The sequence below is a fragment of the Apilactobacillus micheneri genome, assembly GCF_006493595.1.
Classification (GTDB): Bacteria; Bacillota; Bacilli; order Lactobacillales; family Lactobacillaceae; genus Apilactobacillus; species Apilactobacillus micheneri.
The window spans coordinates 173015-288357 of the sequence record NZ_QUBI01000001.1 but is presented as its reverse complement, the minus strand read 5'-3'; the positions used below and the strand labels follow the sequence as shown (position 1 = coordinate 288357).

The following is a 115343-nucleotide window of genomic DNA, read 5'->3' as shown; positions in this document are numbered from 1 at the left end:
AGAAAAAACTTTATTAGATATTCCTGGCCAAGCAGCTATTAAAGGTCGTGATTTGGTAAGTAATTTGCAAAGCCAACTAGATACAATGAATGGTGATATTAAATTAAATGAGACGGTTACCAATGTAGTCAAAGATGAAAATATATTTAATATTACTACCAATAAAGGTAATAGTAAATCGAAAGCCATTATTATTGCAGTAGGGAACGGGGCATTTAATCCGCGTAAATTAATGGCAGATGGTGCCAATGATTTTGAAGGCAAACAACTAGTTTATACTGCTAAAGATATTCAACAATTCAAAGATAAGACAGTTTTAGTTGCTGGAGGTGGCGATTCAGCAATTGATCAAGCTTTAATGTTAGAAAAGACGGCCAAAAAAGTCTACTTACTTCACCGTCGTAATGAGTTTAGAGGATTAGAACATATGGTGGATTTATTGAAAAAATCTTCTGTTGAATTAATTACCCCATATTTAATTAAGCAATTGAAAGCTGCTGATAATGACCAAGTCACAGTTGTTGCTAAAAAGATGAAGACCGATGATGATTTTAAAAATATTAATGTTGATAAAATTTTAGTAAATTATGGTTTTATTTCTAACAACAAAGATATGGAAAGTTGGAATTTAGATCTAGAAAAAGATCATCATGCTACCAAAGTTAACCCAACTTTAGAAACTAACATTCATAATATATATTCAGTAGGTGATCAAGCCAAATATAATGGCAAACAAACTATTATTGCTACTGGCTTTGGAGAAGTTCCTATTGCAGTTAATGCAATTATGAATGATTTATATCCTGATAATCATACTCCAATTCATAGTACTCAACTAACAAATGATTAGTTTTTATTTTTAGTGTTCCTTTTCTGAGGAGCACTTTTTTTGTTGACATTTTTTTGTAGATAGTTAACTTGCTTAGTTAATTCTTCAATTTGTGTACTTAGTTTATCGATTTTATCGTCAGTTGCATCACTACTATCATGAGTGAAAAAATCAGTAATGGTAGATGTTAACAAACCAATAAAACCAACCCCACCGAACATTAGGAATACTGCGATACACCTACCGCCACCAGTTTGAGGGGCAATATCACCATAACCAACAGTGGTAGCAGTTGTAATTGCCCACCATAAAGAAGTGGATAGATTATAATGTTCAAAAAATGCAAAAATTAATGCACTTAAAATTAAAATTACAATACTGACAGAAAATAGATAAATAAATCCAGTATCATATATAAAACGATGTAACCCGCCAGTAAATTTACCATCCCAGCCAAATTTCCAAAAGATATTGTAATATCTTACGATTCTTATCACACGGTATAAGCGAAAAATTACAAAAATGGGATGTGCTGGAATCAATGATATTAAGTCCAAAGCAGTATCTAAAAGAAATTGCTTTTTATTTTTTGCCATAAAGAATCCAGTTACATAATCTATGATATAAAATATCCAAATACCATAATATATTTTGAATAAAAGTCCATGGTAAATGTTAATAATATTAAAATAATCCAATATGACAAGCAAAACAGACGCAATTGCTAGCGTAACAATAAAAATACTATATAATAATTCAATCTTTTTGTTTTTAAATCTTTTCATTTTTAGCGCTCACTTATTACTATAAATTTATTACAGTCATTTTAGAATAAAAATTATAAAATTCAAATAAAAAAGCGAACACTTATGATTAAAATGTTCGCTTTTATTTAATTATCAAGGTCTTGCTTTTTGTTATTTAACTTAGAATTTCCATTAGTATAATGTTTTAATTCCGGGGCATCAGTTTTATACAATGCTTTAGTGGAATGATTCTTATTTTGACTAAAGATACTAGTGGATTTTTTACCTAGTTCGGTTTCCTTACCTTTTTCTTTTTGTAATCCATTGGTGTAATTATAATCGCTAGGATTTATTGGTGTAAATCCACTTGGATTGTAAAAACGTAGTAAGTTTTGTTCATTTAATTCATCTGAAAATGATAATTCAGTATTTACACGTGCTTGCATTTTATTAAAAATTCGTCTTTGATTAGGGGATGGTTGTAATTCTTTACCAGTCTTATTGCTGTAAATAGTACCGCCAATTGAAGTATATTTAGTACTTACCCAATCTCTATTTCTAAATGCAACAATTGTGTCATGTTCTTTTGAGAACAAGTCAGTTCCAAATTGAACATAATTCTTAGTATTAATACCTAATAAATGTAATAAAGTAGGCAGCACATCAATTTCACCACCATAAGTATGGTCAACATAACCACCTTTTTTGCCAGGAATATTAAACATCAATGGAACTCTTTGTAATTGTGCATTATCAAAATCATTCCAATTATCAGGATTTTTACCAATAACTTTGGCTAAATTAGGATTTTCAGAATTGGAAATACCATAATGATCACCATAAAGCATAATGACAGATTTTTTCAATAAGCCGACCTTATTAAGATAATTATAAAATTCTTTAATAGATTGATCTAAATAATGAGCAGTTTTAAAGTAATTATCAACACTGCTATCGCCAGTGTTAGTAGTCTTAAATTTAGAATCTTCATTGTCTAAAGTATAAGGGAAGTGATTGGTAACAGTTATATACTTAGCATAAAAAGGTTGTTGTAATCTTTGCAGGTATTTTACTGAGTCTTTAAATAATAACTTATCTTTTAATCCATAGCCAAGTGATTTATCACCAGAAGTATCATAGTAACTAGAATCAAAGAAATATTGGTATCCCATATTTTTGTAAACACTGTTACGATTCCAAAAACTGGCAACATTTCCATGAAATACGGCACTAGAATAATTTTTTTGTTGTTTTAAAATAGCTGGAGCTGCCTGGAAAATATTATCACTACCAAATTGGGTGAATAATGATCCTTGTGGTAACCCAAATGTACTGGTTTCTAGCATATTCTCAGCATCTGATGTTTTTCCTTGACCAACTTGATGGAAGAAATTATCGAATGAATAAGTGGACTTATTTTTGTATAAGCTGTTTAAAAAGGGAGTGACTTCTTTACCATTAATCTTTTTATTAATTAAGAATTGCTGAAAACTCTCTAAATGAATTACAAAAACATTCTTGCCTTTAGCCATACCAAACATTTTGTTATTAGGAGCAGCATAATGTTTACGCGTATATTTTAAAACATCATCCATTTCTGACTTAGTAGCCATTGCTCTTAAATCATTATTATGTTGTTGTTTAATAGCATCATACATAGTGAAAGAGTCAATTCCTAAATATTTTACTATGTAAGTTCGATCAAAAGTTCTTGTTAGCAGTTGGGGTCTATCCATTTCACCCATTGATAAATTTACAGTAAACAATAGGATAGATAATGAAGTGATTGTGAATGATCCCTTAAAACCAATATTCCTTTTGTCGATTTTAATGAATCTAAATAACATCAATAATATAACTAATGCTATGTCTAACCAGAAGAAAATATCATGGGGCATAGTTAAAGCTAAAGAAGAACCACTTAGTCCTTGATTTACTTTAGAATAACCGGTCATGGTACTAATCGTCATAAAATCAGTGAATTCACGGAAATATATAACGTTTAAATACAATAATAGAGTATTTACGATATCTAGGATTAATATAATAGGATAGAATAAACGACTTGGCTTGATATACATTGCAATACCAAATAAAAAGGCAGTTGTTGCAATAGGGTTTATCAAAGCCACTATGAATTCAAAAGGACTATTTAATCCTAACTGAAAATCATAAAAATATGCGTATATAGTTTTTAGCCAAAAAAGAAATAACAACAGACTAAAGAATCCCAGTCTAGTACTTAATTTTTGACGAATATAATTCATCGCTTTCAATTTTATAGCTCCTTTGATAATTCATAATAGTTTTAATATTAACAGACAAATAAAAAAATGACATTCTTTTATTTAATCTAAATTTTAGCATCTACTATATATAGATTTTTTTATTTTTAAAATCTATATATAGTTGAAATTTATATAATTTGTTGTAAAATAAAAGTTAGTCATTAGGGGAGGTTTATTTAGACAATGCAAGCAAAAAAGAAACTTGATATTCAATTGAATGATGGCAAAATCATTCAATTTGTGCCTGATATGATTCATAAAGATTTATTATCTTTAACGAATAATCAAGAAATTGTTTATCGAACTGAACGTTTGATTTTGGTACAATTAGCCTCCTACAATTTAATAAAATTACATGAATTGAGAATGATTATTTATCGAACCTTAGACCAATTAAGATATCACAAAATTGCTTCTAAGTATTATCATGAGGAGCTAAGTTAATATATCCATTAAAAAAGATGTTTCCCAATTTAGGAAACATCTTTTTTAATTATAAACATTTTAGAGATTTTTAATCGTCGACATGACCATAACCGACAACATTCCACCAAGGAGCTTTGATGCTTTCTTTAACAACACCACGGTTTTGTGCATCAATCATTTTACCGTGACCAATATACATACCTACGTGATAGATACTTGCAGTTGAACCACCGATAAATACTAAGTCACCTTTTTGTAAGTTATTACGTGAAACCTTAGTTGAAGCATTGTATTGAGCTTGAGCAGTTCTTGGTAATCTAACACCAAGAGAATTCTTATAAACATAGCCTGTAAATCCTGAACAATCAAACGCATTGGATCCAGTTGCACCATATATGTATGGACTACCTAATTTTGATTTGGCAACTGTATAGACTTGTTGAAAATTATCATTTGCATCTGCATGTACATTGTTGTTGCTGATTGCTGACCCCATAAATAATAGTGAAGTAAATGCAATCATGGTCATTGCTAACTTTGTAAAATACTTTTTCATCTCTAAAAATGTCCTCCTCGTTTATTTATACTTATAATATTAGTAAAAGAATGTTGCAAAAGTGTAACAAAGCAGTTTCATTCCGATTAAATCATGCAATTAATAGTGTAATAAAGTTATTTTTGTTGTTTAATATTAATTGTGATATAAAAATTAATGAAACTAAACAAAAATTATGCTAAATTAATAAATGGTTTCATAATTATATTATTGCAATGAAAGGAAAACACAATGGATAATAATTTCAAGCCTTTATTTCCCAAAGCATTAGATTTAGATCAATTAATATTTAAAATAGGTGAAGTTAGTAAGATATTGAATGTCTCTGCTCGCCAACTAAGATATTGGGAACAAAGGGGATACATTCAATCTATGCGTAGTAATTCTTATTCATCACGTGTTTTTGATATGAAAAATTTCATGTGCGCTAATCTAATGAAGTATTATTTAGATAAGGGTTTCACTCTAGCTGTTGCTCATGAATCGGCTAAAAAGAATCTAGATAACATGAAGTTTATAAGAAAATTTATGACACACTCGTTTCAAGGAATCGAAAATATTAATAATCATCCTGCTGTTAATTTGGGATATTTTGATAAAGAAAAGAAAACATTACTATATGGATTTATTGATGAAGAAAATAATATTAGTTATAAAGTATTAAAAAATGACTAATTTTGAGGAGAAATATTTAAATGAAAACTTTTAAATGGATTTTTGGAATAATAGTTGTTTTAATTATTGGCTTTTTTGGTTTTAAAGGTGCTAAAGCTGTTTACAACAATATGGAACAAAACCAAGTTGCTAAAGATAATCAAAATCAAATTATAGAAACACAAAAAAAAGAAGCTGAAGCCAAGCATAAATTTGCTGTAAGTATTGCTGAGCCTTCAATTAAGGTCTATAAACAAAACCATCAAGTATTGCCAAGTATTGTGGTTGCCCAAGCAATTCAAGAATCTAATTGGGGAACTTCTGAATTGTATAAGAAAGCCAATAATATTTTTGGTATTAAGGGCAAGTACAAAGGTCAATCTATCAGATACTATACTGATGAATATGTAAGTAATGACACACCTACCAAAAAGGGTGAAAAAGTTGTTCGTGAAGGTTCACAAAAGAAAGTATCAGTTCCTGCAACCTTTAGAAAATATCCAAGTATTACCGAAGCTGTCGAAAACCATGATCGTGTAATTGCACTTAACTTTATTAAGCAAAAAAATATTACTAGTTATGTTGATCAAGCTAATATGTTACAAAAGAATAATTATGCGACAGATCCTACTTATGCAAAATCGTTAATCAAATTAATTCGTCAATATAATCTAGAAAAATATGACAATGAAGCAATAAACAATTAAGACATTTTATGTCATTTTTTAATTAATTTAATATATAATATAGTTATATTATATAAGTAAAGGAGACCTTAGTTGTTATCGATATTAGGTAAATTATATGGCCCATTTTTTGATGGGAGTAATTGGATTAATGTCCTTACATCTGAAGATGCATGGATTGTTATTCTTTCATTAGTTTTAATTGAATGTTTATTATCAGTTGATAATGCAGTTGTATTAGCTGCCCAAACACAAGTTTTACCAGATAAAAAAGAGCAAGAAGAATCTCTATTTTATGGTATCTGGGGATCTTATATTTTCCGTTTTATAATTATTGGGTTAGGTACGTTCCTAATTCACTTGTGGGAAATTAAAATTTTAGGTGGTTTATATTTATTTTATTTAGCTTATAAACATTTCTTTGGTCGTGAAAAACCAAAGAAGAATTTTTCTAATAAAGCTAAGCCTGGTAGTCGAAAACAGTTTTGGATGACAGTTGCACAAATTGAGTTTATGGATATCGTTTTTTCTGTAGATTCAGTATTGGCTGCATTAGCTATTTCACCAAATCCAGTTGTTGTATTAATTGGTGGTTTAATTGGTATTTTATGTATGCGAGGAATTGCTGAAGTTATTATGGTTGTTATGAAGAAAATTCCTGAACTTAAATCAATGGCATACTTCTTAATTGCAATCATTGCATTGAAATTAGTTCTTTCAATTCCAGCAATTGATATTGAAATCCCCCCCGTTTACTTTGGATTAATTGTGTTAGCTACTTTTGTGGTAACAATTATTATTCATTTTGTTCGTCGTAAGATAAGAAAATAGGAGCGATATATATTTCAACTGAAATTACTAGAAATAATATTAAACAAGAAACTGATAATAAAATAACGGTTATTGATTTTTGGGCTCCTTGGTGTGGCCCATGTAAAATAATGGATCCAGTTATTAATCAAATGGAAGAAAAATTTGCTGATAATATTCACTTTGGCAAAATGAATGTTGATGGAAATGAAGATATTGCTGAGCAATATAAAGTAATGAGTATGCCTAGCATTGTCTTGTTTAAAAATGGCAAAGCAGTTGAAAAAGTAACCGGCATTTACTCAACTAAACAAATGGCGCATTACTTAAAGCGTAAATTAGCAGAGATTTAGTTTATTATTGACTTTTAAAATATAAGATGCTAATATTTATTTGATCGAATATTAATAAAACAGTTATTCCAAATTTAAGTAACAATTTAACTGAGTGTCAGGAAGTCGACGGTTGCTGCGAGTCGATCAGGTTAAATTTGATGAAATACGTTGGATAGTGTCTACCCAAGAACGGAACTAGAACCGTTACTTTCTAGAGAGTGAGAAATCTTTTTATTATAGATTTCTAATTTGGGTGGTACCACGGTAAAATAAAAATTAATTCGTCCCTGTTGTTTTAAAACAACGGGGACTTTTTTTATGGAAAGAAGAGGTATTGATTATGATTAAAAATAATTGTGGAGGTAATCCTCGATATATAAACGCTAGTTAGATACATAATTTACTGAATAAAAAATAAGGGAGCGTTTATCATGGAAAATGAAAAACCAAAAGTTAGTGTTTTAGAAGGCATTATAGTTTTATTAATTATGATTGTTATGATGTCATTCGGAGTTATTGGATTAGGTATTTCTCCAGAATTGCCAATATTAGTAAGTATTTTGTTATTAGTATTTTGGGCAAAGTTCAGAGGATTTGCATGGGATGACATCGATGAAGGATTTGTTGTAGGAGTTAAAAATGGAATCGTTCCATTATTTATCTTTATTCTAATTGGAAGTTTAATTGCAGTGTGGATTGCATCTGGTGTTATTCCTAGTTTGATGGTCTTTGGCTTTCATTTAATTAATGTTAATTGGTTTTTACCATCAATTTTTCTAGTTTGTGCTTTAGTTGGAACTGCAATTGGGAGTGCCTTTACAGTAATTTCTACATTAGGAATTGCCTTTATGGGAATTGGAATTACTATGGGGATGAATCCAGCAATGATTGCGGGGGCTGTCATTTCAGGGGCAGTGTTTGGTGATAAATCTTCACCACTATCTGCAACTGTTAATTTAGCTTCTGCAGTTGCCGGAGCAGACTTAATCGATCATATTAAAAATTTAATGTGGTCTACAATTCCAGCAATGGTTGGTTCATTTATTATTTTTGTATTTTTGAATCATAGTAGCGGATCAGCTAATTTAGGGAACGTTAGCAAAACTGTTGCAACTTTAAATACCCATTTCAACATTACATTTTGGGCTGTGATTCCAATTGCATTACTTCTAATTTGTGCATGGAGTCATATTCCAACTATTCCAACATTATTTATTAATATCGTAGTTTCTTCAATTTTACTTTTCATTGAACATCCACATTTTGGAATCATTAAATTGAATGATTTAATTTTGAATGGTTTTGTATCCAAAACAGGTAATAAATCAGTTGATGTTTTACTTTCACGTGGTGGAATTAGTTCAATGATGGGAACAATAGCATTGATTATGATTGCTTTAGCCTTTGGTGGTTTATTAATGCATCTCGGCATTATTGATGCAGTAATTACTCCTTTGGCTAAACATTTGAATACTGATGCTAAATTAATTGTTAGTGTAATCTTTACAGCCATCGGTGTTAATATCTTCGTTGGTGAACAATTCTTATCAGAAATTTTACCAGCCAATGCATTTAAAGGAGTATTTAAAAAAGCAGGTTTAGCTCCTGTCGCATTAAGTAGGGCATTAGAAGATGGTGGAACAGTAATTAATTACTTAGTACCATGGGGGGTTGCCGGTGCATTTATTTCAGCAACTTTAAACGTGCCAGCAAGTCACTTTGCTCCATTTGTCTTTTTAAGTATTCTTTCACCAGTTTTCTCAATTTTAAGTGCGGTTACTGGAATTAAAATTAAACATATTAAAACAACAAAATAACTCAAAAGGGATAGTTAATTTTTAACTATCCCTTTTGAGTTGCATTTTATTATATATGCAACTTAATTATTTAAGATATATTTATATACCTATAATATATTGATAAAAAATTAAACCTTGTTAAATCAACTCTTTATAAATTATTTAAATATATATATTACAATTACATTAATATTATTTCTGTATGTCTATATTTGTAATTTTATGGAAACCTGTTTGTAATGTTTAACCTATAGAATGTTTTTTTGTTGCTCAATTACGGGCAAAAAATTCGCAATTATATATTTTTTTATAGGAGTGTTTAAATCATTACAGAAAGAAACCGTTACTTTTTTTATCTTTTTATCGCGATGCTAGCAATAGTATCAATTTCTATTTATCGTAAATCTACAAATAATATTGCTGATGCCAATACTAATTCTGTAGTTACTGTCAAATCTGGTGATACTTTAGAAAATCTATCAGATAAATATAATGTATTTATTTCTATGTTAAAAAGTACCAATGGTAAATATGACAATAGTCAATTACTACCTGGAGATCATCTATTACTTTTAAATAGAAATAATAAAAATTCTTACTCAAAAGAGAAGAAAGATGTTGTTGATAAACAACAAAAGTCTAAAGATCAAGACTTGGATGCAAAAGAAAATGCTGAAAAGCAATGGAACCAAGCAAATGCTGATGCAAAGGCCTGGATTTCTTTTCATGAATCAACTGATTCATATACAGCACAAAATGGTCAATACTATGGTAGATATCAGTTAGATAGAAACTATTTGGGTGGTAATTATTCACCAGAAAATCAAGAGCAGGTGGCTAACCAATATGTATCAGATCGATATGGATCTTGGATTAATGCTAAAGCTCATTGGGTTTCTAATAATTGGTATTAATGAAAAACATGTAGATTTTCTACATGTTTTTTTATATAAAATTTTATTTGTAAAACTATCATCCCTATTATCACAGGCATAATTAATATTATGGTTTCATAAAGTTACATTACAAAAACATTGTTACAAATAATCTATATTTTTTAACGGTTTTGCAACTGTTATGTAAAAAAACAATTGTACTATGTTGTCAGTTGATTGACGAAGGTTAAGAAACAACAATTGAAAACAAAATATATTTAAGATTTCTTACAGGAGTGATTTTATTTTTAAACCAAACAATATCAAATCAATTTTATTTGCAACTGTTGCCGCTGCCGGATTATTCATTGCAGGTGGCACTGCCGCTAATGCGGATCAAAACACAAATTCTAATTCACAACAAACACAAACAGTAACTGTTAAATCTGGTGATTCATTATGGAGCTTATCTCAAAATCATAATGTTTCATTAGATGCTTTGAAGCAAGCTAATCAAAATGTTTCCAATGATACTATTTATGTTGGAGAAAAATTAGTATTACCAAGTACTGCTCAATCAGCAAGTGCTAGTGATAATGTGCAAGTACAACCACAACAAGCACAATCTTCACAACAAACTACTAACCAGACTCAATCAACTAATAGTTCTACTAATTCTTCTAGCAGTTCTAATTCTGCTAAAGATTGGATTGCATCTCACGAATCAAGTGGTTCATATGGAGCATCAAATGGACAATATTATGGTAAATACCAAATATCCAAAGCTTCATTAAACGGGGACTATTCTGCAGCTAACCAAGAAAGAACAGCTGATCAATATGTTCAATCACGTTATGGTTCATGGGACAATGCCAAATCTTTCTGGCAACAAAATGGTTGGTATTAATTAGAAATGCCAATTAAAAAAATGCATCGATTAATTTCGATGCATTTTTTTATATAATACTCTCTAAAATTATAAATTTTAATGACCCAAAAGGGTCTATTTTCAAAAATCAACCCTTATTTATAAAAAAATTAATGAATATTATATTTTTTAATCTTATTGTGCTTAATTTTAAAATGTTGATTTAATAGCATTTTGTTCAACTAGTATGTCTTTATATTACATAAGTAAGACATTATTACGAAAAAACTGATTATTTTAATTTTGATGAGAAGTCTATGTAATGATTAGCATGTACTATATGAAACAGTTAATCAATAGCGATTAACACTTTGGAAAATTATCGAATTACAAGATATAGATTTTTATAGGAGTGAATTATTATTATTAAGTTAAACAATATTAAGTCAATGTTAGTCGTAACTGCAGCTGCTGCAGGTTTATTCATCGCAAGTGCTGGTTCTGCCAATGCTGATCAAACTACAAATACAAATGCAGACCAAACAAAAGTTACTGTTAAGTCTGGTGATACTCTATGGAGTTTAGCTCAACAAAATAATGTTTCATTAGATTCATTAGAACAAGCAAACAACAAAACATCTGATTTTATGATTTATGTTGGTGAACAATTAACATTACCAAGTAATGCTAGTTCAAATAATCAACAAACTACTCAATCACAATCACTTCAAGCAAACTCATCTCAGGCTCAACCAGCTCAACAAACACAATCAACAACTACTCAAAATACATCTGCATCAACTAGCGATAACTCAGCTAAAGAATGGATTGCATCTCATGAATCAAGTGGTTCATATGGTGCATCAAATGGCCAATACTATGGTCGTTACCAACTAGATAAGAGTTATTTAAATGGTGACTATTCTGAAGCAAACCAAGAAAGAGTTGCTAACCAATATGTTCAATCCCGTTATGGTTCATGGGAAAATGCTCAATCATTCTGGCAACAAAATGGTTGGTACTAAGATTTAATCTTAAGTATTAACTATAATTACTCATCTGATATAAAAAGACATGGATTTTTAATCCATGTCTTTTTTTGTAGCTTGTAAATATTAAGATTTGTGCTATTATTATAAATAACAAATACGAAAGACCTTTTAATAGCTGACCAGAGAGTCACCAAGGGTTATAAAATATGGGATATAAGTGGATACTTTTAGACCAACCTTGGGACTTTCTGAATTTTCAGAAAGTCTTTTTTATTTCAATTAAGTTACTCCAGAGAGGGTACATTGGATTTAAGTAACAATACCAGTCCATCTAAAGTACCTTACTCTGTGTAGTAAGGTGCTTTTTTTATAATTTTGGAAGGAGTTGTCATGACTTTAGATATGAATTTTTTAAATATTAATGAATTTTCAAATGATGAAATTAAAAAAATGATTTTATTAGCACATAAATTTAGAAATGGTAAGCAAATTAAATTTAAAAAACCAATATATGCAGCTAATTTATTTTTTGAAAATAGTACTAGAACCCACACCTCATTTGAGATGGCACAGCGTAAATTAGGAATACAAACTTTCAACATTAATCCGCAAACTAGTTCAATGAAGAAAGGTGAATCTTTATCAGACACTATTAAAACACTACAAGCAATTGGAATGGATTGCCTAGTGATTAGACATAAACTTACAGGATGGTATCAAGAATTATCTAAAGATTCTAATATCAACATTTCATTGGTCAATGCTGGTGATGGTAGTGGTCAACATCCTTCACAAAGTTTGTTGGATTTAGTAACTATTGACGATGAAATCCACAAATTTGCTGGATTGAGCATTGGAATTATTGGTGATTTAGTGCATTCAAGAGTTGCTAGATCGGATGCGGAAATTTTGCAAAGACTAGGTGCAAATGTATATTTTGCTGGACCCAAAGCATGGTATCCAAAAGATTTTGATAAATTTGGCATCTATGTAACCATTGATGAAATTATCGATAAATTAGATGTTGTAATGATGTTAAGGGTGCAACTAGAAAGGCTAAATCACGAATTGGTATCAAAATTTACCAATCAAAATTATTTTGAAGATTACGGATTGACTAAACAAAAGGCAGCAAAAATGAAAAAGAAAGCTATTATTATGCATCCAGCACCAGTTAATCGGGATGTTGAAATTGCTTCGCAATTAGTTGAATCATCTAATTCAAGAATTTTTAGACAAATGAACAATGGCGTTTACGCAAGAATGGCAATTCTTACAACTGTATTGAATAAATACTTGGAGGACAAATAATGAAGCTATTAATTAAGCACACAATTTTAAATAATAATTTAGTCGACCTTTTAATTGAAAATGGAGTTATTACTTCAATTGCACCAGAAATTATGGAAGATGATGCTCAAATATTTGATGCCAAACATCATACGATTTTACCAGGATTGGTTGATGTGCATGTTCATTTTAGAGACCCCGGATTAACTTATAAAGAAACAATTGCAACTGGTAGTAAGGCAGCTGCACATGGTGGATTTACTAGTGTCCTTGCCATGCCCAATGTAAGGCCAGCAATTGATAATCCCAAAGTTTTAAAAGAACAACTTGAAAGAAATAAAAAGAAGAGCTTAATCAATATTTATCAGTTTGCTGCCATCTCGAGCAATTTAATTGCATATAAAACTGCTGATATTGAAAAGATGGCTAAATTGGGAGCAATTGGATTTACCAATGATGGACATGGCGTTCAAGATGCTGAAACAATGTATCAAGCGATGCTTCAAGCAAAATTAGTGAATAAACCAATTTCTGCCCACGTTGAAGACGATAGTTTAATCAACGGTGGTGTGATGAATGCAGGATCAGCTGCTGATAAATTAGGTTTACCAGGAATGAATCCATTATCAGAAGCTAGTCAGTTAGCACGCGATTTGGTTTTAGCTAAAGCTTCTGGAGTTCACTACCATGTTGCTCATATTTCAACCAAAGAGTCAGTGGATTTACTAAGAATTGCTAAAAAAGAAGGAGTAAATGTAACTGCTGAAGTTTCACCTCATCATTTATTATTAGACGATGAAATGATTGAAATGGATAATCCAATGATGAAAATGAATCCACCACTGAGAACACCTACTGATCGAAAAGCATTAATTGGCGGCTTACTAGATGGAACTATTGATATGATAGCAACTGATCATGCTCCACATAGTGAAAAAGAGAAATCTGGTTCAATGTTAACTTCTTCATTCGGTATTGTTGGTTTAGAAACAGCTTTCAGTTTAATTTATACGCATTTTGTAAAAAGTGGCTTAGTTGATATGCAAACCTTAATTAATTGGATGAGTAATAATCCAGCACAAAAATTTAATATGAATGCTGGTGTAATAAAAGTAGGAGCACCAGCTGATTTAACCATTATGGACTTAGTACATCCGTATAAGATTGATGCAAAAAACTTTTTATCCAAAGGTAAAAATTCACCATTTATTGGTGAAAAAGTCTATGGAAAAACAATGGCAACTTTTGTAGCAGGGAAATTAGTTTATCAAAATGGGGGTAATTACTAATGAAACGTTACTTGGTATTGAAAAATGGATCTATTTATAAAGGGAATGGGTTCGGTTCTAAAAAAATGGTTCATGGAGAGCTAGTTTTTTCTACAGGGATGACAGGTTATCAAGAAAGTATGACGGATGCTAGTTATGATGGTCAGATGTTGGTATTTACTTATCCATTGATTGGTAATTATGGTATTAATCAAGATGATATGGAAAGCTTACACCCAGCAGTAAATGCAATTATTGTGAAAGAAATTGCCCGTCTTACTGGTAATTGGCGAAGCAAGATGACATTGCAACAATATGCTGAAAGAGAAGATTTACCAGGAATTTCAGGAATTGATACTCGGGCATTATCAAAAGAATTAAGATTGTATGGATCGATGGAATCAATTATAGTAGATAGCTTAGACAAGAAAGTTATCAATGATGCCTTTAAAAGTCCATTAGCAAGTGCATCTGCTCAATTAGCATCTACTAATAGTATCTATCAAGCTCCCAATAGTGGATTACGAGTTGCGATGATAGATTTTGGCTTGAAAGATTCGATTTTAAGATCCTTAGCTAAACGAAATGTTAACGTCATTGTTTTTCCTTCTGATACTAGTGCTGAAGAGATTATGAAAGTTGATCCTGATGGATTGTTGCTATCAAATGGTCCTGGAAATCCAGAAAATATTGCATATGCTTTACCAACAATTAAATCATTAGAACTGCAATTACCAGTTTTAGGAATTTGTATGGGTCATCAGTTATTTGCTTTAGCCAACGGAGCCAAAACATATAAAATGAAATTTGGCCATCGTGGATTTAATCATGCTGTAAAAGATGAAAAGCAGATTAGGACTAACTTTACCTCGCAAAATCATGGTTATGCGGTTGATGAATCATCATTAAAAGGCACTGATTTAGAAGTGACACAAAGAGAAATTAATGACGGGACTGTTGAAGGACTAAAATTAAAACATCTTCCAGCATTTTCTGTTCAATATCATCCAGATGCTTCTCCAGGACCACACGATGCAGAATATGTATTTGATGAGTTTATTGATGCAATGAATGCAAATCAGAAAGTGGGGAATAAATAATGCCAAAACGTACAGATATTAAGAAAATTTTAGTGATTGGTTCAGGCCCAATTGTGATTGGACAAGCTGCTGAATTTGATTATTCTGGTTCACAGGCGTGTCTATCATTAAAAGAAGAGGGTTATCAAGTAATCTTGATTAATTCTAATCCAGCTACAATTATGACTGATACCGAAATTGCCGATAAAGTTTTTATTGAACCAATAACCGTTGACTTTGTTAGCAAAATCATTCGCCAAGAATTACCAGATGCTATCCTACCAACATTGGGAGGGCAGACAGGTCTAAATATGGCTAAAGAATTGTCTGATTCGGGAATTTTAAAAGAATTTAATGTTGAACTGCTAGGTACCAAATTAGATTCAATCGAAGAGGCTGAAGATCGCGAAAGATTTAAAGAATTGATGCTTGAAATTTCAGAGCCGGTTCCAGAATCAAAGACGGTAAATAATATGGATGAGGCAGTCAACTTTGCTAACAAAATTGGTTTTCCACTTGTAATTAGACCTGCTTATACTTTAGGCGGTACCGGTGGCGGTTTTGCATATGATTTAGATGAATTTAAAGAAATTGCTCATAATGGACTGAGATTATCACCGATCAATCAGATCTTAGTAGAACGTTCAATTATGGGATACAAAGAAATTGAAATGGAAGTTATGCGCGACCATAAAGATAACGCCATGATTGTTTGTTCAATGGAGAATGTAGACCCTGTTGGTATTCACACTGGTGATTCAATTGTGACTTCACCAGTTCAAACCCTGTCTGATCGTGAATATGAAATGATGCGTGATGCCGCCTTGAAAATAATTCGGAATTTACATATTGAAGGTGGATGTAATGTTCAAATGGCAATAAGTGAAAATAGCATGCAATATTACATTATTGAAGTTAATCCTAGGGTATCTCGATCATCTGCGTTAGCTTCTAAAGCAACAGGTTATCCGATTGCCAAATTAGCTGCTAAGATTGCAGTTGGTTTAAATCTAGATGAGATTAAGAATCCAATTACTCAAACAACGTTAGCGCAATTTGAACCAGCTCTAGATTATGTAGTCACTAAAATTCCACGTTGGCCATTTGATAAATTTACTAGTGCTGATAACCACCTAGGTACTCAGATGAAAGCCACTGGTGAAGTTATGGCCATTGGTAGAACTTTTGAAGAATCTATATTAAAAGCTATTCGATCACTAGAAATTGGTAAAAACTATTTCAATAATGAAGATTACAAAAAGATATCCACAAATGATTTAATAGCTAACTTAATGCCGGCTACTGATGATCGGATCTTTTCAATAGCAGAATTAATTCGTCGGAATATCAAAATTGAAAAGATATCCGAAATAACTAAAATTAATATTTTCTTCTTAGACAAAATTAAACATATTATTGAAATTGAAAATGCATTAAAGAAAAATCAATCCATTGAACTATTAGAAACAGCCAAACAATATGGCTTTAACGATACCGAAATAGCTAAATTATGGCAGCAAAGTGAAAATGAAATTCGTGATTTAAGGAAACAACACAACATTAATCCTGTTTATAAAATGGTGGATACTTCAGCGGGCGAATTCGAATCATACACTCCTTATTACTACTCAACTTATGAACAAGAAAATGAATCAATCAAAACCAATCAACCATCAGTATTAGTTTTAGGATCTGGACCCATTAGAATTGGTCAGGGAGTTGAGTTTGACTATGCAACTGTTCATGGGGTACAAACCATTCAGAAATTAGGATATGAAGCCATTATTATGAATTCTAATCCCGAGACTGTCTCGACTGATTTTTCGATTTCAGATAAATTATATTTTGAGCCATTAACTTTAGAGGATGTATTAAATGTAATAGATTTGGAAAAACCAGAAGGCGTCATCTTACAATTTGGTGGTCAAACAGCAATTAACTTAGCTGAAGCCTTGCATAAAAGAGGTGTAAAAATATTAGGGACCACCGTTGATGATATTAATCGTGCTGAAGATCGTCACCAATTTGATGAAGTTATTAAGCAATTAAATTTACCACAACCTGAAGGTGATACAGCCACTGACACAAAGGAAGCTGTAAAAATTGCTAATCGAATTGGTTATCCCGTTATGATTAGGCCATCGTATGTATTAGGTGGAAAATCAATGGAAATTGTTAATAACGATGATGAATTAAATCACTATATGCAAAATGCAGTGAAGGTTTCCAATGATCATCCAGTGTTAATTGACTCCTACTTACTAGGTTCAGAAGCAGAAGTTGATGTGATTTCTGACGGTGAAACAGTAGTTATTCCTGGAATCTTAGAACACGTTGAAAGAGCGGGAGTACACTCTGGAGATTCAATGGGTGTTTATCCACCACAGCAAATGCATCAAAGTGTACAAAAACAAATTGAAGATGATTCGATTAAATTAGCGAAAGCTTTAAACACTAAAGGTTTAATGAATGTTCAATTTGTCATTAAAGATGGTAAAGCATATGTCATTGAAGTTAATCCACGTGCTTCTAGAACAGTGCCTTTTATGTCTAAGGTGACTAAGGTGCCAATGACTCAATTAGCAACTAAAGTGATGCTCAATCACAAACTTTCAGAAATGGGATATGAAACCGGTCTAGTTAAGAAGGCTAAAAGGATTAGCGTTAAATCACCAGTATTTAGTTTTTCTAAATTGCCATTGGTAGATAATACTTTAGGACCAGAAATGAAATCAACCGGTGAAGCTATGGGATCAGATAAGAGCTTTTCTAAAGCCTTATATAAATCATTTATTGCTTCAGGTATTCAAGTGCCAAATACGGGGACTATCTTATTTACGGTAGCTGATGAAGATAAAGCAACGGCTTTGAATTTGGCAAAACGTTTTCGCCATTTAGGTTTTCAAATTGAGGCCACTAAAAATACTCAAGAATATTTTGCAAAAGGTGGCCTAAAAACTAAATGTGTTGGAAAAGTTGCTAACAAAGATGCGATTAATCCAGTAACTGAATTATATAAGCATCACTTACAATTAGTTGTTAATACGATTGATAATTCGAATACTACATTTGATGATGAAGCTAAAATTAGAGGGGCTGCAATTGAAAGTTCAGTACCATTATTTACAGCCTTAGATACAGTAGCATCACTGTTGACAGTACTCGAAGCACAAGCATTTGACGTAACTGCGCTATAATAGGAGGAATTATTTATATGACTGTTGATTTATCATCTAAAATTCAAAATACTCAATTTAAAAATCTTTTCTTAAATGCATCTGGCATTCATTGTCAAAGTAAAAAAGAGCTAGAAGAATTAATGAATGATCATTATTCTGGTGGCTTAGTAACCAAGAGTGCAACACCAAACAGTCGCTTTGGTAATCCGTTACCTCGTTATCATTCACTACCAGCTGGCTCAATTAATTCGATGGGTTTACCTAATGAAGGATTTCAATTTTATTTAGACTATGTAACTCATTCAAACATCCAAAAACCAACTATTTTATCAATAGCTGGGATGTCCAAAGAAGAAGATTTAGAACTATTACATCAAATTCAAGATTCCAAATATCAAGGATTAACCGAATTGAATCTTTCTTGCCCTAATGTAATTGGTAAACCACAAATGGCCTATGATTTTGCAAGTTCCAATCAAATGTTAAAAGAGATTTTTGCATTTTTCAAAAAGCCTTTAGGAATTAAATTGCCACCATACTTTGATTTAGTACATTTCGATAAAATTGCTAAAATATTAAATCAATATCCACTTAGTCATGTGAATACCATTAATTCTATTGGTAATGGTATGTGGGTTGATGTGGAAAAAGAAAGTGTAGTTTTGAAACCTAAAGGTGGTTTTGGTGGTATTGGCGGTGCTATTGCGTTACCAACTGCATTGGCTAATGTTAGAGCTTTACGTCAACGTTTAAATACTTCAATCAATATTATCGGAACTGGTGGTGTTACCAGTGGTAAAGATGCTTTTGCGCACGTTCTTTGTGGTGCTAATATGGTTTCAATTGGAACGCAGTTATATGAAGAGGGGCTTGGAGCCTTTCAACGTATCAATAATGAATTAATTGAAATAATGAAAGCCAAAGGATATCATTCATTAGATGAGTTTAGGGGAAAATTAAAGGAACAATAAAAATAAAGCGTTGAGAATATTTCTCAACGCTTTATTTTTATAAATTTTTTTTCATTGTATTAAAGACGCTTATTTCTCCATCACTAGCATGTTTTTGATAAAACTCAATTAACATTTGAATTACTGATTGATCATAAGTCATACAATTAATATGTTTAACTATCTGTAAGTCTTTGTATGTTTCGTTTGTTATATTCATTTTTTCCATTTATATAATACAACCTTTTAATATGATTTATGTCTATTGGTAACCTAACCAAACTTAAAAATTATATCATATTATATTGATTATAAATAATAATATGCTTAACTAATCAATACTATCAACTAATACATAATTAACCTTTCTTAATGCCATTAGATCTTTACCACCAGCATATGAAATCGCTGATTGAAGATCTTCTTGCATTTCAGTAAGAGTATCGTTAATTTTGCCACGATATGGAATCAGTAATTGACGTCCTTCAACATTGTGACGAGCACCTTTTTGTTTAGCAGATGCAGATCCCCAATATTGTTTGAACTTTTTACCATCTTTTTCCACAATTTCACCAGGAGATTCCAAATGACCAGCAAACATAGAACCAATCATAATCATAGAAGCACCGAATTTAATGGATTTAGCTAAGTCGCCGTTAGTTCTAATTCCACCATCAGCAATCATTGGTTTAGTTGCAACTTTTGAACACCATTTAAGAGCAGATAATTGCCAACCACCAGTACCAAAACCAGTTTTGTATTTAGTGATACATGCTTTACCGGGTCCAATGCCAATTTTAGTTGCATCAGCACCAGCACGTTCAATTTCACGAACAGCATCGGGAGTACCTAAATTACCTACAATTAAAAATGTTTCGGGTAAGTTATCTTTAATATAGTGAATCATTTTGATAACGAAGTCAGAATGGCAATGAGCGACATCAATGGTGATATATTCAGGACTTTCTTTAGCATCCTTTAATTCATCAATAAATTTATATTCAGAGTCTTTAATACCAACACTAATTGAAGCAAATAATTTTTTTCGATGCATTCTTTTTACAAAATCCAAACGTTCTGCTGGTTGAAAACGATGCATTACATAAAAATAATCATTGCTTGCTAACCAAGTAGCCAAATTTTTATCAATAACGGTTTGCATATTAGCAGGTACAACCGGCAATTTGAAAGTATGAGGACCAAATTTAATTGTTGTATTAGCTTCTTTACGGCTTTTAATGATGCATTTTTCTGGTAATAGTTGAACATTATTGTAATCAAAAGTTTGCATATCTTTTTACCTCACTTTATTTAGCTTCGTTTTCTTCCCAAACATTCTTTAAAATATTGGTTGATTCACGATCAGGACCAACAGCGAAGGTACATAGACTAACACCAACTAGTTCTGCAATTCGTTTTAAATAATTTTGCGCATTTTTAGGTAATTCATCGATTGTTTTACATTTAGTAATGTCTTCGTCCCATCCTGGCATTTTTTCATAGATTGGTTTACATTTATCCAAAACGTCTAAGTTAGCAGGATAGTAGTTTAAAACTTTACCTTCATATTCATAAGCAGTACATACAGGAATAGTCTTAAATCCCGATAGTACATCCAAACAATTTAATGATAGGTGGGTAAAACCAGAAATCCTAGCAGCGTGTTTTAATACAACTGTATCTAACCAACCAATTCTACGTGGCCTTTTAGTAACAACTCCATATTCGTGGGCAACATCTCTAATATGATCACCTTTTTCATCAAAAAGTTCAGTAGGAAAAGGTCCTTCACCAACACGGGAAGTATATGCTTTACATACTCCAACAACAGAATCAATGCGATTAGGACCAATTCCGGTTCCAATTGATGCATTCCCAGCAATCGGATTTGATGAGGTAACAAATGGATATGTACCTTGATCAATGTCTAACATTGATCCTTGTGCGCCTTCAAATAATACTTTTTTACCTTGATCCAAATATTCATTAATTAATAATGATGTGTCACAGACATATGGTTTGATTTTTTTACCCATCTCATAATATTCATTGAACATTTCGTCAAAATCAAAAGGTTCTAAATCATACATTTTATTTAAAATATTATTTTTGATATCTAAAGCTTGATGTAGTTTTTTAGCAAAAGTATTTTTATCGATTAAGTCAGCAATACGAATTCCAATTCGTTCTAACTTATCCATATAGGCAGGGCCAATTCCTTTATGAGTAGTACCTAATTTAACTTTTTTAGCTTGTTCTTGTAATTTATCGAATAAAATATGATATGGCATAATTACTTGGGCTCTTGAAGAGATTCTTAAACCTTCATAACTTAAACCATTTTCTTTTAAATAATTCATTTCTTGAAGCAACGTTTTTGGATTAACGACTACGCCATTTCCAATCACACTTAGCTTGTCAGAGTAGAAGATTCCAGATGGAATAAGCCGACAATGAAATTTTTTACCATCAATTACGATAGTGTGTCCAGCGTTATCACCACCAGAATACCTAACAATCATGTTAGCGTCTTGACTTAAAAAGTCAGTGATTTTTCCCTTTCCTTCGTCTCCCCATTGACTACCTACGATTACGATTGATGACATAAAGTCCACCTCAAATTTTTAAGTATAGTTAGTTTTATAGTTTATAATTTAACTAGAGTATTAAAAGAACACTCCAAGGAAAAATTCTAACAGTTTCTAAAAATAAATCAAGAACTATATCGCTTAAATATCATAAAATATTTCGCTTTTTGTAATTTAAAGGATAATAATCAATATAAAATATAAAAGATGATATGAAAACACGAACTATATATGCTAAAATGTATATATTAAATGATATTGATTAAGGAGTTGTCATTAATGATTGATCGTTATACAAGAGAAGAAATGGGATCAGTTTGGTCTAAGCATAATCAATATGCTTCGTGGTTGGAAGTAGAAATTGCCGTTGATGAAGCCTGGGCTAAATTGGGCGAAGTTCCAGAAGACGATGTAAGAAAAATTCGTGAAAATGCTACATTTGATGAAAAAGAAATTGCTAAAATTGAAGCAATTACTCATCATGATGTGGTGGCATTTACTCGTGATGTTTCAAAATCATTAGGACCAGAAAAGAAATGGATTCATTTTGGTATGACTAGTACCGATGTAGTGGACACGGCGCAAGGATATCGATTAAAACAAGCTAATAAAATTTTAAAACAAGATCTTGAAGAATTAACGAATACTATTGCTAAAAAAGCACTTAAATATAAAGATACTGTCATGATGGGACGTACTCATGGGGTCCAGGCTGAACCAACTACTTTTGGTTTAAAAATCGCTCGTTGGTATTCAGAAATGAAACGTAATATGAAACGTTTTGAAATAGCTTCAAATGAAGTTGAAGCAGGTAAGATTTCTGGAGCAGTTGGAACATTTGCGAATGTAGATCCATTTGTTGAAAAGTATGTATGTAATAAGTTAGGGATTCGTCCACAAGAAATTACTAGTCAAATTTTACCTCGTGATTTACATGCTGATTACATTGCATGTTTAGGTTTGATTGCTACTAGTCTTGAAGAATTTGCAACTGAAATTCGTAGTTTGCAAAGATCGGAAATTCACGAAGTGGAAGAACATTTTGCTAAGGGTCAAAAAGGATCTTCCGCAATGCCTCACAAACGAAATCCAATTGGCTCTGAAAATATATGTGGCTTGGCAAGGGTTGTTCGTGGACATATTATGACGGCTTATGAAGATATTCCATTATGGCATGAAAGAGATATTTCACATTCATCTGCTGAAAGGATTATCCTACCAGATACTACGATTTTATTGGATTATATGTTGCATCGTTTTAATAAGATTGTTGCGGATTTAGATGTATTTCCAGATAAAATGAAGAAAAACTTAAATGCTACTAATGGATTGATTTATTCACAAAGAGTGATGCTTAAATTAATTGATTCAGGGATGTCACGTGAAAGTGCTTATGATTTGGTACAACCATTAACTGCTATTTCATGGGATGAAGATAAACAATTTAAACCGTTAGTTGAAAATAATGAAACAATCAGAGAACATTTGTCTACCTCTGATATCGAAGATGCTTTTGATTATCATTATCATATTCGTCTAGTTGATGATATTTTTAAACGTATTGGTTTGATTGAATAAAAAGATGCTTGGAATTTTTAATTCCAAGCATCTTTTTACATATAAGTATGAACAAATTCTTTAACTTTTTGTTTGTAAGCAACTGGATTTTTCCAAAAACTTTCTTCATGACTTGCATTAGGAACAATCCATAATTGTTTGGGACCTCTAGAAGCATTGTAATTAATGCATGACATATAAGAAGGAACGTAAATATCACTACCACCATGGATAAATAGTGTTGGTAGTGTATTTTTCTTCAATGCATCAGTACAAGAAGCATTATGCAGACGATAACCTACACGATACCAATTAATAGCACTAACTAATGGTTCAAATGGATAAGGAGGTAAATGAAATCTTTCTTTTAATAGATAATTGAATTCATCACCTACATTAGTATAACCACAGTCTGCAATCATAGCTTTAACCTGTTTTGGCAATTTTTCACCACTAAGCATGGTTACAATTCCAGCACCCATACTAATACCAAACATTAATATCTCAGAATCCAATCCTACTTTATATAAAACCATATTAATCCAACGTTTATAATCGATTCGATCAGTCCATCCATAGCTGACGTATTTACCATCACTATCACCATGGGCACGATCATCGGGTGCTAATACATTAAAACCTAAATCATGATATAATTTTATAAAGTTAGCCATAGTTTCACGATTACAACCAACACCATGAGCCATAATCACTATTTTTTTAGTAGAAATTTCAGCTGGAATATATGATGCAATCATTCTTTCGCCGGTTTCTTCTTCATGTAAGATCCATTCGTCTTTAGAAATATCATGAAACCAGTCTACATATCGGTAATATTCGTAAGCAAATTTAATTTGGTCATTTTGAGGAATCGGTTCGGCATCGTTACGACTCATGCCTAATTTAAATAAATATTCACTAAAAGTAAAAATACCGATACCAACGGTTGCAGATAACATGCCAATTGTAGTAGCTTTTTTTAAGCTCATTGTTATTCCTCCTTTATTGATTAATTTGTTAAATAAATATCTCTTAATTTCGTAATTTCTCGATCGGAAAGTCCAATAAATTCATGTAAGAAATTATCAACATTGCCATATTCTTTTTTTATCGTATTCATTGCAGCATCAAAATATTTTTCATCAACACTATATAAATTAGATAAATTATTTTTTAATATATCATTCATACCATATTTTGAATATTCATTAATCTTTAATTGGACATATGGTTTCATTTGTTCTTTGGATATTAGGTAATCTTGTCTAATGTTATTTTCGCTGACCCCTAAAGCAAATAGGATAAATGCAGCTGATAGTCCGGTTCGATCTTTGCCTTGAGCACAATGGAATAGAACAGATGAATTGTCTTGATCATTTTTAAGTAAAGTGTCAAATAATTTTCTGAAGGCTTTTTTGGCACTTTCTTCCGTAACCATACTTTGATAAGACAAAATCATATTTTTAGTACCTAAATTCGGGTTAATACTATATTGCTTAGCATATTCTTCATCTGTTTTGTCATGACCGGTATTGAAAATTGGGTTAGGAATAAAACTAGTTTTAGCAAGGTTTTTATCTGCAGCATTTTTACGTTCTAAATCTGAACGTAAGTCAACATCATATTTAACTCCATAGTCAGTTAAATATTCTTGGTCTGCCTTGGATAATTCTGACAGTTCACCAGAACGAATTAATTTATTCCATTTGATAGTTCTACCATCTTTAGTAAGGTAACCCCCTAATTCTCTGAAGTTATAACCATTTTTAACATCTAAAAGTCTTTTATTATTCATCTTATCCCTCATTAATCGTGTTTATATTTATAATTAATTGTAAAAGAAATTTTATTTTATTGAAAGTATATACACATTTTATTAATAAATTAATTTGTGTTAATTTATAATATGTAGTTTATTAATTAATAGGGAGATAAGTTCATGAAATTTAGAAAATTCATTTCAATTTCATTAATTACTGCTAGTACTTTATTGTTGGTTGGAACTACCGGTAACAATAATGTTTCAGCTAATGCTAATCATCATAAACGAGTACATAAAGTGGTTAACAAGAAAAACAAAATGCATAAGCAATCAAAAAAACGTGCTTTTAAACCAGTTATTAATAAATGGTATAAAGGAACCCCTAAGAGAGTTCATGGAACTTGGTACTATAATGGTAGGGATACTAAAGCATATATAACATATGACAATTATAAGAGCTCTGGGAATTATATGTACAAAGACGATGATGATAACCTTTATGAAAAAGAACCTGCTGAAGGTGTTAAAAACATTGAGTATAGATATTTAGGTGGATATACTTATCAATTCCGTGGTGTTCAATATGAGTTGAATGATCAACATCAAATGGTTTCAAAACATCAATATTATCCATATAAACTAAAAATTTATTCTGATAAACTTCATTTTTATTTGGGCCATGGTATTCAAGATTATGTTAGAAAAGCAGACTTTAATATGAGGGATGTAAATAAGAAGTAGCATTAAATAATTGTATTTATTCATTTTTACTTATATATTATATAAGGAGGGTGATAAATTGAATATTTTAGTTGCTGCACCAAACACCAATTTTGATATTGATAAAATTAAAACTAATTTTAAAGAAAATGGAAATTTTGATAATGATAATATCTATTATGAAGATGAATCATTGTCTAAAGATATTTTAGATAGTATTGATATCTTAGTTGGTTATAACAAAGAACTTTTAGATAAGATTTTAAATAGTGATAATGCTCAATTAAAATGGATTCAAGCTTTATCTGCAGGTGTTGATTATTATCCATTAGATCAACTAAAGGCTAAGAATGTTTACTTAACTACGGTTAGTGGTATTCATGCTGAACCAATTTCAGAAACTGTTATTGGAATGATTTTAGGTAATTATCGTGCAATTAACGAATCTGCACGTAAGAGATCATGGTATCAACCAAATGTAATGCCTAAGATGATTAACGGTAAACATGCGGTTGTATTTGGAACTGGTCATATTGGCGGCAGAATTGCTGAACTATTAGATGCTTTTGGTGCTGAAACCATTGGTGTTAATCATAGTGGACATTCAGCTGATGGTTTTGCACAAACCGTTAGTATGGACAATGTCATGAATGATGATCGTGTTTTAAATGCTGATATTATCATTAATGCATTACCACTAAGCGATAGTACTTACCATTATTACAATGAAAAATTTTTCAATGCTTTGAATAATCAACCAATGTTTATCAGTATTGGTCGTGGACCAAGTACTGTAACTGATGATTTAGTTGATGCTTTATATAATCAACAATTAGGTTCAGCTGCTTTAGATGTTACTGATCCTGAACCATTACCTGCTGATAATCCACTATGGAAAATGGACAATGTGTTGATCACTGCTCATATTTCTGGATTGCATGCTGAGTATATGGATGAATCATTAGCTATCTTAGATGAAAATATGCAAGCATTTAATAATGATGGTAAACCAAACAAAAATGTAGTTAACCTTGTTGAAGGTTATTAATAACAAAAATAAGCTACTTTTATATAGTAGCTTATTTTTGTTATTCTTTAACTTCTTGTTTAACATTGTTGTTAATTTTCTTAAGGAAGTGTACTAATAATCCAATAACTAATCCAACTAATGCTGGCACAACCCAATCCATTCCAATTGATGCTAATGGAAGATAATTTTGTTGAAAACTAGTTACAGCATTACCAAAAGTACTTTTGGAAACAACTGGTGGGAAAGATGAAACCATATCCATTAAAGCAGGAACGGTTGTAAATAGTACAACGAATAGATAAACGACAGAATCATGTTTGAATAATGGTGAAAATACAGATAATAAGATCAATACCATTGCGAATGGGTATAGGAACATCAACATGGGGGTAGACCATTGAATAATCGTATCTAATCCAAAGTTAGCAGTCATAAAAGATGCTAAACACATGAAACCTAACCATTGACGATAACTTAAGAAGGAAAAATGTTTATGAAAATCTTGAGCAAAAGCGGCAACCAATCCCATTGCAGTGGTTAAACAAGTTAACGTTAACAAAGTTGCTAATAAGGCATGGCCGACATTTCCCATATAATAGCCCATCAATTGATTAAAGGCAGTTCCACCATCAGCAGATCCTTGGAATTTATTTAAAGTAGTAGCACCTAACCATACTAATACAACATAAATAGCAGCAACTAATCCTTCTGCAATTAAACCAGCTTTAGCAGTTACTTTGGCATTACTTAAAGGATTAGTCTTACCTAATTGATTAACAGCAGTTACGACAGTAACACCAAATGCTAATCCAGCAAGGGCGTCCATAGTGTTGTAACCCTGTAGAAATCCATTAAAGAATGATCCATTTTGATATGCTGCAGTTGCAGCTTGTGTTGCTGCACTTCCCATGGGATGAAGAAATCCTAGTAAGAAAACTGTAAATAATAATAGTAAGAAAATTGGATTTAGTAATTTACCAATACTTTTCATGATACTAGATTCTTTATATGAAAGTAAAAATGCAGCTAAGAAGAATAAAAATGAGAATACTAGGAGCCCTAAATGCCCATATTTAGCAGGTAATAATGGTTGAACTCCGACACTAAATGGAACAGTAGCAGTTCTAGGAGTCCCAAATAAGGGACCAATTGTGGCGTGAATTAGCACCATGAATACTAATGCAAAAGCACCGCCTAAAGGTTTTCCAATGTCATAAACTCCTTTGGAATGAGTAACGCTAATTGCAAGTACTGATAGCAGTGGCAAAACAACGGCTGTACATAAAAATCCTAGCATTGCTAGCCACCAATTAGCACCAGACAATTGTCCTAAATGTAATGGAAAAATTAAATTTCCAGCGCCGAAAAATAAGGCAAATAATAATGAACTAACGACTAAATATTGTTTTAAAGATAATGGTTTCTTGTTTAAATCTTCCATGAATAAAATCCTCCGAAATATTAAAAAATAGATTACTTATGAATTGAATCGCTATGTGTAAAATCTGAATCGGACTATCCAAAACCATCATCTCCTTTGTAAAAATATGTATAAATGAGTAAATAAAAAACGCCCTTAATCCATTACTGGACTAAGGGCGTCATAGTGACACGGTACCACCTTACATTTGTAGACTAAATAAAATCTACTTCTTTCCACGTACAATCATACGCTGACACTGTAAGGGGTGTACCCCATGTACTTTAATCCACTCGTTTAAGTACATTGCTCGAAAGGGATTTTCACAATTAGATTAATACTTCCTTGCACCTAACGAAGCTCGCTTCAAAAATCATCGTTGCTACTCAACTTTCTCATCGCAATTAATTTATTTATAAATTATCATAGGATTTTAATTTGAAATTGTCAAATGTTATTTTTAATTAGTGTTTTTTATTTAAATTGTATATATTTCTCGTGTTATAATGTACTTATGCTTTTAAACGAGGTAAGTTAATTTATTTTCAAATTTTCGGCTCTTGCCAAAAGGAGAATTTTGTATGAAGATTGATAATTATGTACCAAAGAATAAGCGTAAAGAAGTTTCAGATAAACGTATTAAAAATCTAAAACTTATGAGTAAAGTTGCAATTTTAACTTCTTCTCTAATGTATATTGCATATATTCCTGAAATTATGCAAAACCTCTCAGGTAATCCAGTTAGTCCTATTCAACCATTTGTGGCTACGATCAATGCTACTTTATGGACATTATATGGTTGGTTCAAGACTTATCGTGATTGGCCACTAGTTATTTCTAATGTGCCAGGGGTTATTTTTGGACTAGTTACTTTAGTAACTATTTTCATTCACTAATAATAAAAATAATTTGTAAAAGCAGGCGATTTCTTCGTCTGCTTTACTTTTTTGTATATTATAATAATATTATTGAGTAAGAAGGGAGTGTCTAAATGAGTAAAAAAGGTAAAATTACATTCGTTCTATTTATAATCTCGATTATATATGCCGTATTCTTCATGCATCCAACTTTGTGGCGAGATGAAAGCTTTACAATGGCGTTAGTAAAACATAGTTATACTGATATTATTAATCTTGATTCAATGGATGTACATCCACCATTTTATTACATATTTTTAAAATGTTATTTAAGTATTACTACTTTCTGGACTAGTTCACTTTTTATTAAAGTAATCTTTGCTCGTATTTTTTCCTATATAATTACACTACTTTCTTTTATTGTTTTAGGAAAAACGGCAAAATCATTAAATGTGACTGGTGGTAATGCAATTCAATGGGCAGGGTTATTTTTGGCTCCTAGTGTCATGCATTATGCAACACAAATTAGAATGTATGCACTAGCAGCATTATTGTTAGCACTACTATTAAACCAATTACAGCATTATGATAATTCACATAAATCTGGTCATATTATTCTAGCAGTTATTTTTGCTTCATTGGCCTCTTATACGCACTATTTTGCTGCAGTATCAGCAGGATGGTTATTAGTATTATACTTCGTTAAGTTTGTTTTCCAAAAATATGATACGCATTCATTAAAAATATCAATTGGATTATTTATAGGGATGTTTGTGCCATGGGGAATTGTTGCATACTTTCAAGTGCAATCAGTGGCTAAAAATTATTGGATCCCACCAATGAATTGGGAAACTGTTTTAACTGATCTGGTTGATTTATTTACGGATCTAAATACACAAACTATGTTTGATTTATGGGCAGCAATTGCTTTGATGGTTTTATGTATCTATCCAATTATTTGGAGCTATCATCAAATGCCTAAAAAATTTAATTTATTGTTTTATTTTGTAATATCTGATTTTATACTAACTGCAATTACTGGATTGTTGGTTTCAGTACTATTTAGACCAATTTATTTAGCTAGATATGGCTATCCAATTTATTTTATTTTTATTTTCTTTATTGTAGTTATAATTGGTCATATGTTAGATAGCAGTTGGCAACGTTCCACTAGCCATATCTTAAATCTCATATATGGTTTCTTATTAGTTATTTTAATTGCTACTAATGTGGGATTTGCATTGCAAAGTCAAATTATAAATTATGATCTTAGAACTTTTAATTTGATGGAATCAGTTGATGGGTACAAGAATATCCCTCATGACGCGATTAATGTTAATCCTAATCAAAGCCCGAATGCGATTGCTCAAAAGATTGTTTATATTGATTCAATTAATAAAAAAGCTAAAATTAAAAATTTTGAAATTAGCCATTTATTCGGCAATGATAATCGTAAATTATTTCATGGTACCTTTGATAATGTCGAAATGGATGATATTAAATAGGATTGGTGAATATTTTTTCATCAATCTTTTTTTATCTAATGATTTACGTCAATATATTATGATATAATAACTCAGTTATTATTGTTATACATATTAATTGAATTTAAGAAAAGAGGTTTTTTCACTCTATGAGTGATTCTGGTCAGCCGGTCTGGCGAAAAAATTTATTAGTTTTATGGTTCGCAACTTTTATTGCAGGAACTGGATTTAGTGAAGTGATTCCGTTCTTATCGCTATATGTTAGTGAATTAGGCAAATTCTCACATGGAAGTTTATCAATGGTTAGTGGTTTAGTTTATGCAGCCACTTTCGTGGTAGTAGCAGTGACTGCTCCAATGTGGGGACGTTTTGCTGATCGGCACGGACGTAAACGATTATTATTACAGACGACAATTGGCTCTGCAATCGCTATTACTTTAATGGGATTAGTTACCAATGCTTGGCAATTAGTTGCATTAAGAGCAGCACAAGGATTTTTCGCTGGTGTTATTCCCAATGCAACAGCATTAGTGGCTGCTGAAACACCTAAGAAAAAAGAAGGGTATGCATTAGGAATTATCACGACTGGTTATGTTGGCGGTAATTTATTAGGGCCTATTTTAGGTGGATTCTTAGCAGGATTATTCTCAATTCGAGTAACTTTCTTTATTACAGGTGGATTATTATTTTTATCATTCTTATTAAGTCTATTTATGGTTAAAGAAACTTTTAAAACTGATCCTAAAAAAATAAAAAATCAATCTTCGTTATTTGATATTCATTTTCTAAGAGAATTTCCTAATCCTAAATTAACAGCTTGGCTTTTAGTTTCAACTATTATTGTACAAGCAGGACTATACTCAATTTATCCAGTAATTAGTCTATTTGTAAAAGAATTAATGAATAATCATGGACCAATTACGGTAGTAGCAGGAATTATTTCTTCACTACCAGGAATTGCGATGTTAATAGCTTCACCTTTTTGGGGTCGTTTGGGCGATCGAATTGGATCAAATAAAATTTTAATTTATGGATTTATTTTTTCTATTATTTTTTACTTTCCACAAGGATTCTTTACCAGTGTAATTGTGTTAGGAATCTTAAGATTTTTAGTTGGAATTTCCAATGCGGCAATTTATCCAATTATTCAGACACTATTAGCTAAAAAAACACCAGCTGGATCCACGGGAATGGTCTTTAGTTTGAATCAAGCTGCGCAAGCTATTGGTGCCGTTGTTGGTTCAATGATGGGTGGATTTATTTCCAATATTTTTGATTATAGTGGAGTCTTCGTCTTTACCGCGTTATTATTATTAGTGAACTTAATTCTTTTGGAATGGCGAGTACCTGAAATTAGAAAAAATCATTAATAATAAGGGGATTGATAAAATGCGTCGTCATAATCAACATATCATGGAGCTTTCAGATAGCAATTTATCGAAAGAAGATTTAACTAAACCAGCAATTAATTTTGATAAATCTGAAATAAAAAAGATGATTAAAAAAACACAAAATTCACATAATGAGTTATATGTGGCAAAATTTGATAGTCAAGATAGCGATGAGACATTTGCAGTATCACAAAATTATAATGATTTTTTAGATGATTTTATCGATAATTATTTGAATGATTTTAAAAGTATTCATAGAACTGCTGAATTACATTTTCATCAAGAAATGACGCTAGGTTATTGTATTGATGAATGTATTGCTTTGTTACATCGTAAATTTGAAAATCATCAAGATAAAGATTCAATGGTAACAGTTGATCAAAAGGGTAATATGGTTTAGATTTGCAAAAAAAGTAATGAAATCTTAATGTTGATTTCATTACTTTTTTCTTGCTTTTATATGCGATTATCGTTAATTTAGAAAGTACTATTAATTTTTATAAGGAGGTTATAAATTGGACGATAATTCATATTGGCGTAAGAATTTGTGGATATTACTATTTGGAACATTCTTAACTGGAGTGGCCTTTAGTGAAATTATTCCTTTTCAGCCATTATATATTGCTCAATTAGGTGATTTTAGTAAAAGTGAATTATCTATCTGGAGTGGAATTATTTATGCAGCTCCCTTTATTGTGGTCATTTTTACTTCAGCGATGTGGGGACGTTTTGCGGATCGACATGGGAGAAAACGTTTAGTATTGCAGACATCTTTTGGTTCAGCTATTACTATATTTTTAATGGCCTTTTGTACTAACATTTGGGAGTTACTATTGTTAAAAGCGTTACAAGGATTCTTTGATGGGGTTATTCCTAATTCCATTGCGTTAGTCGCAACTGGAACACCACGTAAAAATACTGGTTATGCTTTAAGTTGGTTATCCACTGGGTATACTAGTGGATTCTTAGTTGGACCAATCTTTGGTGGCTTTTTAGTACGCCTTGTAAGCATTCGCGTATCTTTTATGGTTACTGGATTATTATTATTTTCATTTTTCTTGTTAACATTTGTTTTTGTAGAAGAGCATTTCAAGCCAGATCCATCTAAATTAAAAGAAAAGAAGCAATCATTTATTAAAATTATTAAAGGATTTTCCAATCCTCACTTTGTTATTTGGATTTTGGTGATTTCAATTGCTCTACAAATTATGAATAATTCAATTAATCCACTAATTACTTTATATGTTAAAGAATTAATGGGGGGTAGTGGTGATATTTCAGTGGTATCTGGAATTGTAGCTGCGATGCCTGGAATTGGAATGGTAATGGTTTCACCATTATTTGGTCGTTTTGGTGATCGCCATGGTACTAATAAAGTATTAACTGTCGGGTTCTTATTGGCAATCTTATTCTTATTTCCACAAGGATTTGCACCAAGTGTACTATTCTTTGGTTTCTTCAGATTCTTGACTGGGATATCGAATGCTGCATTATTCCCATCTGTGCAAACTTTATTAGCTAAAGGAACTCCTGCTAGCTCCACTGGAATGGCTTTTAGTTTAAATCAAGGTGCCCAAGCAGTTGGTATTTGTATTGGATCTATCTTAGGTAGTGTTGTTTCATCAATTTGGGATTATAATGCTGTCTTTTATGTCAGTGCTTTGGTAGTATTAATTACCTTCATTCTAGTTAAATGGAAGGTTCCAGAATTGAGAAATAGTTATGAATTTGACGAATAGATGATTACTTTAATCAGTAGTCATCTTTTTTGCTATCATAATGTTATACTTATATTGAATTATGATAGTAGGGGGTAATAGCAATTAATTTCATTAAAAAATATAAGAATATATTTGGAATAATTTTTATTATATTGATCTTATTAATGTACATGAAATTAACACTAGCTAAAGATGAGATTTTTACTTTAACGCTAGTTCACAGTAATTATCTAGATATAATTAGAACTGATGCATTAGACGTGCACCCACCATTATATTATTTAATCTTAAAGGGCATTTTTGGTATTTTACTATTTTATAAGCATACATTATTAAGTGAGATTATTGTAGGAAGACTATTTTCCATTTTATGTGCATGCATATCATTTATCTATATTAGAAAAGTCTCCAAATTAATTGGTATCAAAGTTGCTTGGATTTATCAATTAATTTTAATGTTATTGTTACCGAATGTATTGGGATTATTTAATTATAATTTTCATCAACCTATGGATCTACAACCAATTATTAATATTAGAATGTATTCATTAGCTGCGATGTTCTTAGTAATGGGTTTCTATTATTTAATTATTTTTAGTTATCATAAACATATTGGTCAATTAATAATTTCGCTACTTTTTTTTGAGTTATCAGCATATTCACATTATTTTACAGCTATGATGGCAGGACTATTTCTATTTTGTTATTTTATTCGTGCCTTATATCGTAAAGAATACTTTGATACTATTAAGTATCTGTTCAGTGGAATAATGTTCCTTGTCCTTTATATTCCCTGGATATTATATGGAATTAGAAAGCAAATGATTCATGCATCACAAGGTTTTTGGATTAGTCGTCATTTCTTACTACAAAATTTTTTAGAAATAGCTTTTTTTGCTATTATATTTATTATTCCATTTTGTTGGATGCTTAAAGACGACAAAATTAAAGCAAAAGAAATTTTAATAATATTATTTATGGTTAACTTTTTAACTGTTTTATTATCTAGTTTAATGTCTTTATACTCCACACCAATGTTGCTATTAAGATATATGTATCCATCCTTGTTAATTTATGAGGTATTATGTTTCTCTTATTGTGTATATGCATATTCTTTTAAATCTAGTAAAATTATTTATCGATCATTGATGATAATATTATTTGTTTTTCTTCCAATTTTATCATTAAAGTCATTGTATTTTGAAGTATTTAACCGGATTCCAGTGACTCAAGATTTATATAATCAATTTTCTAAAATAAAAAATAATCGTAATGATACAGTTAATATTAATAATCATAATCTAACTTTCTTTACTGAAAATGTGATGTATGCTGTTTCAGTTAATAAAAAAGTACAGTCTAAATATAAAGTTTTTAAAAGATTACCTTATAGTTATAATTATGTATGGAAACGGGTATATGTTTATATGAAGTCATATCTATAATAAAAATGGTTTGCCAAATTATAGGCAAACCATTTTTATATATTATTCAATTTTATTATCAAAATCATTATTTTCATCTCTTAATTCAGCGGCTTGGGTTTTGGCTCGATTATGCATACCGTAAACGAAATATACAACCATCCCAATAACAAACCAAATCAAAGCATATAATTTAGCATCTGAGTCTAGCCCCCAAAATACTGCTAATGAAGCAATAAAGCCTAATGCAGGTAATACCGGGAAGAAAGGCATTTTAAAGCCAGGCATGTTAATATCTTTACCTTCACGTTTACGCAATGGATAAATTCCAATTGATACAAACATGAATGCAATTAATGTTCCAGCAGAAATTAATTGTGACAAGAAATTAAAAGTTAAAAATGCTCCAATTAATACTGAAATCACAGTAATAGTTAAAATGGCATTAATTGGTAGTTTATGTTTTTTATCAACTTTTCCTAAGAACTTAGGAAGCATACCATCACGACCAAATGAATATAGTAATCGTGATCCAGCCATCATCATACCAATTAATGCAGTGAACATTCCAATAACTGCTACAATTTGAACTCCAGATGCTACATATGGGTGACCACTTTGACGAAGAGCCCATCCAACTGGTTCAGCGTTATTAGCGTAATTAGTGTATTTGAACATTCCAACTAATACTAATGAAACTGCGACAAATAGGGTAACAGCAATTACCAAAGAACCGATAATTCCACGAGGCATAGTTTTTTGTGGATTTTTTGCTTCGGCAGAGTTAGCAGCAATCGAATCAAAACCAATATACGATAAGAAAATTACTGATACTCCAGCATAAATACCACCAAATCCACCAAATGCAGTGCCATCAGGATTAGTATGTGGAGCAGGGACAAATGGAATATAATTTTGAATATGAATAGCAGTTAAACCAACAAAAATAAATACTAAAATGGCTAAAACTTTAAGTACCACTAATACATTTTCAATTTTTGAAGTTTTACTGTCACCACGAGTAATTAAAAATGCAACAATCAGAATAATAACAATAGTACAAATATCAACAAAACCACTAGGAGCACTAATTGGATTTGAGAGGGCGGTTGGAATATGTAATCCCATTGGTTCAATTAGACCACGAAAGTTAGCTGATAATCCAGCAGCAACAAACGCAACTGCAATAAAATATTCTGCTAGAAGAGCCCAGCCAGCGACCCATCCCCAAAATTCACCGAAAATAACATTAATCCATGAATATGCAGATCCAGCGAAAGGCATTGCTGAAGCCATTTCAGCATATCCTAAGGCCACTAAACCGGCAACGATTGCAGCTAGTAAGAATGATATTGTAACCGCAGGACCAGCGTTATTTGCAGCAACTACTCCTGGTAGTGTGAAAATAGCAGTTGAAACAATAGTCCCAACACCTAGAGCAAGAAAGTCTTTAGTGGTCATTGAGCGAACCATCTTAGCATCCTTATTTTCATAAACTTTAGGATCTTCTTTTCTATTCATTCGTTTAAAAAGATTCCCCATAAACATTACCTCTTTCTTTTCGTTTTTTTAAACATTTATTAAAAAAAGATTATAAATTAATTAAAATGTTAATTTAATATAAGCATATTGTCAATGTAATTTTAACTATAATCACTATTATATCATGAAAATAGCCACCCTTAAATTATACAATTCAAGGGTGGCTATTTATAATAATGTTTATTTATTATTTTGTTTATTAAATTTAGCAAAGTATAGAATTGTCATAAATCCTAGGAATACAATTCCTACAATTAATGGAATTCTAGTATCATTGTTAAAGAACATGAATATTAAAGTTAGTGCTAACATTGCCAAAGTTAGATAATTTGAGAAAGGTGCAAAAGGCATCTTGAATGGATGATTCTTAATATGTTCTGGATATAACTTACGATATTTTAATTCAGACATAATAATTACGAACCATGGAACCATTCCAGGTAGCACTGATGAACTGTAAACATAAACGAAAATTTGACTAGCACCTTTGTAGAAAATTGGTAGGATTACGTTTAATAGAACACCAAGTAAAATTCCAGTAGCAATTGAAATAACTGAAATGTATGGCACACCATGTTTATTCATTTTATTATAACGTTTTGGTAATTGACCATTTTGTGCTAATAAATATGACATTCTACTTGAGCTATAAATAGCTGAGTTAGAACCAGATAGAGCAGCAGTTAAAACAACAAAGTTAATAATTGATGCAGCAAAACTAATTCCAACTCTTGAAAATGTTTCAACGAATGGAGAACCAATATTAACAATTTTATCCCATGGATAAATCGCTAACATAACGAAAATAGAACCAATGTAGAAAATTAAAATTCTACCAATAGTATCTTGAATAGCTTTAACTAAAGTGTTTTTAGGATCTTCAGCTTCCCCAGCAGTGACTCCAATCAATTCGATACCTTGATAAGAAGCAAATACGATTGATAGGGCAAAGAAGAAACCTTTTACACCACCTGTAAAGAATCCGTGTGACCATAAATTAGAAATTCCAGTAGGACCAACACCATTGAAACCTAGAACAATAACAACAGCACCAATAACAATCATAGCAATAATAGTAACAACTTTGATTAGTGCAAACCAGTATTCTAATTCACCAAATGCGCTAACAGAGATTAAATTAGCAATACATAAGAATACAATCGCGATGATGCCAGGTACCCATGAAGGTATTCCTGGCCACCAGAATTGCATATACGTTCCAATTGCAATCATTTCTGAAATACCAACAACAATCCATTGGAAAATATTACTCCAAGCGGTTAAATAACCGAAAACTGGATGCATATATTCAGTTGCAAAATGTGAGAATGATCCACTAATTGGATTATCGTAAAGCATTTCTCCGAGGGCTCTCATAATTAAATATAAGAAAATTCCAGCAATTCCATATGCTAATAATACAGAAGGACCAGTCCAAGCAATTGTTGACTTGGCACCCATAAACAAACCAACACCGATGGTTCCACCAAGGGCAATCATTTGCATATGTCTGGAGCTGAGCTTTCTTTCTAATTCTTCCTCTTTTTTCTTTTCTGCCAATATTTTCACCATCCTATAAATATATTATGTAGAAAAATCCCTAGTACACTATCTATTGTACTAGGGATTGGGTAACAATGTTACTAATAAATGTTCTAAAATGGAAATTTATTATTTATATATCATAAAATACAAATCATTTTATCGAAAAAATCTTCAAAAACTGTGCTTGTACCTTGCTGATAAACTTTTTATTGTTACTTCCCAGTAAGATATATTTCTACTTTTACATAATTTTAGCATTAAGAAATATATTATATATATCTTAATCTGTCAATTATTGTGCATTTATCGATTAGTTATTTTCAGATTTATTATTGTACTTCATAAAGTAAATGATTGTCATTATAATCAAGAAGATAATACCAATAATTAATGGGACTCTTGTTGAATTATTAATAAACATAAATACCAATGTAATTAGTAAGAAAATTAAAGTAATGTAATTTGTATAAGGTGATAAAGGCATTTTAAATGGATGACCTTTTAATTCTTCTGGATGTTGTTTTCTAAATCTAATTTGTGAAATTAAAATGATAAACCAAGGTACCATTCCAGGTAATACAGATGAACTGTATACATAAACGAAAATTTGGTTCGCAGAAGGGTTGATCATTGGAAGAACAACATTTAATACAAGTCCCAATAAAATACCAGCTGAAATACTAATAACAGCTACAAAGGGGACACCATGTTTATTTAACTTTTTAAATACTTTAGGGATTTGATGATGTTGTGCTAATAGATATGACATACGACTAGCACTATAAATTCCTGAATTAGATCCGGATAGAGCAGCAGTTACAACCACAAAATTAATAATTGCAGCTGCAGATGTAATTCCAATTTGTGAGAAAGTTTCGACAAATGGGGAACCAATAGAATTGATTTTATCCCATGGATAAATACTTAAAATTACAAAAATGGCACCAATATAGAAAATTAAGATTCTACCAATTGTATCTTGAATAGCTTTCACTAATGTATGTTTAGGATCTTCAGCTTCACCAGCAGTAACTCCAATTAATTCAATTCCTTGATAAGAAGCAATTACAATCGCTAATGCAAAGAAGAAACCTTTAAATCCATGAGCAAAGAAACCAAATTTCCAAATATTTGAAATACCAGTAGGACCAATTCCATTAAATCCAAAGATAATTAAAACCAATCCTACAATGATCATTGCAACAATAGTTACAACCTTGACTAATGCGAACCAATATTCTAATTCACCAAATGCACTAACAGAAATTAAGTTAGCTATACATAAGAAAATGATTGCAACAATTCCTGGTAACCAATTAGGGAGGCTAGGCCACCAAAATTGCATATATGTACCAATTGCGATTACCTCGGACATCCCGACTACTAAGTATTGAAATATATTACTCCATGAAGTTAGGAATCCAAAAACAGGGTGCATATACATGGAAGCAAATTGTGAAAATGATCCAGTGATGGGATGAACATATAGCATTTCTCCCAACGCACGCATAATTAAGTATAAGAATAATCCAGCAATTCCATATGCCAATAGAACAGAAGGCCCTGTCCAATCAATGGTTGATTTAGCCCCCATAAATAGTCCTACACCGATAGTTCCACCTAATGCAATCATTTTCATATGACGAGCACTAAGTTTTCTTTCTAAATTATTGTTTTTATCTGCCATAACTATTCACCTTCTTTAAAATATTTGAGTTTATAGGAAAATAAAAAAGTCCCTAGCACAAATTAATGTACTAGGGACGTAATTTTACGTGGTTCCACCCATATTTATATAGCGCAAAAAGCACTATACACTCTCATTAGTCGTTAACAGAACAATCTGATTTGGCATTATCCGCCAAAAATATTTTGAAAAGTGGTAATTATATTTTAATGATGATTTAGCTTACAGAAGATGCTAAATCTCTCTGAAACATTAGTAAATATAGTCATGTCTTTTCTCATTAATTGATATAATTGTATACTGAGAATAGACAGATGTCAATATAATGAAAACAATATTAACTATTTTCTTTTGCTTCTTCAGATTTTTCAAGACGATTTTGAACGTCTAAGATAGTATTCATTGTGTTGTTGAAAGTTTCATCATCATAATTTAAACTATTTAAACAACCTTGAACAGTACTCGTAATAGGTTCTTCTTGTTTAGCACCATGTTCGGTTAGTTTAATTAATACTCGACGTTCATCTTTTTTATCACGAGTTCTGGTAATCCAACCAGCTTTTTCTAGTCGCTTTAATAATGGAGTTAATGTCCCATTAGATAAGCCCAATTTTTGGCTAAGATAATTTACAGTAACCCCATCTTTTTCCCATAATGATAATAGGGTAATGTATTGAACATATGTTAAATTGAATTTACTTAAAGGTTCTTGATAAAATTTGTTAAATAATTGGTGTGCTCTGGTAATTTGAAAACAGATTTGATTATCTAATGTGATCTTATTTGTCATATTATATAACTCCTTTCTTTACTAATATGTATAAAAGTATAGCGTATAAATAAATTGCATACAATATAAAATATATCACTAAATCAAAATTGGTCAAGCAAACAAATAAAGCACCGTAAATTAATATTTACGATGCTTTACTTATTTGTTAATTATGTTTCTTTAGTATCTTGGTTATTTTTTTCTTCATCATCATTCCATGTATTAAATTTACGGAAATAAACAAAGATGATAAATGCAATTATAAAGAAAATTAAGGCATATAATAATGATCCTTTAATGATCATTGGTAATTGCAATCTAGTCATCATATGTTTCATACCATCTTGAATTTGCTTTTCAACGAAAAAGAAGTTAAATGGATTGTAAATTAATTTACGGTGTGTATAGATGAAAATCATGAAAATACCAGCGATGATTTCTGTAATCCAAGTACATGCAACTCCAAAAGCAATTGCGCCATACCAAGTTTTACAAAATCCAATTATCATCATGACAAATGATTGAAAAATGAAGAAATAAGCAATGTTACCAAGAACCGCCCAACTTAATTCTTGGGCTAAAGTTCCAGCTAAAGGCTTGTGAGGGAACACTAAATACTTCATCAATATTACAGCAATAATTGCTACTAATAATAGAATCAAATATGAAATTAAAATTGTAATCACTTTTGAAAAAAAGATTGAAGACTTGCTATGATTCTTCATGTTCTCTTTAACCTGGGCATTGCTTTCTTGTCCGGCAAATCTGGTAGCAACAATAATAGTAGTTAATAATTCAATAACACCAGTTATAGCACCAAATTGGTTCATCCATTTCCAACCATCTAAGGTTCTAGTTTCCATCCCAGTAATGGCCATAATAATAGTCACTATGAATAGTCCTAATGCCATAAAACTAAAAATTTTACGATTACGACTATTCATTTCTTGTTTTAATAAATCACTCAATTTTTTGACCTCCTAGGTCTTTAACGAAAGTTAATCATGTCATGAGTTTATCACGTTCATAAAACTAGTCAATAGAAAAACACCCAATTTATTAATATAAAAAGGGTGCTTTAATTTAATTGTTTAATTTTAATTAAACGTTTCTATGATTGTAAATTACATATGCAATTGCTGTAAAAATTAGAGCATATACAACAGTTCCAATTTCCATTGAGGTTAATGAAAGATTTGTTACCGTTTTTGCACTATGATCAATAAATTGAGTAGATACATTTAAAAAGTTAAATGGATTAAATTTTAATATATCCCATTTTTTCATTAAAACCATTGAGAATGCAGTAACAATGCTTGAAGCAAAGAAGAATACAATACCTAATGCAATAGCTACACCATTATTTTTAACAATGTTACTTACTAACATTACCATTGGAATTACTAATAATAGTAACCATGAAATACTAAATAAATTTTGATTAATATATTTCATTCCCATATCACCAGAACGATCAAAAATCATTTTTGATATAAATGTGAAAATATAGCTCATTACAATTAAATAAATATACATAAAGAATGTAGTAACTAGTTTAGAAATAAAAATTTGTAATCTAGAAAATTGACGAGAAAACAAATACTTGACGGTGTTATTTGCAAAATCACCAATCATAATAGTACTTGCAAATACAACCATTGCAATAAGTACTAAATCCATATTATCGTTAAAAACATTAAAAGCAAATGCTTGATGATCAACATGATTTTTTCCAGATGTAAGAAAATATCCGGCAGTTAATGATGCCAAGAGCATTACAATTGGCCAACCAATATAAAACTTACCATGAATTTGTTTATAAATTTCTTGTCTTAATAGAGTTAACATTATTTAGTTTCCTCCTTTTTGTTATCTTCAGTTAATAGATTTAATAATGATTCTTCTAAGTCAGCTTTGTCCTTAGAAACATCTTGAATTTCAAGACCAGCATTATTTAAAGCAGCTAATGCTTTGTTCATTGAATCGCCATCATCTTTAAGTTCAACAGTTTTATCACTCATCTTAGCTTTAAAGCCAGCTTGTAATAATGCATTGTATGCTTTTTCATTATCATTAGTGGTAAATTTAATATTCTTTTCACCACTTGATAGGAATGATTGAGCATCTGATTCTTTAACAACACGACCATGATTGATTACAACATAGTAATCAGCGATACGAGCTAATTCATCAAGTAAATGACTTGAAATTAGAACACTGATACCACGTTTTGATAATTTCAATAGTAAGTCACGTAAATCATGAGTTGATTGAGGATCAAGACCATTCATGGGTTCATCTAAGATCAATAACTTAGGATGATTTAATAATGAAATAGCAATTCCTAAACGTTGTTTCATACCTAATGAATACTTCTTAGCTTTGCGGTTACAGAAGGAATCAATTTGTGTATCTTTCATGATTTCTTGAATTTCACCTTCTGTTGTTGATCCATCATTGAATAATTTCAAATTTTGATAACCAGTTAGACTTAAATAAGGAGCAGGTGACTCAATCATTGAACCAACATTTTGTAAGCTTTTACGGTTATTTTTAGTTAAACTTTCACCATTAATCTTAATTGATCCTGCATTGTAACTAGTTAAACCAACAATGCTTTTCATAATTGTAGATTTACCGGCACCATTAGGACCAATTAGACCTAAAATAGTACCCGGTTCAACGTCAAATGTAACGTTAAATAAGGCTTGCTTTTGACCAAACTTTTTGTTTAAGTTTTGTACTTCAAGCACTTTCATAAAATAATCTCCTTTATTAATTAGTTATTTACTTATGTAACTAACTATATTGCAATTTCATTAGAAAGTCAAGGTGGATTATTAGAATATGGTCATTTATGGGTTGAATGTGTAAATATATTTCAATTTGCAAAGAAATGTAAACAAAATGTAACTTTAATATAATCGTTTCGTAAGAAACATAATGTAAGGTACACTATGTAATTTGTAAGGAGGGAAAAACATATATGCATTCGAATAAAGCATTTATATCACTTTTAAGTGTAGTTACATTATTCGCTGCGATTTTGTTTTTATTGCCACAAAACAATGCTAGTGCTAATACTAGACATAGACAAAATATCGTATATATACATAGACATCACAGACATCAACTTAATAATTTATCTGCTGCTAATGCAGCTGCCAAACATTTTATTGCTATTCGTGAATCAGGTGGATCATATAGTGCAAGTAATGGTGCTTGTTATGGTAAATATCAATTATCAATTGCTTCTTATCATGGAAACTATTCGGCACACAATCAAGAGCTTACTGCTGATCATTATGCTAATAGTCGTTACGGCTCATGGCTTGGTGCTAAAAGTTTTTGGTTATCACATGGTTGGTATTAAATAATTAATAATTCCCACTGCTGGGGATTATTTTTTTACAATCTATTATCTAGTATTGAAAACTAGATTACATGGTTATATAATATAAATAAATAACACGTAAGGAATGATTAAATGAAAAATGATAATACAACTGCTAATAATATTACTTGGGTAGGTAGTAAAAAATATTTTTTATTAAATGAAATATTTAGTGCCATTACTCATGGAATAGGGGTGTTATTAGCAATAGCGGGAGCTATTTGTCTAATTGTACATGGTTCATTCGAAGGTGGTGCTATGCGAATCACTACTTTTTCCATTTATGGGGGAATATTAATTCTTTTTTATCTAGCATCAACTTTATTCCATAGTTTATATTTCACAGGTGTTGAAAAATTATTCCAAATTTTTGATCATTCAGCTATTTATCTGCTAATTGCTGGAACCTACACTCCATATTGCTTAGTTGCCATTCAAGGTTGGTTGGGATGGACTATTTTTGGAATTATTTGGGTAGTAACTATTATGGGAATAGTGTATAAATCAATTTGGATGGGTAAGTATAAAACTCTATCCACAGTTATGTATGTAGTAATGGGGTGGATGTGTCTTTTAGGAATTGTTAGATTATATCAACATTTAGGAATTACTGGTTTCTTTTTACTATTATTTGGAGGCATTGCCTTTACTTTGGGAGCTGTGATTTATAGTTTTAAAAAAATTCCTTTTGGTCATGTTATCTGGCACTTATTTGTGCTTTTAGGAACGATTATGATGTACTTTTCAATTTATCTATATGTTTAAAAAATGCCGTTAAGCCAATAACTTAACGGTATTATTTTGGACTAAATAAATTTAGCAATATAACGCCCACAATGATAAATGCGACTCCAATAACGGATGAAATATTAGTTGGCTCTTTGTACACAAATATTGCTATAATTGTAGTTACTAGAATGCCAATTGCACTCCAATCAGCATATGTGACGTTTAAAGGAATTTTAATCATAGCAATTGATAAAAAGTAAAAGCATAATATGAAAGAAATAATTGCACCTATTGCTGGAATTATTCTAGAAAACCCCATGGACATTTTTAATAAGTTGGTGCCAATAAGTTCACCAATAATAGCTAAAAATAGGAATAAATAATAAAACATATTCTTTACCTCAATAAAATATTATTATAAATAAATAATAACATTGATATTTATAAATGTTTAAAAAGTTGTTAAAAAAACTTTTACTTATAAAAAGTAAGTGCTATAATTGTATTTAACAAATTAAGAAAGAAGGATATTTTTATGAAAACAAGTTTATTAGATTTACAAAAACAACGTCGTACTATTTATGCTTTAGGTAAAAATGTTAATCAAACTCCTGAAGATATTTCTGATTTCATTAAGGAAACTATTAAACAAGCTCCTACTCCATTTAATAGTCAATCAACTCGCGCAGTTATTTTATTTAATGATTATCATAAAAAATTATGGGATATTGTATTAAATAATTTAAAACCTCATCTGAAATCAGAAGATGCTGTTAAAGCTACTACTGAAAAGATTAATTCATTTAGTAATGCATTTGGAACAGTTCTATACTTTACTGATATGGATGTTGTGCATGGATTGGAAGATCAATTCCCATCATATGCACAAAACTTTTATGATTGGTCAGAACAATCACAAGGTAATGCACAATATGCTGTTTGGACTGGTTTAGCTGAAAATGGTATTGGTGCTAACTTACAACATTACAATCCACTAATTGATGAAGATGTTGCTAAAGAATTTGGCATTCCTGAAAGTTGGAAATTACGTGGTGAAATGGACTTCGGTTCTATTGAATCACCAGCTGATGACAAAGATTACATGGACGATGATAAACGTTTCAAAATCTTTAAATAACTAAATAAAAAGGCACTCACAAATAATGTGAGTGCCTTTTTATTTAGTTATTTACGATTACGATGATTTGGAGTTTTCTTTTCACTTTGTTGATAGTTTTCATCGTTTTTACCTTCATGATGTCTTCTTTGAGAAAATTCTTTTAATTTTTTCATTGATTTAGATCTTTTAATTCTATCAGGGGTAATACTATGATTTGAACTGAAATTAGACATTTGTTCCCCAAGTTCATAGTACCAAGGCCTTTTAGGCTTAGTGGGGTATGAAATGATAACTAAATGATCATTAACATATTGACCTAAGAAGATTTGCGATATTTCTTTATTACTTTCTTCCACTAAGTTTTTAATCCATTCTTCACTGTGACCCATTCTTTCAAGAACATCCATATTGACACTACCATCAGTAATGACTGGATAACTCATTGATTCATCGCCAAATGTATTAACCGTTAATTGACCATTTTGTTCCAGAACTGCGGATTGGACATCTTTAAAATTATGAACACCCTGAGTTCTTAATTTAAATGCTAAATCGGATGCAGAAAGACCATTTCTTAAAGCAGTATCAACGTTGATAAATCCATTCTTTATGATGTTCTTTGGTTCACCTGCAAGCATTTTTTTGAAGAATTGGCTTTGTCTAATAAGTATTCTGCTTATGAAAATGATTGAAGACCATATTAACAAGACAATAAAGAATTGCAATGTAGTAACTGATTCACTATAAATCATACCACCAATAATACCACCAAGAACATAGTTCTGTAATTGGTCAACGGCATTAGAAGGTGCTAAATTACCTTTTCCAGAAAGGTTAATTTGAATTACTAACATTACAAAACCAATCAATAATTTTAAGAAAATATTCAAATATTGCTGGTTAATTGGTCCTAAATTGAACTGCGCATTATTATGGATGTTAACATCATTATCAATTAAACCACTTTTAGTTAAACTGTAACTATTAAACGTTGAATTAAAATTAGCCTCATAATATTTTTTATTAATTAAAATGGTCATTCCACTAGTTAATTGTGTACTACTTGTATATATTTTTGATTTTGGTACTTTCATATCTCTACTAATTGTACGTACCATTTTAACTGTTTGAGAGTTTTGGCTATTAGAGTTATTCTGTTGCAGTATATTAGCAAATACCAAACTTATTGATAAAATAGCCAATAAAATCAACATTATAAATGTATCTCGATATTTAAGATTAGTTCTATCTCGCATATATTTGAAGCCGTTGAATATTATAAAACCACCAAAAATAATTGCTACTACTAGTAATATGTAATAGATAAAAGTATTGGGATGAGTTAAATAATGATAAGAATATAAATCCAAAAAAATCACCTGTATTAATAAAATTTGCCACATGTCTATTATAGAACCTTTTACCACTTTAAACCATTAAGTAATATTTGGTAATGATTTTTTAATATCTTTGATACCTATGTGTAGCCGAATAGTATTATTTTTGTCCTATAATTTTAAATACTGAATTAAAGAACGTATAAAAACTATTATTAATAAGGAAGGTTATTAAATGAAATCTATACCAATGGTTAAAGTATTATTATTTGTATCTTTATTAATAGGCTTATTTACATTTAGTATAGTTAATACTCATACAGTTTCTGCTAACGAGCATAGCCAACAAGAAAATTTTAATAAAGTGTATAAGATTGCTAAAAAACAGTTAGGTAAAAAATATGTATATGGTTCAACCGGTCCTAAATCATTTGATTGTTCTGGCTTTGTTAAATATGTCTATAAACATGGTGTTGGTAAAGATTTGCCTAGAACAGCCCAAAGCCAATATAAAAGTAGTAAAAAGGTTTCTAAACATCATTTAAAACCAGGTGATTTAGTCTTCTTTGGTGGCAATAAACGTAGTATTTATCATGTTGGAATGTATATAGGAAAAGGAAAAATGATTGATTCACAAAATAGAGGGGTAGTTCGTGAAAATGTAAAAGCTCCTTGGTGGCATGCAGTTGGATATTCTAGAATTATGAAATAAAGCAGACAGATTTCTATCTGCTTTTTTATATTACTATGTGGCTGTTTAATACTATGGTAATATGTTCATATGTATAATAATAGATAGGAATGAAAAAACGTTTATGGAACAACTATTATGGGATAAGATTGAATACAATAATATTCAATTAATAATTACTGCTAATGATAGTGGTATAAATTTTGTTAATAATCCTAATTGTGGTATTTCTGAGATTTATGATTTTTTTTCAAATTTAGCAGCAGAATTTAAATATGGCAATGAGAAAACTGAAGAATATAAGATTCAAATCCGTGAATATTTAGATGGTAATCGAAAATATTTTGACTTACCAATGAATTTTATAGGTAATGAATTTCAAAAGAAAGTATGGTCAGAAATTACTACCATTAAATATGGTGAAACAATTGATTTAAATGATTTTGCCAATCAGTTTGCTGAAAGTAAATCACAAGTTGAAGCAGCAATTTTATCTAACCCATTAATTATCTTAATCCCAAGTCATCGAATTACAGGTGTTGATTACGAAAATAGCCTTAGAAATAACTCTGCATTTATTAAATATCTTTTAAATATCGAAAAGGAGTAGTTTTATGAAAAAATTACCTGAAAATGTTAAAAAAATATGGATGCAAGCTTCAATTATTACTTTTATTTTTTGGATGATAGCTTTTATAGGATCCAGATTTTTATTCACTTTGATTAAATGGCCAAGTTGGCTATCTTTTATTATTTTAGCTTTGGGAATCTTAGAACTAATATGTGAATTATCTTTAATTCCATACCGGTATGCATTTAATAAATATAAAATTTCAGAAGAATACGTTGAGATTCAAAAGGGCTTTTTCTTCAGAAAGTTATCTTCCATTCCAATTGCACGAGTGCAAAATGTTAATTTGAATCAGGGACCATTGTTAAGAATGCAAAATTTAAATAGTGTTTATGTTGATACTGCTGGTGATAATCATAAAATTGAAGCTGTTACACATGAAGAAGCACAAACCATTAGAAAACAAGTAATGGATCTAGCAATGGAGGCCAGAAATGCAAAATAAACTTTTAAATCCATTAGCATTATTATTCGGTTTGAAAAATTATTTTTCGCAAGTTATCTCAATACTTCTATTAGGTATATGGATTCATTTTATTTGGATAACACCCATCTTTGCTTTATTTTTATTAGCATATAAAATTATATCTTATTTTACATATCGTTATTCTATTTTGGATAACCAATTATTGATAAAACATGGCATTTTTTTTAAAAAAGAAATACATATGCCTTATGAAAAAATCCAGAATATTCATCGCAAGCAATGGTTCTTTTTGAAACCATTTAATTTAGAAGAGGTAATCGTTGATAATGCTAGTCATGCGGATTCTAATATCGATCTAGTTGCGGTGAATGAAAATGTAGCCCAAATGCTAGAGCATAAAAGATTGATTGCAAATAATGATATTGCTGAAGATATTAGTAATAAAGTAAGAGATGACAATCATAATAAGTTTGATGCACAATATAATATTTCTAATCATTCAATGAATTTATTTGCCGCAACTAGTTTTAGAGGCTTATTTGGAATTTTCATTCTGTGTGAATTTTATCAACGTTATTCATTTGCAATTTCTTCTAAGTATAAGGATGAAGTTTTTAACTATTTAGGTAGTAAAGGAATTATCATAGTTATAGTAGAATTTCTTATTTTATTGATAATTGCTTTTATTGTTAGTTATGTTTCAATATGGATTCAATACTATCGTTTTACACTTACTAAAAAAGATGGTTATTTAACCTTTAGTAGGGGATTATTAAAACAAGAAACCGTCAAAATAAAGACCAATCGTATTCAAAGCATAAACTTTACGCAAAATATTATTCGACGCTTATTCAAAATAACAACTGTTAAAATAACCATTATTTCTGATCAAAAAGAAAATACCAATACTAAAGATCCAGTTATTATTCCAGTTTTAAATGCTAAAAAATTATATCCAATTACTAATCAATTTTTTGATAATCTACCAAAAGAAGAACCTAAAATATTTGGTAAACGTAATTATTCTATTTGGCTGTTTATCAGAAATAGTTCGTGGGTTCTTTTACTACCATTAGCATTGCTATTAAATGGAACTAGTTGGTTATTTATGTTTATTTTCATAGAAATATTTCTGCTAGGTGTAGTTGTTTTTAACGGATTCTATCGATACCTTCATAATGGGGTCAAGATTATTAAAAATGATGATTTAATAATTGAAAACTGTAGATTATTTAATCGTAATTTACAGTTTATAAATTGGCATCGTATTCAATCGATAACTTTAAGAGAGAGTATTTGGATGCAAAAAAGGAATTTGGCCCATTTAAAAATATCTGAAAGAAGAGGTGACACTTCTGGCGAAATTATTGCTAAATATATCGATTTAGATGTTGCTAGATCAATATATAACTGGTATCAGAATCGATAATAAATATTAAAATATTTTGCACACAAAACATTGACACAAGATTTATAACGTGTACAATGTATTTTGTAATATAAATTGTAGGGGGTATTGATATGAAATTAACAATTACAGATGCAGCAAAGAAAAAGATTCAAGACAATGTTTCTGGTAATGCAAAATTCTTTTTAAGTTTAGATGACGGTGTTGGAAAATATTCTGATGCTGGTTCTTGTGCAATTGATACATCTTTTGATTTCATTGCAGTAGACCCTGATTCAGATGACCACGATTTTGATGAAAGTATGGATTCAGATCTTGGCCCAATTTATATTAAAGGCTACAGCAAGTCATATATGGATCAAAATTTGAAATTAGATCTTAAGATGAACATCTTACAATTGTCTGGCGATGCTGGAATTATTGATGAAAACGTTCCAATCTCAGATGAAAGAAAATTTAAATAAATAAAAATACTCGACTTAATTAAACGAAAAAACAATTTCATAAAAACGTCTCTATCAATTTAGAGACGTTTTTATAATCTTATGAACAAAATATTTCCAATATGATTTATAGACTGGTAGTATATTACTACTTACTTTAAGAAAGGAAGTTTAAAATGAAAAAAGTATTCGTTGTAGGTGCTCATGGGCACGTAGGTAAACAAATGGTCGAAAAATTAGGCAAGCAAGGTTACACTGCTTTAGCTGGTGTAAGAAGTGAAGGTCAATTTGATGAATATAAAGATATGGAAAATGTTGAACCAACACTTTTTGATTTAACATCAAGTCCTGAAGACATGACAACAGCATTTAAACAAAGCGGGGCTGAAGCAATTGTATTCTCTGCTGGATCTGGTGGAGCTACAGGTGATGATATGACCCTAAGTATTGATTTAGATGGTGCTATTAAGACAATGATTGCTGCTAATAATGCTGGAATTAAACGTTATGTAATGGTTAGTGCTGCTGGTGCTGATAATCGTTCTTTCTGGCCTAATTCAGGATTACCAGGTTACTATGTTGCAAAACATTATGCTGATGAATATTTGAAGAATAGTGGACTAAATTACACTATCTTACGTCCAACTACATTAACTAATAATTCTGAAACTGGCAAAATTGTGTTAACAAGTGAATTTGATTCTAAGATGGATATTCCAAGAGCTGATGTTGCTAACTCAGTCGTTGAAATACTAGGCGATGATGATACCATAAATAATATTTACGAAATTACTTCTGGTGACAAGAACATATCAGATGTCCTATAATAATAAACTTGTTTTGTTTATTTGCATGTGATAAGGTTATCAGAGTTATAAATTGAATCAATAAAATATTAACGTCCTTGATTCTATATTTAGAACTGGGGACGTTTTTTATTATTTAATTAGATGGAGGTATGAAATGATAACTGTATCAGATATGGGATTACATTTCTCAGGTAAAAAATTATATGAAAATGTTAATCTTAAGTTCACGCCCGGTAACTGTTATGGAGTTATTGGGGCCAACGGTGCCGGTAAGTCAACCTTTTTGAAGATGCTAGAAGGTAAAATTGAGCCCACTAGCGGTAATATCTCAATCGGACCTAATGAACGATTATCAAGTTTAAGTCAAGATCATTATGGCTTTGAAGATTACGAAGTATTAGATACTGTAATTCAAGGTTATGAAAAGCTATATAAAATTATGAAAGAAAAAGATGCTTTGTATGCAAAACCTGATTTTTCTGATGAAGATGGTGTAAAAGCTGCTGAATTAGAAGGTGAATTTGCTGAGATGGATGGTTGGAATGCTGATTCTGATGCATCTCAATTACTACAAAGTGTTGGAATTCCTGAAGAATTACACCATCAAAAGATGAGTGAATTAACTGAAGGCCAAAAAGTTAAAGTTTTGCTTGCACAAGCTTTATTTGGAAATCCAGATATTTTATTACTTGATGAACCTACTAATGGTTTAGATAATCATACTATTGATTGGTTGCAAAACTTTTTAGCTGATTATGAAAATATTGCCATTGTTGTATCTCATGATAGATATTTCTTAAATCAAGTATGTACAATGATGTGTGATGTGGACTATCAAAAAATTCAACTATATGTTGGTAACTACGATTTTTGGTTAAAATCTAGTCAATTAGCTACTAAAATGCAACAAAATGAAAATGCAAAAAAAGAAGATCAAATTAAAGAATTGAAAGAATTTATTGCGCGTTTCTCAGCTAATGCTTCTAAATCAAAGCAAGCTACTTCACGTAAAAAGCAATTGGATAAAATTACTTTAGATGATATCAAACCATCTTCACGTAAATATCCATTTATTAAGTTTGAAAAAGAACGTGATTTAGGAAATGACTTATTAAGTGTTAATAATGTATCTAAGACTATTGATGGTAAGAAGATTTTAGATAATATTACATTTACCCTTCGTCCTGGTGAAAAGACTGCAATTACTAGTCGTAATGATTTAGCTACTACAACTTTAATGCAAATTATTGCTGGCAAAATTGAACCAGATACCGGCGAAGTTGTTTGGGGACAAACTACCCGTCGTTCCTACATGCCTAGAAATATTAACTCTGATTTTGATGACGATTCATTAACCATTATTGATTGGTTAAGACAATTTGCTTCAAAAGAAGAAAGTGATGATCCATTCCTACGTAGTTTCTTAGGTCGTATGTTATTCTCTGGTGATAATATTCAAAAACAAATTAAGGTATTATCAGGGGGAGAAAAGGTTCGTTGCATGCTATCCAAGATGATGTTGCAAAAGGGTAATGTCTTGATTATGGATGATCCTACTAATCACTTAGATATGGAATCAATTACTGCTTTAAATGACAGTTTAATTCCATTTGATGGTTCAATTGTCTTTACTTCTCATGACCGTGAATTCATTCAAACTATTGCTGATCATATCATCGAAGTATCCGATAAAGGCATGATTCAAAGAGCTGATACTAGCTACAATGACTTTATGAATAATCCTGATATTCAAAAGCAAGTAGAACAACTATACAAATAAAAAATAAAAAAGACACAGTAAATATGACTTTACTGTGTCTTTTTTTGCTATTAGAACAATAATATTACCTGAGTATTAAAATTTATTTACATAAGTGGTTATTATTATTATTTATTTGTTTTTTGTATTATATTGTAGTTATACAATAATTGGATGGAGTTGAAATATATGAAAAGAATATTGTCATCATCTGCATTGGCATTGTTTTTAGCTACTGCGTTTGTTGTAGGTGGTCAATCTTCTTTGGCACATGCTGATACTAATAGCAATAATATTGCTACTGCTCAATCTACCAGTAATGAAAGTCAAAATAATGCCGATAAGCAAAAAGAACAACAAGAAGCTGAAAAACAAACTCAACAAGAAGCAGCTAAAAAAGAAGCCGAAAAAAATAAATTTGTTGATCATGTTAATTTTACATATTCTTCAGCAGTTAACTATAATGCCAGAAATGTAAATGTTAATGGAATCAAATCATTTGTGGGTCCTTATAATCGTGGTACTCGTGTGAAAAAAACTTTAAACTTGAAAGGGCAATTAGTTCAATTGACGAATGTCGCAAGAGCTAAAGAAAGAACCTATTATCAAATTAAATATCGTGGGCAAGATCAGGGTTGGATTAATGCTACTTATTTATCTACGACTAATGTATATGAAATTCCATTTACATATACTAGTCAACATTTTCCATTTGATGCACCTAATGGTTGTGAAGCAACAGCTTTAAAGATGGCCTTATCCACTAAGGGTGTTGGAGAAAATATTAGTTTAAATGGCTTTTTGAAAAAAATGCCCCGTGCAAAATATGATCATAATAAGGGATTTGTGGGGAATCCATATGCTGTAAATCATACTAATCAAGATTGGACCATTTATCCTAGTGCATTAGCACCATTTGGTAGAAGATATTATAATGGTGTATATAATATAACCGGTGCTTCTAAGACTAAAATTATTAATGAAGTGCAACATGGAAATCCAGTAATTGCTGCAACTGGATATCGTATGAGAACAGCAACTGGTCATACTTTAGTAGTAGTTGGTTATAAACGTGGATACTTCAAAATGGCCGATCCTTCTTCATGGAGGGCCACTTATAGAACTACTAACAAACCCGTTTTCTGGACTTCTACAAAGCAATTTATGAAATTGTATAATCAAGAAGGACGTAAAGCAGTTTTAGTTAAATAAAAAATTCAGTAAAAAAATAACCTTTCATTTTAGATTATGAAAGGTTATTTTTATTAATTTAAAATATTTCCAGCATCCTTTAGAACACTGGCTTTTACTTTATTGGTAGGTAATAAATTGAACTTATATTCTGGTTTCCAAGTTGCTTTCTTTACATCAAAATGATTATTAATTTTATGCCCATTAAATATATTATTTTGATTGGTTAGACGGGCATTTTTAAAGACTGATATAAATTTTTTAGCTTTTACTTTTTTAGCTTCGACAACATTATTTTGTGCAATGATATTCGATTTAAATCCAGCACCGATCGCATAACTAAATTTATAAGCATTATCGCTATTATTTTGATAATAATTATTAAAAACTTGAATTTTACCGTAACGAACACGAGGATTTCTTTGAACCGTATTTAAGAAAAAGTTATTTGAAATGGTTACATTAAGTTTATTTGCATCTGATTTTTTACTATCAGAACTACCAATTAACATAGTTTTATCATGATTAGCAAATCGATTATGAATAACAGAAATATTATTAGCTCCATCTGTGATGTCTACCATGCCATCATGGTGTTGATATTGACGTCCAAAATATTTATTAGCATTATTATCTGATTGATAACCATTACCATCACTAAATGAATTATGATCAATCCAAATATTTTTAGCTTTTTTTATTGAAATTGCATCATATTGAGAATTCCAATTACCACTTTTACCATCTTTAGGATCCCATTGTGGAAATAAGTCAAAAGGGGTAGTGAACTTAATATTTTGAACAATTATATTATCTTCTTTAAGAATTAAACTAGCATTTTTGATTTGAGCATCTTTCTTACCGATAATTGATGTATTTTCAGGTATTTTTAACTCAATTTGTTTAGCCTGATTCTTTTGAACTAATTTTCTAGCATTTTCTTGTTCACCTGTTGGTTCTTTCTTGCCATATGTTTTTGGATTATAATTTGATAGATATTTTTGAAAATCATATCCAGTATTTTTAGCATAATCAGCTATTGATTTGCCATCATTCATGTCAATTTTACCTTCAAGATAAATGATTCTTGAATCTACTTTTTTCTTTAATGCTTTTTTTAATTGTTCAGCATTCTTAACTACATAAATATTTTTATGTTTATTAGTATTACCACCAGTTGTATTTTTACCGAAGCCAATGATATTTTGTGTTTTACTAGCATTAGCTACATTTACTTTTTGATTGTTTTGAACGCCAATAAATAAAATTGAAAGTAAAACGACAGTTAATATTGATGTGATTGTTTTTTTCATATTTAATATATCCCTTCTAAGTATTATGGTATTATTTTAAGCAAGGAGTGTTTTATATGCCTGAAATAATTACCATTATTATTTTACTAGTTTTAATAGTAACCATGTTTGTATTAAAGAAATTTAGAGATAAGATGACTAGAAAAACTTATATTTTAGTTATGTTAGCAATCATGTTGATTGCATTATTATCGATGGTTGCACTACATGTAAATAGAATTTAGAGAGCATACTACTTATGCTCTTTTTATTTTATTATAAAGTTTCATCAATTCATTTCTTAAATTATCATCATGTGCAAAAATATAAAGTCCTTTAACACCGCGTTTCATTAAAACATTTACCGAATTGAGAACTAATTGTGCCTTAATCTTATTAAATTTATTTGGATCATTTATGTCTTTACGTTTCTTTAAAGATTCAACATCCGTAAAATTATTAAGATCAACTTTAACATTATTTTCATCTAAATAAATAGGTGGGCCTAAAATTACGCCGACATAATTTAAATCAAATCCCTGACAGGTGAACATTGATCCTACTTCATTGATGGTTTCTGGAATTTCTGCCCATGGCGTTTGTGTATAGTTATATTGATCCCAAGGCATTTTAAAATCTGGTTCAATAACATAGTGTTTGCCACCATCAAGCGTAGAAGGATAGCCGGATGTCGAAACAATTCTAGATAATCCAACTTGATTATTCCGCTTAACAATTTCTTTACGCATTTTTTCAGCATTATCGAAGATTCTAAAATCATATTGGTCATCAGCATTTTCTGGAATATCTTCTAATTTACCATCAGTAAAATGATTAATCCAATGGACTAACTCATCACTGGCGGTCATTCTAAATTGATGGGTTAAATGATATTCACCATTTGTATATGGATCAATAATTTTATGTAATCGATCTAAGTTCCAAAATGATTTAGTTCTTAATACTTGGCGATGATCGAATACTAGAATTGTTACCTTTGAACGTTTAATAACTTCGTTTAATTGGTTTTCTTGATAAAAATTATTATAATGATCGCCTCTAGACAGCAATAAATGAGCTTCATCAATGACTGTAATATCAACTGATTTTTGTTCTTTGTCTAGTTTATTAATAAATGAAGTAGGGCGATTAAAGTTCTTTTTTAATACGTTTTTTTCATCACCAGCCATATTTTTATATACTTTTAATATCTCGGGATGATTAACTAGGAAACGGTTATCAGTATGATATAGCTTACTATCTTTATCTTTACTCATTTGTTGAATGTCATAAAATAATTTACTTAAAATAACAGATTTACCAGTTCCAGCATCCCCATAGATTGTAAAAACAGCATGTTTTTGATCATTAATATGATGCTTAGTGAATGTTTCTATTTTGTTTATTAGTTTAGATTGTTCTTTTGTTAGTTGATGTTCAGGAGATAGTTTTTCATTAGCTGCGTTTATTTCACTCATTTAATTCACTTCTTTTAATATTTTTAATAATTTCATCTGTAGCTGACCAGTTGTTCATGGTATACAAATGGATTCCATCAACATTATTTTTATATAAATCATTGATTTGTTCAATTGTAAACTTAATTCCAGCTTGTTTTATGTCATTATTATTTTGAATAAATTGTGGTATATCCATTTTAATTTTTTTAAGCCAATTCACAGTTTGCATTTCAGTAATTGGCATTATGCCAGCCAATATGGGGACCTTGATATTTTGTTTATTAGTTTCTTTTATAAATTGATAATATTTTTGATTATCGAAAAACATTTGGCTAATTAGTTGAGTGCATCCAGCATTAACCTTTGTTTTTAGGTGCTGAATGTCTTCAACCAAAGATTGAGCTTCTGGATGCACTTCAGGGTAACAGGCGCCCATAATTTTAAATTTATCATTTTTACTTTTTACATACTTAACTAATTCACTTGCATAAGGAAAATAATTTTTGATATGACCATTTTTATCTCCACGTAATAATAGTAAATTGGAAATGTTATTTTGACGCAGTATTTTTAATGATTCATCAATTTCACGTTTATTATGACTAATTCCGGTAAGATGTATTACAACAGGGATATTTAATGCTTTTTGAATATAACTTGCACATTGCGTAATATTATCAAATGAAAAACGACTTAAATTACTGATTGATATAAAGTCTGGTTGCCACTTATTTAAGTAATATCTCATTGATTTTATTTGTAACAGATCAGGGGCTATTTCAACAGATAAAGTTTGTTTGGACATAAGATAAGACCTCTCATTTACATATTTATTAACAAATAAAAGAGTAGTCGAAAAATTGAATTTTTGACTACTCTATATAATTATTTAGTTAATTTTTCAATTAACTGGTTAACGGCATTAATATATGAAGCTAGTCGTTGGTTAGCTTTTGCTTGAGTTTGATCTTCAGTTCCAATATAGAACTTAACTTTAGGCTCAGTTCCTGAAGGACGAATAGCAATCCAAGTTCTATCTTCCAGCCAATATTTTAAAACATTTGATTTTGGTAAATTAATTTGTTTAGTTGACCCATCTTGATTGGTTTGAGTAGCAGTTGCGAAGTCTTCTAGTGCGACTACTTTACTATCATTAAAGGAATCCATTGGATTAGATCTTAATTCATCCATAATCTTAGCCATTTTATCTTTTCCATCAATGCCTTCAAACATTTTAGAAATTGTTTTTTCTTCAAAGTATCCATACTTTTCGTACATTGATTGAAGACCATCATACAAGGTCTTACCTTGTTGCTTGTAATAAGCGGCAACTTCAGCTAACAACATTGTTGATTGAATAGCATCTTTGTCACGAACAAATGGTTTAATTAAATAGCCAAAACTTTCTTCAAAACCAAATAGGAAAGTATGATCATGATTTTGTCCGAAATTATGAATTTGTTCAGCAATGTATTTAAAACCAGTTAATACATTTTTCATTTCAATATTATAATTATTGGCAATCTTAGTTGCTAACTCAGTAGAAACAATTGATTTAACAACAATACCATCTGCTGGTAATTCATGATTATCTTTTTTAGCTTTTAAAATATAATCTAATAGGACGGATGCGATTTGATTACCAGTCATTAATTTATATGAATTATCTGGTTGTCTAACTGCAGCACCTAAACGATCGGCATCAGGATCAGTTGCAATTAAAACATCTGCACCAACTTTTTTTCCTAATTTAATTGATAAATTAAAGGCTTCTGGGAATTCAGGATTAGGAAAATCAACAGTTGGAAATTCAGGATCAGAAATAGTTTGTTCTGGTACAATTGAATAATTTTTAAATCCAGCATTTTCTAAGGCACGACGACATAGTACTTTTCCAGTCCCATGAAGTGGGGTGTAAACAAACTTTAAATCTTTACCGACTTCTTTGATTAATTCATGATTAACATTAACTTGATGTGCATTATTTAAATATGCTTCATCAACATTTTCACCAATAACATCAAGTAATTGTTTTTTTCTTAAATCACGAATATTTGCTACTTTAATTGCAAATACATCGGAAGCTTTTCTAACGTAAGTAGTAATCATGTCAGAAGCTTTTGGTGGCATTTGTCCACCATCTTCACCATAAATTTTGTAACCATTATATTGCATAGGATTATGGCTGGCGGTAATCATTACCCCAGCAAAAGTATTTAAATGACGAATTGTAAAAGAAAGTTCTGGAGTAGGACGAATATCATCAAAAACGAAAGATTTAATTCCATGAGCACCTAGTACACGAGCGGTTTCATAAGCAAATTCTTTTGAATGATATCTAGAGTCAAAACTAATGGCAACACCACGTTGCTTTTGCTGATCATCTAAAGTATCCATATATGAAGCAAGTCCTTCAGTTGCTTGTCTAACGGTATAAATATTCATTCTATTCATACCAGCACCCATTAAGCCACGCATACCGGCAGTTCCAAATGACATTTGAGTACCAAAAGCATCTTCAATTGCTTCATCATTACTTTTCATTTTTTGTAAATCTAATTTAACTGATTCAGCAAGCTCCTTTTGAGCAAGCCAATTTTGATAATCTTCTTTGTAATTCATATCAAATGTCTCCAATAAACTGAATTATGTTACTAAAATTAGTATAGTTAATGGCTTTATTTTAGTCAATTTAATTAAGTCACATTCTTTGCGATATCATTTTTTAGATGGTATTCTACTTACAATTAGTAATTAAAGGAAAGGTGAATTCAATTCATGGATAAGAATGAAGAATTAATCAAGGTTGCCAATAGAAGATATGCAACAAAGAAATTCAATCCTGATAAGAAAATATCAGATAAAGATTGGCAAACAATTATGGAAGTAGCTCGTTTATCACCAAGTTCAATGGGCTTTGCTCCATGGAAATTTTTACTTATTGAAAATAATGATCTAAAAAAAGATCTTTATGATCATGCTTGGGGAGCACAAAATAGTTTAGATGGTGCCGATAAATTTGTTATTATTTTAGCAAAGAAGAACGTTACTCCAACATCTAAATACGTTCAACATATCAGTGAAGATGTGCAAAATCATTCATTTGACCCTAACTCAGCTTTCGTTGCTAAGTTACAAGATTTTCAAGATAATGACTTTAAATTAAATGATGAACGTACTTTGTTTGAATGGTCTGCAAGACAAACTTACATTCCATTAGCTAATATGATGGATGCGGCTGCTACTTTAGATATTGATAGTTGCCCAATTGAAGGATTCAATCGTGAACAAGTTGAAAATATATTGAAGAAATATAATGCAATCGACTTAAACGAATGGGGCGTTTCAGTAATGGCTGGATTTGGTTATCGTGATCAAGAAATTACACCAAAGAAACGTCAACCAATGGATGAAATCTACAAAGTAATTAAATAATTCATTTTAGAATAGCCTGTAGTTACTAACTATGGGCTATTTTTTTGTGATAAGGTAGAATCATTACATTAAATAATATTGGAGTGTTTAAGAGTGAATATTTTAATTGGGCTAATTCCTGCTTTGTTGTGGGGAATTCAGCCAATTATTTTACTAAAAGCCAGAGGCTCCACTATTAACCAACTATGTGGAACTGTTTATGGTGCTTTTATTGTTTCATTAATTGTTTACTTAATTTATCGTCCAGAAATTGCGATGCGACCATTTATATTATGTCTGATTTCTGGAATGTGCTGGACTTTTGGTCAAATGACGCAGTATCAAGCATTTAAATCGATGGGAATTGCATTAGGAACGCCATTATCTACAGCAATGCAATTAATTGGGAATCCAATTACTGCAGTCATTTTCTTTCAAGAATGGCCTACTGCAATGGATAAATATAAAGGCTTTTTTGCACTATTAGTAATTATTATTGGAATCATTTTAATCACCAAAAATGGTAAACAGGATGCACCTGGATCTAATTATCGTTATAAATATGGTTTCTGGATATTATTTATAGGTACTTTTGGTTATATTGGATACTCTGCTTTTCCACGTTTAGCTAATGTTAGTGGTTCAGATGCTATTTTTCCACAAGCAATTGGAATGGTGATTGCAGCCATTATCTTTTCTTTTTTTATTACGGAGTATCGAGTACAAAAACCGTTATTTAGTAAATTTAGTTTTGAAAATATGATATTAGGATTAATTTTTGGTATTGCTGCCTTTGCTTATTTGGTTTCCATCAAACTAAATGGAGTAGCGACTGGATTTACTTTAACTCAGATGGATGTTGTAGTTGCTACATTAGGTGGCATGATATTATTCCATGAAGTTAAAGGTAAGAGAAAAATATTTTTTACTATATTGGGACTTCTGATAATTATTTTAGGTGGAATTTTGATTCAAACAATCTAAGTTTGGTACAAAAAATTACGTTACAAATTAAAAAAATAGTAACTTATTAAAAATTAGGAAATCTATATGATATAATCATTGTTGTATCAAGGATACAAATGATTTTTTATTTTTAATTAACAATCTACGATAAATATCAGTTGAAAAAAGTTTCAAATTATTTAAAACTTAGTGAGTGATATTAAAAATAAATTATTAAATATTGATTTTGTTTAGAGGAGATATCATGAGCAGTTTTTCAATTAAAGCAACTGCCAAAGCTGTTCCTGAAAAGATAGTTACTAATGATGACTTGGCTAAGATTATGGACACTTCTGATGAATGGATCAGCAGAAGAACTGGAATCAAAGAACGTCGAGTAGCTGTTAGTGAAACTACTACTTCTTTATGTGCTGAGGTTGCATCTAAATTATTAGATAAGTCCAATGTTGATGCTTCACAAATTGATTTTATCATCGTTGGAACAATGTCTTCTGATTATCAAACTCCAGCCACTGCAGCTGCTGTGCAAGGTATTATTGGCGCAAATAATGCAATTGCTTTTGATATTAATGCTGCATGCTCTGGTTTTGTTTATGGAGCTTATACCATGCAAGCGCTATTAAATAGCAAACCTAATGCTTTAGGAATTGTTATTGGTGGTGAACAATTAAGTAAGTTAATTAATTGGCATGATCGAACAACTGCTGTGTTATTCGGTGATGGTGCTGGTGGGATGCTAGTTTCAAACCAAGGTAGTGGGGAAGTCTTAGCTTCTAACTTGAAAACTTATGGTGATCAAGGAAAAGCACTATTAGCTGGTCATATGATTGGTGATGAACATTTTGGAAAAGTAGCTGATCAAACTGATCAATACTTTCATATGGATGGTCGTGAAGTTTTTAATTTTGCCACTAAGAACGTTCCAAATTCAATTAAAGAAGCACTAAGTGAAGCAAATCTTGATGTGAATGATGTTAAATATTTTATTTTGCATCAAGCTAATGCTCGAATAGTAAAGAACGTTGCTCGTAAAATGAAAGTCGACGACCAAAAGTTTCCAATTAACATTGATCATTATGGGAACACAGCGGCTGCTAGTGAACCAATATTGTTGTCAGAAATGATGGAAAATGGTTTAATAGCTAAAGGGGATATTATTGTCCTATCAGGTTTTGGTGGTGGATTAACCACTGGAACAATTATTTTAAGATACTAAAAATTATTTTATATATGGAGTGTATTTATTATGGCAGACAAGAACGCAATTTTTGATAAAGTAAAAGAAATCGTTGTAGATCAATCAGATGTTAACGCTGATGACATTAAAATGGAAACTAAATTCCAAGATGAACTAGACTTAGATAGTTTAGACTTATTCGAAATCATTGATGCTCTAGAAGATGAATATGATATCGAAATTGATACTGACAATGACATTACAACTGTTCAACAATTAGTTGATTACGTTGCAAAACAAGTTGAAGACAAATAATATTTTTATATTAATTTAGGAGTGTTTAAGTTTGAATATTTGTTATTTATTTAGTGGCCAAGGTAGTCAATTTAAAGAAATGGGACAAGACTTATATAAAAGTAATTCTATTTATAAAGAAACAATTGACGAAGCTTCTAAAACATTAGATTTAAACTTAGCAGATCCAGACATTTTTGATAATCCTAATAATACTCAAATTTCCATTTTAACGATGAGTGTAGCAATTTATCGTATTTTAGCTGACAAATTGGATAAACCTGTTGCGATGATGGGATTGAGTTTAGGTGAGTATAGTGCTTTAGTTGCTGCTAAAGCACTATCTTTTCAATCAGGACTAAAACTAGTACATGATCGCTCACATTACATGGATGAAGCTGGAAAGCAAAATCCAGGTTCTATGGCAGCTGTATTAGGTGTTAGTCCTGATTTTGTTAAAGATGTTTGTGACCAAATTGATGACGTTTATCCTGCTAACTACAATACTAAAAAACAAACTGTAATTGGTGGTACTAAGGAAGGCGTTCAAAAAGCAATGACTGAATTAAAGGAAAAGGGAGCTAAACGTGTTATTCCATTAAAGGTAGCCGTTGCTTCTCATACTCCTTTAATGCAACCAGCTTCTGATCAATTAGCTAAGCGTTTAGAATCAGTTGAATTTGATGAACCAGAATTTGATGTAATTAGTAATACTACTGTTAAACCATTTAACACTGATACAATCAAAGAAACATTAACTAACCAATTAATTAATCCAACTCATTTTATGCAAGATGTTGCATCTATTGAAGATAAAAATATCGATGCATTTATTGAAATTGGTCCTGGTAATACGCTAAGTAAACTTGCTAAAAAGACATTGAAAGCTGACACTTATAATGTAGAAAGTGTTGATACCTTAAATGACTTATTAGATAAGTTAGGAGAATAATCATGGAAAAAACTGAAAAAAGAGTTATTTTAATCACTGGTGCAACTAAAGGATTAGGATTAGCCGATGCTATTCGTTTATCCAAAGATAAAAACAATATTGTTATTGTTAACTCTCACCGTGAATTAAGTGATGATGAAAATAAAGCATTACAAGATAACTTTGATAATGAAATTGAAGTTTTAACTGGTGATGTTGCATCTGAAGAAGATGCTAAAGCTATGATTGATAGTATTATTGATGAATATGGAAAAATTGACGTTCTAGTTAATAATGCCGGAATTACTCAAGATACACTATTAACTAGAATGAAAGCTGACTCATTTAAACAAGTTTTAAATACTAATTTATTTGGGGCTTTCAACATGACTAAATTTGCAATGAAAAAAATGCAAAGAGCTCGTAAGGGTAGCATTATTAATATGTCTAGTATTGCAGGCCTTCATGGGAATTTAGGCCAAGCTAATTATTCATCAACTAAAGCTGGTCTTGTTGGATTAACTAAGACTACTGCACAGGAAGGATCACTTCGCGGAATTCGTTGTAATGCAGTTGCTCCAGGTATGATTAAGACAGCTATGACCGATAAATTAAGCGAAAAGAATATTAAAGCTTGGGAAGAACAAATTCCAGCAAGACGTTTTGGTAATCCTGACGAAGTTGCTCAAGTTGTTGAATTCCTAATTGACAATGAATACATGAATGGTCAAGTAATCACTGTTGATGGTGGATTAACAATGTAGTTCGATTTCAGTAAGAATATTCTTAATTAACAGGAGAAATTTAACGATGGACGAAAAAGATATTGAAAATTTAATGGACAAGTTTGATAAGTCCAGTATGAAAGAATTTAAAGTTACTGGTGATGACGGTACTGATATTTACTTCAGCAAATTAGAACATGCTCCAGTACAAAATGTTGCTCCAGCTGCATCATCTAATGCTGCCTCAACTAAGAATGAAAATGCTTCATCAAACCAAGCTGCTCAAAGTATTGCTGCTAAAATTAAAGCACCATTAGTAGGAATTGTTTATTTTGCACCAAGTCCTGAAAAACCAGTATATAAAAATGTTGGTGATCATGTTAAAAAGGGCGAAACTGTTTGTGTGATTGAAGCAATGAAAGTTATTAATGAAGTTAAGAGTCCTATTTCTGGAACTATTACTAAACAAGTAGCTAATGACGGAGATATGGTTGAATATGATCAACCAATTTTTGAAGTTGAGGAGGATTAATCTTGGAATATAATGTGCATGATTTCATTCCTCAACGTTTTCCTTTTCAAATGATTGATAAAATTATTGATGTAAAACCAGGTGAAAGTGCGAAAGCACTAAAATTATTAAACGTTAATGAATGGTTCTTTCAAAATCAACCATCCAATAGTCTAGGGATGCCTAGACCCATTGCTATGGAAATGCTTGCTCAAACAGGTGTTTGTGCATTGTTATCAATGCCTGAATATAAGGGCAAAAATGTTTTCTTTGGTGGAATTAAAGAAGCATCTTACAAAGATAGTTTTCGTCCTGGTGACCAATTAGAACTAAACGTTGAAATGACTAAATTAAAACGTAATATTGGTGAAGGCCATGGAACTATTGTTAGAGATGGCGAAGTTATTTGTGAAGGTACTTTAATTTTTGCAATGGAATAGAATTTCATAAAGGATGACTAAAATGTTTAAAAAAGTTTTAATTGCCAACCGTGGTGAAATCGCGGTGCAAATTATAAGATCACTTCATGAAATGAATATTAAAGCTGTTGCTGTTTATTCAACTGCTGATAAAGATAGCATGTTTGTTAAGTTAGCTGATGAAGCTATATGTATTGGCGGACCACAACCTAATGAATCATATTTAAGTATGCCTGCAATCATTGATGCTGCAATTTTAACTAAGAGTGATGCTATTCATCCTGGATATGGATTTTTATCTGAAAATGCTGAATTTGCTGAATTGTGTGAAAAATGTTCGATTAAATTTATTGGACCTAGTTCAAAGGTCATTGATTTAATGGGAAACAAAGCACATGCAAAGGATGCAATGAAGAATAGTGGAGTGCCTACTATTCCTGGTAGTGATGGTTCAATTGACACACTTGATGAAGCCCTAAAATTAGCAGATGAAATTGGATACCCAGTAATGCTAAAGGCAGCTGCTGGTGGTGGTGGAAAGGGAATTCGCGAATGTGATGACCCAGAACAATTAAAAGAAATTTTCACTACTACTAAACGTGAAGCAAAAATTTCTTATAATGATGATTCATTATATATGGAAAAAGATTTAAGCAATGCTAAGCATATTGAAATGCAAGTAATTGCTGATCAATTTGGCAATGTTGTTTATTTCCCTGAACGTGATTGTTCTTTACAAAGAGAACATCAAAAAATAATTGAAGAAACTCCATGTATGGAAGTTTCTCAAGATCAACGTGATTATTTAGGTAGTTTAGTTGCTAAAGCTACTAAAGAAATTGGTTACGAAAATACTGGAACTTTTGAGTTTTTACTTGATGAAAAAACAAACAAGTTTTATTTCATGGAAATGAATACTCGTTTACAAGTTGAACATACTGTTACAGAAGAAGTTTCCGGTGTGCAATTAATTAAGGATCAAATTTTAGTTGCAGCAGGTGAAAAATTACCATTTACTCAAAAAGATATTAACGTTGAGAGTTATGCAATTGAATGTCGAATTAATGCCGAAAAGCCTGAAAATGGTTTTATGCCATCACCAGGTAAATTAAAACGAGTTAATTTTCCATTTGGGACTAAGGGCGTTCGTATTGATTCAGGAGTTGAATCTGGAGATACTATTTCGCCTTTCTATGATTCAATGATTGCCAAAATCATTGTACATATGCCTAATAAAGAAGAAGCAGTTGTAAAAATGAGACGAGTAATTAATGAATTTTCAATTGATGGCGTAAGTACAAACCGTCAATTCTTAAATGATTTATTACTAGATAAGCATTTCAATGACTCAGATTTTAATAATTTGTATATTGAAAAATCATTCTTGAAAGAGTGGTTAAAAAATGTCAAAAAATAAAGAAGATTTACAAGAATTAATGGATCAAATTCCAGACAATTTATTTGTAAAATGTCCGATATGTAAGGACAATTTTTATAATAAAAAATTAGGAACTTATAAAGTATGTCCTAATTGTGGATTTGGTTTTAGACTTGGTGCAGATGAACGTATTAAGTTAACTTGTGATGAATTTACTCCAATTAATGAAGACGTTGTGGCACCTAAGAGATTTTTAAGTGATGAAAAATATGCCGGAAAACTAGAAAAATCCAAAAAAATTACTGATTTAAATGAAAGTGTTCAAACTGGAATTGCTAAAATTGGTAATCAAGAATTTGGATTAGGTGTGATGGACTGGCGTTTCATCATGGGGAGCTTAGGAACTGCAACTGGTGAAAAATTAGCACGTTTATTTGAAGAATGTACTAAAAAAGGTTTACCAGTAGTAGTATTTTCTTGTTCTGGTGGAGCTAGAATGCAAGAAGGTATTCATTCACTAATGCAAATGGCTAAAGTTTCTCAAGCAGTTTCTGATCATTCAGCGAAAGGATTGTTATACATATCAGTGTTAACCGATCCAACAACTGGTGGAGTTACTGCTAGTTATGCAATGGAAGGTGATATTAACCTTTCAGAACCTCATACATTAATTGGTTTTGCTGGACGTCGTGTAATTGAAAAAACTATTCAACAACGTCCACCAAAAGATTTCCAAAGAGCGGAAACTTTATTAAATAATGGTTTCTTAGATGCGATTGTAAAACGTTCTAATATGAAATCAGTATTAGCCAAATTATTGGCCTGGAATTAAGGAGGATATTATGACAAAAGCATATGATCGTGTTCTTGCAGCTAGAAGTGCTGATAAAATTAGTATCCAAAACTTGGTTGCTGGGATTACTGAAGATTTTATGGAACTACATGGTGATCGTGCTTATGGTGATGATCCCGCAGTTTATGCTGGAATTGGAACTATGGGTGGTCAACCAGTCACAATTACTAGTATTCAAAAGGGTAATGATACTGATGAAAATATTGAAAGACATTTTGGATCAGCTGAACCTGATGGATATCGTAAAGCTTTACGTTTAATGAAGCAGGCTGAAAAATTTAATCGCCCAATCATTAATTTAATTAATACTCCAGGTGCTTACCCAGGGGTAGATGCTGAATATAAAGGTCAAGGATATATGATTGCTCAATCAATTATCCAAGGCCTAAAACTTTCAGTTCCTTATATTAGTGTAATCGTTGGTGAAGGTGGCAGTGGTGGTGCTTTAGCACTAGCTGTTGGAGATACTGTTTGGGCGTTTGAAAACAGTGTTTATTCAATTCTTTCACCAGAAGGTTATGCTACCATTTTATGGAAAGATTCTAGTAAAGCAGCCGATGCTGCTGAACAAATGCAATTAACTCCAAAGGATTTATTATCAAATGAAATTATTGATAAAATTGTCCCTGAAGTAAAAGATAGTGAATCAATGCAAAACTTTAAGAATGCATTAATTGATAAAATAAATGAACTTAAGAAATTACCTAAAGAAGAATTGTTGGAAAAACGTCATGCACGTTACCGTAAATTCAACTAATGTAATTTTTAAAAATTGATTTGAATATTTAGGAGGACAAATCTAATGTCAAACTTATTAGATGGAAAGAAAATTGTTATTATGGGTGTTGCTAACAAGCGTAGTATTGCTTGGGGTTGTGCCCAATCATTGATGGATAATGGTGCTGAAGTTATTTTAACTTATCAAAATGATCGTCTAAAGCGTCAATTAGATAAAATTGTTCCTGAAGGCACTACAATGATTCAATGTGATGTTTCAGAAGATGAGAATGTTGAAAAAACTTTTGATGAAATTCATGAAAAATTTGGCAATATTGATGGTGTGATTCATGCAATTGCATATGCTGACAAGAAAACTCTTGAAGGTGGCGTAATTGATGTTGAAAAAGATGGTTATAATTTAGCACAAGATGTTAGTGCATATTCATTCATTTCAGTGTCACGTTATGCAAGTAGAATTATGAATCCATCTGGTAGTATTGCTACTCTAACTTACATGGGCTCAACTCGTGCTATTCCTTCATACAATATGATGGGAGTTGCTAAAGCAGCTCTAGAAGCAAACGTTAGATATATCGCTACTGATTTAGGACCAAAGAAGATTCGTGTAAATGCCATTTCAGCTGGTGCTCTTAAGACTCTTGCTGTGACTGGTATTAAGAATCATGGTGATTTATTAAAAGAATCAGAAGCTAGAACTGTTGATGGTGAATCAGTTAATACATTACAAGTTGGTAATGTTGCTACATTCTTAATGAGTGATTTATCAACTGGTGTTACTGGTGACCTGATTTACGCTGATAAGGGTGTTCATTTACTTGCCTAATAATATTCAAATATTTACAGATACAATTGATAATCCTAAGTATCAAGATATCTTTAAAAAAGCTGATGTAGATTTTACTAAGTATCATAAAAGGCAATCAATTGTTGGTAATTGCCTTTTAGCTGATTATATGAATATTAGTATTGAAGAATTAATTAATCGAGATTTCTTTAATTACGGTAAACATGGTAAACCATATTTAAAATCTAACGATTTCTATTTTAATATTTCTAATTCTTATGATTTGGTTATTTTAGTTGTTAGTGATGAAGATATTGGTGTCGATATAGAAAAAATTCGTCCATTTTCTTATCATCGGATTACTCGTGCTTTTACTGATAATGAACTTAATTATTTGAGTTCATTACCTAAGGAAAACGAGGGTAATGAAACTTTGAAGTTATGGACAATTAAAGAAGCCACACTAAAATTACTTGGCACTGGTCTTTCTGGTAAAGCTAAAAGTGTGAATATTGAGACTGAATTCAAAGCTTCTGCTGATCGATTAGGGCAACAATTTAAATTAACTAATATTGATTTAGGATCAGATTATTTAGGAACTTTAGCTACTTTTAAATAAAAATTTGATATAGTTGTTTAACTTTGTCACACAAGTGCTATTATTTTTTAATTATATTATTGGGCATTGTTAAATAAAACGTTTTATCATTCTTTTAAAAATGTTTATTCATTGTTAAACTAGTTATTGTTATTAAATTTTAGAAATCAAGTTAATTATTTTGCAAGATATAAAATAATTATTAAGGAGAACTTATTGTGAGTGTTTTAAATACAACTGAAATTATGGATCTAATTCCTAACAGATTTCCAATTTTATACATTGATAAAGTTGATGAATTAGTTCCTGGTGAAAAAATTGTTGCTACTAAAAACGTAACAATTAATGAAAATTATTTCCAAGGTCATTTTCCTGGTAACCCAGTTATGCCTGGTGTTTTAATTATTGAATCAATGGCACAAGTTGCATCAATTTTGATTCTAAAAAGTGAAAAATACAAAGACAAAACTGCTTACTTAGGTGAAATTAAGAAAGCTAAATTTAGAAAAATTGTTCGTCCCGGTGACGTTATTCGCTTTGAAGTTACTATGGGTAAACAAAAGAGCAATATGGGAATGGTTGACTGTACTGCATATGTTGGCGACAAAAAGGCTTGCCAAGCAGAATTAACTTTCATCGTTCCAAATGAAAAGCGTAAATAGGAGGGAATTCTTATGCAACATCGTGTAGTTATTACTGGTATTGGTGCTGTAAGTCCAATGGGTAATGATGCAAAAAGTTTCTTAGACAGCGTTTTTGCATCCAAAACTGGAATTGCACCAATCACTCATTTTGATTCATCCAACACTGGTGTAACTTTAGCTGCTGAAGTTAAAGATTTTGATCCATTGCAACGTTTAGACAAAAAAGTTTCCAAACGTATGGATGACTTTTCACGCTACGCTGTATATTCAGCAATGGAAGCCATGGAACAAGCTGGTTTGAAAAAGGGTGAATATGATCCTAAAGAACTAGGTGTTATCTATGGTTCAGGAATTGGTGGTTTAACCACTATTCAACAACAAGCTATTAAGATGAGTAAAAAGGGACCAGGTCGTGTTTCACCATTCTTCGTTCCTAATTCAATTATTAATATGGCTGCTGGTAACATTTCTATTAATTTAGATGCTAGAAACACTAGTCAAGCTATTGTTACGGCTTGTGCTTCTGGTACTAATGCTATCGGTGATGCATTTGAACGTATCCAATATGGTAAGGCTAAAATGATGATTACTGGTGGTTCTGAAGCATCAGTTAACGAACTTGGTATTTCAGGTTTCGCTGCATTATCTGCATTATCTACTGCTGAAAAAGTTGAAGATGGTTCAATGCCATTTGATAAAGATAGAAATGGTTTCGTTATGGGTGAAGGTGCTGGTACTTTAGTATTAGAAGACTTAGAACATGCTAAAGCTCGTGGCGCTAACATCTTAGGTGAAATTGTTGGTTATGGTACTAATAGTGATGCTTATCATTTAACTGCCCCTAGACCTGATGGTTCAGGTGCTATGGATGCAATGAAATTAGCACTTGAAGATGCTGGTATTTCAACTAAAGATGTTGATTACGTAAATGCTCACGGTACAAGTACTCATGCTAATGATTCTGCTGAATCTAAAGCTATTGCATCTGTATTTTCTGATAATGATCACATCAAGGTAAGTAGTACTAAGGGTATGACTGGTCATGCCCTAGGTGCTGCTGGTTCACTGGAAGCTGTTATTATGGTTGGTGCATTACAACGTCAACAAATGCCAGTTAATGTTGGTCTAAAGAATAAAGATCCTGAAGTTGAAGTTGACTTAGTAAATGAAGACAACAAGAAAGCTCCAGTTAATTACGAAATTAGTAATTCATTTGGTTTTGGTGGTCATAATGCAGTGCTTGCATTTAAGAAATATGAAGATGACTAAAACTAATTAAAATAAAAAAACTCCTATTAATTTAGGAGTTTTTTATTTTGTTTTAAGTTTCTGAGATATAATGATATTAGAATTTAAACTTATTTATTAGGAGATATAAAATGGCAATTTTAGTACCTGGTGGAGCTGGATATATTGGCTCTCATACGGTTGATAGATTAATTGAAAATAATTTCGATGTGGTGGTTGTTGATAATTTAGCAACTGGACACAGATTAAGTATTAATAAAAAAGCCCACTTTTATAATGGTGATATTCGCGATAAAGAATTTTTAAATGATGTTTTTGAAAAAGAATCCATTGATGGAGTAATTCATTTTGCTGCTAATTCCATTGTTCCAGAATCAATGGAACAACCAATGAAATATTTTGATAATAATGTTTATGGCATGATTAATTTACTTGAAGTTATGAACCAACATAACGTTAAAAATATTGTCTTTTCATCAACAGCAGCAGTTTATGGAGAACCTAAACAAATTCCAATCAAAGAAACTGATGCTAAGGAACCTACTAATCCTTATGGTGAAAGTAAGTTAATGATGGAAAAGATGATGCATTGGGCTGATATTGCTCATGATATTAAATTTACTGCATTGCGTTACTTTAATGTTGGTGGTGCCAAAATGGATGGATCAATTGGTGAAGACCACCATCCAGAAACGCATTTAATTCCAATCATTTTGCAAGTAGCACAAGGAGTACAAGACAAATTGCAAATCTTTGGGAATGATTATCCAACCAAGGATGGAACTAATGTCCGTGATTATGTGCATGTATTAGACTTAGCAGATGCCCATATCTTAGCAATGCAACGTCTATTAAATGGTGGCGATTCACAAGTGTTTAATCTTGGCTCATCTACTGGATTTTCTAATCGCCAGATGCTTGAAACTGCTCGTAATATTACCGGTAAAGCAATTCCTGCTGAAGATGCACCCAGAAGAGCTGGTGATCCTAGTACATTAGTTGCTGATTCAACTAAAGCTAGGGATGTTTTGGGATGGACACCTGAACATGATAATGTTAAAGACATCATTGCTAGTGCATGGAAATGGGAACAATCTCATCCTAATGGCTATGAAAATTAAGATTTGATTATAATGAATTCAAGATGATTGCAATAAGAAAAAATTACCTTTATCATATTATTTGATGATGAATAGGGAGGTTGAATTTTATGAACAGATTAGAAGGACTTGAAGAAACAACAACCTTAAATAATGGTGTTAAAATGCCACGTTTAGGACTTGGTGTTTGGAAAACAGATAATACAAGTGCTAAAGAATCAGTTAAGGAAGGTATCATTAAAGGTTACCACTTAATTGATACTGCAAAACAATATGGTAACGAATCCGGTGTTGGTGAAGGAATCAAAGAAGGCCTTGCTGAAACTGGTATGAATCGTAAAGATTTATTCATTACTACTAAGTTATTTAATGGTGACCAAGGTTACCAAAGTACTTTAGATGCTGTAAATGGTACTCTAGAACGTTTAGATTTAACTTATATTGATTTATACTTAATCCACTGGCCAGTAGACGGTAAATACATTGATACTTGGCGTGCAATGGAAAAGTTATATCATGATGGTAAGGTAAGAGCAATTGGTGTTTCTAACTTTGATAATGAAAGATTACAAAACTTGTTAGACAATACTAATATTGTTCCTGCTGTTAACCAAATGGAATTTAACCCAATTAATCAAGAAAAGGGAATTGTTGAATTCAACAACCATGCAGGTATTCAACTTGAAGCATGGTCTCCACTTGGTGGTGGTGAAGCACTATCAAATCCTGAAATTAAAAAAATTGCTGACAAATACAGTAAATCTGTTGCTCAAGTAATTATTCGTTGGGATTGGCAAAAAGGAATCGTTACAATTCCTAAGTCATCACATGAAAAGAGAATTATTCAAAACTCAGATATCTTTGATTTCAAACTATCTGATGATGATATTAAAACTATTGATGCTATCGATAAGGCAAAACGTAGTTTATGGTATGACGATTTTGGCTGGCATAATCCAGAAGGTCAAGTTGTTGATGCTGTTGATAAGTGGGACGATTCTCCTAAAAACTACAAAGACTAATATATAGCTTTGATAAAAGTGTTGTAATTTATGTTACAACACTTTTATTTTTGCTTTATAATTATAAATGTATTTAATTTTAGAGTTAGGAGTTTACATATTGGATAATAATAAAACTAGAAATCACCTTTTAGGATCTATTTTGGCGATTATTGGAGCTTTATTATGGGGAATTCAAGGCCCAGTGTCACAATTTTTATTTCAAGATAATCATTTATCACCGGAATGGTTAATGGGAATTAAGATGGGCATTTCAGGAATCTTTATTTTAATGTTTTCCAAATTTTATCGAAAAGAACACTTAATGCAGTTATGGAAAAAGCCTAAAAACATATTTGTGTTTATTATGTATGCTGTTTTTGGACTAGCTGCTGTACAATACTTATATTTAGTAACGGTAAATTTAAGTAATGCTGGAACAGCAACAATCTTACAAAGCTTAGGTACTGTATTAATTGTCATCTTTACTGCTATCTTTTACCATAAATTACCTAATAGATTTGAATTTATTGCCATCATTGTAGCTTTAATCGGAACTTGGTTATTAGTGACAAGAGGTAATTTAACGCAATTATCGATATCTACCCCCGCCTTAACGACTGGCTTATTATTAGCTTTAGCCGGTGCCATTCAAACGATGTTACCAGTTAATTTGTTAAAAAAATTTAGTTCATTGATGGTTGTTGGCTGGGCAATGTTAGTAGGTGGTATCCTATTTACAATTATTCATCCATTTTGGGTAGAAGTACCTAAGTTCACTTTGGGCACCATTCTTGGCGTTTTATTCATTGTATTTTTTGGAACTATGGCATCATTTCTATGTTTTATTAATAGTCTTAAATTCATTTCACCCACAGTTGCAGGGATGTTAGATACCTTTGAACCACTATCTGCAACTTTAGGCGCAATTATATTTTTAAATACATCATTTAATGGGTACGAAGTTATTGGCGGAATATTGATTTTAAGTACTGTCTTTATATTACCTTTAGGTTCTAAAAAATAATGAACACCGTGTTGACTTATTATATATTTTTATTATAATTGTATTTGTATTATAAACTTATTCTAAGTTAGGAGGTGCAATTAATTTGAAGCAAGATAAACGAACCGTTCATACCAAATCTGCAATTATACATGCATTAGTTAAATTAATTAATGACAAAGGTTTTAATAATATTAATGTTACTGATTTAACTAGAGAAGCTAGCATTGGTAGAGGAACTTTTTATATTCACTATTTAGATAAATTTGATTTACTTAATAAAATTGAGAATAAATTACTTAGTGATATTAAAGATGTTTTAAATAATCTAATGCCGGAAGAATTGAAAAGCTTTACTCAATCAGACGAAAGCATCAGTACACCATCTGATATTGTTATTAAAACTTTAAATTATTTCTATGATAATTCGAAATTATTGTCGGCTTTATTAAGTGAAAACGGTGATCCTTACTTATTTGGTCGCATAAAAAGAATATTTAGCGATGTAACAGATGCTTCTTTTGCACAATTTAATGGAAAAGTTACCCTTACTGATGAAATTCCAAAAGATTATGTGAAGGAAATTATGTTAAATCACTTAATGAACATTGTTGTTTATTGGATTAGTAAGGATCATCCGGAAAGTCCTAATAATTTAGCTAAGATTATTATTGCTTCACAATATATTGCACCGAATGATTTAATCAAAGTTAATAAGAAATAGGAGGTAGAGTAATGCCTAAATTTGTTAAAAAGTATACAGGTAGTCTAATTGCTTGGATTGTTGTAGTAATCCTAAGTATTGTTTTCCTACCTAATATGTCTTCTTTAGTTGCTCAAAAAGGGCAAACTAAAATTCCATCAAATTCTCAAAGCCAAGTTGCTCAAAAGATTCAAGAAAAATGGGGACATGGCATTGGTAATACTATGGATACAGTAATTGTATTCAATAACGGAAGCAAGAAGATTGATAATAATTCACAACAAAAAATTAATTATACAATTAATAAGTTGCGTGATAATAAAAAAGAATATGGGATTAAAGGAATTACCGCACCATATGATAATGATGCAACTAAAGAACAATTAGTCTCTAAAGATAAAACTACTGAACTTGTTCAACTAAATGTTACTAAGAATCGTTCGATTCAGAGTGTAAATGATCAGTTGAAAGATGTTGTTAAAACTGGTGGCATAAATACATATGTAACTGGTGGAGATATTCTAAATGATGATTTTAGAGTATCTACTGAACAAGGAATTCAAAAAACTGAAGTGATTGCTGCAATCTTTATTTTGATTGTATTGATTATTGTATTTAGATCACCAATTGTTCCATTAGTTTCGTTACTAACAGTAGGGGTTTCATTCATTGTTTCTCTAAGTATTGTAATGAATTTGGTTCAATATTATGGTTTCCCATTATCTAACTTTACGAGAGTATTTATGGTGGTTGTACTATTCGGAATTGGTACTGATTACAACATTCTTCTATATAATCAATTCAAAGAGGAATTAAGTCGGGGTAAAGACAAAGTGACCGCTGCTATTGATGCTAGAAAAGTTGCTGGTAAAACCATTCTTTATTCTGGTTCATCAGTATTGATTGGATTTGCAGTCTTAGCACTAGCTAAATTCTCTATTTACCAATCTGCTGTTGGAGTTGCTGTTGGTGTAGCTGTACTATTATTAGTTCTAACTACATTAAATCCATTCTTTATGTCCGTAATGGGTAAAGGGATGTTCTGGCCATCTAAGAATTTTGATGGCGAAGGTGAAAATAAATTCTGGAGATTCTTATCAAGCAAATCAGTTAAATGGTCAATTCCAGCTATTATCTTAGTACTAATTGCTACGGTTCCATTTATGGCTTCATACCACAATAAATTAAACTATGATAACAGTGTTGAATTGCATGATAACGTTCCTGCTAAAAAAGGATTCCAAGTTGTACAAAAGCATTTCTCTAAGGGAACTGCAGAACCTTCAACTATTTATATTAAAGCTAACAAACGTTTAGATAACGAAAAATCATTAAATGAATTGGATCGTTTAACTACTCAATTGAGTAAACAAGAAGGCATTAAAACTGTTGCTTCAGTAACTCAACCAAGTGGAATGCCAATTGAACAATTATATGTGAATGATCAATTAGATACATTAACTGGTAAAATGAAAACTGCTAGATCAGGTTTGAATACTATTCAAAAAGGAACTACTAACTCTAACTTTGATACAACACCATTAAGTGATATTGGTAGTTCAGTACAAAGTATTGCTAGTTCTTTGAATACAATTAATGCTTCATCTGGTCAAAGTAGTGGTATGTCTGGACAACAAGTATTGCAATCATTACAACAAAAAATGACTGCTGCTAAGCAACCACTTAGTGCTCAACAAATGCAAATCGTTGGAGCTACATTACAAGGAATTAATTCTCAACAACAAAATGTAATGGCTGGCTTAAAGACTCAATTACAAGGTATTGCTACTAATACACAAAGCATTGGTAATAATACTAAGTCAGTTGTGGCTCAATTGAAGGAAACTCAACAAAAACTAGCTAAAGCTGCTCAAGGAATGAATAAAGTTAATAAAGGTATTGGCTCTGCTAATGATTACTTGAAGACTTTATCTGATTCTAAGGCTTCAGATTCCTTTAATATTCCAGAAAACGTATTGAAGAGTGATACATTTAAGAACTCTGTACAATCTTATCTATCACAAGATAAGAAAATTGCTAAAATTACTGTTGTTTTAGATAAGGATCCAAGTTCTGAAGCAGCAATGAATGAAATTGATAACTTACAAACCAAGGTGCAAAATAACTTGAGTGGTACTGATTTGGCACATACAACTGTTGCAGTTGGTGGCCAAACTGCATCCACTTCTGATACTAGACATATCGCTAGTTCAGACTTTATTAGAACTGCTGTTATCATGGTAGTTGGAATTATGATTGCTTTAATGATCATTACTAGATCAATTCTTCAACCATTCTATATTCTTGGTACACTATTAATTGCTTATGTAACTTCTCTAAGTATTACTAAGTTAATTAGTTCATCATTATTGGGTCAAAACATGCTAACTTGGAACACTCCATTCTTTACATTTGTTATGTTAATTGCTTTGGGTGTTGATTACAGTATTTTCTTAATGATGAAGTATAGAGAATTTGGTGACATTGATGATACTGCATCTAAGCAAATTATTCATGCATCTGCTGTAATTGGAACTGTTGTAATTTCAGCTGCAATTATTTTAGGTGGTACATTTGCTGCATTGATGCCTTCAGGTGTATTAACATTAATTCAAGTTGCAATTGGGGTTATTGTTGGATTGGTTATCTTAGTTATTATCATTCCAATGTTGCTACCAAGTTTGATTAAGTTAACTTATGATAATAAATCAAATAAACATGAAGCTAAACATTCTAAATAGTTTTATGTAAATAAAAATCGCTAAATTGATATTAATCAGTTTAGCGATTTTTTTATTATAATGAGTAATAACGTTTTAAAGCGTTTTGTTCATGACTCGATAAAGAATTTGCATTTCTATGATGTGTTGGATTCATTATGTCACTTTTTATATATTGATTTGAATCATCATCATTAAATCCAAGACAATGACCTAATTCATGGGCAGCTATATCAACTTTTTCGGTTTGTTTTAATTTATTAAAACCATGGTTTAGTTTTACTCTAGTATCATGGTAGTAACATATGTTATTACCATTTTTAGTTTTAGTTACGGGAGTTCTTGAAGAAAATGTGGATGCTATAACTTTATGATTACTTAAGTTACTTTCACCATATAATTTAATTGGATGAATATTAGGATCTGTATTATCCTTTGCAGGCTTAAATTTGATTATATTTAATTTATTCCATTTATTAATTGCTTTTTGAAATACCTTTTTTAAATTATTATTACATTTAAACTGATAATACACTTGTCCATTATGACTTTTTTGTACGATTGGAGCTTTATTATTATCATTAGTACTATTTCCATATACAATCCAAGGAGCCTCTTTATTATTATGAATGATTTCTTGTGGCTTATTGAAGCCAGTTAAGATGATTGTTGGTAAAAGTATTAATGCATAGATAAATCTTTTTTTAATCATTTTACCTCCTATTAATACATTCGATTAGCGAAACATAATAATTTTATCATATTATAATTATCATTGTGAACGTTGTAACTAATTTTAATCTTTTTCTTTTATTATTAAATAGTTATATAATTAAATTGCAATCAAAATTTAAGAGGGTAATTAAAAATGGATAATGTACCATATGATAATTCTAAAAGTGTTATTAATAAGCCTTTAGATATTTTATTAAAATCAATTTGCTCCTTAATTGGAATAATTTTAATTTCTGTAGGAGCTACATTTTTGTTAGAAGGACGTATTGGGATGGATCCTTTTACCGCAATGAATACCGGAATATCTAATAAGTTAGGTATTTCTTTAGGGGTACTCCAGTTAATTGTTAACTTTGTATTATTTATTTTTGTATTAATTTTTGATCGAAAACAAATTGGCATTGGCACTATATTTAATATGTTTTTAGTTGGATATGAAATTGATTACTTTTCAGGATTGTATCAACATTTATTTCAAGGTAATTTGAATATTCCAATGATGATTGTTGATGCAATTATTGGAATTTCACTTTTTACGCTAGGAACTTCACTTTACATGTCTACTAAATTAGGAGTTTCTCCATATGATGCAATTGCTCCTATTATATCTGATAAAATTCATGTTAAATATCAAATTGTTAGAAGTGCCCAAGATATCATTATAATGATAATTGCCGTACTATTTGCAGGTCCATTTGGAATTATGACTTTATTTACAGCATTTTTTGCGGGTTCTTTAATTAATTTTTGGAATAATACTATTAGTCGTGGAATTATGATTCATATTGATCATTTTAGTGAAAAACCAAGCTTCCATAATGTTTCTGGTGGATTATTGGAATTAGGTAAAAATGGTTATAATATTGTATTACATGCTTATCAAAACACTTATACTATGCAAAAGAATATGTCTGGATATTCTGAGGCAGAGATTGAAGAACTAATTAATCGAACCAATGATAATATTAGAAAAAATGAGCAAGTTTCTATTATTTTACAAAAGAGGTTAGATTCATTGAAGGATGAGCTAAAAGAAAGAAAGAATAAAACCAATAATAAATAGTTCTTGCATTTTAATAAGATATTAGTTAAAATAACTATAATAAATAAACGAATATTAGGAGGTTTAAATCATGACGATTGTTTATAGAATTGAGACTATAAAACGAGATAATAATAATTTCTTCTTTAACATTACTAGCTGTTAAGTATAGTACGCAGAAGAAATTATTTTGTTATGATTCAAACTTCGAGCACTAGAAAAATAGCTGGTAACAGTTATTCTTTCTGGTGCTTTTTTAATCGCACTGGTTAAGAATAACCGGTGCGTTTTTTATTTGTTTATTAGGATGGGGGGAATTCTATGAGTTTACTTTCAAAGGTGAATCGTAAGACATCATTATCTAAGTTCATTGATCGAGATGAGAATCTAAAAAGAACTATTGATACAAAAGATTTAATAATGATGGGAATCGGAGCAGTTATTGGGACTGGTATTTTTATTTTACCAGGTACAGTTGCTGCCACTACAGCGGGTCCAGGAATTATACTTTCTTTTGTTTTAGCAACAATTGTATGTTCCCTTTGTGCGATGTGTTATGCAGAATTTTCTTCAGCATTACCAATTGCTGGAAGTGCTTACTCATTTGGAAATGTTATTTTTGGTGAACTAACCGGCTGGGTAATAGGCTGGGGATTAATTCTTGAATATATGTTGTCAGTGGCCACGGTTTCTTCTGGCTGGTCAGCATATTTGCAGTCTTTTTTGCGTAGCTTTGGGATTTTCATACCTAAAGCCATTTCTGCAAACTATAATCCAAGTAAAGGTACATATGTTGATGTAATTGCTATTTTAATCGTTGTATTTATTTCATGGATTTTGACTAATAATGTTAAGTCATCTACAAAGCTAAATGACATTATGGTATTAGTGAAGATTTCTATCATTATTATCTTCGTAGTTGCAGGAATTTTCTTTGTTAAGCCAGGTAATTGGAATCCATTTTTACCATTTGGAGTTCATGGTATTTTCAAAGGTGCATCGCTGGTATTTTTTGCTTATTTAGGCTTTGATGTAATTGCATCATCAGCTGGTGAAGTTAAAAAACCTGAGAGAACAATGCCAATTGGGATTATTGGTACATTATTAATTTGTACAGTGTTATATATTTTGGTATCAATTGTTTTAACAGGAATTGTTCCTTACACAGATTTAAATGTGTCTGATCCAGTAACATATGCCTTACAAGTAATTCATTTAGATAAATTAAGTGTTTTAATATCTTTAGGTGCATTAGCTGGAATGTTTACTATGATGATTAATATGATTTATAGTAGTTCTCGATTAATATACTCTATTGGTAGGGATGGATTATTACCACAGAAATTAAGTAAAATTAATAAGAAAAATAATGTTCCTAAGCGTAGTATCATATTCGTTACTATTATTATTGCTTTTATGGGTGGATTGGTTTCATTAGACAAGTTAGCTAGTTTAGTCAATATAGGAACCTTAATAGCTTTTACTTTTATGTCAATTGGAATTATTCCACTTAGAAAAAGAAAAGATATCAATAATTCTAATGGATTTAAAGTACCATTTTATCCAATTTTACCAATTGTATCTGCTTTAGCATGTATCTATTTGTTAACTCAATTATCATTAGAAACATGGTTAACAGCGATTATATGGTTTATAATTGGTTTAGTAATTTACTTTGGATATGGTATTAAACATAGTCGTACTAATAATGAAAAATAAATTATAAATATAATATTTGGGAGTTTTGAAAATGGAAAAGCAAAACAAAACGTCAGAAAATGTTGTAAAAGGTATTTTTTGGTCATCAATGGCTTCAACCCTTTGGGGTATTTCAGGGGTTATTATGCAATTTGTTTCTCAAAATGAAGCAGTACCAACAACTTGGTTTATTTCAGTTAGAACTTTATTTGCTGGAATTTTATTGTTGATTATTGGAGCTTCATTTGTTGGAAAACATATCTTTGATGTATTTAAATCAAAAGAATCAATTATTAGGCTATTTATATATGCCATTTTTGGTTTAGCTGTTAATATGTCAACTTTTTATGTAAGTATTCAAGAGGGAAATGCCTCAACTGCAACTATTTTGCAATATTTAGCACCTGTATTTATTGTGTTATACGGATTAATCTTTTTACACAAAAAGCCACTTAAAGCTGATATTATTTCGTTCTTATTTGCATTAGTTGGTGTTTTTATGATTATTACTAAGGGTAGTTTTAGTGAATTATCAGTTCCATTAATTGCCGTAGTATTTGGTTTGTTTTCAGCTGTATCAGCTGCAATTTATTACTCAGTTCCAAAGCCTCTAACACAAAATAACTCACCATTTGTTGTTTTAGGATGGGGTACTTTAATTGCCGGAATTGGTTTTAACCTTTATCATCCATTCTGGAATGATGCTCCTAAGCTAAATACTGGAATTGTTTTAGGAATTGGTGGAATTATTTTGATTGGTACTATTTTTGCATTCTCATCTGTGCTATACAGTTTGAAATTTGCACCATCTGAAGTTTCAAGTATTGTAGATGCTGTGGAACCAGTTGTAACAATTATTTTAAGTATCATTGTCTTCAAACAAATACCAAGTTTCTTTGAAGCACTAGGTGCAGTTATCATTATTGTATCAATTTACTTCTTACAAAGATCACATCAAAAACGTGCTAAAAAAGCACCTGATATTAGATAGATTAAAAAGCCATTTAAATAATGGCTTTTTTTTAATGGTTTATTTAATATAAATATGATAATGTATTTAATGTACGATTTATTTTATAAAAATAGCAAATAACACGTTTTATACATATATTTATTGAGGTGTAATTATGAATAATGAAAAAGGTGTTTTGGAAACTAACGTTTTAAAGGGAATCTTTTGGGCATTTATTGCTTCTGCTCTTTGGGGAGTTTCCGGAACTGTACTTCAATTTGTTTCGCAACAAGAAAAATTAGAAGCAAATTGGTTTTTATCTACTAGGACTATGATTGCTGGAATAATATTATTAGTCATTTCTGCAATTGTCTACAAGGGACATATATTTAATGTATTTGGTTCTTGGAAGTCATTTTTATGTATTGTGACTTATGGAGTTTTTGGAATCGGCGCTAATTTATATACATTTTTTATGAGTGTTCAAACTGGTAATGCAGATGCTTCAACTATTTTACAATACTTATCGCCACTATTTATTTTATTAGGCTCCATGATTTTTCAAAAAAGAAAGCCTTTACCTATTGATGTGATAGTTTTCGTAATTGCGATTTCCGGAATCATTTTATCTTTAACACAAGGTGATTTTAGTAAATTATCTATTTCAACGGAGTCATTAATTTGGGGAATCCTTTCAGGGGTTACTGCTGCTTTATATGTTGTTTTACCTCGACCAATTGTTAAAACTAGTTCACCAATGGTTATTTTAGGTTGGGGAACCTTAATTGCTGGAATTATTTTTAACATTAGACAACCTTTATGGGTTGATGCTCCTCATTTAACTACTGGAATTGTTTTAGGTGTGGGTGCAATAATATTACTTGGTACAATTTTACCTTTCATAATTTTATTGCATTCGTTAAATTTTGCACCTTCAGAAGTAGTTAGTTTAGTTGATGCTACCCAGCCAGTGGTTACATTTATTTTAAGCATTATTTTCTTTAACACAGGAATTAACCTAATTAAAATTATTGGTGCTTTATTAGTTATTTTGGCAATATTTGTTTTACAAAATTCACATCGTAAATTAACGATTGATAAACATAGCGAAGAATAATTGATCTTAAGTTGTATCTGAAACTTTTCGGGTACAACTTTTTTTATGTTATATTATTAATATGTTGTTTTTTAATTTTAAAGATTGAGGAAGTTATTGTGTATGCAAAAAGCAATAAAAAAACTATGGCCTTATTTATTGATATCACTAGTGGCAATTTTAATTCTACTTCCACAAATTGTGACTGGTTCATATATCTTAGGTGTGGATTCAATTTTTCATATGAATCGTTTTTATGAAGCAGCAATGCAGATAAAAACAGGTCATTTTAGTTATTTCTTATCTATTTATGGATACCAACAATCGGGTAGAATCATTAATGCACTATATGGTCCACTAGCTGCTTATTTTAATGGTTTGCTTTTAATAATTGCTGGTAATTGGGTAAGATTTCAAATTTTATCATCATTGTTGGTGATGATTATTGGTGGATCATTAATGTATCATTTAGCAATAAGGACACGCATTAGCAAAATTTATTCCCTAGTTGTAGCAATTGTTTATATGCTATCTTATATCGTAATGGGATGGATAGTTGGTAATCAGTTTACGGGATTAGCGGCTGCTTTATTACCTTGGTTATTAAATGCCGGTTTTGACATGGTGGACTATAAAAAAATAAATGTTTTACGTTTAGCATTACCAATGACCTTTATGTTACAAACCCACATTATGACTAGTTTGATTGGAGCACTTGCACTAATACCATTCTTTATTGTCGGCTATTTAGAAACTGACAATCGAAGAAAAATGTTACTTAATGCAATTTACTCAGTGTTAATTACACTCTGTTTAACTGCAAACGTGTGGTATGGGATGATTCAAATTGACTTCACAAATCATGCATTACCAGTTGCACCTCAATTGGATATGAATTCTGATTCAATTGCATTTCTTGGTCATAATGTATTTGTCCTACCATCAATGTATTCATTAATATTGATTTTGACTACTATTTATTTTATATATAATTGGAAGAAAATTTCTACATATCGTCGTATTATTTTTATTACAGGGATTTTATTTTTTTGGATTTCATCGACATTTTTCCCATGGCAATTTTTGGATGATAGATTTCCAAGTATTTCATATTTAATCCAGATGCCTCGTCGATTTACAGTAATTACATTTGTTCTTTTGATTATTTGTTTTGGGGTTATGATTAACGATTCATTTAAAAATAAATGGCTGAACTATGTAAAATATTTAGGAACATTTGTAATTGTTGTTTTAATAGCATTGAATGCTGCAAAATCTGTCCAAAATGGTGTTAAAGCTTATTTTTCACCTGAGGTAGTACAAAACGACTATAATTTAAATTATCATACCCATGATACTGACAAGATTAGAAGAAGTTTATATGATAAAGATACGGGAAAAGTATTGAAATATTTAACCAAAAGTACTCCAGATTACTTACCGGTTCAATATAAAGTAACGCCTTTTAATTACTTTAATTATCATCCATACGGTAGTTATACTGAACAAATTATTGATGATTCTGTAAGTGTAAAAAAACATGTTAATAAAGCTGGACATTTAATTTTGACTTGGCATAGTAATAACAACGATAAAATACAATTACCAATTGTAAAATATAAAGATAGTAACATTATTTTAAATGGTAAACATATTAGTGATGTATCCTTAACTAATATTGGGAGCGTAATTGTCAATTCTAAAGTAGGGGAAAATCAGCTAGAAATTTATTATCATGGGTCTAAACTATTGATTATGATGCTTTGGGTTACAGTCATTAGTTGGATTATACTAATTTCATATACTATGTATAGATATTTATATAAACTAAAAAAGGCGCTATAAAAGCGCCTTTTTATAAGCTATTTTTTACTGTTATGTTCAGCAAGTTCTTGATTAATATTTTTATTATGCTTAAGTTTTGGAAATACCCATTTATCAGCAGCTTCAATTAAAATACCATTGCAGGCTACAGAAAAGATGGTTCCAATACCAATTGAATCGACATGACCTAATTTGATAGCACAGAGTATAATGATGATGATTGGTGGGGTCATATCTAATAACTGTGATTTAATTGCACTACCTTTTAAAAATTTAAAACGTAGAATGTTAGAAGTATCATCATTTGGATGCATGAATATATTTGCTCTTTGATATAATGAAATAGCAGTACAAAAACACATAACTCCTAGTAATGCCATGGGAATTCTGATCCAGATAGACGTATCGGCCCAACCCCAAGCTCTAAAAATACTAGTAAAAATATTGATAAAATAACTAAAACAGGTAATAAATATGATTTCTTCAATAAATCGAAAAACATCAATTCTGCCAATTAATATTTGATTAGTAATAGCATTAATAACTCCTAGAATAAAGATTAAAGTTCCAACTTCAATTCCAAAAATTTCATTCATATTAACGGCTGCAGCAGTCCAAATACCTGAACCGCTGGCTGATATAATGGTTAGTGAGTTTCCGAATGCATTTAAAATTAATCCAAAAATTAAAGCAAAAATTCTTGTTTTTAATGTATTAACAGAACTAATAATTAACATCTCCCAATATTATTTAACTAAATTCTATACTATCACAATAAAAAGATAGTTTTTATAAAAATTCATGAAGGATGATTAAAATGAAAGGTAAATACAAAGTAATAAGGTACAAAGGAATACCTATCGAAAGTGATGCTTCCGGTAATTATATAATAAAAAAAGACGATCATAATGATTTTAAATTACATGATTGGCGAACTGGTAAACATACCAAGGGAAATTACAAATCATTAGGACAAATCTTTTTAACTGAGAATAATATGATGGTAGCAGTGATTGCTACTTATCCAGTGAAGTTCAATAATCGTCATAATTTTACACCTTTACAAAGGTTTACTAGTGAATATGTCTCTAATGATATTTTAGATGAAGCTAAAAAAAGACTTGATGAATAATCATCAAGTCTTTTTCATTGGCGTTTTATTGCCAAGTTGAGCTTAAAAAATAAGTTGAGCTTTGTAGTTAAAGCGTCGAAAAAATTAATTAGATAAAGAAACTAGTTCTTTAGTAACTTTTCGGCATTTGCAGCGACTTCGTCGTTTGACATGTCTAAGTATGGGTGCATTTTAGCTTCTGTCTTCATTGTATCTCTGCCATCAGCTTCCATGTAATGATCCCAAAGAGCATCTCTAACTGGGGTTGTATCGTCTTTCTTAGCCCAGTCAAATTCTTTATCCATAGGTGTATCTAATACACGTTCTCTTTCTTCTACTTTTTCTTCTGCAGTTTCTGCCATAATTAATTCCTCCTTAAAATTTAGCTCAATCCCTATTATAGTTCTATTGAGCTATTATGTTAATATATATACTCAAAATTATTATAAAAAATATATGGATTGATAATTCATTGATGATGACTTGCATTTATGAATAATTTCGTATATATTTTTAACTATAATAAAGTGAGGCAAAAGTGATGAGAGATAAGTTTGCAACAAAAAATAAAATTGTTAATGGAATGTTTGAATTACTTAAGACGACGCCATTCGATGAGATTAATGTGAAAGATATATGTTCTCAAGCTGATGTTTCACGAATGACTTATTATCGTAATTTTCATAACAAAAAAGATATTATTATCTATCGTTTTGATAGTTCATTTACAACTTTCGTACAAAGACTGGCATCTAGTCATTCGCATAATTTATCAGACATTGCTACCATTTTTTTTGAAATTGTAAAAGAAGATCAAGATATGATGGAAATGATCATTAACAATAACCTTTCAATGATTTTACTTGAAAGATTAAAATATTATATATCTGATTTAATTGATGAAGATGTTTTAGAAACTAGGGAAGAATCATCTAAAATGTTGGTTTCCTTAATAGCAGGGGGATTAACTGAAATTATAATTACATGGACTGAAGATGGAATGTCTGAACCAGTTCAATCACTAGTTATTTTTGTTTCTAAGTATATGCACTTTAAAATTAATTAAGCAATAAAAAAAGAGTTCTTAGATTTAATCTAAGAACTCTTTTTTAAAACTTTTTATCTAAACATTAACCTTCAACAGGAGTAACGTTAGCAGCTTGTGGGCCACGGTCGCCTTCTTCAACGTCCAATGTAACCTTTTCGCCTTCGTCTAAAGTCTTGAAACCTTCTTTGTTGATAGCTGAGAAGTGAACGAATACGTCACCATCATCAGTAGTGATGAAACCGTAACCCTTATCAGCGTTGAACCATTTAACTGTACCTTGTTTCATAATATGAAACCTCCATAAAATCGCACTAGATGTGCTTAAATTCTAATGTATCATAAAGCCTGAATCAAGGAAGTTATTTCATAAAACTATAAAACAAGTAACCTTAGAAACTCGAACCTCTGTAACACATTAGTTAATAATATACCCTATAGAACATTTATTGTCAAACAAATTTTGAAATAAATTTGATATATTATAATAAATAGTATTTGATATATTTTAAAGGCACAAATTATTTATTATTTAAACTAAATCATTTAAAATTATCAACACAAGTAAACTAAGGAGATATATAAATGAAAACATTAGTAATTGTCTCACATCCCGAATATGACAATTCAATGACCGAATCATTTTTGCAACAATGTCAAAATGATATCGATGAAGTAGATTGGTTAGTTCTGGATCATTTAACTAATAATTATGAATTTGATGTAGATAAAGAGCAAAAACGTTTAATGAAATATGATCGTATTCTCTTTCAATTTCCGATGTATTGGTACAGCTCACCAGCACTTTTAAAGAAATATGAGGATGATATTTTTAACAGAAGTTTTACTTATGCGAACGAAGATGGAAAATTAAAGGGCAAAGAATTAGGTATCATTACTACTTTAGGTGAACCTTTAAAAAATTATACCGTTGGTGGTAGTGAAGGATTTAGTATTAATGAAATATTAAAGCCATATCAAGCATTAGCTTTTAAATCAGGTATGAAATTTATAAAACCATTTATGGTGGATCAATTTGCATATATGACTAATGATGAAAAGGGCAAATTATTAGTAGACTATCGTAATTATTTAACTAATAAAGATATTAATGGTTTCGGTAGTAAACAACTTTGGTATTTATCACAGTTAAAACAATTAAGAAGCAATTTAAGCCCAGCAAAACAAGCTAAGCTAGACATTATTATTGATTATTTGCAAGATAATTATGATCGACTTGATGAAATAAAATGGGAACTAGATATGATTAAGAAAGAAGAAGATTAATAATGGAAACTAATAAATGGTTAGATCAAGAAATTAACGACTTAAAAAAAGATGAGACTAGTTTTAAATTAATTTCAATTTTAGAAGGGACCAAATCATTAGCTGCTGAACAAGCTAAAAGATTACAACAAGCACAAGATGAACTAGATGGAAGAACTTGGAGCCCAGATAAATGGTAAACAAAAAAGCCAATCATTATGATTGGCTTTTTATCTGCAATTTTTATTTACGACCAATGGTTAATTGGACCAAATTTATGACCAACTTCAATCCCATTTTTAATGGCTCGATCTACATATTCATCAGCAATTCTAATTGCTTGTTCAATATCAGTACCTTTAGCAATTTCAGCAGTAATTGCTGCAGATAATGAATCACCGGTGCCGTTTTTATGAGTAGTATTATAATAAGGACCATCAATCCAAAAATGTTTGCCAGATTCTAATAATACATAATCTCTAACTTTATCGGTTTCTCCAGCAATATGTTTGCCCTTTATAATAACATTTTTTGCACCCATTTTTATCAATTCTTTGGCCGCTTGTTCAATATCATTATCGGATTTAATTTCTTTATCAGTTAATTTTTCAGCTTCATAAAAGTTAGGTGTAACTACAGTGGCCAGTGGAATTAATTTGTCCTTTAATGTTTTCAAAGCATCTTGTTTTAACAACATGTTGCCATGTTTCGTAACGATTACAGGGTCGACAATTAATGGACCAAAATTGTATTTTTTATAATTATTAACCACAATATTAATCATGTTAGTGTCATCTAACATGCCAGTCTTAGCAGCTCTAATTTTAAAGTCATCAGCTAAATCCTTAAATTCTTGGTTAATAAAATGTTCAGGCATTGTCACGCTATCATGAATTCCATAAGAATTACCAGCAACACAGGCAGTGATTACCGATGTTCCATAAGTTTTTCTTATGAAGAAAGTATGTAAATCAGCTTGCATTCCAGCGCTACCGTCACTGTCTGAACCTGCGATTGTTAAAGCTTGCGGAAATTCATTTACCATAAATAAACACACCCCTGATATTTAAATTAATAACATTTTAACATAAACTTGATAATTTCAATCATTATATATATAATAATATTTGATTAAGACTAATTTGCGTTAAATGTCATTATTGTATTATAATGACATGAGTTAAGTTTTTAGATAAAGGAGTAATTGAAATGAGAGCTTGTCATCCAAATGGTGTACAAGGACGTCGTCCAATTAACACCAATAAACGTAATAAAAAACAAAAAGAAGTAGCTGACTTAAGAAAATTCTTGAAGTCATCACCTGCTAAATAAATTTTTAGGGACTCAGTATGTTACTGAGTCTTTTTTTGTATATCAAAGGAGAATTTAGATGGCTAAGAAAAAATATTATGCCGTTAAAAAAGGTAGAAAACCTGGTATTTATCAAACCTGGTCAGATACGCAAAAACAAGTAAGTGGATTTTCAGGGGCGCAATTTAAAAGTTTTGCGACTAAAAAAGAAGCACAAACATTTATCAAACCTGATGATGCTAAAAAATCTAATCAAAGTAGTGAAATTGTTATTTATACCGATGGTGGTTCTAGAAATCATGGCAATAAATTAGGCCAACATGTTAAAAGTAACGATCCAGCAGCTTGGGCATATTTAATTAATAATCATGGTAAAAAATATTCTAATTCTGCTGGTGAATTTGGCGCTACTAATAATAAAATGGAAGTTTTAGGACTAGTAAATGCATTAGATTATTTAAATAAAAATCATTTAAATAATTGCAACATCGATGCTATTTTGGATTCTAAATACGTATTGAATTCAATCAATAATAAGTGGATATATGGATGGAAAAGACATAGTTGGCGTAAAAGTAGTGGCGAAATAATTAAGAATAAAGCAGAATTTATTCAATTAGCTGATTTATTACCTAAATTTTCCAATATTAATTTCTATTGGACCAAAGGTCATGCTAAAGATGAAGGCAATAACTTTGTTGACCATTTATTAAATAAAACAATGGATGATTTAGAAAATGGCAAAAAGACAGATTTAAAACGATTAACTAAAAAAGATGAAACTAAATCTTCAAATTCCGTAAAATTGAAAGATAAAAGTAAAAATACAGATAAGTATATTGATAAGGAAAAGTCTGTTAATAATATAGAAGAAAATTTGAAAAAAATGGGATTTTTTAGTTAACTATATTATTGTGATATAATTAATTTTAAATATATGAAAGTGGGACCTTTAATGAAAACTGAACGACAAAAGATGACTGATGGTGAACCTTATGAACAATTTGACGAAGAATTACAATCTCGTCGCCGTTTTATTCGTAAACAATTAAAATCAATTTCTAAAATTGATGATAATGCAAAACAAAACGAACTTATTGCTCAATTATTAGGTGATAGCGGTAAAAAATTATGGATTGAAGATGGTCTAGAATTTGACTATGGATATAACATTCATATTGGAGACTCCTTTTATGGTAATTATCATTTAACATTATTGGATACTTGTCCAATTACAATTGGAGATAATTGTTACTTTGGTCCTGATGTTGGTTTATATACACCAGTACATCCCATTGATCCAGATCAAAGGAAAGCTGACGTCGAATCAGGAAAACCAATCACAATTGGAAATAATTGTTGGTTTGGTGGTCATGTCACTGTATTACCAGGAGTTACATTAGGGGAGAATGTCGTTGTAGGAGCAGGATCAGTGGTTACTAAATCTTTTGGCGATAATGTTGTTTTAGTAGGTAATCCCGCACGTGTAATTAAAACAGTAAAATAAACTATAAAACCCTTACCTAAAGCATTTTACATATTTTCTTATTTGTGTATAATGTAATTGATATGTAAATATAAAATCAACTTATTTTGTATAACCCTAGCAAAGCTGTGCAAATAGTTATTCGTCATTTCGAATCACTTTTTGGCAGCTTTTTGTGTAAAATGGGTTTATAAATATCATGAATATCATGAGGAGGATTACTATTTTTAAAAGTAAAAATATTGACAAATTGGTCTTTATTCCTACTGTAATTTTATTCTTTGCAGTTTCCATTTTTCTAATGATTGGTGGATCTTCACTACAGGGAGTGTTGCAAACAATTCTAAACTGTGTTACTGGTAACATGGGATGGGGTTATATGTGGATTTACATAATTAATTTTATTTTCTTTGCTTATCTTATTTTTTCCAAGTATGGAAATATTCGTTTAGGTGAAATTGATGAAAAGCCCGCATATAGTAACTTCCAGTGGGGAAGTATGGTCTTTGCGACAGCAATTGATGCAAGTATCTTAATGTTGAGTATGGTTGATCCTTTAAGATATGTTCAAAGTCCTGAAGGTAGTGTTAAACCATTTTCTGAAACTGCGTATAATTTAGCACATATGTATGGTCAATATGACTGGGGACCTATGGCATGGTTAATGTTTGGAGCTCCTACAGTTGCTATTGGTTATATGATGTACAATAAAAAAAGAAGAATTCAATCTTTGAGTGATGCCATTACCATTTTGGATGGTGATTCACTTTGGAAAAGTATTACTAAAAAAGTTGTAAACATTTTGGTTGTATTTGGAATTATGGGTGGTGTTGGAGCTTCTGTTGGAATGGAAATTCCCATAATTTCTAATGTATTAAGTTCTTTAACCGGCTTACCAGATAATTTGGCCATGAAAATAGGGTTATTCTTAGTTCTATTTGTTATTTTCTCTGTTGCTGTATTTAAGGGACTTAATGGTGGAATTGATAAATTAAGTAATGCACATATTTGGACGGCAATTACTTTCTTAGCAATTGTATTGATCTTAGGACCAACTGTTTACATCTTAAATTCTGAAACTAATAGTGTCGGAGTTCTGATTCAAAAATTCATTCCAATGAGTTTGAATACAGTTCCTAATGGTCATCCAAGTATTGAGCAACAAGAAACCATCTTCTATTGGGGTTGGTGGTTATCTTACATGCCTTTCATGGGACTATTCATTGCTAAAATTTCTCGTGGACGTACTATTCGTCAAGTTTTAGTAGGGATGCTCACTTATGGTGCTTTAGGTTGCATGAGTTTTTATGCTGTCTTAGGTGGTTATTCCTTATGGTTACAAAAAAATGGAGTAATTGATTTAGTTCATATTTTGAATACACAAGGCCAAGCTGCTGTCATTTCAGCGGTTGTTGGGACTTTACCGATGAAATATCTAATGTTTGCCATTTATTTCTTGTCTTGTTTCGTCTTTTTGGCAACTACAATTTCTTCATCAGCGTTTGTTCTTTCATCTTTTACTAGTATACCGTTAAAACCGGGCCAAGAACCTAGCCAATTTAATAGAATGACTTGGGTAGTTGTTTTTATTATCTTCTCATTTAGTTTGGTACTAGTTGGTGGATTTGAAACAGTGCAAACATTCTGTACATTGGCTGGTTTTCCACTAATGTTTGTTTGTATTTTAATTATCATTTCTGTCTTTAAAATGATTCGTGAAGACAAATCAATCATTAGTACTAAAAGATATATAAATCGTAGACGTCGTAAAAAGAAAGCTACTGCTGAAAGAAAGAGTGCCATTAAAGGTAAATTAATTTTATGGCCTAAAAATACAATTAATAAAAAATCTAAATAAACATAATAAGAATCATTTATTAAGTAATTTAATAAGTGATTCTTTTCTTTTTATGATAGTATTTATATACTATATAAATATCGGAGGTATTAAAATGACGAAAAAAGTTATTGTTCCTAAAGAATTTGAAAACTATTTAAGACCATCACTAGAAACAAAAGGTTTTGAAGTAATTTCATTGGTTAGTGAGAATGAAAATGCAATCTTAGAACATAAAGATGCTTCTGGAATTGTGATTAATACTTCTCCTTTATCTAAGAAGATTTTGGATCAAATGCCTAATTTGAAAATTATTTCTCGTTTTGGAGTGGGCTATAATAATGTTGATTTGGATTATACTAATAAAAGAGGAATATATGTAACTAATACACCAGCTGGAAATGAAGTATCAGTTGCCGAAAACGCCGTAACTGATATGCTGTTAATGTCAAAAAATTTATATAATGTATCTCAACATATGCGCAATGGCGATAATGCATATGCTTTTGACAATCCTTCAAGTGATTTAAGAGGAAAAACTGTTGGAATTATTGGTTATGGTAATATTGGTAAGTATGTGGCCAAATTACTCTCTAGTTTTGGTGTCAATATTTTGATTTGGAATCGTACCAAAAAAGAATCTCAATATGGAACACTTGTGGAATGGGATGATTTACTTAAACAATCAGATTTTGTATCATTACATCTTCCAGCAGTTAAAGGAACTATTGGCTCAATTAATAAAAATTCCTTTAAGATGATGAAAAATTCAGCATATATTATAAATTTTGCTCGGGGGGCAGTTATTAACCAAACTGATTTAATCAATGCTTTAAAAGACGGTGAAATTGCTGGTGCTGGTTTAGACGTTTATGAACAAGAACCGCTTCCAATGAATAGTGAATTAAGAAAATTAGACAATGTCTTTTTGACCCCACATAGTGCAAGTAACTCTATTGAATCATTTACTAAAATTGCTAACATGGATGTTAGTGAAATTAATAAAGTTCTAAATGGTGAAAAACCTGATCATTGTGTAAATGGACTATAAAATAAAATAACCACTAACAATTGTTAGTGGTTATTTTTTATATTAAAAGTTTAATTTATATTTTTCATCAATATCATCATCTTGTGATGTTAATATCTTAGGACCATCTTTTGTAATTGCAATAGTATGTTCATATTGTGCTGAGTTAGTACCATCAGCTGAAACATAGTATGTCCAATCATCTTTTTTATCATAACGATCAGTAATTTCCCAAGTACCTAAGTTTACCATAGGTTCAATAGTAATAGTCATTCCTTCTTTTAGACGAAGGCCTTGTCCTTTTTCACCATAGGCTGGGACGTTTGGCTTTTCATGCATAGTAGGTTGAATACCATGGCCAATTAATTCACGAACATCACCCATATGGTTTTGATTTTCAATATAATCTTGACAAGCAAAACCAATATCCCCTAAACGATTACCAATAACAGCTTGGTCAATACCACGATATAATGCATCATGACAAACTTGCATTAGCTTTTCATCTTCAGCTGACATTTTACCAACTTTGTATGTCCAACATGAATCACTTTCAAATCCATCTTTGTTAACAGTCATGTCAACTTTTAAGACGTCTCCTTCCTTTAATAGAAGACCTTTTCGTGGAATCCCATGGGCTACTTCATCATTGATTGAAACACAAGTAGCAAACTTGTATCCATCAAATCCTTTTTCGGATGGAGTTGCACCATGTTCAGTAATGTATTTGTTAGCAAATTCTTCGATTTCCCAAGTATCTAAACCTGGTTTGATCATTTTTCTTAGTCCTTTGTGGACACCAGCTAAAACAGCACCTGATTTAGCCATCATTTCAATTTCTCTTGGTGATTTTAATGTAATCAAAATAATTTCTCCTTTGATATTGAATAATGAATCTATATCTCTAATCTACTACAATTTAGATGATTTGGCTAATTATAATAATTAATGTATTTTTTGTCGTTTTCTAGTATTATAGATAGCAGGAACAAAGGAGGAGTTTTTTCTTGAGTAAAACAGCAAGAACCAATGTTATATTAATAATTATTACAATTATTGTCGCTTTTTTTGCGATATTTTTCGCAATTCGCAGTGATCATATTATAAATAATAGCAAAAATAGTGGATCTTCTAGCGGAGATAATGTTCCAACACTTTATGTTCATGGGATGCGTGGCTCCACTAAATCTACATCGCATTTAACTAAAATAGCTAGTCGTGATGGTGGACATAGAGCATTAGCTGTTTTTGTAGAAAAAGATGGAACCATTAATTATAAAGGAAATTTAAATTTAAAAACTAGTAAACCACTTATTCAAGTGATATTTAAGAAAAAATTTACACCGGTCAAACAACAAACCAAATGGCTTCATGAAATCTTAAAAAGACTAAAAGGTCATTATGGATTTAATGTTTACAATGCTGTAGGTCACTCAACAGGTGCAGTATCGATTCTTGAAAATGTTGCAAAGCATAATAAGGATAGTGATATGCCAAAACTACAAAAGTTTGTATCAATTGCAGGTCCGTATGATGGTTTATTAACAATTAATGATCGACCAAATACTAACTATATTAATAGTAGTGGTAAGCCAAGCATTATGTATCCAGCTAACAAATGGTATCCAGCTTATACATCATTATTGAATGACTGCAAAGATTTTCCTACTAATGTTCAAATTTTAAATGTTTACGGAAATGATAATAGTAATACCAATTCTGATGGAATTGTTTCAACTTCATCTGCTAGGTCAATGAAATATTTAATTTCTAAAAGAGTAAAGGATTATCAAGAAATTCCCATATATGGTGCTAACGGTCAACATTCAAAACTTCATAATAACATTGTTGTTGATCATATTATTGCTCGTTTCTTGTTTGATCAAAATTAAAAAACAATATATTTTACTTATTTCATTTTTGGTATAGAATTGATATTGTTATTAAATTATAAACATTCTAAACTAGAAGGTGAAATTTGTGAAAAATTATGATTTAAATGGTAAGCCATATAACCGAGTCCTTTTTGTTTTTGTTATGTTGTTGGGTAGTTTTACAATGTCGATTAGTCAATCGTCTATTTCAACAGCTTATCCAACTTTAATGCAATTTTTCGGTATCGATGCCTCAACAGTCCAATGGTTAACTACTGGTTTTATGTTAATTATGTGTGTCATGATGCCAGTTAGCCCTTGGTTATTAAATAATATAAAGTTTAAGCAATTATTTTTAATGATACTGGCAATTTTTGATGTGGGAACTTTAATTGTTGTCCTTGCACCTAATTTCGCTATTATGATGTTAGGGCGTGCATTAGAAGCAGTGGCAGTTGGAATTTTATTTCCTTCTTATCAATCAGTTCTATTGTATATCACGCCTGAAGAAAAACGTGGTTCTACAATGGGATATGCTGGATTGATTATGGGTTCTGCACTTGCTTGTGGACCTATTCTTTCAGCAATTGTTCTACATTTTTCTGCATGGAAAGGTTTATTTATAGTATTTATGGTGATTATCAGTATACTATTTATTATTTCCTTATATGCAATCAAAGATGTTATGCCTCAAAAAGAAAGTCATTTAGATATTACATCAGTTATTATGTCATTCGGACTAATTGGAATCTTGTATGTAGTTAATATGATTGGGAAGGCTAATATTGATTTAACACTCGCTTTGATTATATTGATTGTAAGTATTTTAATGATTGTTGTATTTGTATTTAGACAATTCAAAATTAAACAACCATTATTACAATTAAGAGTATTAAAAAGTTTTAATTATGATTTATCAATTGGATTAACTGGAGCTTCTTATATTGCCTTAATTGTAGTTACGGTTATTTTTCCATTATATTATCAAAATGTTCTAGGTGTTTCTAAGACCATTTCTGGTTTAGCATTAGCACCAGGAGCAATTTTACTAAGTTTATTAAATCCAATTACTGGTAAATTAGCTGATAAAATTGGTTTTAAACGTGTAATGTTAATTGGAATGATAATGATCCTAATCGGTTGGGGAACATTAAGCATTGTTGGTGCCACAATTAGTTTAGTGCCAATGATGATTCTTGCAGCTTTAATTGAAGGTGGAAATGCTTTTGTTATGATGCCAGCGGTAACGATGGGAGCTAATTCACTACCTAATGAATTTATTTCAGATGGAACTGCTGTGGTTAGTACCTTTAGACAAATCTTAGGATCTACTGGAGTGTTAGTTGCAACCTTGATATTATCAAATGTCATGACTAATAATATATCTAGTGGAATGAGTCATGCGTTAGCACAACAAAGTGGTTATCATGTTGTTTTCATTACATTCTTTATAATTGAAATTATTGGATTAATAATGGCTTTGATGTTGAGAAATACTAAGAAAGCAAAATAAATGTTTTTATTAAAAGGCTTCTTAAATAACTTTTAAGAAGCCTTTTTTTGTATTGACTTATACTTTTATTAGTTTTAGTCTAATAATAATTAGACATAGGATGGTATTAATATGAACTTACATAATTTAAATTCAGTTGCTAAATTTACTTTTAAGACTAATATCAAAAAAACGTCTTATTGGATTTGGTTTACTCTACCAATATCTACTTCTATTTTTTTATTTACAATGCTTTTGTTAAATAAAAATGATATCAATAGTTATAATATTAAACTTAGTTTATTAACTATAATGGTATCTTTAACATTATTTATTGCCATGTTTTTTGCTCCTATCATTAGTAATGAATTAATTGATGATCGTTCGTCAAAAATTAATGAATATTTATATTCTATTAGTAATACTAAGAATATTATATTCGGTAAAATTTTAGGTGTTATTAATTTAGTGCTTTTTACTTTATTAACTTATTTTGTCTTACTTTTAGTCACTATTTTTAATGAAAATGAAATTAAAATAATTTTTTCAAAAATATATACATATATAGGTACAATAACATTAATCCAATTATTTATTCTAATGATACTAGGAATTATATGGACCGTTTTATTTGCTTCTTTGATTATTATTTTTGTTAAAAACAAGAAAAAAATTTTATACGCTTTATTTCCTATTTATTTATATATAGGTATATCTGCTTTTATAGTTTTTCATTTTTATGATAAAAGTTTGAGTATTATTTCTATATTTTTACCAATCTTATCGCAATTATTTAGTGCTAGAGTATTATTATTTAACAATTATAATATTTATTTATTAGTTGTATCAACTATTATTCAATTGATAGAGGTATATATTTTTGCTAGATTCTTTAATAAAGAACATAAAAATCATTTATTTAAATAAAAATTAAATGGAAGTGATATTTTTGAACTTTAAAATGAAACAACTACTTGCAGTTGCTAGACATGAATTTTTCAATCAAATTAATAGTTTTTCTTATTGGATGCTTGTCTTTATACCATTAATTATTATTACAGCATTATTTAGGTATGTTAATTTAACAGTTGATTTTCATAATTCCGATTTTATAAATATGGTTTGGGGACTTTCTATCCCAGTCTTGAATTTTCTATTTTGTTTAATATATGTAGGAATGATGGCTAATTCTGTTGCAAGAGATAAAACATCTAAGTTGTCTGAAATGTTAATGTCAATTGTAGATGCAAAAGAACAAATTAACGGTAAAATGTTAGGAATATACATGTTACTATCTTGCCAAATTATTTTTTATATAATATTCATATTTTGTTTAAGTAAAATAATGCATAATAACTTTTTATTTATATTCATAGGTCATGTAAAAATAGGACTAATAGTATATTCAATATTAGCATTGTTTGTTTCTTTATATATGTTTTTAGCAATTACAGTACAATTTGCATGTTTTATAACCGATACTAGCCAAATTAGTTCAGCTACAATTCCTCCGATGTTTTTCTTATTAGAATTCTTTTGCTTATCTTTATTTTATAATTCTCTTGGATCCTTTGATTATAGTATGGTTTGGATTCTTTATATAATATGTATGTGGCCTCCGGTTGGATCAATGCTTACACCACCTTTGATGGCTTCAGGAAATATTTCATATTTATTTGCATATTCAACATTAATTATTCAACTTATTATTATTTATATACTATATATTAAGTCAATTCATGTTTTTAAATATGGATTATTATCCAACAAAAAGAAAAATATTTTTATAGAAGGATTTAAATTTAGATAATTATTTTGAGGTGTCTACATTGATTGAATTTAAAAATGTATCAAAAAACTATGATGGATTTCAGGCCGTTAATAATCTATCATTTCAATTACACAAAGGAGAAATATTAAGCTTAATTGGTCAGAATGGAGCAGGTAAGTCTACGACTTTTCATATATTACTAGGCTTTATCAAACCCAGTAATGGTACAGTTACAAGAGAAAATAATTTAAATATAGGTTATATGCCAGAAGAACGTGGCTTATACTTAAAAGAAAGTATTAAAAGTCAAATGCTATATTTTGCTTCTTTACACGGAATGAAACGTGATGAAGCTTTAAAAAGATTAAAAATATGGATGAAAAAATTAAATGTAGTTGGCGATATTGAAGACAAAGTAGAAAGTCTTTCTAAAGGAAATGCACAAAAAGTGCAGTTAATTGCTTGTTTAATGTTTAATCCAGATTTGTTAATATTGGATGAACCATTTTCAGGATTGGATCCAGTTAATGCTGATCTATTAATTAAAGCAGTTTTGGAAGCTAAAAAGTCAGGAACAATGATTATCTTTTCTACTCATAATATGGAAAACGTTGAAAAGTTATCTGATTATGTTGTTATGTTAAGCCATGGAAAAACTGTTTTAAAAGGTACTCTAAACGACATATATAATCAATTTGGTAGATCTAAATTAGATATTGTTGGATATAATAATCTACAAAGATTTAAAGGTATGAATGGAATTAAAAACTTAGAAATTACTGGTGAAAATTCTGCACAACTTACATTAAATGATGTGAGCTTTGGAAAATATATTTTTGATGAAGTAACTAAAAATGGTTATATACCAGTTTTTAATCAACATTATCCAACTTTAGATGAGATTTTTAAAGAAAAAGTAAAGGAAAGTGAAAAGTAAATAAAAATGAGCTAACTTTTTAAAGCTAGCTCATTTTTATTTATATTACCAAATATTTACTCGATCTTCAGGTTTCATATACATACCATCATCAGGTTTAACATCAAACGTAGTATAGAAATCAGCCAAGTTCTTAACTTGAACTTGAGCTCTTAGTTCAGAAGGAGCGTGCACGTCAATTGATAATAATAATTGTTTAAATTGTTCAGTTGACTTAGTACGCCAAATTTTAGCCCAATTAATGAAGAAATCACGTAAATTACAATCTTCTTCACCTTTAGCTGCTTCTTCCGCACAACTTAAGCCACCACCATCAGCAATGTTTTCAGAAACTGTAAGTTTACCATTAACTTTTTGGCCGGCAAATGGAAGACCATCGAATTCCTTAATCATGCTTTGAGCTAATTTATCAAAGTGCTCATGGTCTTCTTTAGTCCACCAATTATTTAGATTACCATCTTCATCAAATTGACATCCATTATTATCAAAAGCATGTGAAATTTCATGAGCAATGACGGCACCGATACCACCGAAGTTTTCACTAGATGATTGTTTTAGACTATAGAAAGGTGCTTGTAAAATAGCAGCAGGGAAGACGATTACATTTTCTAATGGTGAATAATAAGCATTAACAGTGTTAGCACTCATATCCCATAAGCTTTTATCGACAGGTTTATTCCATTTACTAAATTCATCTTTAATAACTAGCTTGCCAATGTTATGAATATTAGTAAATAAATCACCATTTTCATCTTTACCATTAACTTTGAAAGTATCAAATAGTGGATTAATTTTATCTGGATAACCAACATGAATTTGTAGTGCATTTAATTTCTTAATTGCCATCTTTTTAGTATCTTCACTTAACCAAGTGTTCTTGTCTAAACGTTTTTCATAAACATTGATCATTTTAACAACCATGTCATGAACATTTTGTTTAGCTTTTTCACCGAAGTATTTATGACCATAGTAATCACCAATTACTTGATTAAAAGTTCCAGATGCAAGGTAATAAGCAGCTTTTTCTTTCTTAACGGCTGCTTTCTTGCCAGATAATGTTCTGGAGAATTCGCCACCAACTTGCCTAAATTCTTCAGTTAAAAGACCAGTGGAAGCGTTAATTGTTTTAACTAACATCCAGTTTTTCATCATTGCAAAAGTATCATCATTTACAATTTTGTTAAATGCATCAAAATATTCAGGTTCTGATACAATTACTTGATCGGGGATTTGTCCAATTAATCCTTTTACATAGCTATTTAAATCAAATTTATCTACTTTATTTGATAAAGAATCAAATGACATAGGATTATACATTTTTGTAAAATCAGCACTTTCTTCGGCTGATTTAATGTTTGGTGCAATTAAGCGGTCAAACTCTTCAGCAGAATCCACAATATTTTTAGCTTGAACTTCATTATATCCAGCCATGACTAGTAATTGCTTAGACATATCCTTAAATACTGGCATTAATTTGGCACCAGCGGAATTTTCTTTATCATAGTAAGTTTTATCTGGTAAGAAGGTGCCAGCTCCACTTGCATATAAAGCATTATACTTAGCATTTTTCATGTCAGCTTCAATACCAAAATCGAATGGAAGGGGCAGACCATCTAAAGTCCAGTTTGCTAATTGCTTATTTAAATCATCAAATGATTTAATATTTTCAATCTTTTCTAAAATAGGTTGAACAGGTTTTGCACCATCTTGTTCACGTTTATCAAAATCAGTAGCTAATTCGTATAGTTTTTTAAATTCAACCATATCATTATTTTGAGGCTTAATTTTACCTGATTTTATGTCTTCAAAATCATTCATTAATGTTTTATCGATATTGTCTACTAAGTCCATAAAGCCACCAGTAGATGAATGATCACTAGGAATGGTAGCATTTTTAATCCATTCACCGTTTACAGCGTCATAAAAATTGTCTCTAATTTTTGAATCGCTAATTTCATTATTATTCATTAGAACACCTCGTTTTATAAATACAATCTATATAAAACTATAATATACAAAAAAACCATTCACAAGCTATGTGAATGGTTTTTAATTTTATTTATTGATTAAATCATCAATTGAATTGATATTCTTCATATATTTTGGAACAGCCAAACCAACTTTAGCACCATTTAGGTTAGTACCAACATCATCAATCTTGCCTTTATATTGTTTCATGTAAAGACCAGCAGTGTTTGGTAACCAAGCAGCTAGTGAAGCATCAGCAGCATTAGTTGCAATTGATGCAAACATTGGTTGCATTTCTAGAGCTTGGATATTTGCCTTGTAGCCTAAATGATTTAATAGTTCAGCCATAACATTAGTAGATGCGATTTCAGAATCCCATGCTACGTAAGATAATTTAATTGGCTTACCATTTCCCTTTGGAACACCTTTAGTCCATTCAGCCACTAATTTTGGATTATTCTTAATGAAATCATCAGCAGCCTTTTTAGGATCAACTCCAGCATTTGTCTTTAACATAACATCAGACATTTGAGCAGGAGTCCAATGGAATTGTTTTAGAAGTTGATAAGCACCAGGATTATCTTTCTTCAAGCCAATTCTTGCAATGGTATGGATTTGTTCAGCTTTACCATATACATTCTTAGGATCTTTTAAGAATTTAATAGGGAATTTTTTGAACATCCAATGTGGTTGCCAACCAGTTACAACAATCGGTTGCTTATATTTGATTGCTTTGCTTAAAGTACTTGTCATAGCAGCAGTAGAACTTGTTTGTAATTGCCAATTATTTTTTGCTAAAGGATATTCCTTTAAAGCATTTTGAGTAGAAGCCATAATACCAGCACCAGCATCAATTCCAGTAACTGTGTAATTGATTTGAGGTCCTAACTTCTTATGAGAATTATAAGGTGAAGTAGCACTACTGCAAGCAGTTAATACTGTAGCAAGAAGAAACATTGATAAAGTTCCAAGAACAAATTTAAGTCTCTTTCTCATTATAATCCTCCTTAATTAGTCTGAACTCTTTTTATTTTTGTTAAATGCTTGGGTAATACGGTCTAAGATGATTGCTAAGATAACAATAGCAATACCAGCAGCAAATCCTGAACCAGCATTATTTCTACCAACAGCGAAGTAAACTTGAGCACCTAGACCAGTAGCACCAATCATAGAAGCAATAACAACCATTGATAGAGCTAACATCATACCTTGGTTTACACCAGACATTAATGTGCTCTTCGCAATTGGTAATTCAACTTTCATTAGTTTTTGCCAACTAGTTGAACCAAATGAATCAGCAGCTTCAACTAAATCAGCAGGAACTTGTTGAATACCTAAGTCAGTCATTCTAACTACTGGAGGTAGTGAGAAAATAACTGAAGCAATAACACCTGGAACCATTCCAATACCAAATAGTGATACGGCAGGAATTAAGTAAACGAAGGCAGGCATAGTTTGCATAAAGTCTAAGATTGGTTTAACAATCAAATGAACAGTATGACTTTTAGCCATCCAGATACCAAGAGGAATACCGATAATTACAATTATCAAACTAGAAGTTAAAACTAAAGTTAAAGTTTGAGTCATATCACGCCAGTATCCTTGGTTAGCAATTAATAATAAACCTAATAGTTCAAATAACATTAATCCCCAGTGTTTACTATCATGTAGAGCCCAGTAAGTAATACCAAGAACAATAACAATAAATAACCAAATTGGTAAAATATCAAAAATAGCTTGGAAACCATTAACAATTCCACCAATAAAATTGGTAATACCATTAAAAAATCCAACAAATTGTGTTAACCAGTTAACGAACTTGTTAATCCAATCTGCCAAAGGAATTTGTGTCATATTTAATGCGAATAAATTAGCCATCATTTTCAACCTCACTTCCAGAAATTGCTTCAAGAACAGAACTTCTAAGAATAATTCCTAATAAACGACCTTCATTATCAACAACTGAGAATGGAACAGAAGTCTTAGAAATGTCAGTTAAAATTGATTTAATAGGAGTATCAGGAGAGGTCGTTGGGATGCTAGTATTTAAGATTTCACTAAGATCACGTTTATCATTTTCAATTAGGTTAATAACTTCTTTAGCATCAACTAATCCCTTGAAATGATGTTGTGAATCAACAACGAACACACTTGAAACTTCATTATGTTGCATTAATCTTAATGCAGTTCTTGGTCCGTCTTTTTCAATGTTTACAACATTTGGACGAATCATAACACGGCTAGCAGTAAGAATCTTAGTACGATCAACACCTTCAATGAATTTTTCAACATATTCATTCTTAGGATGTTGTAATATATCTTCTGGTCCACCGATTTGAACAATTTCACCATCACGCATAATCATAATGCGATCACCAATACGTAAAGCTTCATTTAAATCATGTGAAATAAAGATAATTGTTTTCTTTAGATGTGCTTGTAGTTCAAGTAATTCATCTTGCATTTCTTTTCTGTTAAGTGGATCAAGAGCAGAGAAAGCTTCATCCATTAATAGAATTTCAGGATCATTAGCTAATCCACGAGCTAATCCAACACGTTGTTGTTGACCACCTGATAATTCGTTAGGATAACGATCATCGTATCCGTGAAGGCCAACTAATTCTAAACATTCATGAGCCTTTTTATCACGAGTAGCTTTATCAACGCCTTGAATTTCCAAACCATAAGCTGTATTACCTAAAATTGTACGGTTAGGGAATAATGCAAAGTTTTGGAAAACCATACTCATCTTTTTACGTCTAAATTCACGTAATTGCTTTTTATCAAAATTAGTAACGTTTTGTCCATCTAGGATGATTTCACCACTAGTTGGTTCATATAAACGGTTTAACATTCTGATTAATGTAGACTTACCACTTCCGGATAGTCCCATAATAACAAAGATTTCATTTTCATTAACATCGAAGTTGGCGTCATGAACACCAACAACACTATTAGTCTTTGCCAATATTTCATCTTTGGACTTACCATCACTGATCATTTCTTTTGCACGACCAGCATGATGACCGAAAATTTTAGTTAGGTGTTTAACTTCAACTTTTTTGGTCATAAAATTCCTCCTTAAAAATTATAGATACTATAATAAGTGTAAACGCATAAATAACATTATTACAAGAAAGTAACAGTTATGTCAAATCTTATACTATTTTGAAAAGTTGATTTGACGGGATAAAATGCTTTTATAGCTTAAAGTTATGCACTTTATTAGTAATTTATTTTAACTATGTTAAAATTATTTTATCTATGCTACATTGTAGTACAAATTACAAAAAATGAGATGAAAAGTGCATGGCTAAATTTTTAAATAAGTTGTCCATTAAAATGATCTTAGCATTCTTATTAGGTGGAATATTACTAATTACATTTGCTAACCATGATGATTTCTTATATCAAAAACCAATTTTTAAAGTAGAAACGGTTAAGAAGATTAGTACTAACAAGAGTAAAGACAGTTTCCAAAATACTGATTATACTTATCAACAAAAATTAACAGGACATATTACAAACGGTCATTATAAAGGCAAAAAGATTTCTATTAATAACAGTTATACTATTTCTAGAGCGATGGATCATAAGTATTATCCTGGACAAAAAGCTTTTATCATATTACATAAATCTGGCGGATTAAATGCCACAATTAAAGATTATAAGCGGGATGTACCTGTTATATTCTTAATGTATTTAGCAATTGCATTGCTATGTATTTTTCTAAAATTTTCTGGGATTACTGCTGTTGGCAGCATTATTATCAATACTATTTTATTTATGTTGGCTATATATTTAGATGGTTTTAATAATGGAAATAATGTGTTACTTATTTTTAGTGTTTTAGCTGCCGTCTTTTCAGCTATTACATTATTGGTAATTATTGGCCATAATAGGCAAATGTATGTAACACTGGCATCAACAATAATATGTACTTTTATTTCAATTATCCTAAGTTTAATTGTTTTTAAATTTACTCATGAAAAGGGCATTTTTTATGAATCGATGCAATATGTGACCCAACCGCCACGTCCATTGTTTTTAGCATCAACAATTATTGGTTCTTTGGGTGCTGTCATGGATGAATCGACTGATATTATTTCATCCTTATTTGCATTAAAAATGGAACGTCCACAAATATCTAAAAAACAAATATTTTTATCCGGCAGAAATATTGGTAAAACCATTATGGGGCCTCTAATTAATGTATTGTTCTTTATTTTTATGGGAGAAACATTATCAATGACCTTATTGTTCTTAAAAAACGGTAATAGTTGGGGTTACTCTTTTTCTATGAATATGTCATTAGGAATGGTACAAAGCTTGATTAGTGGTATTGGGATTGTTTTAGCAATTCCAGTTGCTAGTGCATTAACTAGTTTATTTTCTAAGGAGAATCAAAAATGAGTGCAATTATTGTATTAGGCATTGTTTTATTTGTTTTGATGTTATTAGTAGGTGGCAAACAAGGATTACAATCATTTTTAAGTTTAATTTTAAACTTTGGTTTTTTGTTTTTCGCAATTGTTTTGATTGCTTTTCATTTTCCACCAATTATTGTAACCATTATAACTGGTGTTATTGTACTAGCTTTGACAATTTTTCTAAGTGGAACTGATGATAATATTAGTGGATTAGCTTTCTTATCTTCAATTTTAGTTTTATTTATTTTAGTTTTACTGATTATTCCAGTTGAGCATTGGGCGCAAGTTCAAGGATTCGGATTAGAAGATAGTGATGACTTAGAAGGCTTATCTATTTTAATTGGTATTAATTTTGTTAAAATTGAAATAGCAACTGCCATTTTAAGCACGCTAGGGGCAATTGCTGAAGCAACTATGGCGATTGCATCTGGTTTAGATGAGATTAAAGAACAGCATCCAGAAATTAAACCAAGTAGATTATTATTTGATGGCATTTATGTTGGAAAACAAATTATTGGGACTACCTTAAATACATTATTCTTTGGATTATTTGGGGGATCTTTGTCTTTGTTTGTTTGGTTTCACAGTTTAAATTATTCATTTGGTGATATTTTGAATGATAAGGTTTTTGATGCTCAATTAATTGTCATTTTATTTTCATTAATAGGGGTTATTTTAACTATTCCAATTACTTCGTTAGTAATTGCTGAAAAATGGCGCAAAGATAATAATTAAGAGGTTAATTATATGCAAAAAATAAGTTCTCACGATATTTACAATTTATTTTCATTAACACAATTAAATAGCGATGGATTTTTTGTTAAAAATGGAATAAGTAGAATTAAAAATGAATATACTGCAAAAATATTTCGCTTAAAAGCAGATTTGAATGTAGAGCAGTGTACTAAAGAAAGTTTTAGTATTAATCCAATTAAAATAAATAATTCACTTTATTATTTAGCTAATATTGATTCTAAAATGCAATTAATTAAAATGTCTTTAAACAGTGACCGCAAAAAGCAGCTTACTTTTGGTGATACAGCAAGCAATTTGATTAGTTCTAAAAATAAAAAGAAATTATTTTTTAAGACTACAAAGATGTTTACCGTTCCTAAATTTTCTGTAACCAAATTTCCTAAAACTAGGTATATAAATAAACTAGATAATCGTGCTGATGGCTTTGGTTGGAAAGATAATCAGACACTTTATTATTTATATGCATTAGATGTTCAAACAGGAAAAATAAATTTATTAAAAACTACATATCAAAATTTTAAAATTCTAGATGTTGATGATATTGGCGCAAATATTTTAATTAGCAGAAGCGTTTTTTCTAATGAAAAAAGTATTTCTCAAATTTACCAAATGAATTTAGTTAATATGAATAAAGAATTAATAACTACTATTGATGGTAATTTTAATGAGGCAATATATTCTCCAGATGGCAAGAATATATTATTAGTGGGAAATTATAATAACTACGGCAGTAGTAATACTTTTAATCTTTATCTATTTAATGTAAATGAAAAGAAATTAATTAATTTGACTAAAAATTTATGTGACATAGAACCTAGTTATAATGGTGGCTTAGCAACTGATTTTGTACAAAATCGTAGTAATCAAGGAATTAAGTGGTTAAACAATCATCAATATATTTTTCATGCTACGCATCATGGACGAAGTCAACTTTATTTGGGCCAAAATAATAGTGTTCAAAAAATATATGATGATAAAACAGAAATATATGACTTTAGTATATTAGATAATAAAAAATTGTTATTAAGTGTTTCTGCTCAAAAAGTGCCCAATCAATTAATTATTTTTGATTTTTATAGCAATGTTCAAAAATTGATATATGATCCCAATGAAAAGTTTACTTTGAATCACGAATTCTGTAATTCATATAAATTTTCTACTATTTCTCAAGATAACTTGTTTAATATAAATGGTTGGTTATTATTACCTAATCAAAAAAGAGATAAATATCCTACTATTTTATATATTCACGGAGGACCACATGAAACATATGGTGAAAGCTTTTTCTATGAATTTCAATTTCTTGCTAACCATGGATATGCAATTTTATTTATTAATCCGCGAGGTTCTAGTAGTTACGGTCAAGCATTTGAAAAAGCATCTGTTGGTAGAGTTGGAAAAGAAGATTTTGCAGACATCATGACTGGATTAGATTATGCGCTAAATAAATTTAAATATTTGGATCATAATAATCTTTTTATAGCTGGTGGATCTTATGGAGGATTCATGTCTAGTTGGATTATTTCACATACTGATAAATTCAAAGCAGCTATTGTTCAAAGACCTATCACTGATTGGCACTCATTTTATGGAACTTCTGATATTGGGGTACGTTTTTCAAAAAATGAATTAGGAGTAGATTTATATGATAAAGATGGGCTCAATTTTTATTGGAATCATTCTCCACTAAAATATGTTAATAATATTCATACTCCTACTAGAATTCAGCATGGTGAGTGGGATATGCGTTGTCCCGTTAATCAAAGTGAAGCCTTATTTCAAGATATTAAGCGTAACAATGTTGAAAGTGATTATATTAGATACCCTCAATCATTTCATGGCTTTTCAAGAAATGGTTTGCCAAATTTAAGGGTCACAAGAATAAATGATGTATATGAATGGTTCAATGAGCATCTTAATTAGTTTTTTATTTATAAAATTAGTGTGATAATGTAAATGAAATTACATATGAAGGTGAAGTGAAATTTATGAATACTATGGTTTACATTGTTTTATTATTTGTATTAGCAGCTGCAGTATTGTTTGGATTGTTAGAAGTTTATCCTAAAATCAGGAAACTTAATAATCAAGTGTATAAAAATATTACAACTTCATTGAATGATAAGGCATTAATTGCGAAGCTGAATAATCAGGGTAAACAATCAACTGGTTTCAATCTTCGTTATAGTTTAACTGCAATTATATTTACAATTTTTATTTTAAGCATTTTTTATGCACAAATTGCCAACAATTGGATGATTTTGACGTTGATAGTTATTGAAGCAATTTATATTATTAATGAGTTTAAAAATACTAATTTTATCAAAAAGCTTTGGCAGTATGATAAGGAAACTTTGAAATTAAAACAACAATCTAATAAATTAACTTTCTTTACAATGATCGGAATATTTATTGCTGTGGATGTATTTGAATTATTATTTGAATTACTATATGCACAAGGTTTTACTTTGCTATAATAAAAAAAGAACTGCTAATCTATAAATTAGATTAGTGGTTCTTTTATTTCATAAAATCTTTAATCGTTTTTTCGAGTAAATCAATCATATTGAAGTAACTAGGCATATCTACATATTCATTAGGACTATGCGCAGTTGTATTTCCAGGACCTAAGATAATGACATCCATTTCTGTATTACGACGTCGAAACTCTGATGCATCAGTACCTAGTGAAACACCAATTTTTGGTAGAGGCATTGGCTCATCCATAATGTTTTTAGCATTATTCTGTAAAATTTGAATTAAACCAGTGTGATTATCACTTTTTACGGGCATTTCACTATGTTCAATTGTTAATTCTAAATCAATTCCTGGTTCTGTATTCATTTTATCGATCATACATTGAAGTCGATTAGTTAATTCTTCATTATCAACTTGTGGGATAGTACGAACTTTAACGATTTCATATGCTAAATCAGGAACTGAATTAATTTGTTTACCACCACGAAAAATATCAGGGGAGTAAACAGTTTTGCCTAATTCAGGATCTGATTCTTTTAATTCAGCATAAAATTCTTTTTCTTTTAAATAGTATTTTATTAAAGTATCAATAGCATTAATTCCCATCCGAGGCATTGAACTGTGAACCGCTTTACCATGGGCAGTTACTCGATAAGCCATCCATCCTTTATGAGCATTTACTATAAAGTGTTGTTCATTAGCATCTGAAAGGAAAGATGTTTTTAATAATTCTTTTAGTGTTTCAGGTGCAATAGTCACACCATCACTATTAACATATTTTCTTAATCGATGAAGATTTACACCACTAGGCTCAGCAATAATCATTGCATCTAAATCATCAGCGAAGCCTTTATCAGTTAAATATTTTGCACCAGCAGCGCTTAATTCTTCACCAATAGTGGCAATAAATCTAATGGTACCGTTAATTTTAGAGGATGATTCATATAATTCAATCATTGAAATAACCATTTGTGCAATTCCTGATTTCATATCAGAAGCACCACGACCATATAAGCGACCATTCTTAATATTAGCTTTGAATGGATCCGATAGCCAAGTGCGTTCGTCTCCTTGGTGAACAGTATCTAAATGACCACTTAAGCCTAGTTTAGGATGTTCGCCATTACCAATTTCAACAATTAAATTACTACGACCATGATATTGCATGATTAATTTGCTATTAATGCCGTGTTTTTGGAATGTATCTGATATATATTTTGCGACATCATTTTCATTATCATCAACAGTGGGCATATTTACAATGTTCTTTAAAATTTGAATCTTTTCAACTTTCTCCATAGAACATCCTCCTAAAATCATATAACGATTAGAATAATTCTATGGGATAATAACTAAAAAATCAATGTTAGATTTTAATTAAAATTGATTCATTAATTTTCCAAGCGCAAAGTGAATGGCCATAGTCAAAATACCAATAATTATATTACGAATAATAGCAGTTTTTGCTAATCCATTCCCTAACTTAGCACTTAGATAACCGGTGATAGCGACTGATAAAATTACAGCAGCTATTGTTGATGGCCAACGATAAATACCACTAGTTAGACTCATAGCTAGTAATGGGAAAATACCACCTAAGGCTGCGGAAATTAATGACGAAAAAGCGGCATTCCATGGACTCATGTAATGACCTAGTTGGATTCCATATTTGGTATTAACAACCGTGTCCAATGGTTTTTTAGCAATTAATTCTTTAGCGATTTTAGTAGAGGTTTCGTCGCTAATGCCTCTTTTTAGATAGTATTGTTTAACATCATTTATTTCACTATCAATATCTTCTTCTAATAATTTTTGTTCAACTTTTACAGCTGCACTTTCAGCATCTCTTTGCGAACTAACTGATGCATATTCACCAGAAGCCATTGAAAAAGCACATGCTAATAAGTCAGAAAGGCCAGCAATAAAAATAGTAAATATATTAGGAGTAGCAACAGCAACTGAGAATAAAACTCCGACAACTGTTAAGATTCCATCGTTTGATCCTAAAACACCAGCTCTTAGGGTATTTAATTTTTCGTTCATAGTTTGTTTTTTGTTTTTCATATTAAATTACTCCTATTAACTAAACATTCCGACTAATAAACCAATCAAATATGTAACAATCATTGTTAACATTCCAGATGTAACATTCCTGAATATTGACTTGATTTTATTAGCATGACTTAGAATGGCTGCAATATATCCAGTAATTGCAAGAGCAATGATTACCGCAATAAAGGTAGCAATAATATTGATTCCTGATGGAAATAATGAAATAGCTAATAATGGTAGTATGGATCCAATTGGAAATGAAATCATTGATGCAATTGCTGCATCATATGGACTGGTAAAATTGTTAACAACAAAGCCATATTTTTCACGAACAGTTGTAACTAAAGCATCTTTATTCATCATTTCTTTAGTTGCTTTATTAGATAGTGCTTCAGAAATACCGCTTTGCATGTATTTATTTTTGACAAAATCAAATTCTTCATCATAGTTATTTTTTAAAGCATATTTTTCATTCATAACAGCTCGCTTTTGAGAATCACTTTCGGTATTAACGGATACATATTCACCCATTGCCATTGAAACAGTCCCGGCAATCATTCCAGCAATTCCTGAAATGAAAATTGAAAAAGTATTAGTAGTTGCTCCAGCAACTCCGATGACAATTCCAGCAACTGAAAGGATGCCATCATTAGAACCCATCACACTAGCTCTAATAACGTTTATTTTTTGAGCTAAACTTTTTTTATTTTTCATTAAATATTCACCTTTTTAGATTATAATGATTATTAATTAATAACAATTATAACTATATTATTAAATTACAATCTTGTAAAGTCCTTATAAAATATTGTATATTGAAAGAAAAAGTTAGGCAAACCAAAAAAGAGATGCTTGATTATTTAAAATGCCCATATAATAAGGTTTACTAATGAAAACTAAATTATTGATTATAATATGGTTATAAAACAATGTTGATTTTATTAATAAGTTATACTATGATTTTATTAACATTAAAATGTGAATTGTTCTTTGAAAAGAGATCTGTTGTTTTTATGAAAAAAACAAGGGTCTCTTTTTGTTAATTTAGGGGGAAAAGTAATGCCAAAATTAGCTTCATCATTAAACAATATATACAATAAAAGTTTAGATTCATTAGCGCCGTCTGGAATTAGAAGTTTTGATAAAAAGATTTCTAATATTGATGGAATTATTAAATTAACAATTGGAGAACCTGATTTAAATACTCCTGAACATGTTAAAAAAGCGGGTGCCGATAGCATCATGAATAATGATTCTCATTATTCCACTCAAAGTGGTAAGCCAGAATTAAGAGATGCAATTTCTAATTATTTAAATAAAATGCATAATTTAAATTATGATGCTGAATCTGAAGTTGTTGTCACTGTAGGAGCTACTGAAGCAATTTATGCAGCTTTTCAAACCATTTTAAATAAAGGTGATAAAGTAATTGTTCCTACACCAACATTTGCTTTGTATTTTCCTATTATCAAGATTTTAGGTGCAACTCCTATTAAGGTTGATACTTCTGATAATGATTTTGTTTTAAGTCCAGAAAAATTAAAAGAAACATTAGATAAAGAAGGTTCATCGGTTAAGGCTGTTTTATTAAACTATCCTGGTAATCCAACTGGAGTGGAATATTCAAAGGATGATTTACAAAAATTAGCTAATGTTATTGAAGAACGTAAATTATTTGTCGTTTCTGATGAAATTTATAGCGATATTACTTATGATGTAAAACACTATTCAATTGCTGAAATATTACCAGAACAAACTTTATACATTAGTGGATTGTCAAAATCACATGCTATGACAGGCTATCGAGTGGGTTATATTTGTGGTCCTAGTCCAATTATTAAGAAGTTATCAATGGTGCATGCATTTTTAGTTACAGCCACTACTAATTCTGCACAAATTTCAGCAGCAGAGGCGTTAAAAAATGGAATGCAAGATCCAGTTGAAATGACCAAAATTTATCAAAAACGTCGTGACATTTTGCAAAAAGGATTAACTGAATTAGGTTTTGATATGCCACAACCTAAAGGTGCTTTTTACATGTTTGCCAAAATTCCAGATCAATTTGGTCAAGATGATGAAGCATTTGCATTAGATTTAGCTCAAAAAGCTAAAGTTGGT

General features: G+C 30.5%; 115 protein-coding genes and 1 other annotated feature (2 of these 116 running past the window's edge). Of the genes, 80 read left to right on the top strand and 35 right to left on the bottom strand.

Annotated elements, in window-relative coordinates; translation table 11 throughout:
• On the top strand, positions 1 to 850 hold the 3' portion of the coding sequence (locus tag DY123_RS01495) for an NAD(P)/FAD-dependent oxidoreductase (protein ID WP_140934330.1). Its footprint begins 146 nt before the window's first position; the window shows 850 of its 996 coding nt (coding positions 147-996); its start codon lies beyond the left edge, outside the window; it ends in the stop codon at positions 848 to 850.
• Here DY123_RS01495 and DY123_RS01490 read toward each other — a convergent pair.
• Both DY123_RS01490 and DY123_RS01485 read right to left on the bottom strand, forming a co-directional pair.
• Complete coding sequence (locus DY123_RS01490) at positions 847 to 1614, bottom strand: potassium channel family protein (protein WP_108983210.1); 768 nt, start codon at positions 1612 to 1614, stop codon at positions 847 to 849. The two genes, DY123_RS01495 and DY123_RS01490, sit on opposite strands and share 4 nt — an antisense overlap.
• A gap of 107 nt (positions 1615 to 1721) precedes the next feature.
• Positions 1722 to 3842: an LTA synthase family protein gene (locus DY123_RS01485; RefSeq protein ID WP_140923900.1), complete on the bottom strand. Its 2121-nt coding sequence runs from the start codon at positions 3840 to 3842 to the stop codon at positions 1722 to 1724.
• A gap of 204 nt (positions 3843 to 4046) precedes the next feature.
• Here DY123_RS01485 and DY123_RS01480 point away from each other — a divergent pair, with 204 nt between their 5' ends.
• Positions 4047 to 4307: a hypothetical protein gene (locus DY123_RS01480; protein WP_105963960.1), complete on the top strand. Its 261-nt coding sequence runs from the start codon at positions 4047 to 4049 to the stop codon at positions 4305 to 4307.
• 70 nt (positions 4308 to 4377) lie between these two features.
• On the opposite strand, the gene DY123_RS01475 is transcribed toward DY123_RS01480, so the two are convergent.
• Entirely contained in the window at positions 4378 to 4845 is a 468-nt protein-coding gene (locus DY123_RS01475; protein ID WP_108982484.1) for a C40 family peptidase, read from the bottom strand.
• A gap of 231 nt (positions 4846 to 5076) precedes the next feature.
• On the opposite strand from DY123_RS01475, the gene DY123_RS01470 reads away from it, so the two are divergent.
• The 13 genes from DY123_RS01470 to DY123_RS01410 all read left to right on the top strand — a co-directional run bounded on the left by DY123_RS01470 (position 5077) and on the right by DY123_RS01410 (position 19651).
• Positions 5077 to 5520: a MerR family transcriptional regulator gene (locus DY123_RS01470; RefSeq protein WP_105963958.1), complete on the top strand. Its 444-nt coding sequence runs from the start codon at positions 5077 to 5079 to the stop codon at positions 5518 to 5520.
• A 20-nt stretch (positions 5521 to 5540) separates the two neighbouring features.
• Positions 5541 to 6206, top strand: coding sequence for a glycoside hydrolase family 73 protein (locus DY123_RS01465; protein ID WP_105963957.1), 666 nt, complete (start codon positions 5541 to 5543; stop codon positions 6204 to 6206).
• A 72-nt stretch (positions 6207 to 6278) separates the two neighbouring features.
• Positions 6279 to 7016: a TerC family protein gene (locus tag DY123_RS01460; RefSeq protein WP_140923801.1), complete on the top strand. Its 738-nt coding sequence runs from the start codon at positions 6279 to 6281 to the stop codon at positions 7014 to 7016.
• Positions 7013 to 7348: a thioredoxin gene (trxA, locus tag DY123_RS01455; RefSeq protein ID WP_318530765.1), complete on the top strand. Its 336-nt coding sequence runs from the start codon at positions 7013 to 7015 to the stop codon at positions 7346 to 7348. The genes DY123_RS01460 and trxA overlap by 4 nt, the downstream gene beginning before the upstream one ends.
• Positions 7349 to 7761: 413 nt before the next feature.
• Entirely contained in the window at positions 7762 to 9147 is a 1386-nt protein-coding gene (locus DY123_RS01450; protein ID WP_108982488.1) for a Na+/H+ antiporter NhaC family protein, read from the top strand.
• A 350-nt stretch (positions 9148 to 9497) separates the two neighbouring features.
• A complete protein-coding gene (locus tag DY123_RS01445) occupies positions 9498 to 10043 on the top strand; it encodes an aggregation-promoting factor C-terminal-like domain-containing protein (protein WP_140923798.1) in 546 nt (181 codons plus the stop codon).
• A 235-nt stretch (positions 10044 to 10278) separates the two neighbouring features.
• Entirely contained in the window at positions 10279 to 10911 is a 633-nt protein-coding gene (gene apf / locus DY123_RS07760; protein ID WP_318530558.1) for an aggregation-promoting factor, read from the top strand.
• Positions 10912 to 11321: 410 nt separating this feature from the next.
• The gene (gene apf / locus DY123_RS01435; protein WP_140934328.1) at positions 11322 to 11897 is read left to right on the top strand and encodes an aggregation-promoting factor; all 576 of its coding nucleotides are present in this window, start codon (positions 11322 to 11324) and stop codon (positions 11895 to 11897) included.
• A 357-nt stretch (positions 11898 to 12254) separates the two neighbouring features.
• Positions 12255 to 13175, top strand: a complete 921-nt coding sequence (locus DY123_RS01430) for an aspartate carbamoyltransferase catalytic subunit (protein ID WP_438830211.1) — start codon at positions 12255 to 12257, stop codon at positions 13173 to 13175.
• On the top strand, positions 13175 to 14443 hold the full coding sequence (gene pyrC / locus DY123_RS01425) for a dihydroorotase (protein WP_140923792.1): 1269 nt from the start codon (positions 13175 to 13177) through the stop codon (positions 14441 to 14443). The genes DY123_RS01430 and pyrC overlap by 1 nt, the downstream gene beginning before the upstream one ends.
• A complete protein-coding gene (locus DY123_RS01420; protein WP_140923791.1) occupies positions 14443 to 15522 on the top strand; it encodes a carbamoyl phosphate synthase small subunit in 1080 nt (359 codons plus the stop codon). Before pyrC ends, DY123_RS01420 begins: the two co-directional genes overlap by 1 nt.
• Positions 15522 to 18698, top strand: coding sequence for a carbamoyl-phosphate synthase large subunit (gene carB / locus DY123_RS01415; protein ID WP_140936377.1), 3177 nt, complete (start codon positions 15522 to 15524; stop codon positions 18696 to 18698). The genes DY123_RS01420 and carB overlap by 1 nt, the downstream gene beginning before the upstream one ends.
• 17 nt (positions 18699 to 18715) lie before the next feature.
• The gene (locus DY123_RS01410; RefSeq protein ID WP_140923787.1) at positions 18716 to 19651 is read left to right on the top strand and encodes a dihydroorotate oxidase; all 936 of its coding nucleotides are present in this window, start codon (positions 18716 to 18718) and stop codon (positions 19649 to 19651) included.
• A gap of 37 nt (positions 19652 to 19688) precedes the next feature.
• Here DY123_RS01410 and DY123_RS07575 read toward each other — a convergent pair whose 3' ends face one another.
• The 3 genes from DY123_RS07575 to DY123_RS01400 all read right to left on the bottom strand — a co-directional run bounded on the left by DY123_RS07575 (position 19689) and on the right by DY123_RS01400 (position 22236).
• Positions 19689 to 19859: a hypothetical protein gene (locus DY123_RS07575; RefSeq protein ID WP_157944337.1), complete on the bottom strand. Its 171-nt coding sequence runs from the start codon at positions 19857 to 19859 to the stop codon at positions 19689 to 19691.
• Positions 19860 to 19961: 102 nt separating this feature from the next.
• Positions 19962 to 20921: a GMP reductase gene (locus DY123_RS01405; RefSeq protein ID WP_140936376.1), complete on the bottom strand. Its 960-nt coding sequence runs from the start codon at positions 20919 to 20921 to the stop codon at positions 19962 to 19964.
• A gap of 16 nt (positions 20922 to 20937) precedes the next feature.
• Entirely contained in the window at positions 20938 to 22236 is a 1299-nt protein-coding gene (locus tag DY123_RS01400; protein ID WP_140923783.1) for an adenylosuccinate synthase, read from the bottom strand.
• 261 nt (positions 22237 to 22497) lie between these two features.
• Between DY123_RS01400 and purB the strand changes: the two genes are divergently transcribed.
• On the top strand, positions 22498 to 23796 hold the full coding sequence (gene purB, locus DY123_RS01395; RefSeq protein ID WP_140923781.1) for an adenylosuccinate lyase: 1299 nt from the start codon (positions 22498 to 22500) through the stop codon (positions 23794 to 23796).
• Positions 23797 to 23831: 35 nt separating this feature from the next.
• On the opposite strand, the gene DY123_RS01390 is transcribed toward purB, so the two are convergent.
• Positions 23832 to 24764: an alpha/beta hydrolase gene (locus DY123_RS01390; RefSeq protein ID WP_108982499.1), complete on the bottom strand. Its 933-nt coding sequence runs from the start codon at positions 24762 to 24764 to the stop codon at positions 23832 to 23834.
• Between the two features lie 20 nt (positions 24765 to 24784).
• On the bottom strand, positions 24785 to 25570 hold the full coding sequence (locus tag DY123_RS01385; protein ID WP_165807738.1) for a tyrosine-protein phosphatase: 786 nt from the start codon (positions 25568 to 25570) through the stop codon (positions 24785 to 24787).
• A gap of 144 nt (positions 25571 to 25714) precedes the next feature.
• Here DY123_RS01385 and DY123_RS01380 point away from each other — a divergent pair, with 144 nt between their 5' ends.
• Positions 25715 to 26278 carry a hypothetical protein gene (locus DY123_RS01380; RefSeq protein ID WP_140923779.1) on the top strand — a complete coding sequence of 188 codons (564 nt, stop codon included), beginning with the start codon at positions 25715 to 25717 and terminating at the stop codon, positions 26276 to 26278.
• Positions 26279 to 26336: 58 nt separating this feature from the next.
• Complete coding sequence (locus tag DY123_RS01375; RefSeq protein WP_181399133.1) at positions 26337 to 27305, top strand: NAD(P)-dependent oxidoreductase; 969 nt, start codon at positions 26337 to 26339, stop codon at positions 27303 to 27305.
• 40 nt (positions 27306 to 27345) lie between these two features.
• Here the strand turns inward: DY123_RS01375 and brnQ are convergent, their stop codons facing one another.
• On the bottom strand, positions 27346 to 28728 hold the full coding sequence (gene brnQ, locus DY123_RS01370) for a branched-chain amino acid transport system II carrier protein (protein WP_181399132.1): 1383 nt from the start codon (positions 28726 to 28728) through the stop codon (positions 27346 to 27348).
• 150 nt (positions 28729 to 28878) lie between these two features.
• Positions 28879 to 29115: a binding site (T-box leader), on the bottom strand.
• Between the two features lie 173 nt (positions 29116 to 29288).
• Between brnQ and DY123_RS01365 the strand changes: the two genes are divergently transcribed.
• The 6 genes from DY123_RS01365 (at position 29289) to DY123_RS01340 (ending at position 35605) form a co-directional block, all read left to right on the top strand.
• Positions 29289 to 29603 (top strand): SemiSWEET family transporter, encoded by a 315-nt coding sequence (locus tag DY123_RS01365; protein ID WP_105963937.1) that lies wholly within the window; start codon positions 29289 to 29291, stop codon positions 29601 to 29603.
• Between the two features lie 95 nt (positions 29604 to 29698).
• A complete protein-coding gene (locus DY123_RS01360) occupies positions 29699 to 31069 on the top strand; it encodes a hypothetical protein (RefSeq protein WP_140923773.1) in 1371 nt (456 codons plus the stop codon).
• Positions 31070 to 31197: 128 nt separating this feature from the next.
• Positions 31198 to 32418 carry an MFS transporter gene (locus tag DY123_RS01355; protein WP_140936375.1) on the top strand — a complete coding sequence of 407 codons (1221 nt, stop codon included), beginning with the start codon at positions 31198 to 31200 and terminating at the stop codon, positions 32416 to 32418.
• 19 nt (positions 32419 to 32437) lie between these two features.
• Positions 32438 to 32839, top strand: a complete 402-nt coding sequence (locus tag DY123_RS01350; protein WP_108982506.1) for a hypothetical protein — start codon at positions 32438 to 32440, stop codon at positions 32837 to 32839.
• 115 nt (positions 32840 to 32954) lie between these two features.
• Complete coding sequence (locus DY123_RS01345; RefSeq protein ID WP_108982507.1) at positions 32955 to 34178, top strand: MFS transporter; 1224 nt, start codon at positions 32955 to 32957, stop codon at positions 34176 to 34178.
• A 152-nt stretch (positions 34179 to 34330) separates the two neighbouring features.
• Positions 34331 to 35605 carry a hypothetical protein gene (locus DY123_RS01340; protein WP_140923771.1) on the top strand — a complete coding sequence of 425 codons (1275 nt, stop codon included), beginning with the start codon at positions 34331 to 34333 and terminating at the stop codon, positions 35603 to 35605.
• 42 nt (positions 35606 to 35647) lie between these two features.
• Here the strand turns inward: DY123_RS01340 and DY123_RS01335 are convergent, their stop codons facing one another.
• The 7 genes from DY123_RS01335 to DY123_RS01305 form a co-directional block, all read right to left on the bottom strand.
• Complete coding sequence (locus DY123_RS01335; protein ID WP_140923769.1) at positions 35648 to 37126, bottom strand: APC family permease; 1479 nt, start codon at positions 37124 to 37126, stop codon at positions 35648 to 35650.
• 180 nt (positions 37127 to 37306) lie between these two features.
• Positions 37307 to 38632 carry an amino acid permease gene (locus tag DY123_RS01330; protein ID WP_140936385.1) on the bottom strand — a complete coding sequence of 442 codons (1326 nt, stop codon included), beginning with the start codon at positions 38630 to 38632 and terminating at the stop codon, positions 37307 to 37309.
• 349 nt (positions 38633 to 38981) lie between these two features.
• On the bottom strand, positions 38982 to 40358 hold the full coding sequence (locus tag DY123_RS01325; RefSeq protein WP_225362832.1) for an amino acid permease: 1377 nt from the start codon (positions 40356 to 40358) through the stop codon (positions 38982 to 38984).
• A 337-nt stretch (positions 40359 to 40695) separates the two neighbouring features.
• Entirely contained in the window at positions 40696 to 41148 is a 453-nt protein-coding gene (locus tag DY123_RS01320) for a MarR family winged helix-turn-helix transcriptional regulator (RefSeq protein WP_140923767.1), read from the bottom strand.
• A 152-nt stretch (positions 41149 to 41300) separates the two neighbouring features.
• Positions 41301 to 42098, bottom strand: coding sequence for a hypothetical protein (locus DY123_RS01315; protein WP_140923765.1), 798 nt, complete (start codon positions 42096 to 42098; stop codon positions 41301 to 41303).
• Between the two features lie 133 nt (positions 42099 to 42231).
• Complete coding sequence (locus DY123_RS01310; protein ID WP_140923763.1) at positions 42232 to 42978, bottom strand: DUF2705 family protein; 747 nt, start codon at positions 42976 to 42978, stop codon at positions 42232 to 42234.
• A complete protein-coding gene (locus DY123_RS01305) occupies positions 42978 to 43889 on the bottom strand; it encodes an ABC transporter ATP-binding protein (RefSeq protein WP_140936374.1) in 912 nt (303 codons plus the stop codon). Before DY123_RS01305 ends, DY123_RS01310 begins: the two co-directional genes overlap by 1 nt.
• A gap of 227 nt (positions 43890 to 44116) precedes the next feature.
• Between DY123_RS01305 and DY123_RS01300 the strand changes: the two genes are divergently transcribed.
• Together DY123_RS01300 and trhA are read left to right on the top strand one after the other, a co-directional pair.
• On the top strand, positions 44117 to 44503 hold the full coding sequence (locus DY123_RS01300; protein ID WP_140936373.1) for an aggregation-promoting factor C-terminal-like domain-containing protein: 387 nt from the start codon (positions 44117 to 44119) through the stop codon (positions 44501 to 44503).
• Positions 44504 to 44617: 114 nt separating this feature from the next.
• A complete protein-coding gene (trhA, locus tag DY123_RS01295) occupies positions 44618 to 45289 on the top strand; it encodes a PAQR family membrane homeostasis protein TrhA (protein WP_140936372.1) in 672 nt (223 codons plus the stop codon).
• Positions 45290 to 45320: 31 nt separating this feature from the next.
• On the opposite strand, the gene DY123_RS01290 is transcribed toward trhA, so the two are convergent.
• Positions 45321 to 45644, bottom strand: coding sequence for a DMT family transporter (locus DY123_RS01290; RefSeq protein ID WP_140936371.1), 324 nt, complete (start codon positions 45642 to 45644; stop codon positions 45321 to 45323).
• A gap of 144 nt (positions 45645 to 45788) precedes the next feature.
• Here DY123_RS01290 and DY123_RS01285 point away from each other — a divergent pair, with 144 nt between their 5' ends.
• Positions 45789 to 46391 carry a nitroreductase family protein gene (locus DY123_RS01285; RefSeq protein WP_140936370.1) on the top strand — a complete coding sequence of 201 codons (603 nt, stop codon included), beginning with the start codon at positions 45789 to 45791 and terminating at the stop codon, positions 46389 to 46391.
• Positions 46392 to 46438: 47 nt separating this feature from the next.
• Here DY123_RS01285 and DY123_RS01280 read toward each other — a convergent pair whose 3' ends face one another.
• Positions 46439 to 47743: a DUF3290 family protein gene (locus DY123_RS01280; RefSeq protein ID WP_181401238.1), complete on the bottom strand. Its 1305-nt coding sequence runs from the start codon at positions 47741 to 47743 to the stop codon at positions 46439 to 46441.
• Positions 47744 to 47945: 202 nt separating this feature from the next.
• Between DY123_RS01280 and DY123_RS01275 the strand changes: the two genes are divergently transcribed.
• The 8 genes from DY123_RS01275 to DY123_RS01240 all read left to right on the top strand — a co-directional run bounded on the left by DY123_RS01275 (position 47946) and on the right by DY123_RS01240 (position 55090).
• Positions 47946 to 48422, top strand: a complete 477-nt coding sequence (locus DY123_RS01275; RefSeq protein WP_140936368.1) for a C40 family peptidase — start codon at positions 47946 to 47948, stop codon at positions 48420 to 48422.
• Between the two features lie 103 nt (positions 48423 to 48525).
• A complete protein-coding gene (locus tag DY123_RS01270; RefSeq protein ID WP_181401237.1) occupies positions 48526 to 49011 on the top strand; it encodes a methylated-DNA--[protein]-cysteine S-methyltransferase in 486 nt (161 codons plus the stop codon).
• 4 nt (positions 49012 to 49015) lie between these two features.
• On the top strand, positions 49016 to 49477 hold the full coding sequence (locus DY123_RS01265) for a PH domain-containing protein (protein ID WP_140923751.1): 462 nt from the start codon (positions 49016 to 49018) through the stop codon (positions 49475 to 49477).
• Positions 49467 to 50888 carry a PH domain-containing protein gene (locus DY123_RS01260; protein ID WP_140936366.1) on the top strand — a complete coding sequence of 474 codons (1422 nt, stop codon included), beginning with the start codon at positions 49467 to 49469 and terminating at the stop codon, positions 50886 to 50888. Before DY123_RS01265 ends, DY123_RS01260 begins: the two co-directional genes overlap by 11 nt.
• 92 nt (positions 50889 to 50980) lie before the next feature.
• Positions 50981 to 51331 (top strand): iron-sulfur cluster biosynthesis family protein, encoded by a 351-nt coding sequence (locus tag DY123_RS01255; protein ID WP_140936365.1) that lies wholly within the window; start codon positions 50981 to 50983, stop codon positions 51329 to 51331.
• A gap of 155 nt (positions 51332 to 51486) precedes the next feature.
• Positions 51487 to 52137, top strand: a complete 651-nt coding sequence (locus DY123_RS01250) for an SDR family oxidoreductase (RefSeq protein WP_140936364.1) — start codon at positions 51487 to 51489, stop codon at positions 52135 to 52137.
• Between the two features lie 136 nt (positions 52138 to 52273).
• Positions 52274 to 53899: an ABC-F family ATP-binding cassette domain-containing protein gene (locus DY123_RS01245; protein WP_140936363.1), complete on the top strand. Its 1626-nt coding sequence runs from the start codon at positions 52274 to 52276 to the stop codon at positions 53897 to 53899.
• Positions 53900 to 54067: 168 nt separating this feature from the next.
• A complete protein-coding gene (locus DY123_RS01240; RefSeq protein ID WP_181401236.1) occupies positions 54068 to 55090 on the top strand; it encodes a C39 family peptidase in 1023 nt (340 codons plus the stop codon).
• A 53-nt stretch (positions 55091 to 55143) separates the two neighbouring features.
• Here DY123_RS01240 and DY123_RS01235 read toward each other — a convergent pair whose 3' ends face one another.
• Positions 55144 to 56382 (bottom strand): pectate lyase family protein, encoded by a 1239-nt coding sequence (locus DY123_RS01235; RefSeq protein WP_140936361.1) that lies wholly within the window; start codon positions 56380 to 56382, stop codon positions 55144 to 55146.
• Positions 56383 to 56438: 56 nt separating this feature from the next.
• Here DY123_RS01235 and DY123_RS07570 point away from each other — a divergent pair, with 56 nt between their 5' ends.
• Positions 56439 to 56606: a hypothetical protein gene (locus DY123_RS07570; protein ID WP_157944933.1), complete on the top strand. Its 168-nt coding sequence runs from the start codon at positions 56439 to 56441 to the stop codon at positions 56604 to 56606.
• A 12-nt stretch (positions 56607 to 56618) separates the two neighbouring features.
• Here DY123_RS07570 and DY123_RS01230 read toward each other — a convergent pair whose 3' ends face one another.
• The 3 genes from DY123_RS01230 to DY123_RS01220 form a co-directional block, all read right to left on the bottom strand.
• Positions 56619 to 57839, bottom strand: coding sequence for a DUF2075 domain-containing protein (locus DY123_RS01230; RefSeq protein ID WP_140936360.1), 1221 nt, complete (start codon positions 57837 to 57839; stop codon positions 56619 to 56621).
• Complete coding sequence (locus DY123_RS01225; protein ID WP_140936359.1) at positions 57832 to 58626, bottom strand: methylenetetrahydrofolate reductase; 795 nt, start codon at positions 58624 to 58626, stop codon at positions 57832 to 57834. Before DY123_RS01225 ends, DY123_RS01230 begins: the two co-directional genes overlap by 8 nt.
• Positions 58627 to 58706: 80 nt before the next feature.
• The gene (locus DY123_RS01220; protein ID WP_140936358.1) at positions 58707 to 60443 is read right to left on the bottom strand and encodes a phospho-sugar mutase; all 1737 of its coding nucleotides are present in this window, start codon (positions 60441 to 60443) and stop codon (positions 58707 to 58709) included.
• Between the two features lie 156 nt (positions 60444 to 60599).
• Between DY123_RS01220 and DY123_RS01215 the strand changes: the two genes are divergently transcribed.
• The 20 genes from DY123_RS01215 to DY123_RS01120 all read left to right on the top strand — a co-directional run bounded on the left by DY123_RS01215 (position 60600) and on the right by DY123_RS01120 (position 79055).
• Positions 60600 to 61256, top strand: coding sequence for an NAD(P)H-dependent oxidoreductase (locus tag DY123_RS01215; RefSeq protein ID WP_140923731.1), 657 nt, complete (start codon positions 60600 to 60602; stop codon positions 61254 to 61256).
• Positions 61257 to 61349: 93 nt separating this feature from the next.
• Positions 61350 to 62219 (top strand): GRP family sugar transporter, encoded by an 870-nt coding sequence (locus DY123_RS01210; protein ID WP_181398770.1) that lies wholly within the window; start codon positions 61350 to 61352, stop codon positions 62217 to 62219.
• A gap of 226 nt (positions 62220 to 62445) precedes the next feature.
• Positions 62446 to 63417, top strand: coding sequence for a beta-ketoacyl-ACP synthase III (locus tag DY123_RS01205; protein ID WP_140923728.1), 972 nt, complete (start codon positions 62446 to 62448; stop codon positions 63415 to 63417).
• Positions 63418 to 63447: 30 nt separating this feature from the next.
• Positions 63448 to 63693, top strand: a complete 246-nt coding sequence (locus tag DY123_RS01200) for an acyl carrier protein (RefSeq protein ID WP_105956522.1) — start codon at positions 63448 to 63450, stop codon at positions 63691 to 63693.
• A 31-nt stretch (positions 63694 to 63724) separates the two neighbouring features.
• Positions 63725 to 64624, top strand: a complete 900-nt coding sequence (gene fabD, locus DY123_RS01195) for an ACP S-malonyltransferase (RefSeq protein ID WP_140923726.1) — start codon at positions 63725 to 63727, stop codon at positions 64622 to 64624.
• Positions 64625 to 64626: 2 nt separating this feature from the next.
• Positions 64627 to 65367, top strand: a complete 741-nt coding sequence (fabG, locus tag DY123_RS01190) for a 3-oxoacyl-ACP reductase FabG (RefSeq protein WP_105963907.1) — start codon at positions 64627 to 64629, stop codon at positions 65365 to 65367.
• 46 nt (positions 65368 to 65413) lie between these two features.
• Positions 65414 to 65860, top strand: coding sequence for an acetyl-CoA carboxylase biotin carboxyl carrier protein (locus DY123_RS01185; RefSeq protein ID WP_140923724.1), 447 nt, complete (start codon positions 65414 to 65416; stop codon positions 65858 to 65860).
• 50 nt (positions 65861 to 65910) lie between these two features.
• On the top strand, positions 65911 to 66279 hold the full coding sequence (locus tag DY123_RS01180) for a 3-hydroxyacyl-ACP dehydratase FabZ family protein (RefSeq protein WP_370737850.1): 369 nt from the start codon (positions 65911 to 65913) through the stop codon (positions 66277 to 66279).
• Between the two features lie 22 nt (positions 66280 to 66301).
• Positions 66302 to 67675 (top strand): acetyl-CoA carboxylase biotin carboxylase subunit, encoded by a 1374-nt coding sequence (locus DY123_RS01175; RefSeq protein WP_140923722.1) that lies wholly within the window; start codon positions 66302 to 66304, stop codon positions 67673 to 67675.
• Positions 67662 to 68468, top strand: a complete 807-nt coding sequence (locus DY123_RS01170; RefSeq protein ID WP_105963903.1) for an acetyl-CoA carboxylase carboxyltransferase subunit beta — start codon at positions 67662 to 67664, stop codon at positions 68466 to 68468. The genes DY123_RS01175 and DY123_RS01170 overlap by 14 nt, the downstream gene beginning before the upstream one ends.
• Before the next feature lie 10 nt (positions 68469 to 68478).
• Entirely contained in the window at positions 68479 to 69246 is a 768-nt protein-coding gene (gene accA / locus DY123_RS01165) for a carboxyltransferase subunit alpha (RefSeq protein WP_140923720.1), read from the top strand.
• 45 nt (positions 69247 to 69291) lie between these two features.
• Positions 69292 to 70053, top strand: a complete 762-nt coding sequence (fabI, locus tag DY123_RS01160) for an enoyl-ACP reductase FabI (RefSeq protein WP_140923719.1) — start codon at positions 69292 to 69294, stop codon at positions 70051 to 70053.
• A complete protein-coding gene (locus tag DY123_RS01155; RefSeq protein WP_140923717.1) occupies positions 70046 to 70633 on the top strand; it encodes a 4'-phosphopantetheinyl transferase family protein in 588 nt (195 codons plus the stop codon). The genes fabI and DY123_RS01155 overlap by 8 nt, the downstream gene beginning before the upstream one ends.
• A 197-nt stretch (positions 70634 to 70830) precedes the next feature.
• Positions 70831 to 71274 carry a 3-hydroxyacyl-ACP dehydratase FabZ gene (gene fabZ / locus DY123_RS01150; RefSeq protein WP_105956512.1) on the top strand — a complete coding sequence of 148 codons (444 nt, stop codon included), beginning with the start codon at positions 70831 to 70833 and terminating at the stop codon, positions 71272 to 71274.
• A 12-nt stretch (positions 71275 to 71286) separates the two neighbouring features.
• On the top strand, positions 71287 to 72525 hold the full coding sequence (gene fabF / locus DY123_RS01145; RefSeq protein ID WP_140923715.1) for a beta-ketoacyl-ACP synthase II: 1239 nt from the start codon (positions 71287 to 71289) through the stop codon (positions 72523 to 72525).
• 110 nt (positions 72526 to 72635) lie between these two features.
• Positions 72636 to 73625 carry a UDP-glucose 4-epimerase GalE gene (gene galE / locus DY123_RS01140; protein ID WP_140923713.1) on the top strand — a complete coding sequence of 330 codons (990 nt, stop codon included), beginning with the start codon at positions 72636 to 72638 and terminating at the stop codon, positions 73623 to 73625.
• An 89-nt stretch (positions 73626 to 73714) separates the two neighbouring features.
• Positions 73715 to 74626 (top strand): aldo/keto reductase, encoded by a 912-nt coding sequence (locus tag DY123_RS01135; protein ID WP_105963897.1) that lies wholly within the window; start codon positions 73715 to 73717, stop codon positions 74624 to 74626.
• Positions 74627 to 74726: 100 nt separating this feature from the next.
• Positions 74727 to 75632 carry a DMT family transporter gene (locus DY123_RS01130; RefSeq protein WP_225426727.1) on the top strand — a complete coding sequence of 302 codons (906 nt, stop codon included), beginning with the start codon at positions 74727 to 74729 and terminating at the stop codon, positions 75630 to 75632.
• An 85-nt stretch (positions 75633 to 75717) separates the two neighbouring features.
• The gene (locus tag DY123_RS01125) at positions 75718 to 76335 is read left to right on the top strand and encodes a TetR/AcrR family transcriptional regulator (RefSeq protein ID WP_140923709.1); all 618 of its coding nucleotides are present in this window, start codon (positions 75718 to 75720) and stop codon (positions 76333 to 76335) included.
• 11 nt (positions 76336 to 76346) lie between these two features.
• Positions 76347 to 79055: an MMPL family transporter gene (locus tag DY123_RS01120; RefSeq protein ID WP_140923707.1), complete on the top strand. Its 2709-nt coding sequence runs from the start codon at positions 76347 to 76349 to the stop codon at positions 79053 to 79055.
• A 55-nt stretch (positions 79056 to 79110) separates the two neighbouring features.
• On the opposite strand, the gene DY123_RS01115 is transcribed toward DY123_RS01120, so the two are convergent.
• Positions 79111 to 79746 carry a matrixin family metalloprotease gene (locus DY123_RS01115; RefSeq protein WP_140923706.1) on the bottom strand — a complete coding sequence of 212 codons (636 nt, stop codon included), beginning with the start codon at positions 79744 to 79746 and terminating at the stop codon, positions 79111 to 79113.
• Positions 79747 to 79902: 156 nt separating this feature from the next.
• Between DY123_RS01115 and DY123_RS01110 the strand changes: the two genes are divergently transcribed.
• The 5 genes from DY123_RS01110 to DY123_RS01090 all read left to right on the top strand — a co-directional run bounded on the left by DY123_RS01110 (position 79903) and on the right by DY123_RS01090 (position 86402).
• Positions 79903 to 80832: a YczE/YyaS/YitT family protein gene (locus DY123_RS01110; protein WP_108982541.1), complete on the top strand. Its 930-nt coding sequence runs from the start codon at positions 79903 to 79905 to the stop codon at positions 80830 to 80832.
• A 300-nt stretch (positions 80833 to 81132) separates the two neighbouring features.
• Positions 81133 to 82530: an APC family permease gene (locus tag DY123_RS01105; RefSeq protein WP_140923704.1), complete on the top strand. Its 1398-nt coding sequence runs from the start codon at positions 81133 to 81135 to the stop codon at positions 82528 to 82530.
• Positions 82531 to 82561: 31 nt separating this feature from the next.
• Positions 82562 to 83500: a DMT family transporter gene (locus DY123_RS01100; RefSeq protein ID WP_105963890.1), complete on the top strand. Its 939-nt coding sequence runs from the start codon at positions 82562 to 82564 to the stop codon at positions 83498 to 83500.
• Between the two features lie 136 nt (positions 83501 to 83636).
• The gene (locus tag DY123_RS01095) at positions 83637 to 84578 is read left to right on the top strand and encodes a DMT family transporter (protein WP_140923702.1); all 942 of its coding nucleotides are present in this window, start codon (positions 83637 to 83639) and stop codon (positions 84576 to 84578) included.
• A gap of 102 nt (positions 84579 to 84680) precedes the next feature.
• A complete protein-coding gene (locus tag DY123_RS01090; RefSeq protein ID WP_140934314.1) occupies positions 84681 to 86402 on the top strand; it encodes a putative glycosyltransferase family protein in 1722 nt (573 codons plus the stop codon).
• A gap of 17 nt (positions 86403 to 86419) precedes the next feature.
• Here DY123_RS01090 and DY123_RS01085 read toward each other — a convergent pair whose 3' ends face one another.
• Positions 86420 to 87118, bottom strand: a complete 699-nt coding sequence (locus tag DY123_RS01085; protein WP_105963887.1) for a DUF6198 family protein — start codon at positions 87116 to 87118, stop codon at positions 86420 to 86422.
• 80 nt (positions 87119 to 87198) lie between these two features.
• On the opposite strand from DY123_RS01085, the gene DY123_RS01080 reads away from it, so the two are divergent.
• The gene (locus tag DY123_RS01080; protein ID WP_181398769.1) at positions 87199 to 87513 is read left to right on the top strand and encodes a DUF7671 family protein; all 315 of its coding nucleotides are present in this window, start codon (positions 87199 to 87201) and stop codon (positions 87511 to 87513) included.
• Between the two features lie 101 nt (positions 87514 to 87614).
• Here DY123_RS01080 and DY123_RS01075 read toward each other — a convergent pair whose 3' ends face one another.
• Complete coding sequence (locus DY123_RS01075; RefSeq protein WP_105963885.1) at positions 87615 to 87854, bottom strand: P8 family protein; 240 nt, start codon at positions 87852 to 87854, stop codon at positions 87615 to 87617.
• 179 nt (positions 87855 to 88033) lie between these two features.
• Here DY123_RS01075 and DY123_RS01070 point away from each other — a divergent pair, with 179 nt between their 5' ends.
• Complete coding sequence (locus DY123_RS01070; RefSeq protein WP_105963884.1) at positions 88034 to 88558, top strand: TetR/AcrR family transcriptional regulator; 525 nt, start codon at positions 88034 to 88036, stop codon at positions 88556 to 88558.
• 64 nt (positions 88559 to 88622) lie between these two features.
• On the opposite strand, the gene DY123_RS01065 is transcribed toward DY123_RS01070, so the two are convergent.
• Positions 88623 to 88826, bottom strand: a complete 204-nt coding sequence (locus DY123_RS01065; RefSeq protein WP_105956496.1) for a cold-shock protein — start codon at positions 88824 to 88826, stop codon at positions 88623 to 88625.
• A 296-nt stretch (positions 88827 to 89122) separates the two neighbouring features.
• Here DY123_RS01065 and DY123_RS01060 point away from each other — a divergent pair, with 296 nt between their 5' ends.
• Positions 89123 to 89824 carry an NAD(P)H-dependent oxidoreductase gene (locus DY123_RS01060; protein WP_140923697.1) on the top strand — a complete coding sequence of 234 codons (702 nt, stop codon included), beginning with the start codon at positions 89123 to 89125 and terminating at the stop codon, positions 89822 to 89824.
• Between the two features lie 2 nt (positions 89825 to 89826).
• On the top strand, positions 89827 to 90003 hold the full coding sequence (locus DY123_RS01055; RefSeq protein WP_306418658.1) for a hypothetical protein: 177 nt from the start codon (positions 89827 to 89829) through the stop codon (positions 90001 to 90003).
• A gap of 47 nt (positions 90004 to 90050) precedes the next feature.
• On the opposite strand, the gene thiD is transcribed toward DY123_RS01055, so the two are convergent.
• Positions 90051 to 90848, bottom strand: coding sequence for a bifunctional hydroxymethylpyrimidine kinase/phosphomethylpyrimidine kinase (gene thiD, locus DY123_RS01050; RefSeq protein WP_140923695.1), 798 nt, complete (start codon positions 90846 to 90848; stop codon positions 90051 to 90053).
• 164 nt (positions 90849 to 91012) lie between these two features.
• Here thiD and DY123_RS07680 point away from each other — a divergent pair, with 164 nt between their 5' ends.
• The 5 genes from DY123_RS07680 to DY123_RS01030 all read left to right on the top strand — a co-directional run bounded on the left by DY123_RS07680 (position 91013) and on the right by DY123_RS01030 (position 95488).
• Positions 91013 to 91135, top strand: a complete 123-nt coding sequence (locus DY123_RS07680; protein WP_263850849.1) for a hypothetical protein — start codon at positions 91013 to 91015, stop codon at positions 91133 to 91135.
• 58 nt (positions 91136 to 91193) lie between these two features.
• Positions 91194 to 92018: a ribonuclease H family protein gene (locus DY123_RS01045; RefSeq protein WP_140923693.1), complete on the top strand. Its 825-nt coding sequence runs from the start codon at positions 91194 to 91196 to the stop codon at positions 92016 to 92018.
• Between the two features lie 51 nt (positions 92019 to 92069).
• Entirely contained in the window at positions 92070 to 92621 is a 552-nt protein-coding gene (locus tag DY123_RS01040; RefSeq protein ID WP_140923692.1) for a sugar O-acetyltransferase, read from the top strand.
• 187 nt (positions 92622 to 92808) lie between these two features.
• Positions 92809 to 94458, top strand: a complete 1650-nt coding sequence (locus tag DY123_RS01035) for a BCCT family transporter (RefSeq protein ID WP_140934367.1) — start codon at positions 92809 to 92811, stop codon at positions 94456 to 94458.
• Positions 94459 to 94552: 94 nt separating this feature from the next.
• A complete protein-coding gene (locus DY123_RS01030; protein ID WP_181398768.1) occupies positions 94553 to 95488 on the top strand; it encodes a phosphoglycerate dehydrogenase in 936 nt (311 codons plus the stop codon).
• A gap of 42 nt (positions 95489 to 95530) precedes the next feature.
• Here the strand turns inward: DY123_RS01030 and map are convergent, their stop codons facing one another.
• Positions 95531 to 96331 (bottom strand): type I methionyl aminopeptidase, encoded by an 801-nt coding sequence (gene map, locus DY123_RS01025; RefSeq protein ID WP_105963877.1) that lies wholly within the window; start codon positions 96329 to 96331, stop codon positions 95531 to 95533.
• 143 nt (positions 96332 to 96474) lie between these two features.
• Between map and DY123_RS01020 the strand changes: the two genes are divergently transcribed.
• From DY123_RS01020 to DY123_RS01000, 5 genes are all read left to right on the top strand, one after another.
• On the top strand, positions 96475 to 97359 hold the full coding sequence (locus tag DY123_RS01020) for an alpha/beta hydrolase (protein ID WP_140934312.1): 885 nt from the start codon (positions 96475 to 96477) through the stop codon (positions 97357 to 97359).
• A gap of 145 nt (positions 97360 to 97504) precedes the next feature.
• Positions 97505 to 98854, top strand: coding sequence for an MFS transporter (locus DY123_RS01015; RefSeq protein ID WP_140923894.1), 1350 nt, complete (start codon positions 97505 to 97507; stop codon positions 98852 to 98854).
• 111 nt (positions 98855 to 98965) lie between these two features.
• The gene (locus tag DY123_RS01010; RefSeq protein WP_140923687.1) at positions 98966 to 99760 is read left to right on the top strand and encodes an ABC transporter permease family protein; all 795 of its coding nucleotides are present in this window, start codon (positions 98966 to 98968) and stop codon (positions 99758 to 99760) included.
• A gap of 34 nt (positions 99761 to 99794) precedes the next feature.
• Complete coding sequence (locus DY123_RS01005) at positions 99795 to 100643, top strand: ABC transporter permease family protein (protein ID WP_140923685.1); 849 nt, start codon at positions 99795 to 99797, stop codon at positions 100641 to 100643.
• A 19-nt stretch (positions 100644 to 100662) separates the two neighbouring features.
• Positions 100663 to 101541: an ABC transporter ATP-binding protein gene (locus tag DY123_RS01000; RefSeq protein ID WP_140923683.1), complete on the top strand. Its 879-nt coding sequence runs from the start codon at positions 100663 to 100665 to the stop codon at positions 101539 to 101541.
• Between the two features lie 45 nt (positions 101542 to 101586).
• Here DY123_RS01000 and DY123_RS00995 read toward each other — a convergent pair whose 3' ends face one another.
• The 4 genes from DY123_RS00995 to DY123_RS00980 form a co-directional block, all read right to left on the bottom strand.
• Positions 101587 to 103509 carry a M13 family metallopeptidase gene (locus DY123_RS00995; RefSeq protein WP_140936357.1) on the bottom strand — a complete coding sequence of 641 codons (1923 nt, stop codon included), beginning with the start codon at positions 103507 to 103509 and terminating at the stop codon, positions 101587 to 101589.
• A gap of 87 nt (positions 103510 to 103596) precedes the next feature.
• On the bottom strand, positions 103597 to 104505 hold the full coding sequence (locus DY123_RS00990; protein WP_140923680.1) for a glycine betaine ABC transporter substrate-binding protein: 909 nt from the start codon (positions 104503 to 104505) through the stop codon (positions 103597 to 103599).
• A gap of 15 nt (positions 104506 to 104520) precedes the next feature.
• Positions 104521 to 105387, bottom strand: coding sequence for an ABC transporter permease (locus DY123_RS00985; RefSeq protein WP_140923678.1), 867 nt, complete (start codon positions 105385 to 105387; stop codon positions 104521 to 104523).
• Positions 105380 to 106579 (bottom strand): quaternary amine ABC transporter ATP-binding protein, encoded by a 1200-nt coding sequence (locus DY123_RS00980; protein WP_140923676.1) that lies wholly within the window; start codon positions 106577 to 106579, stop codon positions 105380 to 105382. The genes DY123_RS00985 and DY123_RS00980 overlap by 8 nt, the downstream gene beginning before the upstream one ends.
• A 239-nt stretch (positions 106580 to 106818) precedes the next feature.
• Between DY123_RS00980 and DY123_RS00975 the strand changes: the two genes are divergently transcribed.
• From DY123_RS00975 to DY123_RS00960, 4 genes are all read left to right on the top strand, one after another.
• Positions 106819 to 107922: a YibE/F family protein gene (locus DY123_RS00975; protein WP_140923674.1), complete on the top strand. Its 1104-nt coding sequence runs from the start codon at positions 106819 to 106821 to the stop codon at positions 107920 to 107922.
• Positions 107919 to 108674 (top strand): YibE/F family protein, encoded by a 756-nt coding sequence (locus DY123_RS00970; protein WP_140923672.1) that lies wholly within the window; start codon positions 107919 to 107921, stop codon positions 108672 to 108674. Before DY123_RS00975 ends, DY123_RS00970 begins: the two co-directional genes overlap by 4 nt.
• Positions 108675 to 108686: 12 nt before the next feature.
• Entirely contained in the window at positions 108687 to 110618 is a 1932-nt protein-coding gene (locus tag DY123_RS00965) for a S9 family peptidase (protein WP_140923670.1), read from the top strand.
• 65 nt (positions 110619 to 110683) lie between these two features.
• On the top strand, positions 110684 to 111172 hold the full coding sequence (locus DY123_RS00960) for a hypothetical protein (protein WP_140923668.1): 489 nt from the start codon (positions 110684 to 110686) through the stop codon (positions 111170 to 111172).
• Positions 111173 to 111215: 43 nt separating this feature from the next.
• Here DY123_RS00960 and DY123_RS00955 read toward each other — a convergent pair whose 3' ends face one another.
• The 3 genes from DY123_RS00955 to DY123_RS00945 form a co-directional block, all read right to left on the bottom strand.
• Complete coding sequence (locus tag DY123_RS00955) at positions 111216 to 112472, bottom strand: M20/M25/M40 family metallo-hydrolase (protein ID WP_140923666.1); 1257 nt, start codon at positions 112470 to 112472, stop codon at positions 111216 to 111218.
• A 78-nt stretch (positions 112473 to 112550) separates the two neighbouring features.
• Entirely contained in the window at positions 112551 to 113237 is a 687-nt protein-coding gene (locus DY123_RS00950; protein WP_225426725.1) for a VIT1/CCC1 transporter family protein, read from the bottom strand.
• A 15-nt stretch (positions 113238 to 113252) separates the two neighbouring features.
• Positions 113253 to 113939 carry a VIT1/CCC1 transporter family protein gene (locus DY123_RS00945; RefSeq protein WP_140923662.1) on the bottom strand — a complete coding sequence of 229 codons (687 nt, stop codon included), beginning with the start codon at positions 113937 to 113939 and terminating at the stop codon, positions 113253 to 113255.
• A 345-nt stretch (positions 113940 to 114284) separates the two neighbouring features.
• Between DY123_RS00945 and DY123_RS00940 the strand changes: the two genes are divergently transcribed.
• Positions 114285 to 115343: the 5' portion of an aminotransferase class I/II-fold pyridoxal phosphate-dependent enzyme gene (locus DY123_RS00940; protein WP_140923661.1), read on the top strand. 117 nt of this gene lie beyond the right edge of the window; the window shows 1059 of its 1176 coding nt (coding positions 1-1059); it begins with the start codon at positions 114285 to 114287; the stop codon falls past the right edge of the window.

Bases quoted from the DNA above. Each gene is read 5' to 3' on its own strand.
- DY123_RS01475 (WP_108982484.1), bottom strand. From the start codon at position 4,845: ATGAAAAAGTATTTTACAAAGTTAGCAATGACCATGATTGCATTTACT.
- DY123_RS01310 (WP_140923763.1), bottom strand. From the start codon at position 42,978: ATGTTAACTCTATTAAGACAAGAAATTTATAAACAAATTCATGGTAAG.
- DY123_RS01095 (WP_140923702.1), top strand. From the start codon at position 83,637: ATGAATAATGAAAAAGGTGTTTTGGAAACTAACGTTTTAAAGGGAATC.
- DY123_RS00970 (WP_140923672.1), top strand. From the start codon at position 107,919: ATGAGTGCAATTATTGTATTAGGCATTGTTTTATTTGTTTTGATGTTA.
- DY123_RS01065 (WP_105956496.1), bottom strand. From the start codon at position 88,826: ATGAAACAAGGTACAGTTAAATGGTTCAACGCTGATAAGGGTTACGGT.
- DY123_RS01220 (WP_140936358.1), bottom strand. From the start codon at position 60,443: ATGAATTACAAAGAAGATTATCAAAATTGGCTTGCTCAAAAGGAGCTT.
- DY123_RS01330 (WP_140936385.1), bottom strand. From the start codon at position 38,632: ATGCAAATGATTGCCCTTGGTGGAACCATCGGTGTTGGTTTGTTTATG.
- DY123_RS01120 (WP_140923707.1), top strand. From the start codon at position 76,347: ATGCCTAAATTTGTTAAAAAGTATACAGGTAGTCTAATTGCTTGGATT.
- thiD (WP_140923695.1), bottom strand. From the start codon at position 90,848: ATGGTAAATGAATTTCCGCAAGCTTTAACAATCGCAGGTTCAGACAGT.
- DY123_RS01185 (WP_140923724.1), top strand. From the start codon at position 65,414: ATGGACGAAAAAGATATTGAAAATTTAATGGACAAGTTTGATAAGTCC.
- DY123_RS01040 (WP_140923692.1), top strand. From the start codon at position 92,070: ATGAAAACTGAACGACAAAAGATGACTGATGGTGAACCTTATGAACAA.
- DY123_RS01250 (WP_140936364.1), top strand. From the start codon at position 51,487: ATGAAAAAAGTATTCGTTGTAGGTGCTCATGGGCACGTAGGTAAACAA.
- DY123_RS01215 (WP_140923731.1), top strand. From the start codon at position 60,600: ATGGATAAGAATGAAGAATTAATCAAGGTTGCCAATAGAAGATATGCA.
- DY123_RS01030 (WP_181398768.1), top strand. From the start codon at position 94,553: ATGACGAAAAAAGTTATTGTTCCTAAAGAATTTGAAAACTATTTAAGA.
- DY123_RS01245 (WP_140936363.1), top strand. From the start codon at position 52,274: ATGATAACTGTATCAGATATGGGATTACATTTCTCAGGTAAAAAATTA.
- DY123_RS01485 (WP_140923900.1), bottom strand. From the start codon at position 3,842: ATGAATTATATTCGTCAAAAATTAAGTACTAGACTGGGATTCTTTAGT.
- DY123_RS01385 (WP_165807738.1), bottom strand. From the start codon at position 25,570: ATGAATAATAAAAGACTTTTAGATGTTAAAAATGGTTATAACTTCAGA.
- DY123_RS01270 (WP_181401237.1), top strand. From the start codon at position 48,526: ATGGAACAACTATTATGGGATAAGATTGAATACAATAATATTCAATTA.
- DY123_RS01390 (WP_108982499.1), bottom strand. From the start codon at position 24,764: ATGAGCTTAAAAAAAGCTACTACAATTGGCATGTTATCTGCAACCGTT.
- brnQ (WP_181399132.1), bottom strand. From the start codon at position 28,728: ATGGAAGATTTAAACAAGAAACCATTATCTTTAAAACAATATTTAGTC.
- DY123_RS01300 (WP_140936373.1), top strand. From the start codon at position 44,117: ATGCATTCGAATAAAGCATTTATATCACTTTTAAGTGTAGTTACATTA.
- DY123_RS01450 (WP_108982488.1), top strand. From the start codon at position 7,762: ATGGAAAATGAAAAACCAAAAGTTAGTGTTTTAGAAGGCATTATAGTT.
- DY123_RS00985 (WP_140923678.1), bottom strand. From the start codon at position 105,387: ATGGCTAATTTATTCGCATTAAATATGACACAAATTCCTTTGGCAGAT.
- DY123_RS01355 (WP_140936375.1), top strand. From the start codon at position 31,198: ATGAGTGATTCTGGTCAGCCGGTCTGGCGAAAAAATTTATTAGTTTTA.
- DY123_RS01115 (WP_140923706.1), bottom strand. From the start codon at position 79,746: ATGATTAAAAAAAGATTTATCTATGCATTAATACTTTTACCAACAATC.
- DY123_RS01255 (WP_140936365.1), top strand. From the start codon at position 50,981: ATGAAATTAACAATTACAGATGCAGCAAAGAAAAAGATTCAAGACAAT.
- DY123_RS01175 (WP_140923722.1), top strand. From the start codon at position 66,302: ATGTTTAAAAAAGTTTTAATTGCCAACCGTGGTGAAATCGCGGTGCAA.
- DY123_RS01180 (WP_370737850.1), top strand. From the start codon at position 65,911: ATGATTGATAAAATTATTGATGTAAAACCAGGTGAAAGTGCGAAAGCA.
- carB (WP_140936377.1), top strand. From the start codon at position 15,522: ATGCCAAAACGTACAGATATTAAGAAAATTTTAGTGATTGGTTCAGGC.
- DY123_RS00995 (WP_140936357.1), bottom strand. From the start codon at position 103,509: ATGAATAATAATGAAATTAGCGATTCAAAAATTAGAGACAATTTTTAT.
- DY123_RS01090 (WP_140934314.1), top strand. From the start codon at position 84,681: ATGCAAAAAGCAATAAAAAAACTATGGCCTTATTTATTGATATCACTA.
- DY123_RS01105 (WP_140923704.1), top strand. From the start codon at position 81,133: ATGAGTTTACTTTCAAAGGTGAATCGTAAGACATCATTATCTAAGTTC.
- DY123_RS01430 (WP_438830211.1), top strand. From the start codon at position 12,255: ATGACTTTAGATATGAATTTTTTAAATATTAATGAATTTTCAAATGAT.
- accA (WP_140923720.1), top strand. From the start codon at position 68,479: ATGACAAAAGCATATGATCGTGTTCTTGCAGCTAGAAGTGCTGATAAA.
- DY123_RS01015 (WP_140923894.1), top strand. From the start codon at position 97,505: ATGTTGTTGGGTAGTTTTACAATGTCGATTAGTCAATCGTCTATTTCA.
- DY123_RS01135 (WP_105963897.1), top strand. From the start codon at position 73,715: ATGAACAGATTAGAAGGACTTGAAGAAACAACAACCTTAAATAATGGT.
- DY123_RS00960 (WP_140923668.1), top strand. From the start codon at position 110,684: ATGAATACTATGGTTTACATTGTTTTATTATTTGTATTAGCAGCTGCA.
- DY123_RS01365 (WP_105963937.1), top strand. From the start codon at position 29,289: ATGAAGATTGATAATTATGTACCAAAGAATAAGCGTAAAGAAGTTTCA.
- DY123_RS01320 (WP_140923767.1), bottom strand. From the start codon at position 41,148: ATGACAAATAAGATCACATTAGATAATCAAATCTGTTTTCAAATTACC.
- DY123_RS07570 (WP_157944933.1), top strand. From the start codon at position 56,439: ATGCCTGAAATAATTACCATTATTATTTTACTAGTTTTAATAGTAACC.
- DY123_RS01470 (WP_105963958.1), top strand. From the start codon at position 5,077: ATGGATAATAATTTCAAGCCTTTATTTCCCAAAGCATTAGATTTAGAT.
- DY123_RS01410 (WP_140923787.1), top strand. From the start codon at position 18,716: ATGACTGTTGATTTATCATCTAAAATTCAAAATACTCAATTTAAAAAT.
- DY123_RS01240 (WP_181401236.1), top strand. From the start codon at position 54,068: ATGAAAAGAATATTGTCATCATCTGCATTGGCATTGTTTTTAGCTACT.
- DY123_RS00955 (WP_140923666.1), bottom strand. From the start codon at position 112,472: ATGGAGAAAGTTGAAAAGATTCAAATTTTAAAGAACATTGTAAATATG.
- fabG (WP_105963907.1), top strand. From the start codon at position 64,627: ATGGAAAAAACTGAAAAAAGAGTTATTTTAATCACTGGTGCAACTAAA.
- DY123_RS01235 (WP_140936361.1), bottom strand. From the start codon at position 56,382: ATGAAAAAAACAATCACATCAATATTAACTGTCGTTTTACTTTCAATT.
- DY123_RS01445 (WP_140923798.1), top strand. From the start codon at position 9,498: ATGCTAGCAATAGTATCAATTTCTATTTATCGTAAATCTACAAATAAT.
- DY123_RS00980 (WP_140923676.1), bottom strand. From the start codon at position 106,579: ATGACCAAAAAAGTTGAAGTTAAACACCTAACTAAAATTTTCGGTCAT.
- DY123_RS01075 (WP_105963885.1), bottom strand. From the start codon at position 87,854: ATGGCAGAAACTGCAGAAGAAAAAGTAGAAGAAAGAGAACGTGTATTA.
- fabI (WP_140923719.1), top strand. From the start codon at position 69,292: ATGTCAAACTTATTAGATGGAAAGAAAATTGTTATTATGGGTGTTGCT.
- trhA (WP_140936372.1), top strand. From the start codon at position 44,618: ATGAAAAATGATAATACAACTGCTAATAATATTACTTGGGTAGGTAGT.
- DY123_RS01290 (WP_140936371.1), bottom strand. From the start codon at position 45,644: ATGTTTTATTATTTATTCCTATTTTTAGCTATTATTGGTGAACTTATT.
- DY123_RS01380 (WP_140923779.1), top strand. From the start codon at position 25,715: ATGAAATTTAGAAAATTCATTTCAATTTCATTAATTACTGCTAGTACT.
- DY123_RS01420 (WP_140923791.1), top strand. From the start codon at position 14,443: ATGAAACGTTACTTGGTATTGAAAAATGGATCTATTTATAAAGGGAAT.
- DY123_RS01170 (WP_105963903.1), top strand. From the start codon at position 67,662: ATGTCAAAAAATAAAGAAGATTTACAAGAATTAATGGATCAAATTCCA.
- DY123_RS01085 (WP_105963887.1), bottom strand. From the start codon at position 87,118: ATGTTAATTATTAGTTCTGTTAATACATTAAAAACAAGAATTTTTGCT.
- DY123_RS01225 (WP_140936359.1), bottom strand. From the start codon at position 58,626: ATGTCCAAACAAACTTTATCTGTTGAAATAGCCCCTGATCTGTTACAA.
- DY123_RS01465 (WP_105963957.1), top strand. From the start codon at position 5,541: ATGAAAACTTTTAAATGGATTTTTGGAATAATAGTTGTTTTAATTATT.
- DY123_RS01005 (WP_140923685.1), top strand. From the start codon at position 99,795: ATGAAACAACTACTTGCAGTTGCTAGACATGAATTTTTCAATCAAATT.
- purB (WP_140923781.1), top strand. From the start codon at position 22,498: ATGATTGATCGTTATACAAGAGAAGAAATGGGATCAGTTTGGTCTAAG.
- DY123_RS01260 (WP_140936366.1), top strand. From the start codon at position 49,467: ATGCAAAATAAACTTTTAAATCCATTAGCATTATTATTCGGTTTGAAA.
- DY123_RS01070 (WP_105963884.1), top strand. From the start codon at position 88,034: ATGAGAGATAAGTTTGCAACAAAAAATAAAATTGTTAATGGAATGTTT.
- DY123_RS01360 (WP_140923773.1), top strand. From the start codon at position 29,699: ATGAGTAAAAAAGGTAAAATTACATTCGTTCTATTTATAATCTCGATT.
- DY123_RS01200 (WP_105956522.1), top strand. From the start codon at position 63,448: ATGGCAGACAAGAACGCAATTTTTGATAAAGTAAAAGAAATCGTTGTA.
- pyrC (WP_140923792.1), top strand. From the start codon at position 13,175: ATGAAGCTATTAATTAAGCACACAATTTTAAATAATAATTTAGTCGAC.
- DY123_RS07575 (WP_157944337.1), bottom strand. From the start codon at position 19,859: ATGGAAAAAATGAATATAACAAACGAAACATACAAAGACTTACAGATA.
- DY123_RS01060 (WP_140923697.1), top strand. From the start codon at position 89,123: ATGAAAACATTAGTAATTGTCTCACATCCCGAATATGACAATTCAATG.
- DY123_RS01045 (WP_140923693.1), top strand. From the start codon at position 91,194: ATGGCTAAGAAAAAATATTATGCCGTTAAAAAAGGTAGAAAACCTGGT.
- DY123_RS01035 (WP_140934367.1), top strand. From the start codon at position 92,809: ATGAGGAGGATTACTATTTTTAAAAGTAAAAATATTGACAAATTGGTC.
- galE (WP_140923713.1), top strand. From the start codon at position 72,636: ATGGCAATTTTAGTACCTGGTGGAGCTGGATATATTGGCTCTCATACG.
- DY123_RS01335 (WP_140923769.1), bottom strand. From the start codon at position 37,126: ATGGGGAATCTTTTTAAACGAATGAATAGAAAAGAAGATCCTAAAGTT.
- DY123_RS01350 (WP_108982506.1), top strand. From the start codon at position 32,438: ATGCGTCGTCATAATCAACATATCATGGAGCTTTCAGATAGCAATTTA.
- DY123_RS01110 (WP_108982541.1), top strand. From the start codon at position 79,903: ATGGATAATGTACCATATGATAATTCTAAAAGTGTTATTAATAAGCCT.
- DY123_RS01400 (WP_140923783.1), bottom strand. From the start codon at position 22,236: ATGTCATCAATCGTAATCGTAGGTAGTCAATGGGGAGACGAAGGAAAG.
- DY123_RS01480 (WP_105963960.1), top strand. From the start codon at position 4,047: ATGCAAGCAAAAAAGAAACTTGATATTCAATTGAATGATGGCAAAATC.
- DY123_RS00945 (WP_140923662.1), bottom strand. From the start codon at position 113,939: ATGAAAAATAAAAAAAGTTTAGCTCAAAAAATAAACGTTATTAGAGCT.
- fabF (WP_140923715.1), top strand. From the start codon at position 71,287: ATGCAACATCGTGTAGTTATTACTGGTATTGGTGCTGTAAGTCCAATG.
- DY123_RS00990 (WP_140923680.1), bottom strand. From the start codon at position 104,505: ATGAGAAAGAGACTTAAATTTGTTCTTGGAACTTTATCAATGTTTCTT.
- DY123_RS00950 (WP_225426725.1), bottom strand. From the start codon at position 113,237: ATGAAAAACAAAAAACAAACTATGAACGAAAAATTAAATACCCTAAGA.
- DY123_RS00965 (WP_140923670.1), top strand. From the start codon at position 108,687: ATGCAAAAAATAAGTTCTCACGATATTTACAATTTATTTTCATTAACA.
- DY123_RS01275 (WP_140936368.1), top strand. From the start codon at position 47,946: ATGAAATCTATACCAATGGTTAAAGTATTATTATTTGTATCTTTATTA.
- DY123_RS01205 (WP_140923728.1), top strand. From the start codon at position 62,446: ATGAGCAGTTTTTCAATTAAAGCAACTGCCAAAGCTGTTCCTGAAAAG.
- apf (WP_140934328.1), top strand. From the start codon at position 11,322: ATGTTAGTCGTAACTGCAGCTGCTGCAGGTTTATTCATCGCAAGTGCT.
- DY123_RS01325 (WP_225362832.1), bottom strand. From the start codon at position 40,358: ATGGCAGATAAAAACAATAATTTAGAAAGAAAACTTAGTGCTCGTCAT.
- DY123_RS07680 (WP_263850849.1), top strand. From the start codon at position 91,013: ATGAGAGCTTGTCATCCAAATGGTGTACAAGGACGTCGTCCAATTAAC.
- DY123_RS01265 (WP_140923751.1), top strand. From the start codon at position 49,016: ATGAAAAAATTACCTGAAAATGTTAAAAAAATATGGATGCAAGCTTCA.
- DY123_RS01055 (WP_306418658.1), top strand. From the start codon at position 89,827: ATGGAAACTAATAAATGGTTAGATCAAGAAATTAACGACTTAAAAAAA.
- DY123_RS01405 (WP_140936376.1), bottom strand. From the start codon at position 20,921: ATGCAAACTTTTGATTACAATAATGTTCAACTATTACCAGAAAAATGC.
- DY123_RS01285 (WP_140936370.1), top strand. From the start codon at position 45,789: ATGAAAACAAGTTTATTAGATTTACAAAAACAACGTCGTACTATTTAT.
- DY123_RS01010 (WP_140923687.1), top strand. From the start codon at position 98,966: ATGAACTTACATAATTTAAATTCAGTTGCTAAATTTACTTTTAAGACT.
- DY123_RS01100 (WP_105963890.1), top strand. From the start codon at position 82,562: ATGGAAAAGCAAAACAAAACGTCAGAAAATGTTGTAAAAGGTATTTTT.
- DY123_RS01340 (WP_140923771.1), top strand. From the start codon at position 34,331: ATGAAATTAACACTAGCTAAAGATGAGATTTTTACTTTAACGCTAGTT.
- DY123_RS01490 (WP_108983210.1), bottom strand. From the start codon at position 1,614: ATGAAAAGATTTAAAAACAAAAAGATTGAATTATTATATAGTATTTTT.
- DY123_RS01305 (WP_140936374.1), bottom strand. From the start codon at position 43,889: ATGAAAGTGCTTGAAGTACAAAACTTAAACAAAAAGTTTGGTCAAAAG.
- DY123_RS00975 (WP_140923674.1), top strand. From the start codon at position 106,819: ATGGCTAAATTTTTAAATAAGTTGTCCATTAAAATGATCTTAGCATTC.
- DY123_RS01080 (WP_181398769.1), top strand. From the start codon at position 87,199: ATGAAAGGTAAATACAAAGTAATAAGGTACAAAGGAATACCTATCGAA.
- DY123_RS01230 (WP_140936360.1), bottom strand. From the start codon at position 57,839: ATGAGTGAAATAAACGCAGCTAATGAAAAACTATCTCCTGAACATCAA.